Here is an 89,659-nt window from a genome sequence, read left to right as displayed (position 1 = left end):
TCCAATTGCTTGAGGATCATCAACCCGACCATGAGCCGGATTGGTTTTGCTGGGCGCCCTTTCTCGCTGTAGTAAACCGTAAACTCATCATCGAAGTGCTGCCAAGGGATCTGTTTAGCCAGTTGAAGCAGAGAATGATGGGGATTGAGTTGTTTCAACAAATCCGGATAGAGGAAGTTGCCTTGATTACAATTTTTCTTTTTCGCCTTCATAGTCACTCCAAAATCAGTGATTTTTCGACCGGCTTATTACAGAAATACTGCAGTAACTGGTTGAAAATGTACTACGAAATAGAAAAAATGTCTAACAATTTTAAATAGTTGATCTATTTTCAGGGCAGACTAGTTACCAAAAAGCAATCGAAATCGAAATCGAAATCGATCCCTGTAAATACTCTAATCCTGCTCGCAACGTCCCGCCGAACACCCTCATCCCGGCATCACAGCCCGCAGCCAGCTCGCGGCATGGGAGGACCTGGCCGTCTCGGTGTCCGCAAGAAAGATATGCAGTCCCGCCCTGGCCCTGGTCAGGGCGACATAGAGCAGGTTCAGTTCTTCAGCCATGGTTTTGATCAGTTCCGAGTCCATGAACTCCGTTACTTCCGCGCAACGCGGCTTGGTCGTGGCCGCCAGATACGGGGCCTCGTCTTCGGACTGGAACAGCAGATGCGCGGGGCGGTTCTTGTCGCCGTAGCCGAGCAGGGGCAGGAAGACCTGGGGAAACTCCAGTCCCTTGGCCTTGTGCATGGTCATGACCCGCACCGCGGCAAGTCCTTCGGGCAGTCCGACCACGCAGAAGCTGCCGTTCTCCTGCCAGAATTCCAGGAATCCGGATAATGTCGTGTACCCTTGGGCTTCCGCGTTCAAGGCGGATTCCAGCAATTTTTCCACCCAGGCCCATTGGCCCAGGGGAAGCTCCCGCAAGCGGAAATGGGCAACAGCAGCCAGCAGCAGTTCATAGGCTCCGCGAAAACCGGCGTGTTTCCAGAATGGTTCAAGGTGCTCCGCCCAGAACGCGGGATGCGCTTCCTGCAGGCGACGATAGAGCGGTGCGGCTGTTTCATTTCTCGGCGCATCGCCATCAGCGGCATCTTCACCGCCGACAATGTGAGCTTCTTCACGCATTCCAGGCTGAACGCATCCCGCGGCCTGCAACGGATCGTCTTTTCTCAGGGGGACCGGCGCGGCCAGGAGAAGAGTGCACATATCCGGCACATCATCCAGAATTTCGGCAAAGAGCAGAGGGTTTCTGCAAAGCGCATCCAGCGCGGCGTCGTCGCCCGGATTGTCCAGCCACGTCAGCAGAGCCAGCAGGCCCCGGACCGCGGGGTGACCGGAAATGACCAGGCTCTGCTCGGTGATGGTCGGAATGGATGCGGCAAGCAGGTTTTGGGCGCACTCTCCGGCCTCGGTGTTGGTTCGGACCAGTACGGCCATGTCGCCGTGGCTGACGCCCCGGGCGTGCAGGGCCTCGATCTCGGCGATAAGGGTCAGCATGGCCTTGGCTTTGTACTCCTGGGTGTCTTCGGCCTTGATCTCGGTGACGTGGATTGCCCCGGAACACTCTTTCCATGGGAGCTGGGCGGACTCGGCGTAGAGTTCGGTGATGGTGGAGGCCAGATGCGAACGAGCCTGGGTTTTTTCCTTGGCCGGGATCATGGCGTCTGCCAGAAGCATTGCGGCGTCGGGCTTGTCCAGGCTGGCAAAGCAGGCGTTGTTCCAGGCCACCACTTCCGGGCAGGAGCGGCGGTTGAAGGGCAGGACGGTGCGCATCCGGTTCCCTTCAGGGACATTGGGCGTCACCCGAGGATCGAGTGGTTCGAAGAAGAGCCGCCAGTCACCGCCGCGCCAGCGATAGATGGCCTGTTTCACGTCGCCGACGCAAAACAGGCTGCCGCCTTCGGACAGAGCCTCCACGGCCAGTTCCCGGAGCACTTCCCATTGTTCCCGGCTGGTGTCCTGGAATTCGTCGATGAGCAGGTGCCGCCAGCGCATCCCGAGGATCATGGCGGCCTCCTGGAGCAGTTCCTCCCGGTCCAGATGCTGGCGGATCAGTCGGGTCCACCAGCCGCCCATGAGCAGGCCCTGGGATTGCCCCAGGCGTTCCAACTCCCGGCTGACGACGAGCTGGAGCCGGGCCAGGGGAGCGGCATGCAGTCGGGCCCTGGCCAGCAGGTACGCATTCCTGGCCCGGCAGACTCCCATATAAAGATCCCAGCATTCCGGAAGCGCCGGATGACAATGAACTTTCTTCTTGAACAGCTCCGTGGCCGATGTCTTGGTAAAGAAGGCCGAATCCAATTCGGCCAAGGGATTGCCCAGCTTGTCCGCGGCGTCGAACCTGGAAACCTGATCCAAAATTCCGGCACGCTCCAGGGCCTCGGTCATCTCCCGGCAGCAGTGCAGTAATTGGCTCTGCGCGGCCCTCAGATCGTCCAGGGACGTGGCGGCCAGGGGCGTCAAAAGCTGGTTCAGGTCGCTGACCACGCCGCGCACCTGCTTCTCCAACCAGGGCAGAAAGCGCAATCCGCTGTGCATTTCCTGGTGCAGGTAGACCTGAAAAATTCCGTCCCAAAGCCCCAGCAGCGAATCGGTCGCTTCCGGCCCGGAACCGGAAATCACCAGCTGATCCCAGTCGGTCCGGGCCAGCAGACCTTCCAGGACCACCTTGGACCATGCCGACTGGTCAAAGCTGGCTTCCAGCTCTGGACAGAGATTCATGCGCTTGCCCAGAGCCTGTACGAGTTGGAAATGCAGACTGTCGATGGTTTTGACCTGGAAACGTTGGAAATGCTCCAGGATGCAGTCCAGCCAGGCAGCCGCCGCGGCCGGATTCAGGCCGCTTTGCTCCCGTAGGAGTGATCCGGCCGGGGTTTCCAGGGCGATATCCTTGAGAAAGGCGATGATCCGGGACTTCATCTCCTGGGCCGCGGCCACGGTGAAGGTCAGGGCCAGGATGCTGCCCAGGGCTCCGGTGGACGGACTCCCAGCCCGGGCCAGGAGCTGCAGAAAGCGCAACCCGAGGCTGTACGTCTTGCCGGCTCCGGCCGAAGCCTGGACCACCAGGACGTGAGGGAATTCACGGGGTAGAGGGATGTCGGAGTTCGAAGTCGTGGTCATGGGAGGTCAACTAATACAGGCCATGCCCGCAAACCAAACAGAAGGCTTTTGAACCGCCCGCTTTGCTCAAGTCACAGAGTTCGCCAAGGAAGGCAGGAAGTTTTTTCATTTGCCGAGCAACGGCAAATGAAAAGGCAGCCTTGTCCAAAACCGATACCCGGTTTTGGACAATACTTCTGCTTTGGGTCTTCAACTTTGCGTCCTTTGCGGTTCAAACATTCTTGTTTTTCTGACAGGAACACAGGAATAAGTCACTAAACAAGGCGATGATCATTCCCCGGGGACTTCGGCATGTCCCAGCCGGCCGTGGGCCATTTGAATATGGCCTATTATGCGCCAATCCATGTTCAGCAGAGCCGCGCCCGTTGCATCCACGGCCACGGGATCGAAGCCGGCAACGATCTTGTTCACCGGCGGCGAACAGACCGGTCCGCCCAGGTGGTAGTCAGCCAGACCGACGCTGGCGTCGATGACGGCCAGATCCGGAGCGCGGTAGCAATTCAACTCGAAAATGGCGCGCTGCATGTCCGCGTGCAGGGCTGATTTCTTCCACGAGCCGCCGCATTGATAATGCGACGGCGGCGCAAGGCCGAGCATGTTCTTCATGCTCAGGGTGACCTGGGACAGGCTGTGCCGCTTGAGTACGGCCACGGAAATAAGCAGGCCGCTCATGACGGCCCGGGGCAGGTAGATTTCCGGAAAGAACGAGCACTCGGGGTTGGTCATCCGCATCAGGGGCGCACGGTTTAAATCCAGCAGTTCAAGGTCATACTCCGCGGCCAATTGCGTGTAGCCCAGGCAGGCGAAGATCTCCGCGGTTTCTCGGCATGCGTCTCCACAGCCTTCGGCCAGGACGATGCGGGCTTTGGAGTGCCTGCGAATATATTCCACCAAAGCGCGAACCATGTCCGGGTGCGTGGTCACCGGAAACGGCGAGGTGTTCACGAGATTGGGTTTGATGATTACTCGTTTGCGCCGTTTCAATACAACAGGTGCGCCGACTGCGTCGAGAACGTTGCTCAGTGCGGCCGCATATCCCGTAAAATCCTCGACGAGGCAGGGTTTGGCCCGATTATCCGTGATCATGGTCATCCCCCCGAGGTAGGCCGTTCGATTCTCGCGGCCGGAGGCAGAGACGCGCTGCCGCGGCGATGATCAACGACCCAGGCCGCAATGCCCAGTCCGATGGCCGCCAGGAGCAGCACGGCCTGAAATCTGTAGGCGCCGGCAATTCCCGCGGCCAGGGCTTCGGGGGGAACCAGAGTAAAATCCGTCCGGACCGGTTCAAGGGTTACGGAAACGACAAAGATGGTGAAGATGGAGCCGATCAGGGGCAATCCCGTGGATTGGCCGAAGACACGGGAGTAGTTCAGCAGTCCCGAGGCTACGCCCAGGTGCTCCCGCGGCACGGCGCTCATGATGGCGCTGTTGTTCGGAGCCTGGAACAGGCCGACTCCCAGCCCCACGGGCATGACCCGCAGCGCGAAACCCCACCATGAGGTTTCCAGGGTCAGCGTGCTGACGGCGAGACAGCCGCAGACCAGGATGACCAGACCCAGCAGGCTCAGGCCGCGGGGACCGAAACGATCGGACAGCGCTCCGGCAAAGGGCGCCACCAGGCCCATGCTCAGGGGAATGACCATCATCAACAGGCCCACTTCGCTGGGTGGACGGCCCTGGGCCAGTTGCAGGAAAAACGGCATGATGAAGCCGGCGGACAGGGAAATGAAGACCAGCACGGACATGATCAGGTTCATGTTGAACAGCGGATTGCGAAACAGCGTCAGGTCGATCATGGGCTGCTTGACCCGCCGTTCCACGGCGATGAAACCGAACAGGGAAACAGCCGCGACGGCAAGAAGCGTCAGGCTCAGCGGTGAGCCGAAGCCGATCTTCTGGCCGAAGGTCATGCCCATGGAATAGGCGACCAGGGTGATGGCGGTCAGTACCGCGCCGGGCACGTCGAAGCGTTGATCGCGTTTCGCCGGAGCCAGGGGCGGCATGTGCCGATAAATGATCAATTGGGCCAGAATGCCCAGGGGCACGTTGATCAGGAATATCCAGCGCCAGCCGACGAATTCGATGATCAGTCCCCCCAGGGATGGCCCGAGCGACAGGCCCATGGCCACGGAGGCGCCGATCAGGCCGATGGCCCGGCCCCGGCGATGGGGCGGCGCGAGTTCCGTGACGATGGCGATGCCCAGAGCCTGGCTCATGGCCGCGCCCACGGCCTGCAGAGCCCGAAAGAAGATCAGCCAGCCCACGCTGGGAGCCAGACCGCACAACAGCGAACCCAGGGTAAAGATGCCCAGCCCCAGGCTGAAGATGCGCTTTTTTCCGCGGATATCGCCTAGACGGGAGACCATCAGCAGCAGGGAGGCGACCACCAGCACATAACTGAGAACGACCCACTGCACCGTGGCGAAATCCGTATTCAGTTGCTTGGCCAGGCTCGGCAGGGCCACGTTGACGATGCTCATGTCCAGGGTGGCCATGAAAACCATCAAGTTCACCCCGATCATGCTCAGGAACGTGTACTTTGGAACCTGGTCGGGAGGAACGGCGTCGGATGCGCCATGAACCGGTCCGGAAAGATTTATTGATGAGGGGGGACTGGACATGAAGGAAGGCAACCTAACAGAGACCCTGGCCAACTTCCAGTGTCATCCCAGCGGGTTTTCGGCAACTACTCATCTGTGATGTCCTGAACCGGCTCACCAGCGGACTTGCATCAGTTTCCAGGCCAGTACTGGACAGAGAAAGCGTCTCGGATTAGAGAGCTATTCTTTGGAGGGATGGCCGAGTGGTTGAAGGCGGCGGTCTTGAAAACCGTTGACCCCGAGAGGGGTCCGGGGGTTCAAATCCCTCTCCCTCCGCCATAGTTTTTATATTCGGCACAGGCCAATGAAATCCAAAAGGCCCTGTTCAAACGAACAGGGCCTTTTTTTAATCCTTCAGCAAGCATCCGCGGACAATCCCGCGAACACCTTGCGTTCCGCGTATTCTGCCTGTTTGCCGCGGTTCCACATTTGGACCGGGCGGTAGTAGCCGACGACTCGGGTGTAGACCTCCGCCGGTTCGCCGCATTGCGGGCAGGCGGGGTGTTCGCCGGAGAGATAGCCATGGTCCTTGCATACGGAAAAGGTCGGAGTGATGGAGATGTAGGGGAGTTTCGTGAGCGACATGGCCTTGATCAGGAATGCCTTCAGGGAATCCGGGTCGGCCACCGATTCGCCCAGGAAGGTATGGAAGACCGTGCCTCCGGTATAGAGGGTCTGAAGCTGGTTCTGGTGCTCAAGTGCGGCGAAGACGTCCAGCCCGAGATCCACGGGCAGGGCGGTGGAATTGGTGTAATACGGAACGCCGTTGCCCGAGGCCTTGATGCCGGCGTACAGCGCCTTGTCCAGCTTGGCCAGGCGGTAGCTGACTCCTTCCGCCGGGGTGGCTTCCAGGTTGTAGAGATTGCCGGTCTCCTCCTGGAAGCGCCGGGTCAGTTCCTGGAGGTGGAACAGGATTTTGCGCATCAGGCGGATGCCGGCGGAGGATTCGATGCCCTTGCCCAGCAGGTTGAGACAGGCTTCATGGCCGCCAATCAGGCCGATGGTCGAGAAATGGCCCCGAAAGCCGTTCTTGAGGTACCGCTTGGTAAAGGGGAACATGCCCCGTTCCAGGTTGTCGTTGATCAGCTTGCGCTTGAATTCCAGGCTTTCCCTGGCCAGTTCAGCATACTCAGTGATCAGATCCAGAAAGTCTTCCTCGTCATGGGCCAGGAAGGCCAGTTTGGGCAGGTTCAGGGTCACCACGCCGATGGAGCCGGTCAGGTCGCCGGCACCGAAAAGTCCCCCGACCTTCTTGCGCAGTTCGCGCAGGTCCATCTGCAGCCGGCAGCACATGGAGCGCACATCCTCCGGCTTGAAGTCCGAATTGATGAAGTTCTGGAAGTAGGGAACGCCGTACTTGGCGGTCAGTTGCAGCAGCAGTCTGCCGACCTGCGTCTCCCAGGGAAAGTCCTCGGTCACGTTGTACGTGGGGATGGGGAAGGAGAAAATGCGGCCGTGGTAATCGCCCTGAAGCATCACTTCCAGGAAGGCCCGGTTGATCATTTCCATTTCCTCGGGAAAATCACCGTAGGTCAGGCTGTCGTCGGGCTTGCCGCCGATGATCACGGCTTCCGAGGCCAAGTGTTTGGGCGCGACGAGATCGAAGCTCAGGTTGGTGAACGGACTCTGTCCTCCCCAGCGGGACGTGGTGTTCAGGTTGAACACGAATTTTTGCACGGCCTGCCGGACCTGGGCGTAGTCCAGGCCGTCGTGGCGGATGAAGGGAGCCAGATAGGTGTCCACATTGTTGAAGGCCTGGGCACCGGCCCATTCGTTTTGCAAGGTGCCCAGGAAATTGACCATCTGGCCCATTGCGGAGTCGAAATGCCTGGGCGGTCCGGCGGATGAACGCCCCTCGAGGTTGAATCCTTCCAGAAGCAGGTCGCGCAGACTCCAGCCTGCGCAATATCCGGCAAGTCCGAAGGACAGGTCATGGATGTGGAAATATCCGTGTTCGTGGGCCTGACGCACTTCCACGGGGTATTTTTCCAGGGCGTATCGGGCCTGGACCGTGCCTGAGAGGTGCAGCATCAGCCCCTGAAAGGAGTGGGACATGTTCGCGTTCTCTGCCACGCGCCAATCGGACTTGTTCACGTAGGCGTCGATGGTGTCCGTGATGTCCAGGAACGCCGCCTTCTGTTCCCGGATCTGGCGACGTTTTTCCCGGTAAAGAATATACCGCTTGGCCACGTCGAACTGTCGCGACTGCATCAGGGCAGCCTCAACCTGGTCCTGAACCTGCTCCTGGTCCGGAATCACCAGACCTGCTTCCATAAGCCGCTTTTCCACATTGCGGGCCAATCGATCGGCCAAAAGAGCGTCCTGGATTCCACAGGCCTTCAGCGCTTTGAAAATTGCCGCGGCTATCCTGTCCACGGCCCAGGTCTCGGTTCGGCCATCACGTTTGCAAATGTGGGTCAGCATGTCATCTCCTCTCAATAACTGTTGCGGGGGTTTTGAAACGTTGCATTTGCAACACAAATCCCGGAGGCGGAAGGTGTTGCATCGCGTTCAGGTCGTCCTGTGTCAGTTCCGGAACCAGCGTGGTTCGGAACTGAAACGAGCCGGGTTTGTCTCGAGCTAATGCAAAAATTTGCTTCATATTGGCTCTGGCCTGTTCAGGGGTCGCCCTGTTGCCGGTTAGAAGCGGATATTTCGACCAGGGTCCCTTGATGTCCACGGCCACCAGGTCGACTGCCTCGGCGGTCACGGTGCGTTCAATCACTGCAGGATGCATACCGTTGGTATCAAGCTTGATGGGCAAGCCGACATGCGCTCGAAGATCGGCCAGCCATTCCGGCAGGTCCGCGGACAAGGCGGCCTCGCCGCCGGTCACGACCAAGCCGTCCAGCCAGGAAGATCGTTTTCGAAGAAGATCCATGACTTGGGAGCGGGGGAGGCAGGGGGTGTTCCAGGTTTCCCAGGCCAGCTGGAAATTGTGGCAGGTGGGGCAGCGCAGGTCGCAGCCTCCCAGAAATAATACGGCGCTTACACGACCGGGCCAGTCGCACAAACTCATCGGCTCCAGGCCACGTAGCCTGGACCAGGGGGAACCGTGTTCCTGCATAGAATCAGTCGAGCCGGGCAGCTCAGGAATGCTCGCTCCCAACATCCTCGTGCGGGGCGAAAAATGCTCTTCAGGCAGGTCTTCTGACTCATCCCCCCCCGTTACGGCAGGCCTTCCCGGAACACGGCTCCAGTGGCAATCGCAACACCGTCGGGTTGCATGGGATTTACAGCGGCGGGACCGTCCCGGAGTTGCACCGGGTTCTCTCTTGGCGCCCCTCGGGCGACCTGAAGAAAAAGAATGCGTACTTATTGCCAGCGCCATCCTGGAGTGTCCACGAGAACCTGCACGGCAAAGCAAAACTAGTTAGGAATAAAGATGGGGGATGTCCATGGCGAAATTAGTTTAGATCTTGGTCAGAGCGCCTTCATGAGCGAAAAAAACTCGTGTTCGCTCTCCGGAACGCTGTTTTGCGGGCAGATCCTCCACGGTGTACTGTTCGTGAGGGGTCAGCGTCATATTGTAGCCGAACGTCACCTGCAAGAAAGAAGATCGGCTGAGCTGGTCCGGCCGCAATGTGAAGGCGAACTGGATTCCCTTCTCGGAATCCAAGGGCAGACCGGTAAAAATGGTCAGGTCCTGAGCCAGAACACGTCCCTTATCGTCGCTGAGGTACACGGCCAGCCAAAGATCCTCGATCCAGTGCAGATCGGAAGCAAGATTTTCCAGAACCGGTTCGGCCTTGCCCACAAGAGTGTAGCGTCCTTGGGCGGGATGAGCGGTGTAGGTGAATTTCCAAAACCGCATCTCCAACTGCTGCTGAGAGTTCAGAATCCATGGCTGCCGCTGGAGATGGCCGACACTGGAATAGGAGCATCCCGTCAGCAGAAAAATGCAGATGATGACGGCGAAACGGCATATATGGCGCACGATTATCCCTCCTCCTCGTCGCTGCCACGATGGGGCCTGATGATGGGCGACGCAGTCAAACTTCATGATTCCCCTCACGTGATGCAGCACGCACCTGTTCCGGAAAACTGCCGTGCACTGCCAGCCAGACGCATGGCGGTTCGGTGCTTGTGCTTTCCACCCTGTGGCGCAGTCGAGCGGGAAGAAACAGATAGTCCCCGGCCTGAAGTCGGCGGGTGATTCCGTTCTCGAAGCGGACTCGGGCTTCACCTTGCAGCAATGCCACCCATTCGTCCAGTTCCTGATCGTACCAGAATCCGGGCGGGGAGGCATGTCCCCGGGAAATAATTCGTTCAATCCGCAGTTCCCGACCTTCAGCAAGCAGCTCGATGACTTCCTCGTCGGACTGATGTTCCGGGATGGTGAATAGATTTGAAGACATGCGTGATCAATGGCGGCTGTGGGTACCAAGTTGATATGGTCACCGAACGGCCAGGGCCTGTTGTGAAACCAGCGAACGCAGTGAAACCACGTACACCCGGGCATCTCGTTCCTTTTCCCAGATCTTCAAGGCTTCCAGCGTCTCTGGGTAGGGATGGCCAATGGCTATGACCTTGCCCGTGGAATGCGCCAGCTGCTCGGCCTTGCGAAGCTGAAAGAGGATCGCCTGGACGTTCGGGATATTGTCCAGGAATATGTGGCGTCGGAGGTTCTCCAGTCCGATTTTGCGGGCCTGCTTTTCGGCAACGGAGTTGCCCGTGGTCAGACTGTCCAAAAAGAACAGATTGCGGTGTTGCAGTTCCCGGAGCACGGCGGCCATGCCCTGATCATCGGCGGTGAACCGCGACCCCATGTGGTTGTTCACCCCGATGGCCTGGGGAACCTGCGCAAGGTTGGTTCGCATGATCGAAAGAATCTGTTCCTCGGACATGCCCACGAAGAGGGCGCCGGGACCGGGGTCCGCCCGGTGCGGATAATCCAGGGGCTCCATGGGCTGGTGCAGCAGGATGTCCCGACCCGCGGCAGCGCCGATCCTGGCCACCTCCCGGGTTTCGGAACTGTGCGGCAGGATGGCGAAAGTGACCGGAAATGACAGGGCGGCCAGTTCCCTGGCCTGCTGCACGCTCTCGCCCAGGTCGTCAATGATCACCACCAGGCGCGGACCAGTTCCTGGCGGAGAGGGTTTGGGAGGCGGTGGGGGCTTGCGGCTGCTCTCCTCCAGGAACAGGGTGTGGGTGGGCAGGTTCATCAAGCTGATGCGCCACTCCTGTTTCCCGGCATCCGTGCGCACCAGCTCCAGCTTGGCGTTATCCACCCATAAATCCAGATTCCGGCCGAGTGCCCGCACAAAGTCCTGGGCTTCCTGGTTGAGGCTGATGGAAAGGGATTGGGTATGGTACTTCCGGTTGTTTCGGGTTTTCATCTGGATATCCAGGTGACGAACCGTACGTGGATCCAGGTTCAGAGCCATTATGGTCTGGACCAGTGCCAGATCGACTTCCTTGATCTGCTGCTCCAGGACTTCGCCGTCAAAGACTTCGTAGACGCGGCCCTGGTGCCGCGAAGGAACAGCTGTCGGCGATTCCGGTACGACCTTGGCCCGCACGTGGCTGGAGCTGGTGGGCGGTTGAACCAGCTTGGCCACTTCCGGTCCAGGGGCCGGAGAGGCCGTGGCGGGGACCGCGGCTGGTGTTGCCCGGGAGGGTCGGCGGACGGGCGCGTCGGGAGCGGTGGCCGTCCGAGTTGCCACTGGCGGGGAGGATATGGAGGCCGTCGGTTTCGGTGCTGAGACCACGGCAGGAGCAAGGTTCTCCAAGGGCGACAGGTTTAATGCCCAGACCATGGTGATGGCCGTCAGACCGGTGGCAAAAGCAAGAAGGGCCAACCATGTTCTGGAAAAGCGCTTTTTTGATGAACGCTTCCGTCCAGACTTGCTCGGCTGTTTGGAAGCGGTTTTTTTTCCTTTGGCCGCTCCCTTGCCCGTCCCCTTCGCGCCCGCGGTAGTTGAGCGTGATGGAGATTTTGCACTCTTCTTCGTTGTTTTGCCGGTCATTGCCTACTACGTATCCGTGTGATCGCAAACTGCTCAGCCGTGTTCCGGCTTGTCTCGTTTCGGCCTCGCAAATCCTCCGCCGGCTTCGTAACTTCGAACCATTGCCTGAATAAACAACATTTGACGCTTCAGGCGTCCAGCAATGGTTCGATGAATGAATCCTGGCTCAGTCAGACAGGCGATGCCAAAAAAAACGGACAAGCCGGAACACTCCATGTCTTATTGGTGAAATGGCTGAGTAGTTACGTGTGATCTTCAGTTTCATCCGCGTGAGGGCGCTTCGGGAATACGGCAAATACTCTGGGGCCCCTTGCGACGGATTACCGTAATGCTTTCAGCCTCGGCATGGCCTTGACCATTTCCAGGGCCATCCGCAACTGGTTGTCCCGTTCCAACATTTCCTGAACTTGGGTTTTCGGAGGATCAAGCTCACTTTGCTGTTCCGTGCCGTTCTCCAGGTGCCGGATCAGGTCGCCTTCGCGCATGATGGTCATTCGGGCTTCCTGCTCGTTGTTCTGGGCGATGAAGGGGACGAAAATGTCCGGATCAATGCCCTTGGCCTGGATGGAGCGCCCGCTGGGCGTGTAATAGACCGCGGTGGTCAGTTTGATCCCGGAACCGTCGGCCAGGGGAATGATGGTCTGAACGGAGCCCTTGCCGAAGGTCTGCTCGCCGAGGATCAGTGCCCGGCCGTGGTCCTGGAGGGCTCCGGCGACGATCTCCGAAGCGGATGCGGAACCGGCGTTGATCAGGACGACCATGGGCGAATCCACGTCCAGCACGTTCCTGGAAGCTTCAAAATTCATCTCGGACTGCGAGACCTTGCCCTTGGTGTAGACGATCTGTCCTTCGCTCAGAAAGGCATCCGCCACGGCCACGGCTTGGTTCAGCAATCCGCCTGGATTGTTGCGCAGATCCAGGATCAGGCCTGAATGGGGCGTCTGGCCGGCCTTGGCCAGGGCGGCGCGCAGATCATCCATGGTGGTTTCCTTGAAGCTCGTCAGACGGATCAGCAGGACACCTTGCTCGAGTTCAAAGAGCTTGACCGTGTGTACGGGGATAACGTCCCTGGCAATGGTCACGGTTCTGGAAACCGACTCGCCTTTGGAAAGGACGGTCAGTTCGACGGTGGTGCCGCGAGGACCTCGAATCTGCTTCACCGCGTCCATGATGGTGATGTCCACGGTGGATTCGCCGTTGATTTCCAGGATGTGATCGCCGGACTTGAGGCCTTCGCGGAAAGCGGGGGTGTCTTCGATGGGAGAGACAACGGTCAGCTTGCCGTCGACGATGGAGATTTCAATTCCGATCCCGCTGAATTCGCCGGATGTATCGATCTGCATTTCTCGAAAGGCGTCCTGGGTCATGAAGCTGGAATGGGGATCCAGTTCCTGAAGCATGCCGCGAATGGCGCCTTGGATCATTTCATTGCGGTCCACGTCCTGAACATAATAACGCTCCACCAGATCCAGAACCTGGCTGAAGCGTTTCAGGGGAGAGTATCGGTCCTCGTCCGTGGCCATGCTCTGGCCAAAGGTGACGGCAAGGAAAAAAAGAAGCATCAGGGTGCCAACCCAGTGGACAACCCGCATAATTACCTCCGAGTACATTTAAGTAAAGAATGTTGATTATTGATGAACATTGTATCTTCCAGATTCCGATCGTGTGACCGGAATTGGACAGGATGTCTTGAAATTGCGGCCACGCATGTCCGGCTGAGCAGGAAAGCTCCGAAGCCCACGAAGGGGGCGAGGACCGCGGTAAGGTGCTCGGCTTTGGATGAATCGTTGCTGAACATTCATGGTTTCAGCGCCATGATAAGACATGAAGATTACTTGGCAACCAGCCAGTTGTCAGGATTAACGGGATTTTGGTGAAAACGCAATTCAAAATACAGACCCGGCCCGTCAACCTTGGGGTAGTAGCCGGCCTGCCCGAGTTTTTCATCCTTATCCACATCCTGGCCCACGCTGACCACGGCATTGTTCAAGAAAGCGTAAAGGCTGTAGTAGTCCTGGCCGTGATAAACGATCACCACATGACCGTAGCCCCGGAGCAGGTCGCTGTGCACCACCTTGCCCGGGGAGATGGCGCGCACCGGGTCGTTTTTCCCCATCTGCAGGCTCAGCCCGCGGTGGGGAGGTGAAGCCTGAGGTTGGAAGCCCTGGACGATTCGACCTTGCCCGGGCCAGGACATCCGGCCTTGCTGATCCGAGAATGTCTTACTGGCCAGCGTCTGCAACTGGTAATTCAGGTCAGCGATGCTTTGCAGGATTTCCTTGACCTGTTCCTCCGTGGAAATCTTCTGGGCGCGCACTTCCTGAACCCGTCGCAGGAAATCCAACTTTTGGGCCAGGAGCTGATCCTTGCCCTTATTGATTCGAATGATCTGCGCATCGATCTCGGCCCTGGATCTCTCCAGCCGCACCTGTCCCAAAGCCAGTTCCCGGGCTTGTGCCTGGAGGCGCTCGATACGCTCCTGGACCAGCCCGTAGATCCGGGACAGCCAGTGAAACTGGCGATCCGCCTCGTCCCAAGACGTCAAATCCTGAAGTTTTGATTCAATCCCTTGCAGATGCACCGGCCAGAGCAACGTGAGCAGGTTGCGCAATTCTTCTCCGGTTTGGGTTCTTTCCTGGACCAGGTCCCGGTACTCGCTTTGAATACGATTTTCTTCATGCCGCAGTCGGACAAGTTCCGTTTCCAGGTCCTGGATTTCATCCGTGGTTCTCCTGATTCGGACTTCCACATCCTGCAGATTGCCGAACAGTTTCCGCTCCTGTTCCGTGAGTCCCTGCAGGATTTTTTCATGAGTATGGGCATCGCGTTGTTTCTCTTCAAGTGATTGAACAATGCTCTCGGAAGTCTTGGGTGAAGCGTAAACCCGCGGACCCAGGAAAAGTCCGGCAAGAAGGGCAAGCAAAAAAATCACCGGGGTGATCGGGCTCAAGAAGCATCCACGTTTACGGCCTCCGGGTAAAGGTTTACTGAAGAAGTTGAATTTCATTTCGGTTCCGGACATCTGGAGACACATCATGGGAGATGTGCCGCCAACGGGCAGGTTGAACATTTCGGTTCCCGCTTGCGACACCATTCTTTTCCGACCCGGACGAGCAGAGCATGGTATTCATTATACTTGTCCGTCTCAGGCTGAACATGGCGCATGAACATCGCCTGCAACTCTTCGTAGCGTACATCCTCGGGAATCAGCCCGTGGCGGTTGCAGATTCTTGCCGTATAGGCATCGACTACAAAAACCGGACGATCCAGGGCGTACAACAGGATACTGTCCGCGGTTTCCGGACCGATCCCCCGAACGGACAGCAGTTTTTCCCGCAGGCTGAATGTTTCCTGAGCATCGAACGCGGCAAAATCAAATGCGACTTCGGTTTTCAAGAAATCCAGGAAATCCCTGATCTTCCTGGTCTTCTGGCGAAAAAAGCCTGAGGGACGGATACAGGTCTCCAGCAACGCGTCCGGAGCCAGGTGAAGTCGTTCTGGATCCAGCAATTCCTGGGCTCGCAGGTTGTCGATGGCTTTTCGGACATTGGTCCAGTTCGTGTTCTGGGTCAAAATGGCGCCCAGGGCCATTTCGAACGGACTATGGGCCGGCCACCACCCGCTCGGTCCGAGCAGGGCGAGCATGGCATCAAACATGTCGCTGAACAGCTGATCGGAGGGGGCGGCCATTATGAAACGTCGCCACGCAAGAGGATACGAGCGATTTTGGAACGGTTGGACAGGAGCTGTACAAGGGGTATTTGGAATACTAATGGTTTTCTGATTGAATTGTTCATGGCTAGCAGGTAGGATTTTTGCATAAATATCGGCCGATGATGTTCAGTCTGGAGTATCCTCAGTCTGGAATATCCTCAGTCTGGATTATCCCCATGTCAGGCATTTGGAGAATATAACGGATATGAGGACAAGGCTAGTGGTCGGAGGCGCTCGATCCTTCCATGCTGATCATTTTCATCCTTCGGATCTTGGCTGAGAGTGTGAAATCCAGCGAATGCCGCCGGGCCTGCCGCAGGATCCCGGCAATAATCGAAGCATCCCGTCGCGAGGGTTCTTGCGGCGGGCATGTTTCTCCTCGAACCATACTTCAACAAGGAGCACGGCAATGAAAGAACGCTTTGGAATGGTCACTCTGAAGGGACAGCCCGTAACCCTCTTGGGAAACAGCCTCAAGGAAGGCGATAGCGCACCGGATTTTCATGTCACGGACAATGACTTCAAGCCTTTCAGCTTTGCTTCCCTGGAAGATAAAATTTCCATCATCACTTCGGTTCCCTCCCTTGATACTCCCATCTGCGATCTGGAGGCCCGGCGATTCAACCAGGAAGCCGCCGCCTTGGGCGAGAACATCCGGATTTTGGTCGTCAGCATGGATCTGCCTTTTGCCCAGAAGCGCTGGTGCGCCGCGGCCGGCGTGTCCAATCTTCTCACCTTGTCGGATCACCAGCAGGCTTCCTTTGGTACGGAATACGGAGTGTTGATCAAGGAACTGCGTCTCTTGGCCCGTTCCGTGTTCATCGTCGATCGTCAGAAGATCATTCGCTATATCGAACTGGTTAAGGAAGTCGGACAGGAGCCGAATTACGATCTGGCCCTGGATGTCGCCAGGAAACTGGTCTGAAATGCCGGGAGCCGGATGCCGTCCGCATCCGGCTCCAAGTATCCTCCAGACACCGAAACAAAAGGCGCTGCTGGGGCGTGGGATTCAATCGGTTGCAGGTCTGCGGAATATTCCAGCAGCTTGCGCGGATACTTGCACAGCAGGCGGGGCATGGACATGTGGATGCCGTTTTCCCGGCAGGCGCGGACAATTTTGCATTCAGGATCCAGTTGCTTTTGAAGTACGCGAACTGCCTCCCTTGGCCGGATTAGTTTTCGGAGGGAAGCAAATTCGTGAACGGCCCGTTCATTCATCCTCCACCGGCTTGTGCGCGGGGCTTTGCTTTTTTCCGACAAACCGGTTCCTTCCACGCCAGGCTGCCATGGCATAAATGTCCAGTGTCTTTCGGGCAGCCGCGGTCCAGGAAAAGCGTTGCTGGTTTTTGTAGCCTTTGGCGACCAGCTGTGTTCGGAGCTCTTCGTCCGAGAGGAGATGGGCCAAGGTCGCGGCCATGTCCAGAACCTGTTCCGGATCGAAGTACACGGCGCTTTCCCCGGCCACTTCCGGTAACGCGCCGCGTTGGGCGCAGGCAACGGGCGTGCCCATAGTCTGGGCTTCCAGGAGCGGCAGCCCGAATCCTTCATACAGCGACGGGAAGACGAACAGTTCCGCCTTTTCCATGAGGCGCATTACGTTGGCGCGAGGCAGGAAGCCGGTGATCCGTACCCGATCCGTCATGTTCCACCGTGCAATCGCCGCGTCCGTGGCCCCGTCCCGCGGCAGATGTCCGGCCAGGACGAGGTTGTGCGGAAAGGACGGAGCAATGCGTGCAAAGGCCTCGATCAGGCGCGGAATATTTTTGTGGGACGATTGGCTGGCAAAGGCCAAAATATATGGTCCGTCGATTTCCCCGGGCTGATCGGGCGTATCGGTGTCGGACGCAAATCCGGATTGTTCGGACAAAATATCGTCACGCAGGTCAGATGCAAGGGGTACAACATGAATCCGATCCAATGGCAGGCCTAGGTGGCGGTGGATTTCCCCGCGGGAAAACTCGGAATTCGTGATCACCGCTCGGGTGGCGTAGGCGCCGCGGCGGACCAGGAACGCCAGGATCACGCGTTTCAAGAGCGGCATGCTCCGGCCGTGGCCCTTGATATTGATGTCGTGGATGGTGACCACGCTGGGGCAGGAGTTGAAGATCGGACTCACATTCCCAAGGGAGTGCATCAGGTCCAGGTCGTGTTCGCGGGCCATGGCCGGCAGCCTGGTCTGCTCAAAAGCCAGCCGTTGCAGGCGGTTCGTGGCCCGAACCGGGCAGATCACCCGCCGTATGACCGGGATTTCAGGCAGGGGCCACCGGGCGCTCTCCTGGTTCATAAAGACAACGTATTCCAGCTGATCGTCCACCTCGGCCAGCCCTCGCAGTAAGCCGGAGGCGTAGGTTTCCGTGCCGCCGACGATTCCGGGCAGAAGATAGAGCAGGTTCAGACCGATGCGTATGGGACGGCGAGTCATCCCGGAATTAAGTGAAATGGTTTTCATCCGTGGCGTGTATCCGATGTTTGCAGATCATGCATTGATGATTTTGAGTCGCCTGTTTCGTCGTCCTTCGATCCGAGCAGGGTCCGGAAAATAATGCCCGCGGTGTGGTCCCAATCCAAGGTCTTGCGGACGGCACGGTTCAGTGCGGTGCAGATTCGCTGCTTTACGGGAAGGATGGGCAGCAGACGGTGCACCTAATCCACGCCCAGATGGGGTTACGCTGATCTTGACTTCCGGAGCGATCAGGACCTGGAGGATCTTCCGGAGGACGAACTCATGTCCGTGAGCATTTGCGCCGCCCCGCGCCACGGTTTTCGGCAGTTTCCGATCCAGAAGCGCCAACTGTTCTCGTGGATGGTATTCCGGGGAAAAGGATGAAGGACAAATCGTGGATGGTGGCGTGTCTGGCCTTCATGGGCGTTTGGAGGTAGTTGGGGCCGTGGAGCAGACTGGTTGCGGCTTATAATTTTTGATTTCGATTTCGATTATGTGCAGCTTCGCTTCAGGAGGATTTGAATCATCCTGTAATCAAGAGGTTAAATCAAGAACGAAATTGTCCGTGGCATGGGGTTCCAGGTGGACAAGCTGAAAATTTGACCATAAAGAACAGCTTCGCGCAAGGGCGGCAAATACGAGCCCCGGACGAGGTTTTTTTCCTCTGTACACGTTCTACCTTTTCTTCGCGGCCAGAACATGTCCAACACGCTTTGGCCGCTGTTGTCCACCTTCGCGGTGGTGACCGGAGTCCAGCTCTCAGCGGACTGCTCGCTGACATGCTTTACAAGTTTTCTATTACGAGAAATTCAAGGATAAATCCTACACTATCCGGATGTCATTGATCGTTGACAAGGTAATGATTCTGATTTGCGTTCAATTTGAGACGATTATCCAGTGCATTCCTAAGTCGAAATCGCAATCGCAATCGCAATCGAAAACCGACCAGACCTTGAATCTATTGTAATACCGATTACGATTTCGATACCGATTACGATTACGATTGAGGTTCTGACAAGTATGAGTCTGTACTAATGAGATACCCGAGCAGATGCGAAATACCTAATTAGCTGCTCGGGTGACTGGGAGCGAGTGATCATGATCAGAGGAGAATTCGAGGTGTTGTTTGCCCCGGATGCTGTTTTGTCGGCACTGGGGCTGGCGGTGTTCCTGCTGTTCGCGCTTTCCGCCATGGGAGCGGGTAGCGTGGCCGTGCTGACGGCATTTAGCGGGCGGAAGAAAACCAAGGTCTTCGCGGACAAGCTGGCCAAGCAGATGGCCGAATTCGGCGTGATCGTGCTGGGGTTGTGCCTGATACTGATTTCCATTCGCTGGGGACTGTGGACCTTTGCCGATTGGGAGGTTTCATCGATCTGGCGGCGATTCTATCATCTTTTCTTCGACATTCCCGGGCATCTGGCCTTTGTGGCCACTTTGACATCCATCATTTTCACCCGGGTATGGAAACAGAAAAAGAAGAGTTCGTCGGTGCACTACGTTCTGGGATCGCTTTCCATGCTGGTCTGGCTCGCGACCCTGATGCTTTTCGTTTTGGGGTGGCTGGAAACCCGGGCTGATGTTCCGATGCAGCAAATGGATCTTCACGCCCTGCCGGCGCTCCTGCTGGAGCCTTTGCCCTGGCTGATCTTTGCCCAAGGGCTGTTTCTGGGGCTGGCCCTGGCCGGAGGAATGGGGATGGTGTACCTGGTGATCCGCCGGAACAGGGAAGACTACGGCCGTGATTATTATGCATGGGCCGTCCGCTCCTGTGCGGGCAGGGCGCTCAGTTCCGGCATTGTCCAGGTCTTCTGGGGCGTGGCTCTTTATTTCGCGGCGACTCTGCCGTGGGCGGACATGGCCCTTCGAGATGTCGGCACATGGTCTGACTTGGCGGTTCAGGCCCTGTCCGCGTCACCGGCCTTCGCGCCCATGCTGATGTTCCTGGGCCTGTGTTTGTTGGCCTGGATCAGTCTGATCCCTCTGATCAAAAGCCAGACTCCGCTCCGTCTGAAAGGGATGATGTTCGTGCATCTCCTGTTCATCGCGGCCGGACTGACCTTCCTGGCAATGGCCTACGAGCGAATGCTCGGCATGTGATGACTGCTCATCCAGTTTGCCAGAAAATTGCTGGTATGATTAATTATACCGAAAGATTTTGGAAAGCAGGGAAAGATCTGCTTTCCAAAAGATTCTTGCTGCCCGCCGGGATAAAATGCCGTCAGGCGTGAAGCCTTTTGGCGGCTGCATCTTTCCAGCAGAAGCCAAAAATGATTTCTTCTTTGCGTCCTCTGTGCCTTGAGCGAAGCGGGCGGTTCACACTCAAGGTTTATTTCTTCCATCCTCGTCACGCAAAGGTTGCTTCAGCTTCTCCCCATCCCTCTTACGATCCCGAGACTCTGCCCTGGCGGGACGTGGCCATGGCGTAGATTTCATGAGGGTCGAGAATCAGGACTACGCTGCCGTCTCCCATGATGGTGGCGCCGGAAATGCCGTCGATGTCCCCCAGATAGGTACCCAGTGGTTTGATGACCACTTCCTGACGTTCCAGAAGACGATCCACCACCAGTCCAAGGCGGCGGTCATTGTCCGTGATAACGACCACGGGCAGAATTTCACGGTGGTTGTTGTTTTTTGGCAAACCCAGCAGATCCGTCAGTTCGACGATTCCCAGCACTTCATCCCGCAGGGTGATGGCCTTGCGGCCGCTGACATCCGTCAGCATCGACGTGTCAATCTTTGTGGTTTCGGAAACCGCGTCCAGGGGAATGGCGTAGATTGCCCCGGCCACGGTGACCATCAGGGCGTCGATAATGGCCAAGGTCAAAGGCAGAACCAGGGTCATTTTCGAACCCTTGCCCAGTTCCGAGGTCACGTTCACCGTGCCCTTGAGATTCTTGATGTTCGTCCGGACAACATCCATGCCCACGCCGCGTCCGGAGATGTCCGTGATCTGTTCCGCCGACGAAAAACCCGGCGCGAAAATCAGTTCGACCGCTTCCCGGTCATCCAGCCTGGCCGCCTCCTCCTCGCTCATCAAACCTTTCTTGACCGCCACCTTGCGCATTTTCGCCGGATCAATGCCTCGCCCGTCGTCCTCGACCTCGATGGCCACGGAGTTCCCCTTATGGTAGGCCCGCAGCCAGACCCGCCCGGTGGGAGGTTTTTCCGCGGCAAGGCGTTCCTCCCGGCCTTCGAGTCCATGGTCCATGGAATTGCGGATCAGGTGCACCAGAGGGTCGCCGATGACCTCGACGATGCTTTTGTCCAGCTCCGTTTCCTCCCCCTCGGTGATCAACTCCACATCCTTGCCGCTTTTTCGGCTCAGGTCCCGGACAAGGCGGGGAAACCTGGAAAAGACCGCGCTGACCGCCACCATCCGGACCTGCATGATGGTGTCCTGCAGGTCGTCCGAGATCCTGGCCATGGCGTAGGTGGATTCCGTCAGTTGCTGGGCCACCTGTTCCACCTGGTCCGGATTCTCCTCAAGGGACTTGGAGAGCATGGAAAAACGGTTGCGGTTGATGATCAGTTCGCCGATCAGGTTCATCAGATGGTCCAGCCGTTCATGGTCCACGCGGATGGTCGTGGAGGTCTTGGTCTTGGCGGCAGCCGCTGGTTGGGATGATGACGTGTCCGGCGGGCCGGACGATGCTTCCGTGCCGGCAGAGGCTGCGGGGGGGCCGGGGTCCGATCCAGGTTGTCCGGCCGGGGAGGCTGGGGCCAGGGGCTCTTGCGGGACCTCTGCCATGGATGGACCATCTGGGGCCGGACTTATGTTTTGCGTTGCTTCAAGCTGGGCGGACTTTTGCGGAATGACGGGAGTGGAATCGGCAGTCGCGGGTTCTCTCTCCGGCTCCGGCAAAGAACATGCATTGCGGCGCAAAACAGCCTCGACCATGTCCGCGATGATTTCCTGTTCCTGGTTCAGCAGATCCAGAAACATGTCGAAGCCCATGTCCGTGTTCCGGGCCTGATCCACAAGTTTGGCGGTGCGTTCCGCATAAACATGGAGTTCGTCAAACCCCATGTAGTTGGAGGAGTTCTGCAGGGTCAGCAGGGAGCGGTACAGGCCGTCAATGGTGTCTCTCTGGGTGCTGTCCTTGGCCAGCATGCTCAAGGCCAGACGCATGTTGTCCACCTGCTGACGAGCCGTGCTGGTGAAGATTTCCAGATCCTCGGAATCGATCCCGTCGAGATTCTCCATTACTTCGCACTGTGGTGTTGGGTCCGGCACACGGGGTTCCGGCTGGACTGGGTTGCCGGACATCGCGGTATCCGAAGCCGGGGCCGTTGTTTCAGGTTGGTCTTGGTTTGCCGCGGCTTCGCCAAGCCGGACTTGTCGCAGTCTGGCGATCATCGGCTGGACGTCCATGCGCGAGACGGTCATGGTCTGGTCATCAACCCTGGCAACCAGACTGTCCACCTGATCCGTGGCGGTCAGCAACAGGTCGATCAAGTCTCGTTCCAGGGACATTTCCCCTTTTCGCACCATGCCCAGCAGGCTTTCGGCTTCGTGGGCCAGGGCATTGAGTTCTGTAAATCCCAGCAAGCCGCTGTTGCCCTTGAGGTTGTGCATGTAGCGGAAGATGTCGTTGATCAGCTCGTCCTTTCCATCCGGAGAACGCTCCAATTCCAGCAAAGACCCATTCAGGTTGGCAACAATCTCATGGGCTTCTTCCAGGAAATCCGCCAAATGCTCGGCACTGACAGCGTTCAGGGCATACTGGTCGGAATCCGAAGGCGCGGGGGGTGGGGTGGAGACCACCGGCGCTTTCGGTTCTTGAGGCGTTGATGGGATCTGCACAGCGGCAGGAGAAGGGGAGCCGCCGTCCATTACTTCATTGATCCGATCCTTGATGCTCTGGGTATTCAGGCTGCCTTCCAGGCCGGTTGTCTCCAGGTTGTCGATCATGGTCCTCAGGGCGTCGGTGGTCGCCAGAATAATGTCCATGATGTCCGGATTGACCAGAAGTTTGCCTTTGCGCAGTTCGTCCAGGATGTTCTCGGCCTTGTGAGCCAGGTCGTTGATCTGGGGCAGCCCAAGGAAGCCGGAAGCGCCTTTGAGGGAATGCATCGGTCGGAAAATGGCGTCCAGAAGGCCGATGTCCCGCGGTTGCTTCTCCAGGAGCAGCAGGTTCGGCTCGATGGTTTCCAGGTGCTCCTTGGCCTCGATGATGAAGTCGGTGAATATTTCAGGATCTGAGAACTCTTGGCTCATGCGCGCACCTCTTGGAGCGGATGGGGAAAAAAGATCAACCGAGCAGCATTTTTACGTTGCGGACCAGCTTCTCCGGCTGAGCCGGCTTGACCATGTAGACATTGGCTCCCAGGCCGATCCCTTTCTGGATGTCTGCTTCTTGACCCTCGGTGGAGAGGACGATGATCGGGATGTCCCGAAAATTCTCCTGCTCGCGAACGTTCTTGATGAAGGTGAATCCGTCCATACGGGGCATGTTGATGTCGCTGATGATCAAATCGAGATCGGTTGCGGTAAAGAGTTTTTCCAGGCCGTCCATGCCGTCCTCGGCCATGGTCACTCGAAAACCTTCCCGTTTCATGATGAAGGCAACCAGATTGCGTACTGTCTTGGAGTCGTCGACGATGAGAATGTGCTTCACAAAAGAGCCTCATGGTTTGAGCAGGGATTGAACCAGGTGATCCAGGGAAAGAATGCTGATCAGGCGTTTGTTTTCAGCGCGGATCAGGCCGGCGATCATGTCGTTTTGCACGCCAAGCAATGATTCGACGCCCCAGTCGATGCGATCCTGGGCGATACGGTGCATTGTCGAGACCGCCTGGATTTGCAGTCCGACCTGCAGGCCGCCGTGGCGACAGACAATGACGAACATGTCTTTGCCTTCGGGTAATCTGAGTAGAGTGCGCAGGGAAATAAGAGGCGTCACTCTGCCTCGCAGATTGACCACACCCGAAAGAAAAGGCGGAGCTGACGGAAGTTTGGTCGCCTCCACGGCCCGGATGACTTCCTGGACAACATCGATGGGCAGTGCATAGTCCTGGTCAGCCAGCCGGAAGCCGATCAGCTGCAGGATGGGTTGTTCCCGCAGATTCTGGATGGGCGGAGCGACCGTGGCCGTTTTCACGGCGTCGGGGATTGTCGGTTCCGGGCTTGGAGAGGGAGCGACAGCGGCAGGGCCGGCCATGACCTGTTCCGGATGCGCGGCTTTGATTGCAGGACCATGATCCCGGGCCGGATCGTTGATGCCGAGATATTTGTTCAAGAACGCCACTTCCGCGGCTGTCGGCTCCATGGAATCCGTCGCACCGTCGCTGTTGGCTTCGGACAGCAACGGCTGGTCATTGAAATACTGTTCAAGCGTTTTCATGTGTTATTCAGCTCCCGGGCCAGTTGTCTGTAGCCTTGCGCTCCCCGCGAGGAGGGGGCGATTTCAAGAATGGTCCTGCCCATTCCGCTGGCTTCCCGAAATTTCGTATCCATCGGGATGACAGTCTCAAACACCTTGCCGACGGCTTTTTGCCGCAACAGGCGCAGAACGCGCTGGCAGGCCCCGGCCCGGCGATCGTACATCGTGGGCAGGATCATGAACTCGATGGGTTTGGGCAAGGCCTTGTTCAGCGTCTTCATGGTCGCGAAAATCAGGCGCACCCCATGCAAGGCAAGAAAATCGGTCTGCATGGGAATAATCACCAGATCGGACGCCACAAGCGCGTTGACCAGCAATATGCCGACATGGGGCGGGCAGTCCAGAATCACATGATCATACCGGGATCGCAGCAGTTCGATGGACTGCTTGAGAATGACGCCCTTGCCGGGCCTGTCCCGAAGATCCATCTCCAGTTCCGAGAGCCGGATGTGGCTCGGCGCGCAGTCGAAACCCACTGACGAAACCGGGGAAAGGAGTTTGTCCAGGATGGCGGCTCGGTTCTCTTTGCGTTCTTCCAGAAACAGGTCGTACAAAGTGACTCGTTCTTCTTCCGGATAGAACCCAAGATGGATGCTCGCGCAGGCATGGGGATCCAGGTCCATGACCAGAACCCGTCGGCCCATTTCCGCCAGACAGGCCCCCAGGCTCAAGGCCGTGGTGGTCTTGCCCACGCCGCCTTTCTGGTTGGCCACCGCCAGGATCATTGGGTTCACGTCGCGTCCCGCTGCTTGCGCAGTTCCTTGAGGATCAGGTTTTTCAAGGCTTGCCAGTCATCCTCGTAAATGTCGATAAATTTCAATCCCAGGGCATGGTCGTTCCCAAAGCCGCCACTCTCAACCCGGACGACTTCGGCCACGGCGATCAGGTGCTGGTCCGTATCGCTTTCGAACACCTTGAAAAAGCCGGGATGGAATTTGTTCAGGCTGGGGATGAAGATGGTGACCTGGAGTTTCTCTCCGATCTCAAAGCGTCGTGAACAGTGGACGAGCAGGCCGCCCTCGCTGATGTCCATGCTGTGCACTTCATAGGATCGCTGGGCATGCAAGGGGAAGGCGAACGCCTTAATTTTGACTTCAAACGGTTTGGCCAGACGTTCGTGAGCGCGTTTTTCCGATTCGTTTTGCATGAGAATTCCGTGGGTGCTTTAAGTATCCTTGAAGTAAACGATGCTGCCGGTGTGATACGTCGGCTTGAGCGTCCGGGATATGTGGTGCAGCGATTCGGAGTGGCCGATGAACAGGGCGCCTCCCGGAACAAGGTTGTCGTAGAATTCGCCGATAACTCTTTTTTTCATGGCATCGTCAAAATAGATGATCACATTGCGGCAAAAGATGATGTCGGAACGGGGCACCATTTTAACCTGGGCGCGGTCATTCAGGTTGAGCTGTCCGAAGGTGATCAGTTTTTTCAGATCCTGACAGACCTTGTAGCGGCCGGCCTCTTCGACGAAATACCTGGTGATGATTTCCTTGGGGGTGCTCCGGAGTGAATAATCGGAATAAACTCCCTGCCGGGCCGTGCGCAATACCGCCTCAGACAGGTCGTTGGCGGTGATGCGGATGTTCCAGGAGCTTGCCTCTGATTTCAGGACTTCATGAATGATGATCGCCAGGGTGTAGGGCTCCTCCCCGGTGGAGCAGCCCGCGGACCAGATATTCAGATTACGTCTTCCGGATTGCCTGAGACCATTCAGGATGCGGGGCAGGACGATGTCCTGAAAGACCTTGAGTTGCGGAGGATTGCGGTAGAAGCTTGTCTCGTTGGTTGTAATGACCTCGAACAGCCGGGGAAGTTCCTGACGTCGTCCGCTGTCGTACTTCAGGTAGTAGAGGTATTCGTTGACATCTTTGAGGTTCAGGGTCTTGATGCGGTTGAAAAGGCGGTTCTGGAGCAGGTATTTTCTGTTGTCGGGAATGAATATGCCGCACTGGGCATAAATGAAGTCCCGCATTTGTTGAAACTCGGAATCCTTCACGGCTGTATTCACTGCTCCGCTCATTGGCGAGACTGCTCCTCTTCGCGTTCCTGCAGCATGATGACGGCTTCTTCCGCGACGGCGACGAGTTCTTGATCGTCGGAGCCGAGCAGGGCGAGCAGCGTTTGAAAGGCGGCTTGGCCCCCGATCTGGCCCAAAGCTTCGACGACCTTGATGGACAGGATCGTGTTCTGTTCCTGCAGCAATGCGATCAGGTCGGGGACAGCGTCCAGTACCCGGCGGCCGGCCAGAGCTTCGACGGCGCGCACCCTGACCCAGTCGTCGCCGTCGCGAAGGGCCAACTTCAGGACGGGCACCACGTTGACTACGTCGCATACACAGACGCCCAGCAGGGTGACCAGGGTCAGGCGGACTTCCCGGTCTTCGTCATGAAGGCGCTGTGAAACAAGAGCGAAAATATCCTCCGTAAGGCCGCACAACTTGATGCCTGCCTCCAGGGCGGCCTTGCGTACCGCCGTGGATTCATCTTCCAGGGCCGTGCGAATCAGGTCCAGGTGGCTGTCGCATCCCAGGCTGCCAAGGCCAAGAATGGCCATGGCGCGCTTGGACGGGGCCGGCGAGGAAAACATCTGTTGGAATTGCTCGAGCAGCGATTCATGGCCCAGGGCAATGCAGCATTCCAGAGCGACCTCGCGTACGTCGGGATAGGGATGATCCAGTAGGGCGAAGATCCTGTCCGCGGTCTGGGCCGGGTCTTGGTTCCTGCCGTTGGGTCCGCTTAAAAAGCGCATGGCCTGCTTCAACACATGGCCGTCATTGTGTTTTTCCAGCAACGATGTAAAAAATGTAAAGGCTTCCTCTCCGGCCACGCTCAGCAGGGCATCCACCAGATCGCGCTGCACATCCCGGTTGTGCTTCCAGAAAACCTCCATCAGCAGTTGGCTGGATTCCGGTCCGGTCAGGCGGCGCAGCGTCTTGACCGCCAGGGAGAGGGACGCCGGATCGTCGCCCAGGATGGTCTGGCGCAGCGGCTCCATGGCTTTGATTTCCGCCAAAGCCGAGGCGATTTTTTCAAGACGATCCAGATCGGCATCCGAATCCGGATCCAGCTTCGCCGCCAGGGTAATGATCGGAAGCGCCGCTTCCTCGACGCGCAGCGATGCCAAACCCGAGATGGCCGCATCCTGGATTTCCACGTCCTCGTCGCTGAGCGCTGAAAGCAGGTATATCCGGAAGTTGACCTGTTCCAGGGCAGGGAGCAGGGACAAGGTCCGGCCGCCCATGATCTGGACCACGGCCTTGACAACCTTGTTGCGCAGGGCTGGAGGAGATTCCTCCAGTCGTTTGAGAAGAAGCGGAACGGATTTCAGGTTGCCCATTTCTCCCAGGGCGTCCACGATCATGGAGGCCACCAGATCCGTGGAATTGGGCATGGCTTTGATCAGGGCGTCTATGGAGGAGTCGTCCCGGATTTTCAGCAAGGCCTCGATCACAGAAAACTGGACCCATTCCTCGTCGTTCATGGCTTGATTCAGACAGCGAGCGGCTTCGGCATAGCCCAGGGCGCCCAGACTGACGGCCGCCTGATACCGAACATTGACATCCATGTCGTGCAGCAAGGCCTGACACAAATGCGGCACCGCAAGGATGTTTTTTGTGGAGCCGAGGATGTCGGACGCGAAAATGCGAATGTCCACGTCGTCATCGTCAAGCATGGAAAAGATGGTATTGACGTCCTGTTCGCTGATTTCGCGAAGGATATCCATGGCCAAGTTGCGCACCTGGGCATCCTCGATCCGCAGCAGAGGACAAAGTCCTCGCACGGCCTCAGCTCCGCCCAGTTGTCGCAGTGCCAGATCCGAGGCCTCCTGGACGCCCAGATTCGGGCTCCGCAACAAGGATATCAGCAGCGGCACAGTCTCGGAACAGCCATAATCTCCGGCGTCCTGAGCCGCCTCACGCAACATTTCCGGGTCGTTCGACCGGAGTTGTTGGATAATCTGGTCACAATCCGACATGGCATTCTCTTGAGCACGGTTGGAAGTTGAGCAAGTTGGACGTGAATATCAACAGGACCCGGATCCGGTTTCGCTTTCCTGTTCTGCATTGCGCAGGCCCGTGGAATGCCTCACGCAATGAACATTGTGGAAACCATTCTCCCCAACATGTTGTTTTCACAAAAGACTAACCGGGGAATAATAACCACTGCCTGGTGAAAACTGTTGCATCAGGCTCTGTGTTTCCTGCTCCGGTTTCTTAAAGCATCATGCAAGGTTTGTCGTCAAGTTTTACCAGGCGTTGAAAAAAAACTTCAGGCTGAGTACACCAAAAAACACAACTCCCTGACTACACATGACCGGTGATATTTCGACTGAAAGATTGGCAAAATCGGCAATGCGACAAAGCTGAACGCTGAAGGGATCTGACAGGAGTTGGCAGGAAACCTTTGTTTCTGCCATCAGGGTTGTTGAACATGCACGGATCAAACCCAGTCATCCGGGCCAGTTCCTGCTTGTAATTCTGGCATTTCTTCAACAAACCTTGCAGCAGCCAGGAACGGTCCGAATTGATGAGAGTTGCAGTCTAGCAATGCCTGATCAAGATATGATTCGTTCATCGAGCCATTCCGTCTCAAGATTTTTACCATGGCGAACTTCGTGCACTGAACGAAGCGGGCGGTTCAATATATAAACTTCGTTCCAACGGCTGAACAAAAAAACTTTTCAGAAGGCTTGACAAAATGCCATGCGGTTAAATAGTAATACCTCTTTCGCGCCCGTAGCTCAGCTGGATAGAGTGCCGGACTACGAATCCGTAGGTCGCACGTTCGAATCGTGCCGGGCGCACCAAAAAAAAACAAGGGTTTACGAGTAAAATCGTAACCCCTTTTTTTTGCCCAAATCTCCAAAATGCCGCTTTGTACAACCTCTGTACAACCTTTTCGCGCCTTGCTCCTCATCATCCTCACCTAAATCTTCATTCGGAAAGTACATATGACAGCGCTCCGAGAATGAAGCGCATGTATGTATGTTCAGCTCGATTTTTTTTTGAAGTCCACCCGCATGTCGGCTCTCCGTCCCGGCACGGCAGCACGGAAATTTCGGCCTCCAGCGGTAAAGCCTTCCGGGCCAAATCAGGACGATCCCCACGTCCCCTTGAGGGCGGAACCAAAGACTCGCGCCAAGGCCACGCTCATCAAGGAAGACGCCACATAGGGCCGGTCCGTGAATACTGCCCAAACAATCCGCCATCACCAGCCTCCGGACGCCCCCGCACCAAGCCCACAGGGTCGATGTCCAGCAACAAAGCCGAAAAACACCGATCCTCACGGGCAACCGGGTAAAAGACATGCGCCTAGCCAAAGGGTAGCGGAAACGATTGGAACCGCTGGGGGTGCTTGGCCAGAAGGAAGCCGAGGTCCGTGGCGGGAGTGTGGGTAGTGGTGAGGGTCAGAAGCATGGAAGTGGTTAGCAAATTTTTCGCATGTAATCACCCTAATCTTCCAGATCGTATTTCAGGTGCAATTTTCTTTTCAAGGTATACTTCAAGAGCTGCTACCCAATGGATGTCATTTAAGTTTTTTATATTAAATAACAAAAGTCTAGATTTTGAGTCATCTCTTAAAGATGCCATTGTTCCGCCTGTATTATGTTTGATATGCTCAAGTGCTCTCTTTCTTGAGTTTGTAAAGTGCCTGCCAACTTTTATGATACCACGTTCAGTGTGCCAATAAATGTAAACTCCAGGTTTCCAAATATATTCATCTTGAGAAATCTCAGCTTCTGGAATCGTTAGATCAAATATTACGAACTTATGCTGTAAATTTTTGAACTCCTCTTCAAAAACATTTCTCACTTCAGTTACATTCATTTTAATAATCCTTGTGGTCATATGCTTGACATTAAATTAGAACTTCACGCTTTCGCACCGCAAATATCGTTTCCAACTGTGCCACCAGCATTTCGCCGACAGGCACCCCATTCGATTCAAGCCACGAGGCACGGACCGGAGCAAAATGAATAACCAGGCCGTTAGTAAAGCTGACATCGTCATCGTAACGCGACCAGTCTCGATATCCCGGCGAGCGATAATCAACAGCAATACGCAAAAACGGGGAAAATATGCTGGCATGGATACGTCCGATTACCGTCTGCCATTTGCCTCTTTCTCTCATTATCTGCCTGTATGAATATGCCGTGGCCAGGGCTTCTTCCAAAATGCGTGACCTGGATCCAGAGGAAGATTGTATAAGATGAGACTGTATGTCGCTAAAGAGATGGAAATGCTCATGGAACCAGGTTTTATAGACAGTCAGATGAGCCAAACCCTCCAAGTCGCTTTTCCAGAAAGAGTGCCCTGTGCTTTGCAGTTGGCCCACGATAAACCAAAAGAATTTACTGAGCTGCGATCCATAAAGTTCAATGGTTCCTGGGCTCTGCATAGGCAAATATCGTCCAAGATATTCCTCCCCTGCCTCATGGTATGCCTCGGGATTAAAATTATCTTGCAAAATCCTAAGATAATCTGGAGCGATTCGAATCATGCCCGTTTCATGATCCTCTTCAACTTTACTTCCACGACCTTCTTCAGTTTCCTTCAAAGGAAGCAGTATTTGTCTTATCGCTTCTTTACAGATGTCCATCGTTTCCTCCAATATCTCTACCTATGAAAATTGACCTTCTATCTGGCTCATGCCCTCTGTTCCTCAAAATACACGAGTAGAACACTATTTCGAAAAAATGCTCATCACAATTTAATGTACTCCAATGAGATACCTTTTCAATAGAAATGTTGGTGTTTCTGTTTGAAAAAGAAAATAGCACGACAATATTGTGCTTATCATCTTTATTTGATTCAAAAAGTTTTCTATCTTGATTATAGTCGTCAGCAAATGTGCAGTGCGCGATTATATTTGATGAATTTGAAAGCATTCTAGAGAAGTCAGCATAATCAAAACCGATGAGACCTGGAAAAATAATAGAAGATATTAAGTCTTCTAATATATAGATAAGACTATTTTTTTCTTGAATAATAATTGTTTGATGTTCAGTGCCAGTAAGTAGGGATTTGTAAGCCAAATCCACTTCACATTTGTTTGAATGGCAAGCATCACTTTTTACGGTACACTGAAAATCAGGAAAATTATCTCCTGAAGTAATTGCAGCCATCTCTTCAGGCGATCCGAAGACCCTAAAGTCCATTGAAATCGTTTGCTCGTTCAGGTCCTCAACACGTTCAGCCAAAAAGATATCATATTGCTTCAGAACCTGATTGAACATTCCTTCGAAGCCCTGGAGAAGCACTTTTGCCTCTTCATCACCAGGGGCGATCCAGAATGAAAACAAAGAGCCGTCGCTTTCAGTCGCGTTATTATATTTTTCCATGAGACGTGGGGCTTTTGTTACACTCGATTCGGTTTTGCCGCATTTGTAAACGAACAGGCTCTTTAAGTGGACTGGTCAATTCAGAGGAAGGTATGGTTTGTGGACATCTTGTTGCTCTTCGGACTCTCCATCTGTCGTAATCCAAGTAAAGCACTCGCTCAAGTGAATCTTTTAATCAAGGCCAGTGTTCATTTTTACTCGCCACGGTATATCCTTTAAGCTCGGCTGAAGGGTTTCGCACTTGGGTTCAATCAAACCGAGAAAGGGCGGGTCATGTTCCAGGAAGAACACGATTCTCTTCCCTGTGATCCGCAAAAGAAAACCCGGCTTGATCACCAGCAAAGGAGAACTGTTATCCAAGTTTTTCCACCGGGCATCCACCCGCACAACACCTGCGGCACTGTCGATCAAAAAGCAACCGGCGGTCAACTCTGACGATCCTTGGAAGTGAAGCACGATTGTGCACAAACAGAGCACGTCGGCGGAAAAGAGAAGTTCATGTCCATCAAGCATTTTGGTCATGTTCAATCCCCAGTGCAATATCTTGCTGTTCCTCATCAACGGCTGGAACAAACAGCAATTGAGTCCAGAACATTTGTCTGGTTCCGGCAGCCACTGTGAGAAAACTTCCAGGATGGGCCTCGAATTGACGAATTACCAAAAACTGACTCGGAAAATGTTGATAATTGATGATGTTGGATTTGAGTTTTTCCTCTCCACGCACCCATTCGTTCCGTGGATCATCCACGTAAACCAGGAAACAGCCTGACTTGGCTCTACCTCCAACGAACTCGTATTTTACCAGCCAACCATTGCCAAAACGCGCCCGGTGTAACTTCTCATAACTCGCCATCGGGCCGCGGTTGATATGAGCCAGCACTTCCCATTTCAGCACTTGTTTGTGTTTTTCTAATGTTTCTGAAGGCATACATGAGCCATGGGTATTATCTTCAGCCATATCTCCTCCTGTTTGTTCCCCAGACGCAAAGTTATGCTCAAAGACTCTTCCGGTGGAAAATTATTTTTTTCGATATAGGCCATGCATATAGGCATTCATGCCGCAATATCCAAAATCCATCTCATTGCCACGACTGAATATCAGTGTCGAAGCATCTCCATGGAAGACTATATTGAATTGAAAATCATCTCCAGAATGAATCAATGTGTTTCCATGGAAATTCATAGATTCTTCAAAATCGCATGTTCTTGCAAATTCTCCACAAACAGTGTTGAGAGTCACATGTGCAGTGTCGTTAAAGGTTGAAACTTCCATTATCCCAGAACAAATTTCATGATAATGAACATATTCATATGTTCCATCATAATAACCAGAATAAGCATTTGTGGTAATTAAAAATGTCAATGCTAATAACTTTAATGATTTCATCTCATCCTCCATTTATTTCAATAAATCTCTAAAAACCTTGCTGCCACACTGCGTACAACGCCATCCTCCAATTCGAATTGCTGAAGCTATCCAAACTAGAACCCAGAGACCAAGAGTAATAATAGACATGACGAAATGAAACACATGATTTATTCCTTTTCTTCTCAGCATCGACTGCTTATTGCAAATTTTACAAAACCCTGTTGATTCTTGATAGGCCATGATATCCTCCATTTTTACTGTTTGCTGAGTTGATCATAAACGAACACGGGGTTGCGAATGCCTTTTAGGACGATTTGATGTCCAGATGCATTTCCTATAGAAATCCACAATGCTCCGACCCGGAGTAACCTTTCGATCCAGTTTTGTTCAATGTGGACAGATTTTATATCTGCTATTTTGAAGGCTTGTCTTTTTTTGGATAATATTCCCTTTTCAATGACCATGTTTTCATCGTTTATGGAGTACCGCTCGTAGCAGCGCAAAAATTCTAGAAATAATAAGAGAAATATGCCTATGCCATACAGAGCAAGACAAGCCATACCCAGCATGTAGTATTTGAGAAAAATGACCCTTGAAGGACGAATTGTCCCATATAGCTTCTTCATGTGTGACCCCATTGATATCCGTTTTCCCCTGAGCAAGGGGTTTGCGCCAGCCGCTCAATCGGATAGTTTGCCTTCAATTGAGGCCGAGAATATGTGACATGTGTGCCGGAAACGGGCACATGAATTTTTTGGATCAGAATCTATGGGGATGTGATGAGCAGAGGCAGACGCATCAATCAAATTTTGCGCACCGTGGACCTCTTTGCTCGCCCACAAGGGGCGAGCATTGGGGATCTCATGGAGGAACTGGGCATTTCCCGCCGGAGCGTCTACAGGCAAATCGAAACCATAGAGGAGCTTGGCTTTCCTCTTTACGACGACAGGCCTGCGGGGGAACGGCAAAAGCGCTGGAAATTCGAGGAGGGGTATCTCAAGAAGCTACCGAATATTTCACTTCCGGACATGGAATTGCATCTATCCGAAATGCTGGCCTTGTGCATGGTCATCGGCGAGTCAAGGTTGATCAAGGGCACGGGCCATGGAAAGGTCCCTGGGGCGATTGATGGCTAAACTCGAAGCCTGTTTTCCTGAAGGAACTCTCAACAAGCTCAGGAAAATTCAGACCTTGTTTGTTTCTTCGGAGAAGTTCAGCAAGGACTACTCAGATAAAGAGGAAATTATTGAAGATTTGTTGGACGCCATGCTTCAACAGAAAGTCTGTGTGATACGATATCACGCCCATGGGGAAGACCAGATAAACAAGTTCATGGTTGAGCCACTTCACTTTTTTGAACACCAGGGCGGACTGTATGCTTACGTACAAGTGCCCAAGCATGGTAAAATCATAACCCTGGCCGTGGCGCGGATTATTGAACTGACAGTCACGGCACAGAAATTCGATTACCCGGAGGGCTTTGAACTGATGAACACTTTGCCTTGGCTTTCGGGGGTGACCACCGAGGACCCCATGCTGGTCAGGATTCGTTTTACTAGAGACCAAGCACGGTACGTCAAGGAACGTAGGTGGGCGGCGGAACAAATAATTGTGGAGGAGGATGACGGTTCGATAATACTGGAGATGCGAACCTCGGGCTTGTGGGAGATAGCGAGATGGGTTATTTCATGGGGCAGTGATGCTGAGGTGTTAGAGCCAAGCGATTTAAAGATTTCACTAGAAACTGAAATTAACAAAATGAATAAGTTATGCTCAGAGTAAAGGAGTAACAATTATGCTCGTACAACGGGAAAAATTTAAAGATTGGTCTTGCTCTCTTTCCGGTTGCGACGGTGGAGATCCAGAAAAAGCAAAAATCTGGTTTTGTGGTATTGAATGGGGGTACAGCAAAAAAGATGCTACCGAGTTTGAAAAAATAGAATATTACACTGAAAAACTCCCACAAGAAATCAACGAAGGTACATATCGTCCAGAAAATAATTATCCCTGGAAAGAATCTCTCAGATACTCTTACGGAAGGAATATTGCAAAATTATACTCTGTGATAGAAACAGGTGATATTAATAACTACATAAAAACAATCGATGGGTTAAATGGATCTGAAATATTTAAGCTTAATTTATATCCAATACCTTTTAATAATACTAGTGAAGAATTATGGATAAAGTATAAGTTAAATGAAACAACTGGATTTGAAAATAAAAATATTTACAAGACTTGGTGTTATATGAATAGATTTCCTAATATCGCCAAACTGACAGATGAGTATAAACCAAAAATAGTGATCGGGACAGGACTTTCATACTTCAATGACTTCTTTGTATGTTTTTCTGGTTATGAAAAATATAACATGATGATTAACTATGGAATTTTAAAAAGCAAAGACAGCGAAAGAAAAGTTTGCTACTACTGGTCAAAAATTAATACAAATACAACTTTATTTGTGATACCTTTTTTTTCGAGTCAATACGGATTAAATAGTGATTACCTGATAGAAGAGATGGGGAAAAATATCAGAGAAAAGAGTATTTCTTTTAATACGTGATGCTCCTATAATAAGGAAATGTATTGGAAAATGCTCAGGATACATGAAAGTCTTCAATAATACTGAAGCGAGAATTTTTATTCTATTCCTTTTTTCTCAATGCTGCTGGAAAATCCGGGTGAGACAGTTTTTGCCGGCATTTCCGAAGTCGCCGCCATTACAGAACTCTCCAGGCAGCACCCCACCACTGAAGTACAAAAAGCCTGACTCTGATCTGACAGGCCTTGACACGAAAGTGGTGTCTGTCATGGGGTGAGTCCCTGAAGCGCCTTTTCAAAATCCTCGGATTTCACACGGCCAGCTTGAGCGTATAAGAACTGTTTGGGGTAGGTGTGATTCACTGCCAATTGTTAGCTATATTAAATATACTGTAGGTAAATATGTTGTGGAGGTTGAGGTGTGACTGTTATTAATCAGATCACTATTTTTTTCATACAGCATGATGCATCAACACAAGAAAAGAAGTATATTTTTGTGAAATATAATTACACAATGTAAATAATTTAGTGCAGCGGTTAATTATTGAAAATGAATTCCTATAACAATTAGTCAGGAGGCTTGATGATGCTACAGGCAATTAATCAGGGAAAGTCGAGTTTCTACAAACGATATCTTGGTTATAGGGAGAAAAAAGAAAGAGTTTCTGAGGAAGATGAACTCACCTCCTTGATCTTAGGGCCGTTAGAGTTAATGTCTAGTCAATTATCCGCGATTTTTTGGGGTACTTTGTTGTCTGAATTCAAAATCCCATACGTACCTACCAATTTACCTGAAAAAGCGGAGATTGCATTTTGGAAATCTCGGAAAAATATTCTGACAGGAAGAACCATTGAACCGGACATTGTCGTAGATTTGAAGTGGCCAAGCGAAGAAAATTTTTTGTTGTTAATTGAAATGAAATGGCGTTCACCATTGAGCGGCGAAGATCAATTGCATAGACAGTGGACAGAATATCTTTCAGAGGAAGAACGTAAGAAAGCAATTCACTTATTTATCGCCCCTGAAACGAGTGAAGCATTAAAAGCCAGCGGAGCCAGAGATGTTTGGTCAGGCAGGTTATTGGCTATAAGTTGGTTCGACATTCTTTCTATTCTTCAAGATAAAATCAGAAAAAATGATCGAAATTTCGAGCCGCTCATGCCCTGGATGAACCAAGTAGTAGCCCTGCTTGATAAGCTTGGCATCCGACCATTCCGTGGATTCAAAGATTTTAAAATGCCTTTGAATAGCACTACCAAGGAATTAAAGCATTTATTTTGGAATGGTTTTAGAGGTTTGACTTATTTGGCAGAGCCAGCATTGATTACTGCAAATGATCAAATATTCTTTAACAACAAGGTGTAAATCATGTCTCAGAAAAACATCGGCATTTCTATCCATCAAAGCGTAAAAATGATTGAACAGGCAGGACGTGAAATAGACAGCTTATCAAAACTTATCCAGCTGGAAATTGATAATGCTATGTCATCAAAGCTGAGCACTGTATGTAAGATAGTAGAGTCTTGGAACGAAAACTTAAGCGAACTATACGATGAACTTGAATTCGTTTGTACTGGTTATGCATTTTCCTTGGGCTTAGGGCAAATAAAAAAGGGCAGGTCTACTACTGCCAGATGGTTAGGTGTTCAGATAAGTCTTGCAGGGGATGGGATGTGCTCTGAGATTGTGGAAAATGAACAACCTCTTGTGCATATTAATTTATGGAACCACCCCGTCTATTTCGATGAAGAGCTATACATGGGGCCTAAAATTAAGCCAGTGATGTCACCTGATAGCATAGTATTAATAAACAATATTCTTTTTGATTGGACGCCTGAAAAAGCATTATGGCAGGATAAAGAATGGACCTACAGTCTTTTTTTGACCAGCCTTAATACTATAGATGATATAAGAAAAAAAATTGTTCAGCCAGTTACTGAACTAATGAAAAGTGCATCACCAGAACAAGCAAAGTTAACTGAAATTGAAGGCGTAGTTAGGTACATCAAAATTGATGAAAATCAGTATGATATTTCTAACATGTGAGCACCTAAAGGCGACTATATCAAACAATTATAGATGGCAACGCCTTTGTTCTGTTTTTCTTCATTATCTGGATATGTTGCGCTTTGCATATTGTAATATTTATTTGATGAATGGCCTCAACTCTCACAAAAATATTGCATGTATACTTCACACACAAACGTTTCTCTCCAGTGCCACTTTGTACTCCTCAACAATCTCGTCTCGCATCTCCACCGGCCGTACCACCACCGCCTCTGAACCAAATCCCAAAATCCACCGCTTCACGTCATGCCAGCCTGATGTTTTCATTTTCAGGGTAACGCTTCCGTCCTGGTGCTCTTGGATTTCCTGATCCGGCGAGAAAATCCGTTCCTTGATGTATTTGGCTTGACACGCAGAAAAGACGACCTCCAGGTCAATGGGGTCGTCATATACCATCCCGAATGCTTGGGAAAGCTTTTCTTCTGGGCTGAAGTCGACCGGATAATTGAACACTTTATCCAGTTCTTCAATGCTGTTGATACGTTCAACGGCCAGAATGCGGATATCGCCATATTTGGGAACCCGCACGAACAGGTACAGGCCGCCGTTGCTTTCGAAGAAATGGAGCGGATCGATTCGAAAGGTTTTGTCCAGATCGTCCACAAAGGCATGGTAAATTACAATGCAGGTCTTGGTTCTGAGCATTGCCCCGGACAACGCATCAATAATGTCCTCCTTGCCGGAATAGTCCTTGGTCAACTTCTTATTGGAAACAAAGAGCGTATTCAGTTTCTTGAGTTGGCCATACAAACCATTGGGTACGAATTGGGACAGTTTTGCAAAGGCTGAATCAATCCGGGCCTCGATGTCCGTTCCCGCGTAAAGGGTAGACTCAGCGCGGAGAAGGTGCAGGGCGATGACCTCAGCGACGTTCAGGCGGACATCTGGCAGGGTAATGTTGGGTAGTTTCAGGGCATAGTCAGGTTCCATCTTCCAGGTTTTTTGGCGGCCAAAAATGACTTCGTCATATATTGGGAACCCCAAATCCTGAATCACGTCCAAAACGCGGTAGACATTTCGACGATCCACTTCCAGGGCCTTGGCCATCTGGTTGATGGTGATCCCTTCAGGCTGGCAAAGCAGGTCCACTGCTTTGACGACTTGGGTTATGTTCCTTCCACGCATGGCCCTTTACCTCGGTTCATTTGTCCTGTGAGTTCAATCGAATACTTTGTAGTAATCCATGGTCAACACTGGCCACGATCTTACTGAGCGCCTTCTTGATAGCCGCGAATCCGGTGTCCCGCAAATCCAGATTTTAATGTGACCAGAAACGTCCTATTGCCATGGCAATCCTCTTGTTCCAAGGCATTGATGAAAACAATAGTGATTACTCAAACGGGAGGAGGGCGACATGCCGCGACGAGCACGCAAAAGAACTGTGATTAGTCCTGAATTCTTGATGGATTCAGACGACCGTTTCGCCAGGCAAAAAGCGGCTGAGTATCTTCTGCGCACAGTGACGGGAATGAAAAAACTCGAGGCCGCCAGCCTGGAACTGGTTTTCTGGATTGTGGGCGGGAAGGGGATGTCGGTATTGCTGGAGCATGTCACGGCTGGAATGCCGGCCGGCAATAAGCGAATTGTTGATGATTCTTGGCTTGGGGTGCCGGACACGGTGGAGACAAGCGACGATATTGACGCCCTCCAGGAAGTATTGCCCAAGCTGAATCAACGTGCCGCGGCCAGGGTTCGGAGTGCGGCGCGGGATATGCTGGCAAAATTGTTGGCCGTCGAGGAATATGACCAATGCCCGTTGCGGCAGAACATGGCGGCCATCCAGCAGACGTTCCGGCTTTCGGACCTGGAAACTGACTTGGTCATGTTCGCGTTTTTGTTGCGCGTTTGTAAGCCCTTCAACGCCTACTACGAGGATCATTTGGAGTGCGAGACCTATTCCGGGCGGCGACACTTGGCCTTCGCTCTGAACGTGAACTCTTGGGAGTTGCGCGAGGCCCTTTCAGGCCAACTCGGCAAACTGGGCATCGTCACCATGGACGGCTACTCCCTGGACCTTGACGACGACGTGTTGAAGACTTTGCAGCAGGGGCGAGCCGACCAACTGTACGTCAACTACTTCCGCAAAACCGAGACCAGCGACCTGCCGTTGAACTATCACCTGTTGCCGTCGGAAACCGTGCGCCATGTACTCGGACTATTGGCTGCGAAGGGTGAATCCTCAACCCATATTCTGCTATACGGCCCTCCGGGCACCGGCAAAACCAGCTTTGCCCGTGCTCTCGCCGGAAAGCTGAACTGCCCGGCTTACGAAATCGTGCATCAGGAGGATAACAGCGCCCAGGGTTTGCGAAAGGCCATTCAGGCATGTCTGAACGTGACGAATTCCGGAGATGGCTCGTTGATGATCGTGGACGAGTCGGAAGGTTTGTTGGAAGCCGGGCGCTCCTTTTTCGACCGGGGCGAGGTCCGTGACAAGGGATGGCTGAATCAGCTCCTTGAAACGCCGGGCGTACGAGCAATTTGGATCACCAACGAGGTTGACTGTATCGACGATTCCACCAAGCGTCGTTTTGCCTTCAGCCTCTGCTTTACCAAATTCAATCGTTCCAAACGGATGATTCTCTGGAAATTCGTGCTCCGTCATCACGAAGCGGGCAATCTGCTGACCGTTGGACAGATCAAGGCCCTGGCCGACACATATGACCTCAATGCCGGAATCCTGGCGACAGCCGTGCAAAAGGCCAAGGAACTGCACGGGGAACAGAACCAGGAAAAATTCCATGCCGCCCTGCGTCGTTCATTGGATGCCTATCAATTGTTGGCGGAGAATGGCGTACCTCGAACGCGAACAAATGAGTTGCAACGGGATTATTCACTGGAAGGTCTGAATTACAACTCCAATGGACCCGACTTTCTGGGGCGGATGAACCTGTTGACCAAGGCCGCGGCCAAGAGCCCTTCAGCTGGCATCTCGGCTTTGTTTTATGGGCCTCCGGGGACGGGAAAGAGCGAAATGGCCAAGTATCTTGGATGGAAATTGAACCGCAAGCTGGTCGTCAAAAGCGCAAGCGACCTGCTTGATCCGTATGTGGGCATGAGTGAACGCCGCATTGCTTTGGCATTTCAGGAGGCGACCGAAGAACAGGGCATTCTGGTCATCGACGAGGTGGATACGTTTCTCTCTTCCAGGGGCAACGCGCAGCGCTCGTGGGAAGTCAGCATGGTCAACGAATTTTTGACCCAGATGGAACACTACAAAGGGATACTGGTCTGCACCACGAACAATTTTTCCTGGCTGGACAGGGCGGCACTGCGGCGGTTTTTGTTCAAAGTGGAGTTCGACTACCTTCTCCCGTCGGGCAATATCGTGTTCTATCATAAACTGCTTGGCCATCTTGTTGCCGAATTGTTGACCGACAGCCAAACCGAGCAGATTCGGACCATTGCCAGGTTAACTCCCGGGGACTTTCGAGTGGTTCGCGATCAAACCCTGATTCTGCCGGAAAGCGAGTTGAACCATGCTATGCTGATAGAGTCACTGGAATGCGAAGCACAAGCCAGGCAAGCCCATGGCGATTCCCGCAAAGTAGGGTTTTGCTAGATGGATTCTGTTGCTGAAGTTTCACCGTGTTCTTCATGACGGGAACAACAACATTAAGGGGAGATCAAATGTGCGGATACTGCGTGGAGAAGGCGGCTTTGAATTTGATCGAGGAGGAGGTGCTTTACTCCAGGCCGTTGGAGGAAGAGGAGCTGGACGGAATTTTTGTGGGGATTATGGCCCAGGAGAGTCGCTATCCGTTGCATGTAGCGCAGATCGCCGAGGCTCGAGAGCTTCTTAGCGAAGTACTGTATGTATTGCACTGTCAGGGGATCGGGGAGCTACCGAGCCAGGCAACGCCGAAGCATCGCAATACGCTGACAGGGGCCGCGTTGGTCAAATATTATCATGATTATCGGCGGATGCTGGCCAAGAAATTTCCTGAACCGGAGCGCCTTGTCGAGATTTTGCCGCACCCTGATTGGGCTGTTTTGTATGGACCGGATCTGTTGTTCAGCGAATCCGACAGCCGGGCATTTTGCGATGGCCCTGACCTGGGAGGGCAGTGTGTCGGGCTGCTGGAGGAGTATCGGGATTGGTGGTTACAGGGAAAGGGATTGGAGGAAAATGGTCCTGATCAGCGTTGGGCCGAGACCAGGGTGCTTGATCCTTTGGAGGACGTTGCGGTCTCGGAGATCAATCGCTTTGCGCTCCTGTTTCCGGCCTTGTTCTTTGCGCTGCATCATCTCGCGTATCGCGGAACCCGTATGGATCTCTTAGCTGAGGTGGCCCTGACCGTCTCGCCGCGGACGCCGGGATTTCTCGGTTTGGACCTCTGGTTGCAGCGGCGGGCTCTGTCCATGATGATCCGCCGCGAAGGTCCGGATTTTTTGATGCGGAACCTGAACCGGGATTTGCGCGATGCGCTGGTGCGCCATGCTTTTCTTCGTCATGAGGCGGTCCGGGCGAACCGCGACACGATAATACGTCGTCTCCAGGAATTGTTGGCCCTGGAAGAGGGGCTGACGGAATTCCGCGATGACGCGCAAGCGACCATTGTATGGATGGCGACCTGGCCGGGCGGTGTGTACCAGCAGTGAGACATGTTACGCGCAAGGGACGTTAAAAAGTACAGGCAGGACTACGTCCAGCAACTCGGCATTTCGTATCTGCTTGGCTCAACCCTTCCCGCGCATCACCTCCACGATCCTCACCAAGCCCAACGTATCCAGGGCGCAGTACTTCACCAACGCCTTGCGCAGTTCCTCCCTGCGCGACGGAGTGGTTTTCGGGGCGATGGCTTCCAGGTAGGCATCCTGGGCTTGGCCTCCGTGCTGGACATCGGTCAGTTCGGCGTAACTCAGGTCCGGGGCCAGGCAGGGCAGGATGGATTTGAGGGACCAGCTTCCGAACATTTGGGGATGGTAGTAGTGTTCCCGCATGATGGGCAGGAGGTCCGTGATCCGGTCCAACAGGGCTTGCAAGGGGGCCTCCAGGTCGGGAAAGCGCCGGATCAGGCCTCGGATGATCATGGCCTCGAAATGGCCGTAGACGAAGATCGTGCCGGTCGTTCCGCTGGCGGCCAGCAGGGATTCGGCGAAGCCGCGCATGGGCGGTTGGCCAGTTAGGTCAAGGAATTCGAGGTGCCGTAGCGCGTTAGGGTCGGTGCTGGATGTATCCAGCACATGGCAGGACCATTGAAAGGGCAGTTGTTCGTAGGGGCGCGTGCCGACCCAGATGGGAACGGCGAACTGCATGGTTTCGAAGTCCAGAAAGTGCCAGGGGAAAGGAAGGGCGTTGAGAATCGCGGACGTGCCGGGAAGCCATTCCTCCTGGCCGGAGACGGTCACGCGGCGGACCCGCTCCCGAGTAGTGTTCTCCAGCCGTCCGGGTGGGATGTCCCGAATGTCCGCATGTCCTTCCTCAAGGAGTTGGGTGGACAGACCGGCCCGGAGTCTTGGCAGGCAGCTCAGTGGATATTCCGGCCTGTTATTGGGGGTGCAGAAGTCCTGGAACGGACAACCGAAAGGCGTATCGCACTGACCACCCATTTCCAGGTCGGGGATGGACCCGTGCAACGCGACTAGGCATTGACCGATCCATTCCTCGACCTGGGGCTGCATCTCCTTGATCTCGGCGGTCACGTCCTCGACCCGCAACAGTCCCGCGTAGTTCCCGCCGCCTGGATAGACAAAGGTATTGTCGATCACTGCCACCCGCATTTCACGAATCTCATGGCCGATCCCTCGCAGCACCCGGTACTGAATGGCGCAGTCCTGGTAGTGATAGTCCTTGACCTTGGTGGAGGACTTGACCTCGATCACCGTCAGACCGTCCTGGCCGTTTTGGGCGGGCAGGACGATGTCCGAACGCACCAGAATCCGGTCATGGGCAAAGGTGGCCTCGTAGATCGGCAAGGTGGAGAGGGCGAGGTGTTGGCTGGTCATGTCCAGGGCATGGCCGAAGCCCTGGTCCAGGCCGACAAGAACTCCGCCTGGGGCCAAGATCGAACATGCTATCTCGCCCACTCTCCAGCCGGTGGTCATCCTGGCCTGGGTCGACGGGTCGTACTCCAGAAGGTCCGGGCGATGCACCTCCAGCCAGAGCCGTTTCAAACATTGGATGCCGGAGATGATTTTTGACTTGGAGAGACGGTGGGTCATGGCGTGTCGTCCTCTTGCGTTGATTGTGGTGGTCAGGCCATAAACAAACCGTTCAGGCGCGACAAGATCACCGATAATACACCGCGACAGTCCCGAACACGGGCACACCTTCCCAAAAGCATGAGAAGTGAACCCATCAAGCAGAATACACCGATGGCATGGCGGTCAGGTTCAAAATCAATCCGCAAATTCCGAATGTATTACGAGGTGAGGCATGTCAGACAGAATGCATCAGATTGTCAAATTGCTCAGGGCCGTGGATCTCGTAGCCAGGGCGCAAGGGGCGACCATCAAGGATCTTGAGGAAGGCCTAGGAGTTAAACGGAGCAGTGTGTACCGCGAGATCCGTATACTGGAACAACTCGGCTTCCCGCTTTATACGGATCGACCGCAAGGTTCCCGGCAACAGCGCTGGTTGTTGGAGCCGGGATACGTCCAGCGCCTGCCGAACATCTCCCTCCCGGACGTGAGGATGACCGTCTCTGAGATGCTGGCCCTGTACATGGCCCTGAGCGAATCCTCCATCACGCGGAGCGCCGGGTTTGGCGAACGCCTGGATGGCCTGATGGTCAAGCTCAGGCATTGTTTCCCCGAGGAGATGACGGAGAAGCTGGGCCGGATTCAAACCTTGTTCGTGTTCACGAGCAAGTTCAGCAAGGACTATTCGACCAAGGAAGATATCATCGGCGACCTGTCCGAGGCCATGCTCCACCAGAATATCTGCTTGGTCCGATACCACGCCTTCAGCGAGGACAGGGTCAACCATTTCAAGATCGAACCCCTCCATTTTTTTGAGCATGCCGGCGGCCTGTATGCCTATGTCCGCACCCCGAAACACGGTGATGTGATCACTCTGGCCGTGGAGCGGATCATGGATTTGAAAGTTACTGACCAGGAATTCGAGTACCCAAAGGATTTCGATCCGCAAATGCGCTTGGCCCAAGCCTTTGGCGTGACCAGCGACAACGCCGTGTTTGTCCGCATCCGATTCAGCAAGGACCAAGCCCGTTACGTCAAGGAACGCAGATGGGCGGCGAAGCAGCGGATTGTTGAAAACGAGGACGGCTCCCTCGTGCTGGAAATGACCACTGCCGGACTTTGGGAGATAGCCCGTTGGGTACTTACTTGGGGCGGCGATGCGGAAGTATTGGAACCAGATGAACTGCGGGTAATGGTGGCAAACGAGGTGGGGGAACTGGCGGGAATATATCTGTAACTCGGCTCATCCGGGGTGGGTTCTGAGCTGCAATCCCCTATTGACTGCGCCACATGAGCCACGTGACGCGAGCCTGGAGCACGTTCATGAAATGAACTGATGATGATTAGAATCTTCGTGGCTATATTCAACTTCGAAGTACCCTTCAATTGTCTTGAATCAGCTCATTTCCAGCAGTTGTTCGGCAATCTCCAATGCATCCACCGGCCAGTACATTTCCGGGCGGGGTTGGTGAACCCCTGGTTTGCCGGCTTGCGGACGGCAGTCAAGGATGGTCGTTATCCATCTGTCCGGTACAGCTTTTCGGCCATGTACAGCACCCAGCAAGGCGCCGCAAATGGCGGCATTGGTGTCCGTGTCTCCGCCGCGGGACACGGTATCGATCACAGCTTCCTCCAGGGTCGGAGCGTTGACCAGTTGCCACAGGGCATTGCCGAAAGCGATCAGGACCCAGCCCTGCTGGCGGATGTAGTCCCGTGGCGGCATGTTGATGGATGCCTTGATCACCCGAAACAGTATCGGGTCCATGTCCATGTTCTGGGCCCATTCGAGCATGTCGGCGACCAGTTCCTTGGATCCGCTGCCGGTATTGACGGCCTGGGCAATGGCCATGGCGAACAGCGCGTTGACTTGCCGGCAGATGGGATGGGGGTGGGTCAGTTCCGCATCCTGGCGTGCCCAATCCGCCACCTGATCCAACTCGAATCCAGCGCCGAAGATGCCCAAAGGGCTTATCCGCATCATGGCCCCGTTGGCTTGACTGTCCGAATTTGGACGGCCTCCCAGGCCGGCACGGATAGTTGTGCCGCAGTCAAACGGGTTGGAGTTCAGCCAATCAACGTAGACCTGTTTCGCGGCCGAAGCATCATACGTGCCGTGAGAAATCAACATCCTGGCCAAACCCAGCGCCATCTCGGAATCATCCGTGGGTTGACCCGCGATGGTATTGAATGTGCCGCCATCCGCCATGTCACGTACCCCAGCAGGATAGGTTTTGCGAATTTGCTCCAATGACTGGAATTCCACTAGGCTGCCGAGAGCATCTCCGGACAACTGACCTAACAGACAGCCCTGAGCGCGTTCAATCCGTGCAATTTTCATCTACTGATACCCCGCCATAAGCGTATGAATTAAAAAATTAACCGTAACTATTCAGTACATGTGGTGTGATTGTCACCTGTACTGGATTCCGGCTTTCGCCGGAATGACGTAACGGAGCAAGCCTTTCCCAATTCAGTCATACCGGCGAAGGCCGGTATCCAGTTCGAATATTTCTCGGAAGAGCTGAGTAATTACAATTAACTCCGGTATTTCCAGAAGTCGTATTTCTTGGCCAACTGCTCCCGCTCATCATCCGGGAGAGCCAGAAAATACTTCTTCCATCCCGGACAGAAATTGATATGCCACCGCCAGAATCGTCCCAGCCAGGATTTCCGATTCCGGTCGTACTTGGCCCTGAACGAACATTGAGAGCAGTCTCCAGCCATCGTGTTCCTCCCATGCAGGTTTATTTTGAACGTCAACAATTTCTTCGATCAGCCGGAAACCCGAATACCTGTTCTGTCCAGCGTTTTGATGCTGTTTCTGAATGGATGAGCCTTGAAGCGAACAGCAAAAAAAGGAGCGATCCGTAGTGGATCGCTCCTTATTCGTGCTTGCATGGCAGGTCAACTCAACACATCGTTACGCGCTATCCGGCGGCAGGGTTCATCCGCATCCGCCGCCGTCGCCGGTGCAGCCCATGGCCTTGCAGGTTTTGCCTTCCCGGCGGTGCTTGAAGGCGTTGACGTTTCCGCCTTTGTAGACCGCCGTCAGTCCTTCCTGAATGAATCCGCTCATTTCCAGGGGGTTTATGCCTTCCTCGCTGAGGATGGCCATGGGCGTATCACCGACACCCGAGACCAGAACGGACCGGCAGTCCTTGAGAGTTCGCGCGAGGTCGTACCAGCGCCTGGCTCCGCTGCCTTTGGGAGGAGCCTCGCGGACCTCGACCATGGTGAAGGCGCCGTTCTGCTCCGCCCAGATCTGAAAGGAAGACGCCTCTCCCAGGTGCTGGTTGATGAGCACTCCTTCCATGGAGGCCACGGCGACATACGGTCTGTCCGTGGTCTGCATCGGCGGCAGGGTCTTGGAGCAGGCGCTCAGGCAGGATGCGAACTCGGCGGACTTGTCCTGGTCCAGAAGCCCCACGGCATCAGCCCGGCAGCGTTTGCAGTGCCGCATCTGGGGCAGGTATTTTTCGGCCTTGGTACGAATCTGCTCGATTTCTTCCTTGCCCGGCTCGGGGATGTCTTCGAAAATCGTTTCCGCGGCAGGGAAGAGGGGCATGCAATTCAGCAGATCCACGCCCAGATCGCGCATCTTGGCCGCGATGGCCTCCACGTGATGGTCGTTGATGCCGGGTGTGATAATGGTATTCACCTTGACGATGATGCCCCGTTCCTTGAGTCCAGCGATGACCGCCTGCTGGCGTTCCCACATTACCTTGGCCGCTTCCAGGCCGCGATAGAGCACCTTGCCGTCCCTGACCCAGGCATAGAATTTCCGGCCGATTTCCGGATCCACCGCATTCACGGTGATGGTCATGTGGGTGACGCCGTATTTTTTCAAATCATCCAGGTAGGGCAAAACACCAAGGCCGTTGCTGGAAAGGCAGAACAGCATCTGTGGAAAACGCTCCCGGATCAGGCGGAGTGTTTTCAGCGTTTCCTTGGGGTTGGCAAAGGGATCGCCCGGCCCCGCAATGCCGACAACAGTTATGCGCGGGTCCTTCTCCAGGATGCGGGTCAGATATTCCAGGGCCTGATGCGGCTTGAGCACCCCGGAGGTGACGCCGGGACGTGATTCGTTCACGCAGTCGTATTTCCGGTTGCAGTAGTTGCACATGATGTTGCATTTGGGCGCCACGGGAAGGTGCACGCGGCCGCATTCGCCCTTGGCCTTGACGTTGAAGCATGGATGCTTTGCGGTGTCTGGAGCGCTCATGATTGATCCTTATTATTTTTTGAGAATCCAGGGGTCAGAAACATCCCATGACGCGATCCTGAATTCCGAAATGCTGTCCCATTTTGTCTCAGATATATCCGTATCCCACCGGCGAATCGTCCTGTTTCTTCTCGATCAGCGCGTTCACGATCATGTCGTAGATGTTGAGTGCGCCCCGGTATCCTAAATGCAAAATTCGCTGGGAGCCGAAGCGGTCGTGGATGGGGAAACCCACGCGGATCAGGGGGATGTTTCGGGCTCTGGCCAGTTCCCGGTAGCCTTTGCTGTTGCCGATTACCAAATCCGGTTCCAGGGACTGGGCCTGCTCCACGATCTGGTAGAAATCGACGCCGTCGCGCACCAGAGGCGGCTCACCGGGAAATTCCGCGGTCACGGCATGCACCGCGCTCTTCAGCAGCCCGGATTCGCCGCCGGAGGCCGCCAGTACCGGCTTGATGCCGATTTCGCTCAGAAAGGAGGTCAGGCCGACGACCAGATCTTCCTCGCCGTAGACGACGGCCTTTTTGCCGGCAATGTACTTGTGTCCGTCCACCATGGCGTCCAGAAGTCGGCCGCGTTCCAGAGCATACCTTCTGGGCGTGGCGCAACCGGACAATTTCTCGAGGGTGGTGAACAGGGCGTCGCTTTCCCGCAGTCCGATGGGCAGGCCCAGGGAGTGCAGCGCGACACCGTATTTTTCTTCCAGAAGACGTCCGGCACTGAGTTCTGGTTTGATCGCCCTGCCGAACTCGATGCTCGCCGCGGCGCCGGGCATTTTTCGAACCCTTTCCACAGGCGTCCCGCCACCGGGAATGTTCTGGTAGTCCTCCAGGGCAGGGCCATCCAGGGTTTCGGAATAATCCGGCAGAATCGTCGCGGACAGTCCGGCATGCAGAAAGATGTCCTGCAAATGGCGGATGTCTTCCGGGGAGATGAAGCCGGAAAAAATGTTGATCGAGGGATGTCTGTCCGTTTTCGGTTCGGCCAACTGATCGACCATGGCCCGCACCGTGGCATGAAATCCTTCCATGTGCGATCCTCCATAGGAGGGTGTGCTGACGTGAACCAGGGCGGGCATGCTGCCGTTGCACCCGGCCTGATATTCCTTCTTGAATTCGTGGAGTATTGTCGGCACGTCGTCGCCGATGGTTTCGGTCAGGCAGGTTGTGGCAATACCCACGGCCGGAGCATGATATTTCCGGATTACGTTCAGGATGCCCTGCATCAGGTTCGCCTTGCCGCCGTACACGGCGTCCTTCTCGCCCAGACTGGAGGAAGCGATGTCCATGGGCTCGCGGAAATGGCTGATGATGTAGCGCCGCATATAGGTGGCGCAGCCCTGGGAACCGTGCAGAAACGGGACGCATCCTTCCAGGCCCTTGAACGCCACGGCCGCGCCCAGCGGAGTGCAGAGCTTGCAGGCATTGGTGGTGGAGACAAACGATTCGGTGGTTTTCATGATGCGCATTCCTCTTTGCTGGTTCCCGTGCTGATGGGGGCCTTGAGCCTTCTGGGAGTGAATTTCCAGACCGGGCTGGTCACGGTGGCGTGGACCTCTCTGGCAAAGTTGTACATGCCCAGAAATCCCTCCAGTGCTTCCTTGCGCTCGTGGTTGTGGTCGCAGAACCCCACTCCCAGCTTGTAGGCGATGGGGCGTTCCTTGACGCCGCCCACGAAGATGTCCACGTCCTTTTCCTTGATGAACGCCGACAGTTCCAGGGGATTGGTGTCGTCCACGATGATCGTGCCTTCGTCCGTGATTTCGGCCAGTTCCTGGTAATCCTCCTCGGTCCCGGTCTGGGAGCCGACCATGACCACCTGCATGCCCAGATGGCGGAAGGATTTGATCAACGAAAAGGCCTTGAACGCTCCACCGACGTAAATGGCCGCTTTCTTGCCCTCCAGGTCCTTGCGGAATTCCTGCAGGCGCGGATACAGCGCGCTCAGTTCCTCACGGACCAGTTCACTTGTCCGGGCCATGATTTCCGGGTCCTTGTCCGCGAAGAACTTGGCCACATCGTACAGGGCGTCGGACATGTCCTCGATGCCGAAATAGGAGACCCGCAGGGACGGGATGCCGTATTTCTCCTTCATCATCCTGGCCAGATCCATGGTTGCGCCGGAACACTGGACCAGGTTCAAGGCGGCGCCGTGCGCCCGGCGGACATCGGCCACCCGGCCGTCCCCGGTGATGTTGGCCACCACCTCGACGCCCATTCGCTTCAGGTAGTCCTGAATGATCCAGATCTCGCCGGCCAGGTTGAAGTCGCCGAGGATGTTGACGCTCAAGGGGGAGATGTCCGATGCGTCGCCGGTTCCCACCAGCCGGAACATGGCCTCGCAGGCAGCCAGGTAGCCCTCGCGCTTGTTGCCCTTGAATCCCTCGGACTGCACGGGAATGATCGGAATTCCCGTTTCCGCCTCCACCTTCTTGCACACGGCCTTGAGATCGTCGCCGATGATGCCCACGATGCAGGTGGAGTAGACAAACGCCGCATTGGGCTTGTGCAGGTCGATCAGCTCGATCAGGGCCTGATATAATTTTTTTTCGCCGCCGAAGATGACGTCCTTTTCCCGGAGGTCCGTGGAAAAGCTGAGCCGGTGCAACTCGGGCCCCGAAGACAGGGCGCCGCGAATGTCCCAGGTATAGACCGCGCAGCCGATGGGCCCGTGCACCAGATGCAGGGCGTCGGCAATGGGATAGAGCACGACCCGGGATCCGCAGAACACGCACGCTCTCTGGCTCACGGCTCCGGCCAGACTGCTCTTGTTGCAGGAAATGGAAAACGGTTCCGTTCCCTTGCGATGGATCTGTTCTTTTCGTTCTTCGAAGATCACGGGTTCCATGGTTTTACCCTATAATCGGTTCAGGATGGGTCGCCTTCTTTGCGCAGGCAGATCAGCTTCGTTGAGTTCCAGCCCCTGAGCCGGTAGAAATTCAAGGCCGGGACATTGTCCGCGTCCGCCAGGAGTTGCAGGCGCGAAAGCCCTATTTCCGCGGCAGATTCTTCCAGGGCCCGCATCAGCATGGCCCCGATGCCGCGCCCTCGCCATGGGGCAGCCACCACCACGTCCTCCACCAATCCCACCTGACCGCCCTGGGCCGTGGAGACGAGAATCTGCAGCGAGCACATGCCGATGACCTTGCCGTCCTCCACGGCCACGAGAATGCGGCGTGAGACCGGATCCCGCAGCATCAGGGCGAGCCCCTGATGCTGCAGGGCGGGGTCGGGCCGAAAGTCGGCTTCAATGGCGAACAATTCTCCCAGCAACGCGACCATTTCCGGAATGTCTCCAGGGATTGCGGTTCTGATCGTCACGGGGCTGGTCATGATATCGATTCTCCGGGCAAGTTTCCGGCTACAGCAGGTATTCTTCCGCCGGCCGGCCTTCTTCCAGGCCGTCCAGAACAGCGTCCACGGCATCTTCACTGTCGATTTTGCCGAACCACCATCCTTCCGGATAGACAACCATGACCGGTCCGTTTTCGCACTGCTTCAGGCAGCCAGTGCTGGTCACCAGTACGTCCAGGTTGCGGTCCAGGATTTCCTCATCGATATAGGGCAGCAGGTCGATGGTGCTTTTGTGGCAGACGCCCTTGGGTTCGCCCTTGGTCCGGAAACTGGCGCAGACGAACAGGTGATGTTTCGGTTTTTCCACAATTTTGCTCCTTTATCACGATATATGCGAAATCAGATACGGGGGGCACCCCGCAAGGGTTGCCCCTGCCGATCACGTAATTGTTAGAATGCCAGTTCAAATTTTTCCTCGTCGGCATCCCGGTCGATGCGGGTCAGCAGGGCGTCCAGGATCTTTTCCAGCAGCCGCAGGCCGCCCTTGTAGCCAACCGTGGGAAAGTACTGATGACCCACCCGGTCCAGGATCGGGAATCCGTGGCGGATCAGCGGGATGTCCTCGTCCCGGGCAATGTACTTGCAGTAGGTGTTGCCGATGAGCAGATCCACCGGATCGTTCTTGATCCACTGGTGCAGCAGGAACATGTCGCCGTGGGCCTTGACGTTGACCGGAAACGGGCTGTCGGCCGTAATTTCTTTGATTCGGGCCTCGAACTTCTTGCCCGGCGTGCCCGTGACGATGTGCACCGGGCACATGTCGATGGAGGTCAGGAATTCGGTCAGGGCGATGATCTGGTCCGGGTCCCCCGTCAGGGCCACCTTCTTGTGATAGAAGTACTGGTGCATGTCCGAGATCATATCCACCAGCTGGCCTCGTTCGTGGGTGATCAAGTCCGTGACGTGGCGACCGGAAATCAGGCGCAGGGCGTCGATGAACCGGTCCGTGGCCTTCAAACCGATGGGCAGGTCCAGGATTTTGCAGGGCACCTTGAATTCGGTGTCCAGGAATTTGGCCCCGTCAGCGGAAGCCCATTCACCCAGAGCCAGGGTGCCCACGGAGTCCCCGGTGGAACGCAATTTCTCGGTGGTCGTGCCGCCCTCGGGAAACATTTTGTATTCGCCGGTCAGAGGGCCGTTGAGCACTCCCGAGGTGTCCGGAACAACGATGGTCTTGACCCCCATGGCGCCGGCCAGTCGTTTGACTTCCTCCATATCCGAAGGCTCCACGAAGCCGGGAATGATGTTCACCTTGCCGTTTTTCTTGCCGGTCTTGACGGCAAAGCCTTTCAGGATTCCCTTGACCATGTTCGAGAAGCCCGTGACATGAGAACCCACATAACTGGGGGTGGCGGCGCTGACGACATGTTTGCCTTCGGGAATCTTGCCTTCCTGGCGGGCTTTTTCCGTAATCTGCGGCACGTCGTCCCCGATGGTCTCGGACAGGCAGGTGGTGTGCACGGCGATCACGTCCGGCTCGTACACCGTGAAAATATTGTTGATGGCCTGGAGCAGATTGGCCTGGCCGCCGAAGACGGAAGCACCTTCCGTGAACGAGCTTGTGGCCGCGGAAACCGGCTCCCTGTAGTGCCGGGTCAGGGCGCTGCGATGATAGGCGCAGCAACCCTGGGAACCGTGACTGTGGGGCAGGCAGCCGTGAACCCCCAGGGCCGCGTACATGGCCCCCACCGGCTGGCAGGTCTTGGCCGGATTGATGGACAGCGCGGAGCGCTCCTTGATTTCAGTCGGCGTATGTCGAAGCAGCGTCATAGTATTCCTCTCTTTATCCTTTCGCTGTCATGCCACGGATAACAAATGTTTGATTCTCCAACTCCCAAATCCAACTTCTGAATTCCAAACTTCCGAATCCCGATCCCTTACCCCTTACCTCTGACCCTCTGACCTCTGACCTCCGACCTCCATCACTCCCAAACATACGTCGCGGACAGTTCCGGCTTTTCCTGCCAGGGCGCCTTGAGGTAGGACCAGACTTTGCTGTTCACCATGCGGTCGATGTCATGGTAGAAGTTCACCGCGCCCTTGAATCCGGCATACGGTCCGCCGATGTCGTAGTTGTGGAGCTGTTTCAGCGGGATGCCCAGCTTCTGGACGGAATACTTTTCCTTGATCCCGGCGCAGAAGATGTCCGGTTTCATGATTTCGATCAGCTTCTCAGCCTCGTACTGGTTCAGGTCGTCGATCACCAGGGACTTGTTCTCCATGTCCGGGATCATTCCGGCGTATTCCTTGAACTTGAATCCCTCTTCATCGAGCTTTTTCAGCTCTTCATCGGTCTTGCGCGGATTGTAGTCTTTGGTGCACGGCTCGACTTCCAGCTCCTCGATGTTCCGGCTGTCCGCGTCGATCTTGATGTCCGGTATGACGTGCCGGCCCTCGTAGTCGTCGCGGTGGGCGAACTCGTAGCCCGCGGAAATGGTCCGCATCCCGATTTCGTTGAACAACTCCTGGTAGTGGTGGGCACGGGAACCGCCCACGAAGAGCATGGCCGTCTTGCCTTCGGTTCGGGAGCGGACATCGTCCATGACCTGCCTCACCTCCGGCATTTCCTCGGCGATCACGGCTTCCACGCGCTCGGTCAGCTTTGGCGAATCGAAATACTGGGCGATCTTGCGCAGGGATTTGGCCGTGGCCTCGGCGCCGATGAAATTCACCTTGATCCAGGGAATCCCGTACTTGCTCTCCATCATCTCGGCCACGTAGTTGATGGAGCGGTGGCACATGACCGTGTTCAGGTCCGCGGTGTGGGACGTGGCGAACTGGTCGTAGGTGGAGTTGCCGCTGAAGGTGGAGACCACGGTGATCCCGCACTTGTCCATGATCCGGTCGATCTCGAAGCCGTCTCCGCCGATGTTGTATTCGCCCAGCAGGTTGATCTTGAACTCGCCGACCTTGATTTCTTCCTTGGTACCGACCACGTGCTTGAAGATCTGGTTGTTGGCGATGTGGTGGCCCGCGGACTGGCTGACGCCCTTGTACCCTTCGCAGCTGAACCCGAAGACGTTGATGCCCAGTTCCTCCTTCATTTCCCTGGCCACGGCGTGCACATCGTCGCCGATCAGGCCCACGGGGCAGGTGGAGAAGATGGCGATGGCCTTGGGATGGAACAGCTCGTAGGCTTCCTTGATGGCCTGCTTAAGCTTCTTTTCCCCGCCGAAGACGATGTCGTTCTCGTTCATGTCCGTGGAAAAGGCGTAGGGCATGAAGTTTTCATCGGCATCCGTTTCGGTGTGGGTCTGATTGCGCCGGGTCAACCAGGAGTAGAACCCGCAGCCGATGGGGCCATGGGTGATGTTCACGATGTCCCGGGTCGGGCCGAGAATGACGCCCTTGCAACCGGCGTAGGTGCAGCCGCGCATGGTGATGATGCCGGGAATGGTGCGGACGTTGGCGCCCATTTCCGGAGTGGACGCGCCTTCCGCTTCCTTGACCATGATCTGTTTGGCCCGCTTCCTGGCCACCTTGGTCGGATATTTTTTCAACAGATCCTGCACCAGATCGGCGGGATCCATCTGAACGACTTTTTTCTTCTTTGTAATGGTGCTCATGCTTCCTCCAGCTTGGCCGACTTTAGTCGATGGATTTTGCGCCTCGCTCACCGGTGCGGACCCGGACCGAGTCGAACACCGGAGCGACGAATATTTTTCCGTCACCGGGCTTGCCGGTCCTGTTCACTTCCATGATCGTCGTCACCACGTCTTCCACCTGGGTGTCTTCAACCACGACGGTAAAGACGCGCTTGGGATACAGCCTGCCTTTTTCGCCCAACAACTCGGCGGCCTCTTCGTAGCCCTTGGCCGCTCCCTGGAGCAGTGCCGAGTTGATCAGCCCCTTGCCCCGGCCCTGGGCCTCCAGGGCGAAGAATGCCGGAACGCCCGCCTCGGCCAGGGCTTCCTTGGTCTTGTTGACCATGTTCATCCGGATGACCGCGGTTATTTCCTTCATACCCCGACCCCCTTCAGGTTCGCCCCTTCGGTCTCCTTGATTCCGGAACTGATGGTGTACATTTCCTCCACCGGGCTGAGAAAAATCTTGCCGTCGCCGAAGGCGCCCTTATCACCGGAGCGGGCGGCTTCCATGATCGTCTTGACCACGAAATCCTTGTCGTTCTCACCCACCACGCTCAACAGCAGCACCTTGGGAATCTCGTCGTAGGTGATCTCCCCGATCTTGATGCCGCGCTGCTTGCCGCGACCGGCCACTGAAAACTTCGTCACCGCCGGATACCCGGCATCCATCAGCGCCTTCAAAACACCATCCGCCTTTTCGGGCCGCACTATCGCCCTGACCATGATCAACATCGTTGGTTCTCCTTTGAATTGCGTGTTGTTCGACTTGCAGTTCGCCCAGAAATCGCTTGTTAATTGGCGATTCCGTAATCGATGAGCAGCTTTTCCAGTTCATCGATCTCCAGGGGTTTGGGGACCACGAACATGTCGTTGCCGTCGACCTTCTTGGCCAGGGTTCGATATTCATCGGCCTGGGAATGCTTAGGATCGAAGTCGATGACCGTCTTGCGGTTGATTTCGGCCCGCTGCACCATGTTGTCCCTGGGCACGAAGTGGATCATCTGGGATCCCAACCGCTTGGCCAGCTGCACGATCATTTCCCGCTCATTGTCCACATTACGGCTGTTGCAGATCAGTCCACCCAACCGCACGCCACCTGCCTCGGCGAATTTGACGATGCCCTTGCAGATGTTGTTGGCCGCGTACATGGCCATCATTTCCCCCGATACGACGATGTAGATCTCCTGAGCCTTGCCCTCGCGAATGGGCATTGCGAAACCGCCGCAGACCACGTCGCCCAGAACGTCGTAAAAAACGTAGTCCAGGTTCTTGTCTTCCTTGTACGCGCCAAGCTGCTCCAGCAAATTGATGCTGGTGATAATGCCCCGGCCGGCGCAGCCGACACCGGGCTCGGGACCTCCGGACTCCGTGCAGAGGGTCCCACCGAATCCTCCAAGGAGAACATCTTCCAGCTCCACGTCCTCGCCTTCTTCACGTAGGGTGTCCAAGACCGTACGCTGATGCAGACCGTGCAGCAGCAACCGTGTGGAGTCCGCCTTGGGATCGCATCCCACGATCATCACCTTGCGTCCCATTTCAGCGAGAGCGGCGACGGTATTCTGTGTTGTCGTGGATTTTCCGATTCCGCCCTTTCCATAAATGGCAACCTTGCGCATGCGTTCCTCCCGAATTGAAGTGTTGAGATGGAAGGCGTAGGGCAAGGAGCGTGCCACTGTTGAAATCACGTTTGAAAATTCAAGTTATTGTTTATAATTATAAATAATTAAATGACTTCTTTGGCCAGGTTTGAGGGGTGTTTATTCTTTGCGAGGACACGACAAGAATGAATGACAAATTTGTATGATGGTGCAAAAAGGAATGTATGGTTGTCAGGGGCGGGGGGGGCGGAAAAGGCAGAAGATGATTTTCGCGCTGGGAGATTTGGCTTCACCGGCGCTTCACGGGCGGGCCGAAAGCAGCTCCTGGCGCCATGGAGTCTCAACCGAGTCTCAGTTGGCACTGAAGATGCTTCAACTGTGCAAGGACTGTCCGCAGATCACACTAGGTAATCTGCGAATAAAAATTCAAATTTTCGTTCAATTCACGAATAGCCAGCGCATGCTCCTGGTCGAAATCAAAATCGCAATCGCAATCGAAATCGTAATCGAAGAAACAAATAGATAACGAAACTCGCAATACGATTACGATTTCGATATCGATTTCGATTGCGATTTCATTCCTGATAACAATGCCAATTGGAATAAAGGAAGGAAAAATGCTTATCGACAGCACCTTGCGCGAGGGAGCGCAGATGTTCGGAGTATACTTCACGGAAGAGTTGCGCCGGCGCATCCTGACAGGACTTGTGCGGGCCCGGGTGGATGAAGTCGAAATCGGCTGGGTCGGTCAGGAGGGGCTGCCGGAGTTGCTTCGTCATGCGCGTCGGATTGATCCTGACGAACGGACGTCCTTGACGGTCTGGTCGCCGCTGCGCTCCAGAGACCTGCGGGCTTTGGCCGAGCAGGGCGTGCGGAGAGTTCATTTCGGCGTTCCGGTGTCGGATGCGCATATTGAAAAGCGGCTGAGCCTGGACCGGGCCGGACTTCTGGATCGTCTGCAGCGAGTCCTTGAGGAGTCGGTCTCCTTGCCGTTCGAATTTCTGAGCATCGGCCTGGAAGACGTTTCCCGGGCTGATCGAGAGTTTGCCCTGGAAGCGGCAAAAGTGGTGCAGGAATGTGGAGGCCACAGGGTCCGTCTTTCGGATACCGTTGGTCTGCTCATGCCTCTGGAAACGGCGGAGTTGGTGGGACTGTTCGTTGACCGGACTAGGCTGGAGGTGGGCTTTCACGGCCATAATGATTTTGGAATGGCCACGGCCAACGCGATCACCGCATTGGCCGCCGGAGCGCACTGCGTGGACGTTTCGGCTCTGGGCATCGGGGAGCGTGCCGGAATCGCGGCCCTGGAAGAAGTCAGCGCTCACCTCAATGTTCGGGGGAGGGCCGGGTATGATCAATTTGAAATCCTCAACCTCGCCCGAATGGTCGGCGAAGCAGCCCGTATTCCCATTGCCCGCAACAAGGTCCTCCTGGGGCAGGACATTTTCGCCTGCGAATCCGGCCTGCATCTGCATGGCTTGGCCGCGGACCCTGCACTGTTTGAGCCTTTTGCACCTGAGGGCATCGGGGCTCATCGGAAAACAGCCGTGGGAATGAAATCCGGTACCGCGGCAGTGTCCGCGGCAATCCGTCGGCTCGGCATCATCCTGCCGCGCCGGGATGTCGAGGAACTTGGCAACCATGTCCGGACTCTCTCCGGTCAGCTCGCCAGGCCGCTGCGGGATGAGGAACTCCTGTTGCTGGCTTCTTCAAGGAATGAACATCAAGATGGTCAGTTCACAATCATCATCAACTAACACTACAGCGAAACTTCGATTTCCCTACGAAAGGCCAGGGCAGCCCTCGGAACACGGAAAAACACGGATTCGAACGTATCGAAGAACGTTTCGAGGGTAATGGGCGGCCTTTGCTGGGAACGCGAGGCTCTGCACTCGCAGTTCTTGAAGAGCGGGTACGGAGCCCCGTGTTCCCGGGGCTTTGCCTGGACGATGAAAAATAAATTTCGCTATAGAGCAAAGGCGGATGTTTAACAAATTGGTAAATATTATTTTTTGTTTTGCTCATTTTGTCGGAGAGATCTCAGGATGTGATGAACAAGATAATAATTAACTTTTAAAAATAATGTATTTAATAGATATACATAAATGGAATAGTTCTTGCGTTAAGCAGGACATGAACCCAGACACCAGAGATCTCAAACTGCATGTCCTTTCCAGCATCTGTGAGATAATCGCCCATCTGCCGGATCTGGAAAACATCTTGTTGGAAGTTTTGCGCATCATGTCGGACAACTTGAGCATGAAACGGGCAACCGTGACGCTCCTGGACCGCAAGACCGGGATGCTCTTCATTACCGCGTCCCATGGGCTGACGCCGGAAGAAATGCGGCGCGGAGTCTATCGTTTGGACGAGGGGGTCACTGGACGGATATTCCAGACGGGCAAGCCGTATGCCGTCCCGGATATTCGCAAAGAACCCCTGTTCCTGAACAAAACCCAGTCCAGGACCCTGGAAAAACAGCACCTGACCTTCATCGGCGTGCCCATCACCCTCCAGGGTATTCCCATCGGCGTCTTGAACGTGGACCGGCTGTTTGGAGACCATGTCTCCACCCAGGAAGACATCGAGTTTTTGCAGGTCGTGGCCGTGCTCATTGCCCAGTTCGTCAGCCTGAACGAGCAGTTCCAGAACCTGCGGGCGGAGAACGCCTCGCTGCGGTACAAGGTCTCCAAGGGGACGGACGGTCCCTATATTGTCGGACGCAGCTCGGCCATGCAGGAAGTTCAGCGGCAAATTCAGCGGGTCGCGCCGACCAAGGCCACTGTCCTGCTGCAGGGAGAATCCGGGACCGGAAAGACGTTGATCGGCCGGATCATCCATGATCTTTCGGAGCGCAAAAAGTTTCCGTTCATCAAGGTCAACTGCGCCTCGATTCCGGAAAACCTGCTTGAATCGGAACTGTTCGGCTTTGAGAAAGGGGCGTTCACCGGGGCCATGGCCGCCAAGCCCGGCAAATTCGAGGAAGCTGACAACGGGAGCATCTTTCTGGATGAAATCGGCGAGCTGCCCCTGGGACTGCAGGCCAAGCTGTTGCGGTTTATCCAGGAGAAGGAATTCGAGCGCCTGGGCAGCAACAAGACCCGCAGGGTGGATGTGCGTATTCTGGCCGCCACGAACAAGGATCTGGAGGCGTTGTCCAACCAGGGGGCCTTTCGGCCGGATCTGTTCTACCGGTTAAACGTTTTTCCGATCCATACTCCCGCGCTCCGGGAGCGCAAGGAGGATATCGAAGGCCTGCTGATCCACTTTCTGCGCAAGGTCAGCCGGGAGTATAACCGGGAAATCCATTTTTCCATCGACGCTCTTGAACTGCTGAAGGCCCATGACTGGCCAGGAAACGTTCGGGAGATGGAAAACCTGATCGAGCGTTTGGTGATCCTCAGCGAGCAGGATCGTATCCAGCCGGAGCTGATCGAACCTTTTCTCGGTTCCCGGCCGTCAACGCGGACGGACAGCCCTTCAGCTTCAGGGACAGCTCAGGCCGTGGATAAGCCGGCCCTGCTCCGAGAGATGGAAAAACGTGAAATCATTGCCGCTCTGGGTCGCAATGGCTGGGTCCAGGCCAGGGCGGCCAAGGAGCTTGGGCTGAGCCAGCGACAGATGGGCTACAAGATCAGCAAGTTTGATCTGGATGCCATGGTTTCGGTCCAGAGAGTCAGGTCTAGAAAGAATAAGTCGTGAGTTGGGAAACGGCTGGCGAAATTGGTTGATGATCGAATCGCGGGACGATCCGGTTCTCCAATAATTCTCTCAGTTCGCATCCAGGATCTCTCAGGTTTTGGGCGTCAGATCCCGCAGTTGGTAGGGCTTGTCGATATACCCCCAGCGTCCTGGAGCAGGACGTTTTTGCCATGATTGGCAATAAAGGCGATGGTAATGAGAATACGTACTGCCGGGTAGTGCCGCAGAAGTTTCTCCACGCAATTTGACTGCATACCTGAAGGATTCCAGCGCTTCCCTCGTCAATTCCCTCAGTTCCAAAAAATTCAGCGTAAACATTGACAGCATCGAATACAGCTGGTCAGTATTGATCCAGGCGCTCAGACCATGTCGTTTCGGCTTGGCAAGGTAGATTGCTCGGCGTGGTTTGATCGGTATTTTGCTATGATTGCAGCCCAACGCTCTTGGCAATGGTCGATGAATGAATCCTGGCTCAGTCAAATATGCGAGTCCGCAAAATCAAGGCAAGCCGGACCATTTTTCGACTTATGATCAGAATTTGCTGAATAATTACAAAGTTTCGTTCAATAAGAGAACACCATTTGCAAACATAGATCACAATCGTCTCAGGAGGGGAGCGTGAACCAGGAAGATTCAATTGTCATCGCGAATTCAGGTGAGAGGTACACTGATGTTGAATTCATCAAGATCTTTTTTACTGATCTCAATGGTCGGCTCAGGACGTTGATCATCAACCCGGAATACATGGAGCGGATCATCGACAAAGGCGTGGGATTCGACGGCAGTTCCATCGCCGGCATCACCACGGTGGACGATAGTGACCGGCTGCTTCTCCCGGTTCCGGAGAGTTACCGCGTTCTTGAATTCGCCAATGAGCGAATCGGCTTTTGCATCGCCAAGATCATGAATCTTCTGGGTGGGCGTGCGCACTCCGATCCCCGGGCCGTCCTGGAGCGCACGCTGGAAAAGGCGGAACAAGAGTTCGGAGTGCGGTTTCAGGTTGCCCCGGAGCATGAGTTTTTTCTTCTGAAAAGCGATGATTTCTCGAAGAACATTCATTCCGACAAGGCGGGATATTTTCATTCGGACCCGCATGACAAGGGCGGCGAAGTTCGCAACGAGATTATTCGAACCCTCAAACGATGCGGAATCCGCCATGAAAAGACGCATCACGAGGTAACTGCTTCCCAGCACGAGATAAACCTTGAACATACCGACGCCCTGTCCGCCGCCGACAGAACGGTCCTGTTCAACTATGTCGCCGAACGGGTCGCCGCCGAACACGGCATGTACATGACCTTGATGCCCAAGCCTTTCGACGGCCAGAATCGCAGCGCATTTCACATGCATATCTCCATGTGGGACGGGGATGGGGCGAATCTGTTCTACGATGCCGACGACGAGCACATGCTGAGTCGCCAGGCACGACAGTTTATCGGGGGGATACTGAAGTACGCTCGGCAGACCTCGATCGTCATGGCGTCGACCTACAACTCCTACAAGGCCTACGTTGCGGAACGGGAGGCTCCCATGGTTGTCGGCTGGGGGATCAAGAACCGCAGTTCGATGGTGCGACTGCCGTACTGTACGGACGCGCAAAGCATGCGCCTGGAACTGCGCAGCCCGGATCCTTCGGGAAACGTCTATCTGCAAATGGCCGCCCTGATCGAGATGGGAATCCAGGGGATCAGGGAAGGGATCGAGTGCGGTGCGCCGGACATGGGATGCGTGTACCGCAATTATCAGGAATGTCGGGTCTGGGATGAACGATTCCTGCCCCGGAGCATGTACGAGGCCCTGGTTGAGGCGGAGCGGAGCGAATTTTTACGCAAGCTCCTGGGCGAAAGCATCTACAAGCATTACATGTGCTTGAAAATCGCGAGCTGGGAGGAACACCGCACCCATGTCACGCCGAGGGAACTCGGAAATTACCTGATGATTTGAGAGGTGATTCACCGGGCTCCCGCAAGGGGGGCAAACGGGAAAAGAGTTGAAAAACATAGGGGCGCCCCTTGCGGGCGCCCTTGTTTTATTTTCGAAGAAAGGAACGGCCTATCGTGGCCAATTTGCTTTCTCCGGGATGGGATTACTCAGATATGGTCGGCCAGGGGGTTGTCTTGCCCTGGTAATTGCGCAGAGTGTATTCCTTTTCGTTCTTGGCCTGGATGTAGTAGTCGGGCATGAGGGGGATCTTGCCGATTCTCGTGGCGATTACGTACATGGGTTGCGCCAGGCCGGTGGTATGGCCGCGAATGGCGTCGCGGATCAATTCCGCGCCTTTTTCCACGGGCGTCCGGAAATGGTCGATTCCCGGCGCGGGCTCGCAATAAAATACATAATACGGTCGTATCCGGACGGTCAGCAGCTTTTGATGCAGTTCGCGGAAGGTCTCGACATCGTCGTTGATGCCCTTGAGCAGCACAGCCTGGTTGCCTACGTTCACGCCGCAGGTCAGAAGATCGTAGATCCCCTGTGCGGTCAGATCCGTGATTTCCCGAGGGTGGTTGCATTGGGTGTTGATCCAGATGGGAATGTCATGCCGTCCTGAGAGCACCTTCCTCAACCCATTGGTAATGCGGTGGGGAAGGACAATGGGGGTGCGGGTGCCGAAGCGGATCATTTGCAGGTGGGGCATTTCCCGCAGCTTGCGGATCAGATAGTCCAGCTTATCGTCGGAGAGCAGAAACGGATCCCCTCCGGTGATCAAGACGTCCCGCACCTCAGGATGTTCCCGGATCCAGTCCAGACCTTCCTCGACATCGAATCGCAGCTTCAATTCCTGATCGACCACCAGTTCCTTGCGGAAGCAGTGTCGGCAGTAATTGGCGCAGACGTCTGTGACCGTAAAAGCCACCCGGTCCGTGTACTGCCTGGCAATGGAGTCCGGCCGGACTTCATCCGTGTTTCTGTTTTCTTTCCAGATGAGATAATTGGGGATGCCGTACTTGTTTTGCTGTTCCTGGATGCTGGGAACGACCTGTCGCCGAATCGGGCAATTCGGGTCGTCCCTGTCCATCAGTCCGGCAAAATACGGGGTCGTGCCCCAGCGAGTCGGCATTTCCGTGATGGCCTGTTCCTCCTGTTCCGTCACGTTGATATGCCGTTTAAGTCTCTCAAGAGTATGTACAAAGTCTTGCAGTTGTTCCTGCCAAAGCTCCATGCCGTACCTCCGCTGTAACCAAGGCCCGCGAGGCCCAGGGGTCGTCAGATGCGGCTGTTTCCGCAATTCACATATCAAAGCTGATAGTCTGCCCCAAAAAAAGGCACTCATCAACCTTGAATTTTCGGAATAGCAGTGGAGGAGGGAGGCCTTACGGCAACGGCAGGGAAAAGAAGAAGGTCGAGCCTTTGCCCACTTCGCTTCGGATCCAGATCTTGCCCAGATGTCCGAGAATGATCTTGCGCACGATGGCCAATCCCAGCCCTGTGCATTTTTCACCGTCGGTGCTGCGAACGCTGGTCTTGGAGAAGGGCTGGAAAAGCTTGTGCAGTTCCGCATCTGGTATGCCTGGGCCCTGGTCAGTCACGGACACCGTGGCGTGATCCCCGCTTTGCAATATATTGACCTTGATCGTTGTTCCTGAAGCGGAGAATTTTATGGCGTTGGAGATCAGGTTGCTGAGGACCTGCTCGATTTTCATGGCATCCATGACAACCGGCGGCAGTTTCTCGTAATGATGGAAGTGGATTTGGATATTTTTTCTGTCCGCCAGAACCTGATTCAGCGCCACGTTTTTTCTGATCAGTTCAATAAGATCCGTGGGTTGCAGGTGCAGGTCCAGCTTGCCGGCCTCGATTTTGGCAAAATCCAGCAGGTCGTCCAGCAGGGAGAGCATGAACCGGCTGGAGGAATGAATCAGGGTCAGGAACTGCAAGTGTTCCGGGCTGAGTTCCTGGCCGGTTTCATCCAGCAAGAAGCAGCTCAGATTCAGGATCGCGCCGATGGGGTTGCGCATGTCGTGGGCGGCCATGCCCAGGAGCTGGTTTTTGAGATCGTTGAGTCTCGCCAGTTCGGCATTGGATTTTTGCAGTTGCCTGTTCAGGTTGGTGAAGTCGTTGTTCAACCGTACCATGCTCTGTTGCAGATGCTCTACTTCCTGGCTGTTCTGCTCGCCCAGAACCAGGACTTCGTCTCCCTGTTCCTTGAAGTGGAAGTAGAAGGTCTGGGGCAGACCCGTGTGGGAGGGCAGATTGAGCCGGTGGGGATCGGTGGATTTAACCGCCTCCGGCACCGAGAAGGAATTCGTGAAGTCAACCAGCAGGTCGGTGAAACGGATTCCGGCGAGAGGTCGCCCCACCAGGTTTTCCGTGTAGGCATTGGTCTTGAGAATGCGTTCTTCCCTGTCCAGGACCATCATAATGATGGAGGCGTCCTGAAAGATGAAATCCGCCAATGCCTGTTCCAGGGGCATATCAGCCATCCATCAGGCCTCAGCGATATAGTCTTGAAGATGGGTCAGCGACGAGACGAGCTCCACTCGGTCGTGCTGCCGTTCTATGTCCATTCCTTGCCAGCGGAAGGCCTGGCCGCCGACAATCACCGGAAGATCCGGGAAATCCGTCCGAATTCTGTCCACGATTGCATGGAGGCTGGACATGTTGTGGGAGATGCTCAAGGACAATCCCACCAGATCGGGTTGCTTGTCGGCAATCATTTTCAGCAGCGCGTCCACCGGCGTGTTCGCGCCCAGGAAGTATCCGTCCCAGCCGTGCAGTTCAAGAATGTCCGCGACCATCTTGCCGCCAATTTGATGGTATTCATTGGCGACACAGGAAATGATCGCCTTTTTTCCGTTGTGCTCGGCGGAGAAGATAATCGGATAGACCAGGGACAGAAGGCTTTCCGTGACGGATGTTGCCAAATGCTCCACAGCCACGGAAATCTTGTTCTCTTCCCACAAATTGCCCACATCATACATGGAGCGCTGGAACAGGTCGAGATACAAGTCCTGGACGGGAATGTTCCGCTCCAGCAGATCTTCCACCATGCCGCTGCAGTGTTGTCTGTTTCCGGCCAGCAGGCCTTGCAGGTAGTTGTCGTAGAATTCACTGGTGATCATGTCGCACTCTCACTACCAAACGGCGGTTGTGTGTCAGTCTAAATCAGGTCAATTATGGTGAATTTAATTCAAGGATTGCCGTTAGGTCAATGATTATTTCACACCGCCTGATGTTCAGCCGCGTCCGTCTTGGTCTGCACCGCGGCTTTGGGAGCACCGCATCCCAGTGCGCAACGTCTCATCCGGGAGAGTCAGAACATGGGTGATGTGTTGGAATCAGCATCCCGGTGCTATATGCTTTTTCCGGCGTAGATACGTGCCGCACTGGGGTGCGGCGATCTCACAAGTTCAACCGTCTGAAGCGTTCGTTTCGTATCATCAGGTGTCTGCCTCAGCACCGAGCAGGTGGCGGGCAGCACTGAAAGCCGAATTTCAGGGTGAGTAGCGACTCTTTCGAAATGCGTTACGCGAGAGGCAAGGTAAAACGAAAGACGCTTTCTTTTCCGGGAGCGCTTTCGGCCCAGATCATCCCTCCGTGCCTTTCAACGAACTCCTTGCACAGAAACAGTGGTAGTAGACAGAGGATGGTATGCAGAGGACAGAAGTCGGAAGTCAGAGGTCGGAAGGTCAGAGGTGGAAGGTAGAGAAACAGTAGTGGGGTTGATAGTAGCTTCTCGAAATTTCGGGCAGTCTATCATGGATAGCGATAACGCGCGCCAGATGAGGGTCACCCGCGCGGGCGGACGCTCAAATACGGATGGTCCGTAGCATCGCGGCCATCCCAGGGCGACCGCAAGGGTGCGCCCCTTCGAGTGAGCGGGAATCGCGGGGATCTGTCGTCCTGGCGCATATCCCATCGCCACAAGCACGGACTTGGAGGAGCTTCCCTTGCGGTCGCCCAAGGTTGCCGCGGGTGACTGAGTAACGCCCTTACCTCGGTTGGAGAGCGTGATCAGGGTTTATTTGTCCGTTGTGATCCGCTGCAGTTTGTGCTGATCGTCCTTGAACAGCTTGTAGTTCATGGAATCTTCCAGGGCCTGCCAGCTGGCTTCGATGATGTTGTGGGACACGCCTACTGTTATCCAGCGGGACTGGGCGTCGCCGGACTCGATGAGCACCCGGACGTTGGACGCGGTGCCGGAATTGCCGTTCTGGGCGGACAGGACACGGACCTTGAAGTCCAGGAGGCGCATTTCCTTGAGATTGGGGTAGAAGCGTTCCAGGGCCTTGCGCAGGGCATGGTCCAGGGCGTTGACCGGTCCGTGCCCGGCGGCAGCCGTGTGCTCGACCACGCCGCCAACCTTGATCATCACCGTGGCTTCAGCCCAGGGCTGGGCCTGGTCTTCGTGGCGGGCGTCGATGACCCGGAAGCTGAGCAGGGAGAAATAGCGGCGCATCCGGCCCAGGGTCTGATTGAGAAGAAGTTCGAAGGAAGCTTCGGCGGCGGCGTATTCATAGCCCTTGCTTTCGCGGGTCTTGATTTCGGCCAGCAGTTCCGAGACGAACGGATCGTCCTTTTCCAGGTGAAAACCGAACTGTTTGGCCTTGAAAAGGATGTTGCTGCGTCCGGCCAGATCCGAAAGCAGGACCCGCTGCTTGTTGCCCACTAGTTCCGGCTCGATGTGCTCGTAGGTCCTGGGGTTGCGGGTCACGGCGCTGACGTGGATGCCACCCTTGTGGGCAAAGGCCGAGTTGCCCACGAACGGCTGGCGCAGAAACGGCTTCAGGTTGGCCACTTCGGAAACGAAGTGGGATGTGGAGGCCAGCAACTCCAGGTGACCCTCGGGCAGGCAGGTGCAGCCCATCTTCAGTTGCAGGTTGGGAATCACGGAGCAGAGGTTGGCATTGCCACAGCGCTCGCCGTAGCCGTTCATGGTGCCCTGAACCTGGACCGCGCCGTTGCGCACCGCGATCAGGGAACTGGCCACGGCGGTTTCCGAGTCGTTGTGGGTATGGATACCCAGTTTGGCGCCGGGCAGCTCTTTCTGGACCTGGGCCACGATCTCGCCCACTTCATGGGGAAGACAGCCGCCGTTGGTGTCGCAAAGCACCAGTACGTCCGCGCCGGCTTCCCAGGCCTTGCGCAGGCAGAGCAGGGCGTAATCGGGCTGAGCCTTGAAGCCGTCGAAAAAGTGTTCGGCATCGAAGAACAGTTCGCGCACCTCGGGGCGGACAAAGGCCAGAGAACCGGAAATGATCTCCAGATTGTGCTCCAGTGTGGTCCGCAAGGCCTCCTTGACGTGAATGTCCCAGGTCTTGCCGAACAGGGTGATCACGTCCGTTTTGGCCTGGATCACCGACTTCAGGTTGGGGTCCTTGTCCGGGGTCTGCTTGGGGTTGTGCGTGCTGCCGAAACAGGTCACCCGGGCATGCTTCAGGTCGTAGTTCTTGATTTCCTTGAAAAATTGCTGGTCCGTGGGATTGGATACGGGCCACCCGCCTTCGATGTAGGCAATGCCGAGATCATCGAGTTTCTGGGCGATGCGGACCTTGTCTTCGGTGGAAAGATGCAGGTCTTCCGCCTGGGTGCCGTCCCGCAGCGTGGTGTCATAAATGCTGATGTGCGTCATAATTGCTCACTATGTGGCGTCGGACCTGTCCAGGCCGAAAGTTTCGTGCAATGTACGCACCGCGAGTTCCGTGTATTTTTCATCCAGGAGAATGGAAATTTTGATCTCCGAGGTACTGATCATCAGGATGTTGATGCCTTCGTTCTTCAACGAAGTAAAGGCCATGGCCGCCACTCCTGAATGATTGCGCATGCCGACGCCGATGATTGAGACCTTGCTGACATGGGCATCGTGAACCACGGCCGGAGCGCCGATTTCCGTCTTGATGCGCTCCAGAATTTTCAGGGTCGGATCCAGATCGCCACGGGGCACGGTGAAGGTCATGTCCGTGCGTCCTTCTCGGCTTGGGTTCTGGACAATCATGTCCACCACAATGTCAGCGTCCGAGATGGGCGCGAAAATGTTCGCCGCCACTCCGGGTTCGTCGTACACGTCCATCAGTGTGACCCTGGCCTGATCCTTGTCGTAGGCAATGCTGGAAACCATTGCTTCTTCCATGCCTTCTTCCTCCTTGGTGACGATGGTTCCCGGTTCGTCCGAAAACGTGGAGCGGACATGCACCGGAACCTGATATTTTTTTGCGAATTGAACGGAGCGGATCTGCAGCACCTTGGCGCCCATGCTGGCCATCTCCAGCATCTCGTCATACGTAATGCGGGGGATCTTGCGCGCCTTGGGGCAGATGTTCGGATCGGTGGTGTACACGCCGTCCACATCCGTGAAAATTTCACACATCTCGGCCTTGAGGGCCGCGGCCATGGCCACGGCGGACGTATCCGATCCACCGCGGCCCAGGGTGGTGATGCGCTGGCGGATATCGCAGCCCTGAAAACCGGCCACCACCAGCACGTCGTGTTTTTCCAGGTATTCCATGATCCGTTCGGAATTGATGCCCAGAATCCGCGCCCGGCCGGCGGAGCAGTCCGTGAGGATCTCGGCCTGGTGACCAAGCAGGGACCTGGCCCGGATGCCGTTGTCCTTGAGCAGCATGGCGAAGAGGGCCACGGAAACCTGTTCGCCGGTGGCCACAAGGGCGTCGGTTTCCCAGGGATCGGGGTTTTTGCTCCACTGTCTGGCCAGGCCCAGAAGACGGTTGGTCTCCCCGGACATGGCCGAAAGCACGACCACCAGCTTGATGCCCTGGTCCAGAATTTTCTTGTTCTTTTCCATAACCTTCCGCATGCACTCCAGGTTGGCTACGGAAGTGCCGCCAAATTTTTGGACTACGATCCGCATGAGGGAAATGCTCCTTGCATAGCATCGTGATAAAGAAAATTTGAGGGAAGAGTTTTGTCAAAACTCTCCATTATTCCTTCGGAGTTCTTGCCCTTGAACACGACATCCACACGGCGGCCCCCCGCAACCGGGGTGAAACGCATTGCCAAGTGATCCGTGGGAAGATGACGCGAAGGGCAGTAGGCGGCCCATTCGACGATCACGAGCTTCGATGGGTCGTGAAGAGCGTCCAGGAGATCGTCGTCGGGGCCGAAGTCCCGGAGCCGGTAGAAATCGAAGTGAAACGTCTCTGGAGTCGTCGGGTAGTTGTTCAGATAGTTGAAACTGGGGCTGGCCACCTCGGCCTGATCGCCTCCCGGCAAAGCGTGCACCAAGCCGCGCACGAAAGTCGTCTTTCCCGCTCCCAGTTCTCCGTCCAGCAGCAATGCCGGAAAGAATTGCTCAGCCAGCATCACGTCGGCCAGAAACGCACCCAGAGCAATGGTCGCGTCATGGTCTTGCAAAAAAAAATGGAGGGAAGAGGGGAGGGGCTGCATGGTCCGCTCAGGTTTCGTCCTGAAAAGGCTCCTGAATGCTTCACGGTTGTGACGTAATTGAACAGGCGAGGCTGTTTGAACATGCGGCGCTTTTATAATGTCTTGGCGCCGACTCATCCGGAACGGATCAGGGGAAGCATGCTATGTTCCGGTTATTTCTCGTCCGCTTGTCCTGCGCTGGCCAGCAGCCGGAGAATGTCTTTCTTGCCAACGACGCCAACAAGCTTGTTGTTTTCCAGTACAGGTACGGTGTGAAATTTTTTATCCACCATCAAGTCAGCCACCTTGTTCACCGGAGTGTCCGGCGTGACGCTGACCGGGTCGAGAGTCATGGCTTGGCTGACCTTTGTGGCGGCCATCTTGTCCACGGCGCGCTGGAGCTTCTCCAGGGAGGTGAGGGCGACGAACCCGCCCAGCAAGGTGAAAAAGGAGGGCAGAGGAAACTCCCGTTGCTGGACCACAAGATCGCTCTGGCACAGGACTCCCACCAGTGCGCCCTGGTCGTCCAGCACGGGCAGCCCATTGAAGTCCTTTTCCAGCATAATCGCGGCCGCGGTGTTGATGTCCGTGTCCGGGGTCACGGTGACCACGTCCCTGGTCATGATGTTTTTGACAACCTGCATATTTCAAGGCTCCTTTTATTCGAAATCCGATCTTTAGGAGGATGTGATTTTGCGACTGGTCGAACCGTGAGTGGATGTCACCGGCTCATCACATGGGGCAGCATGTCCGCAATTTCCCGGGCCAGATTGCCTCGGGCCGGGAAACGTGCCTCCAGTGCCTTTCCGGCCAAGCCATGCCAAAATACCGCGATATTCGCCGCGGTGAGCGGTTCATGTCCGGCGGCCATCAATGCGCCCACCACGCCGCAGAGCACGTCCCCGGAACCGCCCACGGCCAGGTTGGCGCAGGCAAACGGTGATACATACACGTCCCCATCCCGGGAAGCAATGACCGTTCCTGCTCCCTTGAGCACCAAAACGACGCTCCATTTTACGGCGTGCTCCCGGGCCACCTCTATTCGATTCTCCTGCACCTGGGCAATGGAAAGTCCCGTCAACGCGGCCATTTCTCCGGGATGCGGCGTAAGGACGGCATGTTCCGGCAGCAGGGCGAAGAGATCAGGGTTTCGGGACAAGGCAAACAGGAAATCCGCGTCGCCGACCAGAGGCGGCAGATCGAGTCGCAGAACAGAACGGCAGAAAGCGGCTGTTTCTGGAGAACGACCGAGCCCTGGGCCTAAAATCAACGCATCGCAGCGATCCAAGGGGGCGCGTAGTTCCCGGGCGCACTCTTCGCTCCAGCAATCGCCATTTCCCAGGGGTGACAGCATGACCTCGGGCCAGCCGGTCTTGATCTCGTTGCCCAGCCCGGAAGGGCAGGCCACTGAGGCCAGCCCGGCGCCGCTGCGCAGGGCTCCCAGCGCGGCCAGAAGAGGGGCCCCGGTCAGTCCTGGTGATCCGCCCGCCACCAGCACATGGCCCGCGCGCCCTTTGTGGAGCAGGTTGTCCGAGGCGGTGTTGAGCTGGTCCAGAAGGCTTGCTTCGAGCAGATGCTGCCGGGCGGGCATGGTTCGTTTTACCTTGGCCGGGATGCCGATGGGGCGCGCAACTTCTTTGCCCACGTATGCCGCGGCTTCCGGAAAAGCCAGGCCGATCTTGGTGGCCTCGAAGCTGACCGTGGTCGTGGCCCGCACGGCTTCGGGGGAAGGGCGGCCCGTTAGCCCATTCAGCCCGGTGGGGATGTCCAGGGCCAGAATGAAGACCTGTCTGGGCAGGCGGTTGATGTAGGCGATCCATTGCCGGTAGTCGGGACGCATTTCTCCCTGAAAGCCGGTGCCCAGCAGACCGTCCACCAGGATGTCCGGCGGCGGCAGGTGGTCGATGTGCGTATCGAGGAGGGGGACCAGGGGCAGTTGCAGTTTCAAAAGCAGTCCAAGGTGGTAGGCGGCCGCCCCGGTGTACGACTCCACGGGCTTGGCGTGGAACGTGCTCACCAGCGCCCCGTGGTCAGCCAGGTGTCTGGCCAGGGCAAAGGCGTCGCCGCCGTTGTTGCCCGGACCGGCCAGCAGCACGGCCTGTTTGCCCCGGACCGGACCGTATTCCTGCAGCAGCACGGCCAGGGCTTCACGGGACGCGTTCTCCATGAGCAGCTCCTGCAAAAGTCCGTAATCCTGCTGGGCCGCGGCATCCCAGCGGCTCATTTCCTTGGGGGTGGGCAAGGGACGATACATGGGATTTCCTCCTAACTCTCCAGGATGACCACGGCCGCGGCCGTGTCCCGGCCATGGGTCAGGCTGACGTGGGTGCGGGTCGAGCCCAGACATCGGGCCTGGATCTCGGCGTTGGCATGTAGCACCAGGGTCGGTTGGCCGGTGGGAAGGGTCACGACTTCCACCTGCTGAAAGGTGATGCCCTGGCTGAACCCGGTGCCCAGGGCCTTGACCGCGGCCTCCTTGGCCGCAAAGCGCGAGGCCAGATAGGGAACGGCCTGGTTTGGCAGGTGCAGGAGTTCACATTCCGTGAGAATGCGCCTGGCAAAGCCCTGGCCGAAGCGGTTCCAGATCCGTCGAATTCGTTCGAGCTCCACCACGTCCAGCCCCAGGCCCAGAATCGCCATTAAGAATCCTCAACGGACAAAGGTCTGGATGATGTCCGCCATATCCCGCACGGCTTTGTGCAGGCCGACATGGATGGCCCTGGCCATGATGCTGTGGCCGATGGAGTATTCCCGAATGCCGGGAACATGGGCGAAGGCCAGCACGTTGGTATAATTCAGGCCGTGACCGAGGTTGACCTTCAATCCCAGTTCCTGGGCCTGACGGATGCCAGCCAGGATCTTTTGCAGCTCGCTTTCCCGAGCTTCCCGGCTTTCCGCGGCAGCGAAGTGACCGGTGTGGATCTCGATGTATTCCGCACCGATGGCCTGGGCGGCACTGATCTGCTCCGGGTCCGCATCGATGAACAGGCTGGAGATGGTTCCGGTTGCATGAAAATCCGCGAGATAGTCCTTGAGTTCCGCCTCCCGGCCCACCAGGTTCAGTCCGCCTTCGGTAGTCAGTTCTTCGCGTTTCTCCGGAACCAAGCAGACCATGTGCGGTCGTGTGGCCAGGGCAATGGCGTGCATTTCCTCGGTAGCGCCCATTTCCAGGTGCAGGTTGGTCTGTACGGTCTCTTTGAGCAGGGCGAGATCGCGGTCCTGGATATGGCGCCGGTCCTCCCGCAAGTGAACGATGATTCCGTGGGCTCCGCCCAGTTCGGCCAGATGAGCCGCGGTGACCGGATCGGGTTCCCGGCCCATGCGGGCCTGGCGCAAGGTGGCGACATGATCGACGTTGACGACGAGAACGGGCATCAAATGATCTCCTGGAAGGTTTTCGGCATGCCGAGATATTGCTGAACATGGTATCACACGCGGCCATGAACTGCCGCGAACAGGCCACAGTTGCAACGAATATGATTTTGGGTCTATCAAGCTTATTCAGGAAGCGTCCCCAGGCAAGTTGCGGTATAACGTAATCGAAAACCATGCCATCGGTAAAGCGGACGAGCAGTTGAAGCTGAATGCTCCGCCTGATGGCCACGCAGGATCAGCCATGCATGAAATCATTCCTTTGACGCCGGAGATGCTCTGGGTGCTCGGCATTCTGGGGTTGACCGTGGTCTTGTTCATCACCGAGATCGTTCGGGTGGACGTGGCCGCGGTTTCCGTGATGATGATTCTGGGACTCATGGGACTGCTGCCGGGGGTGCCGACCCTGGTTCCTGGTGAATTGCTGTTCAGTGGATTCGCCAGCAATGCCGTGATCGCCATTATCGCCGTGATCATCCTGGGCAAGGCCCTGGAAAAGACGGGATTGATGAACAAACTGGCCTCGGTCATCCTGCGGTTCGGCGGCCAGACCGAAGGACGCGTCATGCCGATCATCTCCGGAACAGTGGGCGTGGTTTCCGGTTTTATGCAGAACATCGGCGCCGCTGCTCTGTTCATGTCCGTGATCAAGCGCATTTCCCTGCGGACTGGACTGCCCATGTCCCGCCTGCTGATGCCCATGGGCTTCTGCGCCATCCTGGGCGGTACCCTGTCCATGATCGGCTCCAGCCCGTTGATTCTGCTCAACGACCTGATCATCAACGCCAACCCGATGCTGCCCGAAGGCGTACCGCCCATGGCCACCTTCGGTCTTTTCGCCGTCATGCCCGTGGGCATTGCCCTGATTATGGCCGGCATCGCGTATTTTGCGCTTCTGGGAAAATACGTCCTGCCGTCCAAGAAAGGGGGCAGCGGCCAGGATTTCTCAACTGTTGAGTATTTTCGCCGACTCTACGGCCTGGAAGGGGACATCTTCGAGGTCCATGTCTATCCCGGCAGCCTGATGGACGGCAAAACCGTGGCCGAGGCGGAAAGCCTCTTCGGGAACAACGTCGTGGTGATCGGTCTGTATCAGGATCGGGATCTGCGCATCTCTCCGGCCAGCGACATCGTTATCCAGGCCGGGGCGGAACTGGGACTGCTCGGCAGCCGGAAAGACATCGGCGAAGCGTGCCAGGAACTGGATCTGCAGTGTTCCGGAATGCTCCGGCATTTCGCTGATGTTCTCTCCGCGTCCCAGGCCGGCGTTTCGGAAGTGGTCATCCCGCCGCGCTCGAACATCATCGGCAAGACCTTGCTGGACATCCGGATGCGCAAGACCCACGGAGCAAGCGTTTTGGCCGTCAACAGGGCGGGGCAGGTCATCCGCGGCAACCTGCGGGATCTGCCCCTGCAGCCCGGGGATACGCTCGTCCTGCACAGCCTCTGGGAAGATCTGGCCGCATTGGAGAAGAACCAGGACTTTGTCGTGGTCACATCGAATTTCCCTCACGAGGTTATCCTGCACGAAAAGCTTCCCCATGCCGTGATCATTTCCCTGATCACCGTGCTGCTGGTCTTGTTCAGCGATTTGCGCCTCGCTGTTTCCCTGATGGGGGGAGCCATAGCCATGATCGTCAGCGGGGTGTTGACCATGGATGAAGCCTATAAAAGCGTCAGCTGGCAATCCGTCTTCCTGCTGGCCAGCCTGATCCCCCTGGGCATGGCCGTTGAAACCACGGGCACAGCCGCCTGGATCGCCCTGCAGACCCTGAACCTGCTGGGTGATGTGCCGGTCTGGGTGCTTCAGGCGGCTATCGCGGTTCTGGGCACGGTATTCACTCTGCTGATGTCCAATGTTGGGGCGACGGTCCTGCTGGTGCCCCTGGCCATAAATATTGCGGTGCTGAGCGGCGCGGACCCGGCGATGTTCGCCCTGACCGTGGCCATCAGCACCTCCAATTCCTTCCTGATTCCAACCCATCAGGTCAACGCCCTGATCATGGGGCCCGGCGGGTATCGCAACGCCGACTTCTTGCGTGCCGGATCGATCATGACCATACTCTTTCTTGTCGTGTCCCTGGTAATGCTCAACCTTGTCTTTTAACCGTGGAGTGAGGCGCTCATGCCAATCATCACACTTGTCAGCGCCGCATATTGCCGGGAAGAGGAAGTCGCCAGGGCCTTGGCCGCCGCGCTGTCCTTGAGAATTGTTGAGGACAGGGAAATCATTGCCGAAGCCTCCGCGAAGTACTCCATCAAGGAAAACAAATTCTATCAGGCCTTGTTCGGCAAGCCTTCGGTCTTCAACGTATTCACCAGGGACAGGGAGCGCTGTGTCAGCTGCTACAAGGCAGTCCTGGCCGCCCGCCTGCTTGAGGACGATCAGCTCATCCTGGGGCTGGGCGGGTACCTCGTTCCCAGGACCGTCACCCATGTCTTGCAGGTTAGCCTGACCGCGGACACGGCCTTTCGCATGGACAGAGCACGCCAAGTCCATGATCTTGAACCCAAAGCTCTGTCCAAGCTGCTGGACCAGGAGGACGCATCCGTCACGCGCTGGACCGAATATCTGAACTGGAAAAACCCCACGCAGACTTCGCCCAGCGATATCCTGATCTCCATGGACAACATGTCCGTGGAAAATGCCGTGGAGTTGATCCAGGACCGAGCCCGGCGGTCCGTGACCCTGCCCACGGTGGAGTCGATGCAGGCTGTTGAGGAATTTGTACTCATCGCACGGATTGAAGCCGCCCTGGCGGTCAAGGGCCATGTGCTCAAGGTGGAGATCAAATCAGGAAAGATCGTGCTGCGCGTGGACAAGAACATCGTTCGTCCGGAACGCCTGGAAGAGGAACTGCTGGAAATTGTTCGCGACATCGTCCCTGACAGGGAAGTTGAGGTCCAGTTGGGTTCGGACATGTTCCAGACCGACGTCTATCGGCCGTACGACTTCGAGAATCCATCCAAGGTTTTGGTCGTGGACGATGAAATGGACTTTGCCGCACGGCTCTCCGAAAGGTTGAAGATGCGGGAAATGGGAGTGGCCGTGGTGACCAGCGGCGAAGAAGCACTGGAGCTGGTGGAGGAGGATGAGCCGGAAGTGGTGATTCTGGATCTGAAGATGCCCGAGATAAGTGGCGAGGAAGTTCTGCGGATGATCCAAAAGGGCCACCCGAAAATTCCGGTAATCATTCTCTCCGGCATGGGGGATCCGGCAAAATTTCAAGCCTGCATGGACATGGGCGCTTTTGCCTGTCTCCAGAAACCCGCCGACTTCAAGGAGCTGACAGAAACCATCAGGCGAGCGTATGCCTCGCTGGAACAGCAGACATAGCCTCTTGAAACATAACTTATGTAATTCAACTTGATACAGACACAGCGCTGACACAAAGCTCTATTGGTATCTCACTGAAATCGCAATCGCAATCGAATTGAACTCGAACGTAGGGTGACGGAATTCCGGAGATAACGGAAAACTTACCGATTTCGATTGCGATTGCGATTTCGATTGCGATACAGAGTTCCGAAATAATGCCGTGGAGGATCGCATGATCGATGATACCAATACAGTCAGGCCGGGGGTCGCGGAGATCCTGTCCATCGGCAATGAACTCCTCGACGGCTCCATCCAGGACGGCAACAGCTACTGGCTGATCTCACGGGTGATGAAGCTGGGCGGCGTGGTGGCCAGGGTGAGCATCCTGCCGGACGACATGGACGTCATCGCCCAGGAAGTCCAGGAAGCCTTGAACAGAACAGTGGGCAAGGCTCCGGACGTACTGTTCGTCAGCGGCGGCCTGGGACCGACCATGGACGACCTGACCCTGGGCGCCGTGGCCAAGGGCCTTGGCCTGCCGCTGGAAATGCATGCCAAGGCCAGGGAGATGGTTCGGCAAGGTTTTGACGCTCTTGCGGCCCGAGGCTCCGTGGAGCAGGGCGGATTGAACCCCGCCCGCGAAAAGATGGCCATGCTTCCCCGGGGGGCGATAGCCTTGCGCAATCCAGCCGGCACGGCCCCAGGCGTCCTGGTGGAACGTGAGGGCAGGAGCGTTGTGTGTTTTCCGGGCGTTCCCGGCGAACTCCAACAAATCTTCCAAACTTCCCTGCAGCCTTTCCTGGCCAAGATCTTTCCGGAACAGGCCTTTGCCCAGCACGCCCTCTGGATCGGCTGCAACGACGAATCCGTCCTGGCCCCGCATCTGGAATGGTTCCAGAAACGATACCCGGACATTCATGTCAAAGCTCGTTCCGGTCTTTTCGATGAAAACCCGAAACTGAAGTTCGTCTTTTCCTTGGGCGGGCAGAAAAAGCGGGAAGTGGAGGATGCACTGGACCGCGCTTTGCACGACCTGACCGTGCGTTTGGAGGAATATTCCTACCACGTCACATCCGCGACAGATGGTTCCGAATAAGCCGCAAAGGGCGATAGTAAAAAGGAAGCCCCTTTATAAAAACACTCGCGCGACACACCTCCACACACCGACGCCAATACGGAATCATATAAAAAAAAGCGGCCTGAGCCGCTTTGGAAGAATCAGACCGAACTCTGGTTCAGGCTGAATCCCTTGCCGTAGCCGCCCGTGGAGGCGGAGGTGCCGGCGAGTTTGGAGAGATAGACGTCGCCCAGGTTCTTGATGTGGTCAGCCACGTTGTCGAAGTGGTTGAAGTGGACCTGTTCCTCGTCGATGATCTGCTCGAAGAGCTTCACGCTGACGCTGTCGCCGTTCTCCCGACAAACCAGAAGGAACTGGTTGTAAACGTCGACGGTATTGTCTTCCAGGTCGGCGTCAAACGTGAACATGGTCGCCACGTCCTGGTTCAATTGGGGCTTTTGCGCCAGATCCGTGGTGGGTTCGCCTCCCAGTTCCTTGATGCGTTCCGCGAACATTTCGGCGTGGCGCATTTCGTCAATGGCGATCAATTTTTGGTTGGCCGCCAGTTCGCCGTAGTCCATGTCGTCCAGCCCGTAATGCTGGTTCATGTACTGGGAAATGGCGTGCAGTTCCATGGACCGGGCCTTGTTCAGAACCTCGATCACCTTTGCCCTTCTTTCTTCCTTGCTGCCGGTGAGTTTGCTGATTTCCACGTTCAGTCCTCCTTGAGTGATCTGTTGCCGTTGTCTCGACAATTGCTCAAGAAACGGTAGGGTTGATCACGCTGAAGTCAACGGATAAGACCAGAAACAAATCCGTATTGATTCGTGCTCCCAGTCGCAATCGAAGTCGCAATCGAAATCGAAATCGAAATCGAAATCGCAAACGCAATCACAATCGAAATCCCCAATCCCAATCGGTATCGCAATAGTTTCATTATCTGTTTGTTTTTTCGATTCGAATTCGACTTCGATACCGATTTCGATTGCGATTTCGATTGCGATCCTGATGTATCAGGACGCAAGGGCAATGCCGCGGGATTTGGATGAACGAATCCGAGGAGTGTTTTTCCAGTTCGTTCACCAGGGAGTTGATGTCCAGAATCAGCGCCATGTCTCCATTACCCATGATCGTGGCTCCGGAAAGGCCTTTCATGCCGCTGAAGACGCGGCCCAATCCCTTGATCACGGTTTGCAGCTGCCCGACAATGCTGTCCACCACCAGTCCCACCCGGCGGTTTCCGGCCTGAACCACGACAACCTGTTCAATTTCCGGCGCCATGGAGTCGAAGTCGTACCAGTTGCGCAAAATCAGACAGGGCAGCAGTTCCCCCCGGATGTCGAAGGCCTTGGCAATGCGCTCCCGCTCATCATCACCGCGCTGGATTTCCACGCACTCCAGAACATCGGACAGCGGGATCACGTAATACTCATCGGCCATCAGCACCAGGAGGCCTTCGATGATGGCCAGAGTCAGGGGAAGGCCGATGGTGATGGTGGTGCCGTTTCCCGGCCGGCTGTCGATCTCCACGGTGCCCTTCAGGGATTCCAGGGAGCGCTTGACCACGTCCATGCCCACCCCGCGTCCGGAAACCGAGGTGACTTTTTCGGCCGTGGAGAAACCTGGCGCGAAGATGAGCTGCAGGATGTCCCGGTCAGAGGGACGGACGTCCGCTCGTGCCAGACCGCGTTCCACGGCCTTGGCGTAGATTTTCTCAGGGTCGATTCCACCTCCGTCGTCCTGAATAACGATTCGGACCTGCCCGGCGCTTTGCATGGCGGACAGAGTGATGACTCCTTTGGAAGGCTTGCCCTGGGACTGACGGGCCGCGGCTGATTCTATGCCGTGGTCGATGCTGTTGCGCAGGATATGCACCAGAGGGTCGCTGAGTTTTTCAATGACCGTCTTGTCCAGTTCGGTTTCCGCACCAAAGGTTTTCAGTTCGATCTCCTTGCCCAGCTCCGAAGAAAGATCCCTGACAAGGCGGCGGAATCGATTGAAGGTCGAGCCGATGGGGAGCATCCGCAGGGACAGCGTTCGCTCACGCAGGTCGCTGCTCAAACGTTCGATTTCCTCACTGACCGAGGTGAGCAGAGGGTTGTGGAGATCGGTTTCGATCTGTTTTAGTCGCGCCTGAACAATCACCAGCTGGCCTACCAGGTCGACCATGTCGTCCAGTTTGTTGGCGCTGACCCGGATGGAAGCGATTTCCTCGATCCTGGTCCCGCCCGCGGGCACGGCCTGTTTCGTGCTCGCGGCTTGCGGATCTTTGGCCGTCCGAATTGGCGTCGGGGCCGGTTGCGAGGGCCTTGATTCGGTTTCCGGAAGAGTCAAAGGCAGATCTTCAGACGAGGTTTCATTCGCGTTATCAGGTGCGGGCTCGGGCGACGCTGCCTTGGGCTGCCCCGGCGCTTCAACGGAGGCGGATTGAAGTGCGCTGGATTCGCGGGCAAATTCCTGGCGGATCATGGCCGCTTCGGCTTCGTCGATCAGCCCGAATCGGGAGATCTCCTCGGGGTTGTCCAAAAACAGGAACAGGTCGCGGATGGAATCCTCATCAGCGTCCGTGTGCAGGATCACATCCCAGCAGGTGCTGCACGACAAGGGATCCAGGACGTCCAAAAGGGGGATTTGAGCAGGCGACGCATGGATTTCGCAGTTGCCGAGGGTATGGAGCTGTCCGAGAAAATCCAGTGGATCCAGGGCCGCATATGGCTTGTTCTTGGGGAAATAGCGCAGGTGATACAAGCTCGAAACCGCCCCGGATTCTTCGTGACGGAGCCGTGGTTCTTCACTGGAGCCGCGGGAGCCGCATTTATGAGGGATATTTGTGTTTCCCATCATGTTGCTTAAATTTCGCAGGACCAGTGCGGATTTGTCGGCGGGCAGCCCGTTCTCCGGATTACCAAGGTACTCGGTCAGGAGGTCCTTGTAAGTAAAGGAAAGCGTGACCAACTCCGGAGTCAATGCCATCTGTCCGGAACGGACCAGGTCAAAGAGAGTCTCCAGGTCGTTGGTCAGTTCGCGAACGTCTTCCAGGCCGAGCATTGCAGCGGAGCCTTTGATGGTGTGCAGAGCCCGGAAGATCCGGTGCACCATGTCAATGTTGTCCGATGCCGCCTCCTGTTCCAGCAATGCGCTTTCCAGTTCTGTCAAAAGCTCTTGACATTCTTCGATAAAAATTTGGAATTTCTTGTTCATGTGGCACGCTCCAGCAGCCAGGCGAAACCCAGGCCTTGGAATTGTTCCCGCAGCGTTTCCGAAGGTGGCGGCGTCAGGCACAAACTGCCGTTTCGGGATATGCACGTCTTCAGTGCGGAGGCGACAACCTGAACCGCCGCCGCATCCATGTGCCTGGTTTCGCTCATGTCCAGACACAGATGCGCGGATTGGCGCAGAGCGTCGACCAGGGATTCACGGAAGCGTTCCACCTTGGAAAGATCGAATTTTTCCGACAGGATAAGCACGGTGCAATTCGCTTCAGAGCATACGGCCAAGGAATGTTTCAGGGAGGTACCGGGTTGGGATGTCACTATGCCGGGCTGGTCATTGTCGGCGGCGCCAAGTCGGCGATGAAACATGGATTTGTCCAGTTCCCTGATTTTCTCCCCCGGCACATCGAGCAGCATGCCGATGACATCCGGGTCGATGATGGAAGCAAAAAGAACGTTCAAGGGTATCATCTGAGCAAAGCCGTTCTCCAGCGTGCCCGTGGCTTCGAAGTCAATCTTGCAGTCCAGGATCAGCCCGCTGTCCTGCAAGGTTTTGATAATCTCGTAGGGCGTTCTGTCCTTGCGATGAATGTCATGGATGAGATCAAATTCGATATGATAAAGATACTTACCGCCTTTGAGACCCTGGTCGAGGGTGAACATGTCGACATCGAAAATGGAATGTCCCTGGGGGGACGGCAGGATCAGCGCCGTTTCCGTACTGATCTTGGTCTCGGGCGTGAGCAACGCCTGGATGTTTAATAAAATCGGGTCGGTGTGCATGCTTTTGCTCTGCTCGGGATCGTTGATCATGGCGCTGAGCTGATCAAACCCTTCCAGCAGGATCTGGCAAGTCTGTCGGTCCGTCCGCAGCTTTTGGTCACGCATCAGATGCAGGGCGTTTTCCAGCTTGTGCGACAGGGAGCCGATGGCATCAAGCCCGAAAAAGCCGGCAGCACCCTTGATGGAATGCGCTGTCCGGAAGATGCGGTTGATCAATTCCTCGTCGTACGCGCCTGACAGATTCTCAAGCGCCATGATGTCCGCCTCGATGCTCTCCAGATGTTCCTTGGAGTCCTCAATGAATGCGGCCATGAGATCGTCGGACATGGGCAACTCCTCGTCGTGGTTCTTACACGGCCTTGTGAATGGAAAAGTGTTTGTCCAGGCGCATGATGGTCAGAATATTATAGATGTTCGGATTGACGTTGATCAGCGTCAGACTGCCGTCCTTGGTTTTGAGGGAGTTGTGGGTCGCCACCAGCAAACCCATGCCCAGGGAATCAACGATCTTCACGTCCTCAAGGTCGATGACCATTTCAATTCCGCCGGCCTTGACGACTTCTTGAAGTTGCATCCGTAAGTCGTCGATCCGGGATCCGACCATGTCCTCGGTAATTCGGACCAGGGTTTTCGAGCCGTCCTTGGTTGTCTGCAGCATATCCGTGGCTCCTGATGATTCAAGTTGCGTAACTACTCAGCTGAGGTCCGGCTTGCCTTGATTTTGCGGCCTCGCAAACTCCTTCGCCGGCTTCGTAACATCGAACCATTGCTTTGAATAAACATCATTTTGTGCTCCAAATGTACGGCAATGGTTCGATGAACGAATCCTGGCTCAGTCAAACATGCGAGACGGCAAAATCAAGGCAAGCCGGACCAACCCCGTGTACGATTAGAATTTGCTGAATAGTTTCCAAGTTGCTTGCGTAAGGTGATTTCGTTTCCGGAAGTATTGAACTCGATGTTCTCAAAACAGCTCTGAATAATGGCCAGACCTCTTCCGGATTCGCTTTTGGGGTTGGGCAGCTCCCAAGTATGCGAGCGCCAGGCAAATCCGGGCCCCTGGTCCCTGATGACCGCCACCAACTGATCGTCGTGGATCTCCACAATGGCGGAGACCAGCAATTCGGTATTTTTTTTATTTCCATGGATGACTGCATTGGTGAACGCCTCGCGCAGGGCGAGGAGAATCAGGAACAGGTCGGAGACATTCTTTCTTTTGTCCAGAAACCCCTGGAGCAGGTCGCAGGCCTGATTTACCTCGCAAAGTTTCGAGGGAAAGGAAACCTGGATGCCGTCAACGGTTTGTTTCTGAATCTGCACCGTTATGCCTCCACGGCCAGAAGCAGCACGTCGTCCAGGCTTTTCGCTCCCTTGGATATCCTGTCCCGAATATGACGAGGGCATTGTTCCAGAGGGAGTGTACGGCATTCTTCGCAGGCCTGGATCAACAAACGTCTGTCATCGCAGGTAGTGTTGTCCTTGCTGTTGGAAATGTCCGACAGGCCGTCCGTGTACAGAAATATTCGATCGCCTTTGGCCAAATTCCGTGAAACTGGGGAAAGATGAATGTGCGGGAAGGGACCGAGGATGTCTCCTTCCGCCCGCAGGATTTCAACTTCTCCGTTGACGCCGAGGAAAATGGGCGGCGGATGCCCGGCGGAGAGCACAGTGAGATGATTGCGCTTGCTGTTGATCACGGCATAGGCGGCGGTCAGAAATTTTCCAGCGGGTAAAACGTTGTGCAGAACATTGTTGATGTTGGTCAGTGTTTCCGCGGGAGTGAAAAGAGGTCCGGAATTCTGGCGCAGCAGAGCCTTGAAGCCGGATGTGATGAAGGAGGCTTTCAGGTCATGTCCGCTGATGTCCGCGACCACGTAGCCGAACCCGCCGCTGACCGGGAAGACGTCATAGTAGTCCCCTCCGGCTTCCAGGATTGGTTCGAAGAGTACGGCGAATTTCGCGTCGGGAAGCTCTTCCGGCCGGGTGAGCATGGATTGCTGGGCCTCTTTGACTTGGCGCAAACGCTCTGCTTGTTCAGCAATGACGACCCGGTAGGCTTGAACGACTTTCAGGTTGGTCCGCACCCTGGCCAGGATTTCCGGCGGCTCGAAGGGCTTGGTCACGTAATCCACCGCGCCCAGCTCGAACCCCTTGACCTTGGAGTTGATATCGTCCAGCGCGGACAGAAAAATGACAGGAATTGCGGCAGTTAGCGGGTCTTTCTTGAGCCGGCAAAGGGTATCGAAACCACTTTCGCCGGGCATCATGATGTCGAGAAGGATGATGTCCGGTTTCCGTTCCAGGGCCTTGGATCTGCCCACGTCCCCCGCCTCGGCCTGGATTGTCGCGAAGCCCGAGGTGGACAGAATCCGTTCAAGAACCAGGCGATTGGTGGGATCATCGTCGATGATCAGCACCAGAGGGATTTCGGATTGTATGTTGTCCATGTCTGATGTCTCGGCTCCGGTGAACGGCTGTCCGACCCATTCGCTCAATCCAAGGATTTGCCGAAAGGTTGTAGCCTCAGGGACTTATCCGAAAACCGGCAATGGAATCAACCTAAAAGATGAAACAATAATCCGCCGGGAAGCTTCGGATAAAAGAAGGTCGATTTGCGGGGCATGACCCGGCCTGACTCGGAGACCCGGCGCAGAACGTTCATGTCCACGGCTTTGAGCAGCAGGGCGGCCTGGGACTCTCCGTATACAACGCTGGCAACCGCGTGGTCGATGAACGGCGTGTAGGCCAGATGTCCGCCGCCGCTCAGATCCTCCTCCGTCAACCCCAGGGATTTGCGGAAGAGGAACGTGTCCAGGACATAGGCTCCGACATCCTGAAACAATGGGTCGCATTGGGCGATAAATTCAGGTTTTAATTCCAACAACCACATCTTGTCAGGCAGAGTCAACAGGCTGGCCGAGGGCAGGATGGACTGCTCCAGATCGTTTGATGTGCCGGCCTGACGGATATGAAACCATGTTTCGGCTTGCTGCAGAACGTCCGGCCAGGAATGGTTCCGCGAACCGCGCACCATCCGGTGGTAGGGCAGAATTTCCACTCCCGGAGTGGCGATGTTGCACAGACAGGCAAAGACGTAATCCGCCGGACGATGCCCCATGGTTCCCGGTTCAAGCGCCGGCCCGGCATGGTGCTGGGCAAAATGCAGGGCCGTTTCGTAGCGGTGATGCCCGTCCGCGATGTAGACCGGCGTGTTTTCCAGGGCCTGACGGATGACCTCGTTGTATTCCCTTGGCACGGACCAGAGACGGTGTTCCACTTCGTCTTCGGTCACCATCGTGGCCGTGGGAGGTTGGTCGTTCAACAGGTCGCAGATGGTTTGCAATTGACTGTCCTGGTGGTCGAAGATGCCGAAGATGGGACTGAGCTGGGCATTGGTGGCGCGCATCAGTTCCAGACGGTCGGTTTTGGCTTTGGGATACGTCTGTTCGTGCGGATAGACGCCTTCCTTGCCCCAGGAAGCCAGGCGCAGTCCGCCCATGAATCCCCAACGGACATACTCCCGGCCCTGGAGAACGTACCGCGAGGCCAGAGCGGCGAACTCCGGCTCATCCTTTTTGCGGATGACGCCCTGGCTCACCCACTGCGTCAGAATTTCTCCGGCCTGGGCGTAACTGCGGGGCATGTCGACATGGACCAGGTTGTAGGGGCTTTTCGCGGCCAGCTCATCGCGTTGTTCCGGGGACAGCACGTCGTATGGCGGCGCCGTGACCAGGTCCGGTTGAAGTTCGGGACGACGCCAGTCATAGCCGGCAAAGGACAGGGGAATGAATTCAGGCATGGTTGTTGTCGGTCTGGTTAAGGTTCAAAAAAGACATGCGGAAGTGCCGGATTTTATCGGCGGTACTTTTGCCGAAGCGTGAACAAAAGGTCCCGCGTCATCCGGGCCTCGGCGATGTTCCATTTCAGGGCGGTCAAAGCGTAAAGGCACGCCAGGATCGGGATGCACAGCAGGGCGGTTTTGCCCAGCGTGGAAGCAGCCAGCGCGCTCAGGCCCAGCCCGGCGCTGAGCAGGGTCATGCGAAACGTTTGCGGTCCGATGTCCAGCCATGCACCAATCTTGCGGCGCAGGATGATTCCCAGCAAAAGGACGTTGGCCCAGGAGGAAAGTGCGGCGGCCACGGCCAATCCCACGTGTGCCATATACTGCATCAGGATCAAGCTCAAGGCCACGTTGACCGCCAGGCAGATCGCGGCCACAAGGACCGGCGAGCGGGTGTCCTCCATGGCGTAGAACGCGGAGATCAACGGTCGGACGCAGGCAAAGGCGGGCAGTCCGCTGCTGTAGCCCACCAAAGCCCAGGCCGTGGCCCTGACGGCTTCCTCGCCGAAAGCGCCCCGGCCGAAGACGGCATCGATGATCGGAAAGCTCATTCCGGCCAGTCCGGCGGCGGCAGGCAGACAAATGAACAGGGTCATGCTCAGCGTCGTATTCAGGGTATGGCGGAAACCCGTCATGTCGTTGGCGGCCGCGAGCATGGACATGCTGGGCAGGGCCGCCGTGCTCAGAGCCACGGCGAAAATGCCCAGGGGTAGTTGAACCAGACGGTCCGCGTAGTAGAGGTAGGAGATGCTGCCCGTGGCCAGCAAAGATGCCAGCAGCGTTCCGATGAGAATGTTCACCTGGTAGACCGCGGCACCGAAGACCGTGGGCGCCATCAGGATGCCGATGCGTTTCGCGCCGGGATGGTTCATGACCACGGGTCCGCGCCAGGAGAGTCCGTAACGGCGCAGGTAGGGCTGTTGCAGCATCCATTGCCCCAGCCCGGACAGGCAAACGCCCCAGGCCATGGCCAGGGCCACGTCCCAGCCCATGAACATGGCCAGCAAAGCGGAAATAATCAGGCCGATGTTCAGAACGCAGGGCGCCACCGCCGGCGCCCAGAAATGACCCAGGGAGTTGAGCACGCCCATGCACAAAGCCACCGCGGAAATGAAGAGAATATATGGAAAACAGATCCGGACCAGGGTGACGGTGCCGGCAAGAATCTCCGGATCGCGGGCAAATCCCGGTGCGATCAGCTTGGTCAACGGTTCGGCCCAGATGATGGCCAGGGCGCATATCACCAGCAGGATCAGCACCAGCCAGATCAGAACCGACCGGGCCAGGGTAAACGCCTCGGCCAGCCCTTTTTCCTGCCTGGTTCGCGAAAAGACCGGAATGAAGGCCATGGTCAGGGAACCTTCGGCGAACAATCGGCGCAGCAGGTTGGGCAGGCGGAAGGCCACGAAGAACGCATCGGCCCAGATGCCGGCGCCCAGGGTGAAGGCGATGGTCATGTCCCGCAGGAAACCCAAAATCCGGCTGGCGGTGGTTCCGGCGGCGACAACGGACGCATGACGGGCGATGCGTCCTGTCGGAGTGGGTGCTGGAGAAGCGGCGGGTTCAGTCAAGATGGAACACCTGGGCGGACGGGCATGAAAGAAGCAACTCGTCAGCGTTGCAGCAAGGCGGCGATCCGGCTCTTGAATTCACGGATGATTTCCTGTTCGCCTTGAACAGTCCGCCCATGCATCAGGATTTGGCCCGCGCAGATGGTGGTGTCCACGCAGTCGCCGTTGGCGGAATAGACGATATTGGAAACAAGATTGTAGTTGGGCACGAGCTGGGGGTGGTTGAGATCCAGAAGAAGACAGTCCGCGATCTTTCCGACAGCGATGCGACCTCCGTTCAAGTTGAATATCCGGGCTCCGTTGGCTGTAGCGCAATTCCAGGCGTCGGCCGCGGGCATGGCCGTGGGGTTGCCGGTCAGGCCTTTGCGGGCCAGGGCCGCGAACTTCATCTCCTCGAACATGTCCAGATTGTTGTTTGACGAGCATCCGTCCGTGCCCAGACCGATGCACACGCCGCGGCTGGACAGGCGGCGGTACGGGAATGATCCGGAACTCAATTTCAGGTTCGACGTGGGCAGGTGCGCGATCTTCACGTCATGTTCCGCCAGAATGTCCATTTCCTCGTCATCCAGCCAAATGGCATGCGCCGCCAGAACATGGGGGCCGAGAAAACCCAGATCCCGCAGATAGCGGACCGGACTTCGGCCATGTGCAGCCACGCAGTCGTCCACTTCGCGACTGGTTTCTGAAAGGTGGATATGGACCAAGAGATTTCTCTCCCGGGCGAAGTCGGCCAGCCAGACCAGGGAATCCCTGGAAACCGTATAGATTGCATGGGGACCCAGGGCGAACTGGATCCTATTGCTGGTGGTATTTTGGCGGTTGAAAAAATCAGTGGTGCGCTGCTTGAACTTGTCGGCCTTTTTGGGGTCGCCGAAATCGATGAATGCCGAGGAAAGCATGGCCCGCAGCCCCATCTCCTCCACGGCCTGGATGACGGCGGGCATGTGCCAGTACATGTCGCAGAAAAACGTGGTTCCGGTCTTGATCATCTCCAGGCATGCCAGCCGGGTGCCCCAGTACACGTCGTCCCGGGTCAGCTTGTGTTCCATGGGCCAGATGTGATCGTTCAACCATGTATGCAACTCCATGTCGTCGGCGTAACCGCGCAGCAGGGTCATGGCGGCATGGGTGTGGGAGTTGATCAGCGAGGGGACAATGGCCTTGTCCGTGCCGTCAATGACGGTCGCGGCCTCCGTATTCAACTCCGGTCCAATGGCGGCAATGTTTTCGCCCTGGATCAGAACGTCCATGATGGATTCGTCCAGCAGCACATTTTTGATCAGAATGCTCATAGCCAATACCTGCTTTAAAGAAAAAACAACGATAACTACTCAGCTGAGGTCCGTCTTGCCTTGATTTTGCGGCCTTGCAAACTCCTTCGCCGGCTTCGTAACATCGAACCTTTGCTTTGAATAAACATCATTTTGTGCTCCAAATGTACGGCAATGGTTCGATGAACGAATCCTGGCTCAGTCAAACATGCGAGACCGCAAAATCAAGGCAAGCCGGACCAATCCCGAGTATGATTAGAATTGCTGAATAGACAGCTAACCTTTTCCGGCTCTGAAGCTGAGTAGTACAAACAACGAATGAAATACAAGATTATCAACGCAAGTGCGAGGTAAACAAAAGCCCGGAACTGGTCAATGCATCCGACATGGAGAGTATGCGATGCATGCGGTGAGTGGCTGGTCGAAGTGGTGCGTTTGGAAGTCAGGGCGATCATGGGTGAGGCAGGGGGGTGCGGAGCAGGATGAGGGCGGGTTCTTCGGCGGATTCGTGGGTGGCGTCGTAGGAAGAACGCAAGCGGTGATTGGTGATGGATGGAAGCACGGCCTGGACGTGTTCCGGAAGGACTATGTCCCGGTCGTCAAGATAGGCCCAGGCCTGGGCGCCGCGGAGCAGGGAGCGGCCGGCCCGGGGGGAGAGGCCGGTGGAGAAGTTGTCGGATCTCCGGGATGCGAGGAGCAGGGCCTGAACATAGTCCAAAAGAGCGTCGGACACATGGACTTCCATCACGCTTTGCTGCAGCTCCAGCAGCCGTTCGGGCTGGAGCAGGGCCGTGGACTCGCGCAAGGCTTCGCGGGTGTCTTCGATGCGCAGGAGTTCTCGTTCGGTTCGCGAGTCGGGATATCCCAGGCGCAGGCGCATCAGGAATCGGTCCAGCTGAGATTCGGGCAAAGGGTACGTGCCGATCTGGTGCATCGGGTTTTGGGTGGCGATGACGAAAAACGGGCGGGGCAAGGGTCTGGTTCGACCGTCCGTGGTCACTTGGCCTTCTTCCATGGCCTCCAGCAGGGCGCTTTGGGTCTTCGGCGTGGCCCGGTTGATTTCATCGGCCAAAATGACTTGCGAAAAGATCGGGCCGGGCAGGAAGTTGAAGCTCTGGTCCTTACGGTCGTATATCGATACCCCGAGAATGTCCGCGGGCAGCAGGTCGCTGGTGAATTGAATCCGCTGCATGTTCAGTCCGAGGATGCGGGCCATGGCCTCGGCCAGGGTGGTTTTACCCATGCCGGGAAGATCCTCGATCAGCAAATGGCCCTTGGCCAGCAGACAGGCCAGCGCCAGCTTGATTTCCGTTTGTTTGCCCAACAAATGGCGGCCAATGCCTTCAATGACGGGCTGCAGTTCCGTGTTCACGTCGTTCCTTGTAGGTCCTTGCTATACCGGCCATCGTGCGGCAATGGGCATGCGCCAGCCGGAACCGAAGGCCACATCCGTGATTTTCAGGCCGGGAGCGGCTTGGCGGCGCTTGAATTCCGCGCCCTTGATCAGGCTCACGACCCGGTGCACCACCGCTGGGTCAAATCCTTCCCGGACGATCTCCTCCACCGAGCGATGTTGTTGGACAAAGCGCTCCAGAACGGCGTCCAGGATGTCATATTCCGGGAGGCTGTCCTGGTCCGTCTGATTGGGGCGCAATTCCGCCGTGGGCGGGCGGGTCAGGATTCGCTCCGGGATGACCTGCCCGCGCACGGAATTCAACCACCGGGAGGTGCTGTAGACCAGGGTCTTCGGCAC

81 protein-coding genes, 2 tRNA genes, 1 pseudogene and 1 riboswitch (1 of these 85 running past the window's edge) are annotated in these 89,659 nt (G+C 55.7%); of the genes and pseudogenes, 20 read left to right on the top strand and 64 right to left on the bottom strand.

Going from position 1 to position 89,659, the window contains the following annotated elements; all coding sequences use genetic code 11:
* The 4 genes from BLP93_RS16680 to BLP93_RS10720 form a co-directional block, all read right to left on the bottom strand.
* Positions 1–212: transposase (locus BLP93_RS16680; RefSeq protein WP_139162979.1), on the bottom strand; the 212-nt coding region annotated here is incomplete at its 3' end.
* A gap of 216 nt (positions 213–428) precedes the next feature.
* Positions 429–3,119, bottom strand: a complete 2,691-nt coding sequence (locus BLP93_RS10735) for a UvrD-helicase domain-containing protein (protein WP_092121236.1) — start codon at positions 3,117–3,119, stop codon at positions 429–431.
* Between the two features lie 270 nt (positions 3,120–3,389).
* Positions 3,390–4,205, bottom strand: a complete 816-nt coding sequence (locus BLP93_RS10725) for a DUF362 domain-containing protein (RefSeq protein ID WP_244148722.1) — start codon at positions 4,203–4,205, stop codon at positions 3,390–3,392.
* Positions 4,206–4,207: 2 nt separating this feature from the next.
* Entirely contained in the window at positions 4,208–5,740 is a 1,533-nt protein-coding gene (locus BLP93_RS10720) for an MFS transporter (RefSeq protein WP_092121227.1), read from the bottom strand.
* Positions 5,741–5,908: 168 nt separating this feature from the next.
* On the opposite strand from BLP93_RS10720, the gene BLP93_RS10715 reads away from it, so the two are divergent.
* Positions 5,909–5,998, top strand: a tRNA-Ser gene (locus BLP93_RS10715).
* A gap of 75 nt (positions 5,999–6,073) precedes the next feature.
* Here BLP93_RS10715 and BLP93_RS10710 read toward each other — a convergent pair.
* From BLP93_RS10710 to BLP93_RS10690, 5 genes are all read right to left on the bottom strand, one after another.
* Positions 6,074–8,143, bottom strand: a complete 2,070-nt coding sequence (locus BLP93_RS10710) for a ribonucleoside triphosphate reductase (RefSeq protein WP_092121224.1) — start codon at positions 8,141–8,143, stop codon at positions 6,074–6,076.
* A 1-nt stretch (position 8,144) separates the two neighbouring features.
* Positions 8,145–8,786, bottom strand: a complete 642-nt coding sequence (locus tag BLP93_RS10705; RefSeq protein ID WP_092121221.1) for an anaerobic ribonucleoside-triphosphate reductase activating protein — start codon at positions 8,784–8,786, stop codon at positions 8,145–8,147.
* Positions 8,787–8,842: 56 nt separating this feature from the next.
* Positions 8,843–9,032: riboswitch (cobalamin riboswitch) on the bottom strand.
* A 99-nt stretch (positions 9,033–9,131) separates the two neighbouring features.
* Complete coding sequence (locus BLP93_RS10700; RefSeq protein ID WP_092121218.1) at positions 9,132–9,656, bottom strand: hypothetical protein; 525 nt, start codon at positions 9,654–9,656, stop codon at positions 9,132–9,134.
* Between the two features lie 55 nt (positions 9,657–9,711).
* The gene (locus BLP93_RS10695; RefSeq protein ID WP_092121215.1) at positions 9,712–10,077 is read right to left on the bottom strand and encodes a cupin domain-containing protein; all 366 of its coding nucleotides are present in this window, start codon (positions 10,075–10,077) and stop codon (positions 9,712–9,714) included.
* Positions 10,078–10,116: 39 nt separating this feature from the next.
* Positions 10,117–11,280, bottom strand: a complete 1,164-nt coding sequence (locus tag BLP93_RS10690; RefSeq protein WP_161946291.1) for a divergent polysaccharide deacetylase family protein — start codon at positions 11,278–11,280, stop codon at positions 10,117–10,119.
* Between BLP93_RS10690 and BLP93_RS17035 the strand changes: the two genes are divergently transcribed.
* Positions 11,273–11,710: a hypothetical protein gene (locus tag BLP93_RS17035; protein WP_161946290.1), complete on the top strand. Its 438-nt coding sequence runs from the start codon at positions 11,273–11,275 to the stop codon at positions 11,708–11,710. The genes BLP93_RS10690 and BLP93_RS17035 overlap by 8 nt on opposite strands.
* A 298-nt stretch (positions 11,711–12,008) precedes the next feature.
* Here BLP93_RS17035 and BLP93_RS10685 read toward each other — a convergent pair whose 3' ends face one another.
* From BLP93_RS10685 to BLP93_RS10675, 3 genes are all read right to left on the bottom strand, one after another.
* A complete protein-coding gene (locus tag BLP93_RS10685; protein WP_092121209.1) occupies positions 12,009–13,280 on the bottom strand; it encodes a S41 family peptidase in 1,272 nt (423 codons plus the stop codon).
* A 239-nt stretch (positions 13,281–13,519) separates the two neighbouring features.
* Entirely contained in the window at positions 13,520–14,638 is a 1,119-nt protein-coding gene (locus BLP93_RS10680; RefSeq protein WP_161946289.1) for a murein hydrolase activator EnvC family protein, read from the bottom strand.
* A gap of 83 nt (positions 14,639–14,721) precedes the next feature.
* Complete coding sequence (locus tag BLP93_RS10675; protein WP_092121203.1) at positions 14,722–15,378, bottom strand: endonuclease III domain-containing protein; 657 nt, start codon at positions 15,376–15,378, stop codon at positions 14,722–14,724.
* Positions 15,379–15,811: 433 nt separating this feature from the next.
* Here BLP93_RS10675 and tpx point away from each other — a divergent pair, with 433 nt between their 5' ends.
* Positions 15,812–16,327, top strand: coding sequence for a thiol peroxidase (tpx, locus tag BLP93_RS10670; protein WP_092121200.1), 516 nt, complete (start codon positions 15,812–15,814; stop codon positions 16,325–16,327).
* Positions 16,328–16,612: 285 nt separating this feature from the next.
* Here the strand turns inward: tpx and BLP93_RS10660 are convergent, their stop codons facing one another.
* Positions 16,613–17,851, bottom strand: a complete 1,239-nt coding sequence (locus BLP93_RS10660; RefSeq protein WP_092121194.1) for a glycosyltransferase family 4 protein — start codon at positions 17,849–17,851, stop codon at positions 16,613–16,615.
* Positions 17,852–18,943: 1,092 nt separating this feature from the next.
* Between BLP93_RS10660 and BLP93_RS10650 the strand changes: the two genes are divergently transcribed.
* On the top strand, positions 18,944–19,942 hold the full coding sequence (locus BLP93_RS10650; RefSeq protein WP_092121188.1) for a hypothetical protein: 999 nt from the start codon (positions 18,944–18,946) through the stop codon (positions 19,940–19,942).
* Positions 19,943–20,225: 283 nt separating this feature from the next.
* On the opposite strand, the gene BLP93_RS10645 is transcribed toward BLP93_RS10650, so the two are convergent.
* From BLP93_RS10645 to BLP93_RS10615, 7 genes are read right to left on the bottom strand one after another with little or no spacing between them, the layout of a single operon-like run.
* The gene (locus BLP93_RS10645; protein WP_092121185.1) at positions 20,226–23,063 is read right to left on the bottom strand and encodes a chemotaxis protein CheA; all 2,838 of its coding nucleotides are present in this window, start codon (positions 23,061–23,063) and stop codon (positions 20,226–20,228) included.
* Positions 23,064–23,097: 34 nt separating this feature from the next.
* Positions 23,098–23,463, bottom strand: coding sequence for a response regulator (locus tag BLP93_RS10640; protein ID WP_092121182.1), 366 nt, complete (start codon positions 23,461–23,463; stop codon positions 23,098–23,100).
* 9 nt (positions 23,464–23,472) lie between these two features.
* Positions 23,473–24,189, bottom strand: a complete 717-nt coding sequence (locus BLP93_RS10635; RefSeq protein ID WP_092121179.1) for a chemotaxis protein CheW — start codon at positions 24,187–24,189, stop codon at positions 23,473–23,475.
* Positions 24,186–24,953 carry a ParA family protein gene (locus tag BLP93_RS10630; RefSeq protein WP_092121176.1) on the bottom strand — a complete coding sequence of 256 codons (768 nt, stop codon included), beginning with the start codon at positions 24,951–24,953 and terminating at the stop codon, positions 24,186–24,188. Before BLP93_RS10630 ends, BLP93_RS10635 begins: the two co-directional genes overlap by 4 nt.
* Positions 24,954–24,958: 5 nt before the next feature.
* The gene (locus BLP93_RS10625) at positions 24,959–25,375 is read right to left on the bottom strand and encodes a PilZ domain-containing protein (RefSeq protein WP_092121173.1); all 417 of its coding nucleotides are present in this window, start codon (positions 25,373–25,375) and stop codon (positions 24,959–24,961) included.
* A gap of 18 nt (positions 25,376–25,393) precedes the next feature.
* A complete protein-coding gene (locus BLP93_RS10620; RefSeq protein WP_092121170.1) occupies positions 25,394–26,248 on the bottom strand; it encodes a CheR family methyltransferase in 855 nt (284 codons plus the stop codon).
* Positions 26,245–28,203, bottom strand: coding sequence for a HEAT repeat domain-containing protein (locus BLP93_RS10615; RefSeq protein ID WP_092121167.1), 1,959 nt, complete (start codon positions 28,201–28,203; stop codon positions 26,245–26,247). The genes BLP93_RS10620 and BLP93_RS10615 overlap by 4 nt, the downstream gene beginning before the upstream one ends.
* Positions 28,204–28,957: 754 nt before the next feature.
* Here BLP93_RS10615 and BLP93_RS10610 point away from each other — a divergent pair.
* Together BLP93_RS10610 and BLP93_RS17405 are read left to right on the top strand one after the other, a co-directional pair.
* Positions 28,958–29,034, top strand: a tRNA-Arg gene (locus tag BLP93_RS10610).
* 174 nt (positions 29,035–29,208) lie between these two features.
* The gene (locus BLP93_RS17405) at positions 29,209–29,400 is read left to right on the top strand and encodes a hypothetical protein (protein WP_244148720.1); all 192 of its coding nucleotides are present in this window, start codon (positions 29,209–29,211) and stop codon (positions 29,398–29,400) included.
* Here the strand turns inward: BLP93_RS17405 and BLP93_RS17700 are convergent.
* From BLP93_RS17700 to BLP93_RS17030, 8 genes and pseudogenes are all read right to left on the bottom strand, one after another.
* Positions 29,319–29,644, bottom strand: a pseudogene (locus tag BLP93_RS17700) (hypothetical protein). The gene BLP93_RS17405 and the pseudogene BLP93_RS17700 sit on opposite strands and share 82 nt — an antisense overlap.
* A 30-nt stretch (positions 29,645–29,674) precedes the next feature.
* Positions 29,675–30,055, bottom strand: coding sequence for a hypothetical protein (locus BLP93_RS10600; RefSeq protein ID WP_092121165.1), 381 nt, complete (start codon positions 30,053–30,055; stop codon positions 29,675–29,677).
* A 31-nt stretch (positions 30,056–30,086) separates the two neighbouring features.
* The gene (locus BLP93_RS10595) at positions 30,087–30,827 is read right to left on the bottom strand and encodes a helix-turn-helix domain-containing protein (RefSeq protein WP_092121162.1); all 741 of its coding nucleotides are present in this window, start codon (positions 30,825–30,827) and stop codon (positions 30,087–30,089) included.
* On the bottom strand, positions 30,814–31,569 hold the full coding sequence (locus BLP93_RS10590; RefSeq protein ID WP_092121159.1) for a hypothetical protein: 756 nt from the start codon (positions 31,567–31,569) through the stop codon (positions 30,814–30,816). Before BLP93_RS10590 ends, BLP93_RS10595 begins: the two co-directional genes overlap by 14 nt.
* Before the next feature lie 171 nt (positions 31,570–31,740).
* Positions 31,741–32,091 (bottom strand): hypothetical protein, encoded by a 351-nt coding sequence (locus BLP93_RS10585; protein ID WP_092121157.1) that lies wholly within the window; start codon positions 32,089–32,091, stop codon positions 31,741–31,743.
* Positions 32,075–32,527: a hypothetical protein gene (locus tag BLP93_RS10580; RefSeq protein WP_092121154.1), complete on the bottom strand. Its 453-nt coding sequence runs from the start codon at positions 32,525–32,527 to the stop codon at positions 32,075–32,077. The genes BLP93_RS10585 and BLP93_RS10580 overlap by 17 nt, the downstream gene beginning before the upstream one ends.
* Positions 32,528–32,587: 60 nt before the next feature.
* Entirely contained in the window at positions 32,588–32,956 is a 369-nt protein-coding gene (locus tag BLP93_RS16675) for a hypothetical protein (protein WP_139162978.1), read from the bottom strand.
* A 236-nt stretch (positions 32,957–33,192) separates the two neighbouring features.
* The gene (locus BLP93_RS17030) at positions 33,193–33,498 is read right to left on the bottom strand and encodes a PH domain-containing protein (RefSeq protein WP_279615058.1); all 306 of its coding nucleotides are present in this window, start codon (positions 33,496–33,498) and stop codon (positions 33,193–33,195) included.
* A gap of 219 nt (positions 33,499–33,717) precedes the next feature.
* Between BLP93_RS17030 and BLP93_RS10570 the strand changes: the two genes are divergently transcribed.
* From BLP93_RS10570 to BLP93_RS10550, 5 genes are all read left to right on the top strand, one after another.
* Complete coding sequence (locus BLP93_RS10570; protein ID WP_092121150.1) at positions 33,718–34,074, top strand: HTH domain-containing protein; 357 nt, start codon at positions 33,718–33,720, stop codon at positions 34,072–34,074.
* Positions 34,067–34,720, top strand: coding sequence for a WYL domain-containing protein (locus BLP93_RS10565; protein ID WP_161946287.1), 654 nt, complete (start codon positions 34,067–34,069; stop codon positions 34,718–34,720). Before BLP93_RS10570 ends, BLP93_RS10565 begins: the two co-directional genes overlap by 8 nt.
* A 13-nt stretch (positions 34,721–34,733) precedes the next feature.
* Positions 34,734–35,504: a hypothetical protein gene (locus tag BLP93_RS10560; RefSeq protein ID WP_092121145.1), complete on the top strand. Its 771-nt coding sequence runs from the start codon at positions 34,734–34,736 to the stop codon at positions 35,502–35,504.
* Between the two features lie 561 nt (positions 35,505–36,065).
* On the top strand, positions 36,066–36,848 hold the full coding sequence (locus tag BLP93_RS10555) for a hypothetical protein (protein ID WP_092121142.1): 783 nt from the start codon (positions 36,066–36,068) through the stop codon (positions 36,846–36,848).
* Between the two features lie 3 nt (positions 36,849–36,851).
* The gene (locus BLP93_RS10550; protein ID WP_092121139.1) at positions 36,852–37,529 is read left to right on the top strand and encodes a hypothetical protein; all 678 of its coding nucleotides are present in this window, start codon (positions 36,852–36,854) and stop codon (positions 37,527–37,529) included.
* Between the two features lie 147 nt (positions 37,530–37,676).
* Here BLP93_RS10550 and BLP93_RS10545 read toward each other — a convergent pair whose 3' ends face one another.
* Positions 37,677–38,675 (bottom strand): helix-turn-helix transcriptional regulator, encoded by a 999-nt coding sequence (locus BLP93_RS10545; protein WP_092121136.1) that lies wholly within the window; start codon positions 38,673–38,675, stop codon positions 37,677–37,679.
* Between the two features lie 229 nt (positions 38,676–38,904).
* Between BLP93_RS10545 and BLP93_RS10540 the strand changes: the two genes are divergently transcribed.
* Together BLP93_RS10540 and BLP93_RS10535 are read left to right on the top strand one after the other, a co-directional pair.
* Positions 38,905–41,112: an AAA family ATPase gene (locus BLP93_RS10540; RefSeq protein WP_092121133.1), complete on the top strand. Its 2,208-nt coding sequence runs from the start codon at positions 38,905–38,907 to the stop codon at positions 41,110–41,112.
* 68 nt (positions 41,113–41,180) lie between these two features.
* Positions 41,181–42,152 carry a hypothetical protein gene (locus BLP93_RS10535; protein ID WP_092121131.1) on the top strand — a complete coding sequence of 324 codons (972 nt, stop codon included), beginning with the start codon at positions 41,181–41,183 and terminating at the stop codon, positions 42,150–42,152.
* Between the two features lie 78 nt (positions 42,153–42,230).
* On the opposite strand, the gene BLP93_RS10530 is transcribed toward BLP93_RS10535, so the two are convergent.
* Positions 42,231–43,715 (bottom strand): DUF2779 domain-containing protein, encoded by a 1,485-nt coding sequence (locus BLP93_RS10530; RefSeq protein ID WP_092121128.1) that lies wholly within the window; start codon positions 43,713–43,715, stop codon positions 42,231–42,233.
* Between the two features lie 214 nt (positions 43,716–43,929).
* Here BLP93_RS10530 and BLP93_RS10525 point away from each other — a divergent pair, with 214 nt between their 5' ends.
* On the top strand, positions 43,930–44,931 hold the full coding sequence (locus BLP93_RS10525) for a helix-turn-helix transcriptional regulator (RefSeq protein ID WP_092121125.1): 1,002 nt from the start codon (positions 43,930–43,932) through the stop codon (positions 44,929–44,931).
* 159 nt (positions 44,932–45,090) lie between these two features.
* On the opposite strand, the gene BLP93_RS10520 is transcribed toward BLP93_RS10525, so the two are convergent.
* The 12 genes from BLP93_RS10520 to nifH form a co-directional block, all read right to left on the bottom strand.
* On the bottom strand, positions 45,091–46,032 hold the full coding sequence (locus BLP93_RS10520) for an ADP-ribosylglycohydrolase family protein (RefSeq protein WP_092121122.1): 942 nt from the start codon (positions 46,030–46,032) through the stop codon (positions 45,091–45,093).
* Positions 46,033–46,229: 197 nt separating this feature from the next.
* On the bottom strand, positions 46,230–46,418 hold the full coding sequence (locus BLP93_RS10515; protein WP_092121119.1) for a hypothetical protein: 189 nt from the start codon (positions 46,416–46,418) through the stop codon (positions 46,230–46,232).
* 220 nt (positions 46,419–46,638) lie between these two features.
* Positions 46,639–47,916 (bottom strand): radical SAM protein, encoded by a 1,278-nt coding sequence (locus tag BLP93_RS10510; RefSeq protein WP_208596621.1) that lies wholly within the window; start codon positions 47,914–47,916, stop codon positions 46,639–46,641.
* 88 nt (positions 47,917–48,004) lie between these two features.
* The gene (locus tag BLP93_RS10505) at positions 48,005–49,375 is read right to left on the bottom strand and encodes a nitrogenase component 1 (protein WP_092121113.1); all 1,371 of its coding nucleotides are present in this window, start codon (positions 49,373–49,375) and stop codon (positions 48,005–48,007) included.
* The gene (nifE, locus tag BLP93_RS10500; protein WP_092121111.1) at positions 49,372–50,763 is read right to left on the bottom strand and encodes a nitrogenase iron-molybdenum cofactor biosynthesis protein NifE; all 1,392 of its coding nucleotides are present in this window, start codon (positions 50,761–50,763) and stop codon (positions 49,372–49,374) included. The genes BLP93_RS10505 and nifE overlap by 4 nt, the downstream gene beginning before the upstream one ends.
* Positions 50,764–50,783: 20 nt before the next feature.
* On the bottom strand, positions 50,784–51,248 hold the full coding sequence (locus BLP93_RS10495; protein WP_139162977.1) for a GNAT family N-acetyltransferase: 465 nt from the start codon (positions 51,246–51,248) through the stop codon (positions 50,784–50,786).
* A 28-nt stretch (positions 51,249–51,276) separates the two neighbouring features.
* Positions 51,277–51,576: a (2Fe-2S) ferredoxin domain-containing protein gene (locus tag BLP93_RS10490; protein ID WP_208596620.1), complete on the bottom strand. Its 300-nt coding sequence runs from the start codon at positions 51,574–51,576 to the stop codon at positions 51,277–51,279.
* 83 nt (positions 51,577–51,659) lie between these two features.
* A complete protein-coding gene (nifK, locus tag BLP93_RS10485) occupies positions 51,660–53,039 on the bottom strand; it encodes a nitrogenase molybdenum-iron protein subunit beta (protein ID WP_092121105.1) in 1,380 nt (459 codons plus the stop codon).
* A gap of 152 nt (positions 53,040–53,191) precedes the next feature.
* Positions 53,192–54,835: a nitrogenase molybdenum-iron protein alpha chain gene (nifD, locus tag BLP93_RS10480; RefSeq protein WP_208596619.1), complete on the bottom strand. Its 1,644-nt coding sequence runs from the start codon at positions 54,833–54,835 to the stop codon at positions 53,192–53,194.
* A gap of 22 nt (positions 54,836–54,857) precedes the next feature.
* Positions 54,858–55,232 (bottom strand): P-II family nitrogen regulator, encoded by a 375-nt coding sequence (locus BLP93_RS10475; RefSeq protein ID WP_092121102.1) that lies wholly within the window; start codon positions 55,230–55,232, stop codon positions 54,858–54,860.
* The gene (locus tag BLP93_RS10470; RefSeq protein WP_092121099.1) at positions 55,229–55,588 is read right to left on the bottom strand and encodes a P-II family nitrogen regulator; all 360 of its coding nucleotides are present in this window, start codon (positions 55,586–55,588) and stop codon (positions 55,229–55,231) included. Before BLP93_RS10470 ends, BLP93_RS10475 begins: the two co-directional genes overlap by 4 nt.
* A gap of 59 nt (positions 55,589–55,647) precedes the next feature.
* On the bottom strand, positions 55,648–56,472 hold the full coding sequence (nifH, locus tag BLP93_RS10465) for a nitrogenase iron protein (protein WP_092121096.1): 825 nt from the start codon (positions 56,470–56,472) through the stop codon (positions 55,648–55,650).
* 599 nt (positions 56,473–57,071) lie between these two features.
* On the opposite strand from nifH, the gene BLP93_RS10455 reads away from it, so the two are divergent.
* The 3 genes from BLP93_RS10455 (at position 57,072) to BLP93_RS10445 (ending at position 62,100) form a co-directional block, all read left to right on the top strand.
* On the top strand, positions 57,072–58,211 hold the full coding sequence (locus tag BLP93_RS10455) for a LeuA family protein (protein WP_092121090.1): 1,140 nt from the start codon (positions 57,072–57,074) through the stop codon (positions 58,209–58,211).
* Positions 58,212–58,587: 376 nt separating this feature from the next.
* Positions 58,588–60,156: a sigma 54-interacting transcriptional regulator gene (locus tag BLP93_RS10450; protein WP_092121087.1), complete on the top strand. Its 1,569-nt coding sequence runs from the start codon at positions 58,588–58,590 to the stop codon at positions 60,154–60,156.
* 618 nt (positions 60,157–60,774) lie between these two features.
* Positions 60,775–62,100 (top strand): glutamine synthetase family protein, encoded by a 1,326-nt coding sequence (locus BLP93_RS10445; RefSeq protein ID WP_244148719.1) that lies wholly within the window; start codon positions 60,775–60,777, stop codon positions 62,098–62,100.
* Between the two features lie 142 nt (positions 62,101–62,242).
* On the opposite strand, the gene BLP93_RS10440 is transcribed toward BLP93_RS10445, so the two are convergent.
* The 11 genes from BLP93_RS10440 to BLP93_RS10395 all read right to left on the bottom strand — a co-directional run bounded on the left by BLP93_RS10440 (position 62,243) and on the right by BLP93_RS10395 (position 72,852).
* Positions 62,243–63,316: a KamA family radical SAM protein gene (locus BLP93_RS10440; protein ID WP_092121084.1), complete on the bottom strand. Its 1,074-nt coding sequence runs from the start codon at positions 63,314–63,316 to the stop codon at positions 62,243–62,245.
* A 151-nt stretch (positions 63,317–63,467) separates the two neighbouring features.
* Positions 63,468–64,577, bottom strand: a complete 1,110-nt coding sequence (locus BLP93_RS10435) for a sensor histidine kinase (RefSeq protein ID WP_092121081.1) — start codon at positions 64,575–64,577, stop codon at positions 63,468–63,470.
* A gap of 3 nt (positions 64,578–64,580) precedes the next feature.
* A complete protein-coding gene (locus BLP93_RS10430; protein ID WP_092121078.1) occupies positions 64,581–65,216 on the bottom strand; it encodes a cobalamin B12-binding domain-containing protein in 636 nt (211 codons plus the stop codon).
* A 403-nt stretch (positions 65,217–65,619) separates the two neighbouring features.
* On the bottom strand, positions 65,620–65,718 hold the full coding sequence (locus BLP93_RS17610; RefSeq protein WP_341844798.1) for an ATP-binding protein: 99 nt from the start codon (positions 65,716–65,718) through the stop codon (positions 65,620–65,622).
* A gap of 397 nt (positions 65,719–66,115) precedes the next feature.
* A complete protein-coding gene (gene cimA / locus BLP93_RS10425; protein ID WP_092121075.1) occupies positions 66,116–67,726 on the bottom strand; it encodes a citramalate synthase in 1,611 nt (536 codons plus the stop codon).
* A gap of 9 nt (positions 67,727–67,735) precedes the next feature.
* A complete protein-coding gene (locus BLP93_RS10420; RefSeq protein WP_092121072.1) occupies positions 67,736–68,962 on the bottom strand; it encodes an aspartate kinase in 1,227 nt (408 codons plus the stop codon).
* Complete coding sequence (tsaE, locus tag BLP93_RS10415; RefSeq protein WP_092121069.1) at positions 68,950–69,498, bottom strand: tRNA (adenosine(37)-N6)-threonylcarbamoyltransferase complex ATPase subunit type 1 TsaE; 549 nt, start codon at positions 69,496–69,498, stop codon at positions 68,950–68,952. Before tsaE ends, BLP93_RS10420 begins: the two co-directional genes overlap by 13 nt.
* 152 nt (positions 69,499–69,650) lie before the next feature.
* Complete coding sequence (locus BLP93_RS10410) at positions 69,651–70,121, bottom strand: CBS domain-containing protein (RefSeq protein WP_092121066.1); 471 nt, start codon at positions 70,119–70,121, stop codon at positions 69,651–69,653.
* Positions 70,122–70,198: 77 nt separating this feature from the next.
* On the bottom strand, positions 70,199–71,731 hold the full coding sequence (locus BLP93_RS10405) for an NAD(P)H-hydrate dehydratase (protein ID WP_092121063.1): 1,533 nt from the start codon (positions 71,729–71,731) through the stop codon (positions 70,199–70,201).
* Positions 71,732–71,742: 11 nt separating this feature from the next.
* A complete protein-coding gene (locus BLP93_RS10400; protein WP_092121060.1) occupies positions 71,743–72,117 on the bottom strand; it encodes a holo-[acyl-carrier-protein] synthase in 375 nt (124 codons plus the stop codon).
* 9 nt (positions 72,118–72,126) lie between these two features.
* Positions 72,127–72,852 carry a pyridoxine 5'-phosphate synthase gene (locus BLP93_RS10395; RefSeq protein WP_092121057.1) on the bottom strand — a complete coding sequence of 242 codons (726 nt, stop codon included), beginning with the start codon at positions 72,850–72,852 and terminating at the stop codon, positions 72,127–72,129.
* Between the two features lie 241 nt (positions 72,853–73,093).
* Here BLP93_RS10395 and BLP93_RS10390 point away from each other — a divergent pair, with 241 nt between their 5' ends.
* The 3 genes from BLP93_RS10390 (at position 73,094) to BLP93_RS10380 (ending at position 77,264) form a co-directional block, all read left to right on the top strand.
* The gene (locus BLP93_RS10390; protein ID WP_092121054.1) at positions 73,094–74,956 is read left to right on the top strand and encodes an SLC13 family permease; all 1,863 of its coding nucleotides are present in this window, start codon (positions 73,094–73,096) and stop codon (positions 74,954–74,956) included.
* An 18-nt stretch (positions 74,957–74,974) separates the two neighbouring features.
* Positions 74,975–76,186, top strand: a complete 1,212-nt coding sequence (locus tag BLP93_RS10385; RefSeq protein WP_092121051.1) for a response regulator — start codon at positions 74,975–74,977, stop codon at positions 76,184–76,186.
* Positions 76,187–76,400: 214 nt separating this feature from the next.
* Positions 76,401–77,264, top strand: a complete 864-nt coding sequence (locus BLP93_RS10380; RefSeq protein ID WP_092121048.1) for a competence/damage-inducible protein A — start codon at positions 76,401–76,403, stop codon at positions 77,262–77,264.
* 122 nt (positions 77,265–77,386) lie between these two features.
* Here the strand turns inward: BLP93_RS10380 and BLP93_RS10375 are convergent, their stop codons facing one another.
* The 11 genes from BLP93_RS10375 to BLP93_RS10325 form a co-directional block, all read right to left on the bottom strand.
* Entirely contained in the window at positions 77,387–77,938 is a 552-nt protein-coding gene (locus BLP93_RS10375; RefSeq protein ID WP_279615057.1) for a ferritin-like domain-containing protein, read from the bottom strand.
* Between the two features lie 223 nt (positions 77,939–78,161).
* Complete coding sequence (locus tag BLP93_RS10370; RefSeq protein ID WP_092121045.1) at positions 78,162–80,426, bottom strand: chemotaxis protein CheA; 2,265 nt, start codon at positions 80,424–80,426, stop codon at positions 78,162–78,164.
* Complete coding sequence (locus BLP93_RS10365; protein ID WP_092121042.1) at positions 80,423–81,547, bottom strand: Hpt domain-containing protein; 1,125 nt, start codon at positions 81,545–81,547, stop codon at positions 80,423–80,425. Before BLP93_RS10365 ends, BLP93_RS10370 begins: the two co-directional genes overlap by 4 nt.
* A gap of 22 nt (positions 81,548–81,569) precedes the next feature.
* Entirely contained in the window at positions 81,570–81,878 is a 309-nt protein-coding gene (locus BLP93_RS10360) for an STAS domain-containing protein (RefSeq protein ID WP_092121039.1), read from the bottom strand.
* 200 nt (positions 81,879–82,078) lie between these two features.
* Positions 82,079–82,540 carry an ATP-binding protein gene (locus tag BLP93_RS10355; protein ID WP_161946286.1) on the bottom strand — a complete coding sequence of 154 codons (462 nt, stop codon included), beginning with the start codon at positions 82,538–82,540 and terminating at the stop codon, positions 82,079–82,081.
* Between the two features lie 2 nt (positions 82,541–82,542).
* Positions 82,543–83,667, bottom strand: coding sequence for a PP2C family protein-serine/threonine phosphatase (locus BLP93_RS10350; RefSeq protein ID WP_092121033.1), 1,125 nt, complete (start codon positions 83,665–83,667; stop codon positions 82,543–82,545).
* A gap of 107 nt (positions 83,668–83,774) precedes the next feature.
* Positions 83,775–85,019 (bottom strand): DUF1015 family protein, encoded by a 1,245-nt coding sequence (locus BLP93_RS10345; RefSeq protein WP_092121031.1) that lies wholly within the window; start codon positions 85,017–85,019, stop codon positions 83,775–83,777.
* A gap of 53 nt (positions 85,020–85,072) precedes the next feature.
* On the bottom strand, positions 85,073–86,632 hold the full coding sequence (murJ, locus tag BLP93_RS10340; protein ID WP_092121029.1) for a murein biosynthesis integral membrane protein MurJ: 1,560 nt from the start codon (positions 86,630–86,632) through the stop codon (positions 85,073–85,075).
* Between the two features lie 41 nt (positions 86,633–86,673).
* Entirely contained in the window at positions 86,674–87,927 is a 1,254-nt protein-coding gene (locus tag BLP93_RS10335; RefSeq protein WP_092121027.1) for an amidohydrolase, read from the bottom strand.
* A 430-nt stretch (positions 87,928–88,357) separates the two neighbouring features.
* A complete protein-coding gene (locus BLP93_RS10330) occupies positions 88,358–89,278 on the bottom strand; it encodes an AAA family ATPase (protein WP_092121025.1) in 921 nt (306 codons plus the stop codon).
* Positions 89,279–89,299: 21 nt separating this feature from the next.
* Positions 89,300–89,659, bottom strand: the 3' end of a protein-coding gene (locus tag BLP93_RS10325) for an NAD+ synthase (RefSeq protein WP_092121022.1). It continues 1,338 nt past the right edge of the window; 360 of the gene's 1,698 nt are visible here — the last part of the coding sequence; the start codon falls outside the window, past its right edge; it ends in the stop codon at positions 89,300–89,302.

It is taken from the genome of Desulfonatronum thiosulfatophilum (genome assembly GCF_900104215.1).
In the GTDB taxonomy this organism is placed as follows: Bacteria; Desulfobacterota; Desulfovibrionia; order Desulfovibrionales; family Desulfonatronaceae; genus Desulfonatronum; species Desulfonatronum thiosulfatophilum.
The sequence above is the reverse complement of the archived record's forward strand: the minus strand, read 5'-3'. Positions and strand labels throughout refer to the sequence as shown.

Excerpts from the sequence above, each read along its gene's own strand:
- BLP93_RS10735 (WP_092121236.1), bottom strand. The coding sequence starts at position 3,119 with ATGACCACGACTTCGAACTCCGACATCCCTCTACCCCGTGAATTCCCT.
- BLP93_RS10725 (WP_244148722.1), bottom strand. The coding sequence starts at position 4,205 with ATGATCACGGATAATCGGGCCAAACCCTGCCTCGTCGAGGATTTTACG.
- BLP93_RS10720 (WP_092121227.1), bottom strand. The coding sequence starts at position 5,740 with ATGTCCAGTCCCCCCTCATCAATAAATCTTTCCGGACCGGTTCATGGC.
- BLP93_RS10710 (WP_092121224.1), bottom strand. The coding sequence starts at position 8,143 with ATGCTGACCCACATTTGCAAACGTGATGGCCGAACCGAGACCTGGGCC.
- BLP93_RS10705 (WP_092121221.1), bottom strand. The coding sequence starts at position 8,786 with ATGCAGGAACACGGTTCCCCCTGGTCCAGGCTACGTGGCCTGGAGCCG.
- BLP93_RS10695 (WP_092121215.1), bottom strand. The coding sequence starts at position 10,077 with ATGTCTTCAAATCTATTCACCATCCCGGAACATCAGTCCGACGAGGAA.
- BLP93_RS10685 (WP_092121209.1), bottom strand. The coding sequence starts at position 13,280 with ATGCGGGTTGTCCACTGGGTTGGCACCCTGATGCTTCTTTTTTTCCTT.
- BLP93_RS10675 (WP_092121203.1), bottom strand. The coding sequence starts at position 15,378 with ATGGCCGCCCCCTCCGATCAGCTGTTCAGCGACATGTTTGATGCCATG.
- tpx (WP_092121200.1), top strand. The coding sequence starts at position 15,812 with ATGAAAGAACGCTTTGGAATGGTCACTCTGAAGGGACAGCCCGTAACC.
- BLP93_RS10660 (WP_092121194.1), bottom strand. The coding sequence starts at position 17,851 with ATGAAAACCATTTCACTTAATTCCGGGATGACTCGCCGTCCCATACGC.
- BLP93_RS10650 (WP_092121188.1), top strand. The coding sequence starts at position 18,944 with ATGATCAGAGGAGAATTCGAGGTGTTGTTTGCCCCGGATGCTGTTTTG.
- BLP93_RS10645 (WP_092121185.1), bottom strand. The coding sequence starts at position 23,063 with ATGAGCCAAGAGTTCTCAGATCCTGAAATATTCACCGACTTCATCATC.
- BLP93_RS10635 (WP_092121179.1), bottom strand. The coding sequence starts at position 24,189 with ATGAAAACGCTTGAACAGTATTTCAATGACCAGCCGTTGCTGTCCGAA.
- BLP93_RS10630 (WP_092121176.1), bottom strand. The coding sequence starts at position 24,953 with ATGATCCTGGCGGTGGCCAACCAGAAAGGCGGCGTGGGCAAGACCACC.
- BLP93_RS10625 (WP_092121173.1), bottom strand. The coding sequence starts at position 25,375 with ATGCAAAACGAATCGGAAAAACGCGCTCACGAACGTCTGGCCAAACCG.
- BLP93_RS10620 (WP_092121170.1), bottom strand. The coding sequence starts at position 26,248 with ATGAGCGGAGCAGTGAATACAGCCGTGAAGGATTCCGAGTTTCAACAA.
- BLP93_RS10615 (WP_092121167.1), bottom strand. The coding sequence starts at position 28,203 with ATGTCGGATTGTGACCAGATTATCCAACAACTCCGGTCGAACGACCCG.
- BLP93_RS17405 (WP_244148720.1), top strand. The coding sequence starts at position 29,209 with ATGTATGTTCAGCTCGATTTTTTTTTGAAGTCCACCCGCATGTCGGCT.
- BLP93_RS10600 (WP_092121165.1), bottom strand. The coding sequence starts at position 30,055 with ATGAATGTAACTGAAGTGAGAAATGTTTTTGAAGAGGAGTTCAAAAAT.
- BLP93_RS10595 (WP_092121162.1), bottom strand. The coding sequence starts at position 30,827 with ATGGACATCTGTAAAGAAGCGATAAGACAAATACTGCTTCCTTTGAAG.
- BLP93_RS10590 (WP_092121159.1), bottom strand. The coding sequence starts at position 31,569 with ATGGAAAAATATAATAACGCGACTGAAAGCGACGGCTCTTTGTTTTCA.
- BLP93_RS10585 (WP_092121157.1), bottom strand. The coding sequence starts at position 32,091 with ATGACCAAAATGCTTGATGGACATGAACTTCTCTTTTCCGCCGACGTG.
- BLP93_RS10580 (WP_092121154.1), bottom strand. The coding sequence starts at position 32,527 with ATGGCTGAAGATAATACCCATGGCTCATGTATGCCTTCAGAAACATTA.
- BLP93_RS16675 (WP_139162978.1), bottom strand. The coding sequence starts at position 32,956 with ATGAAATCATTAAAGTTATTAGCATTGACATTTTTAATTACCACAAAT.
- BLP93_RS17030 (WP_279615058.1), bottom strand. The coding sequence starts at position 33,498 with ATGGCTTGTCTTGCTCTGTATGGCATAGGCATATTTCTCTTATTATTT.
- BLP93_RS10570 (WP_092121150.1), top strand. The coding sequence starts at position 33,718 with ATGAGCAGAGGCAGACGCATCAATCAAATTTTGCGCACCGTGGACCTC.
- BLP93_RS10565 (WP_161946287.1), top strand. The coding sequence starts at position 34,067 with ATGGCTAAACTCGAAGCCTGTTTTCCTGAAGGAACTCTCAACAAGCTC.
- BLP93_RS10560 (WP_092121145.1), top strand. The coding sequence starts at position 34,734 with ATGCTCGTACAACGGGAAAAATTTAAAGATTGGTCTTGCTCTCTTTCC.
- BLP93_RS10555 (WP_092121142.1), top strand. The coding sequence starts at position 36,066 with ATGATGCTACAGGCAATTAATCAGGGAAAGTCGAGTTTCTACAAACGA.
- BLP93_RS10550 (WP_092121139.1), top strand. The coding sequence starts at position 36,852 with ATGTCTCAGAAAAACATCGGCATTTCTATCCATCAAAGCGTAAAAATG.
- BLP93_RS10545 (WP_092121136.1), bottom strand. The coding sequence starts at position 38,675 with ATGCGTGGAAGGAACATAACCCAAGTCGTCAAAGCAGTGGACCTGCTT.
- BLP93_RS10540 (WP_092121133.1), top strand. The coding sequence starts at position 38,905 with ATGCCGCGACGAGCACGCAAAAGAACTGTGATTAGTCCTGAATTCTTG.
- BLP93_RS10535 (WP_092121131.1), top strand. The coding sequence starts at position 41,181 with ATGTGCGGATACTGCGTGGAGAAGGCGGCTTTGAATTTGATCGAGGAG.
- BLP93_RS10530 (WP_092121128.1), bottom strand. The coding sequence starts at position 43,715 with ATGACCCACCGTCTCTCCAAGTCAAAAATCATCTCCGGCATCCAATGT.
- BLP93_RS10525 (WP_092121125.1), top strand. The coding sequence starts at position 43,930 with ATGTCAGACAGAATGCATCAGATTGTCAAATTGCTCAGGGCCGTGGAT.
- BLP93_RS10520 (WP_092121122.1), bottom strand. The coding sequence starts at position 46,032 with ATGAAAATTGCACGGATTGAACGCGCTCAGGGCTGTCTGTTAGGTCAG.
- BLP93_RS10515 (WP_092121119.1), bottom strand. The coding sequence starts at position 46,418 with ATGGCTGGAGACTGCTCTCAATGTTCGTTCAGGGCCAAGTACGACCGG.
- BLP93_RS10510 (WP_208596621.1), bottom strand. The coding sequence starts at position 47,916 with ATGAGCGCTCCAGACACCGCAAAGCATCCATGCTTCAACGTCAAGGCC.
- BLP93_RS10505 (WP_092121113.1), bottom strand. The coding sequence starts at position 49,375 with ATGAAAACCACCGAATCGTTTGTCTCCACCACCAATGCCTGCAAGCTC.
- nifE (WP_092121111.1), bottom strand. The coding sequence starts at position 50,763 with ATGGAACCCGTGATCTTCGAAGAACGAAAAGAACAGATCCATCGCAAG.
- BLP93_RS10495 (WP_139162977.1), bottom strand. The coding sequence starts at position 51,248 with ATGACCAGCCCCGTGACGATCAGAACCGCAATCCCTGGAGACATTCCG.
- nifK (WP_092121105.1), bottom strand. The coding sequence starts at position 53,039 with ATGACGCTGCTTCGACATACGCCGACTGAAATCAAGGAGCGCTCCGCG.
- nifD (WP_208596619.1), bottom strand. The coding sequence starts at position 54,835 with ATGAGCACCATTACAAAGAAGAAAAAAGTCGTTCAGATGGATCCCGCC.
- BLP93_RS10475 (WP_092121102.1), bottom strand. The coding sequence starts at position 55,232 with ATGAAGGAAATAACCGCGGTCATCCGGATGAACATGGTCAACAAGACC.
- BLP93_RS10470 (WP_092121099.1), bottom strand. The coding sequence starts at position 55,588 with ATGTTGATCATGGTCAGGGCGATAGTGCGGCCCGAAAAGGCGGATGGT.
- nifH (WP_092121096.1), bottom strand. The coding sequence starts at position 56,472 with ATGCGCAAGGTTGCCATTTATGGAAAGGGCGGAATCGGAAAATCCACG.
- BLP93_RS10455 (WP_092121090.1), top strand. The coding sequence starts at position 57,072 with ATGCTTATCGACAGCACCTTGCGCGAGGGAGCGCAGATGTTCGGAGTA.
- BLP93_RS10450 (WP_092121087.1), top strand. The coding sequence starts at position 58,588 with ATGAACCCAGACACCAGAGATCTCAAACTGCATGTCCTTTCCAGCATC.
- BLP93_RS10440 (WP_092121084.1), bottom strand. The coding sequence starts at position 63,316 with ATGGAGCTTTGGCAGGAACAACTGCAAGACTTTGTACATACTCTTGAG.
- BLP93_RS10435 (WP_092121081.1), bottom strand. The coding sequence starts at position 64,577 with ATGGCTGATATGCCCCTGGAACAGGCATTGGCGGATTTCATCTTTCAG.
- BLP93_RS10430 (WP_092121078.1), bottom strand. The coding sequence starts at position 65,216 with ATGATCACCAGTGAATTCTACGACAACTACCTGCAAGGCCTGCTGGCC.
- cimA (WP_092121075.1), bottom strand. The coding sequence starts at position 67,726 with ATGACGCACATCAGCATTTATGACACCACGCTGCGGGACGGCACCCAG.
- BLP93_RS10420 (WP_092121072.1), bottom strand. The coding sequence starts at position 68,962 with ATGCGGATCGTAGTCCAAAAATTTGGCGGCACTTCCGTAGCCAACCTG.
- tsaE (WP_092121069.1), bottom strand. The coding sequence starts at position 69,498 with ATGCAGCCCCTCCCCTCTTCCCTCCATTTTTTTTTGCAAGACCATGAC.
- BLP93_RS10410 (WP_092121066.1), bottom strand. The coding sequence starts at position 70,121 with ATGCAGGTTGTCAAAAACATCATGACCAGGGACGTGGTCACCGTGACC.
- BLP93_RS10405 (WP_092121063.1), bottom strand. The coding sequence starts at position 71,731 with ATGTATCGTCCCTTGCCCACCCCCAAGGAAATGAGCCGCTGGGATGCC.
- BLP93_RS10400 (WP_092121060.1), bottom strand. The coding sequence starts at position 72,117 with ATGGCGATTCTGGGCCTGGGGCTGGACGTGGTGGAGCTCGAACGAATT.
- BLP93_RS10395 (WP_092121057.1), bottom strand. The coding sequence starts at position 72,852 with ATGCCCGTTCTCGTCGTCAACGTCGATCATGTCGCCACCTTGCGCCAG.
- BLP93_RS10390 (WP_092121054.1), top strand. The coding sequence starts at position 73,094 with ATGCATGAAATCATTCCTTTGACGCCGGAGATGCTCTGGGTGCTCGGC.
- BLP93_RS10385 (WP_092121051.1), top strand. The coding sequence starts at position 74,975 with ATGCCAATCATCACACTTGTCAGCGCCGCATATTGCCGGGAAGAGGAA.
- BLP93_RS10380 (WP_092121048.1), top strand. The coding sequence starts at position 76,401 with ATGATCGATGATACCAATACAGTCAGGCCGGGGGTCGCGGAGATCCTG.
- BLP93_RS10370 (WP_092121045.1), bottom strand. The coding sequence starts at position 80,426 with ATGAACAAGAAATTCCAAATTTTTATCGAAGAATGTCAAGAGCTTTTG.
- BLP93_RS10365 (WP_092121042.1), bottom strand. The coding sequence starts at position 81,547 with ATGTCCGACGATCTCATGGCCGCATTCATTGAGGACTCCAAGGAACAT.
- BLP93_RS10360 (WP_092121039.1), bottom strand. The coding sequence starts at position 81,878 with ATGCTGCAGACAACCAAGGACGGCTCGAAAACCCTGGTCCGAATTACC.
- BLP93_RS10350 (WP_092121033.1), bottom strand. The coding sequence starts at position 83,667 with ATGGACAACATACAATCCGAAATCCCTCTGGTGCTGATCATCGACGAT.
- BLP93_RS10345 (WP_092121031.1), bottom strand. The coding sequence starts at position 85,019 with ATGCCTGAATTCATTCCCCTGTCCTTTGCCGGCTATGACTGGCGTCGT.
- BLP93_RS10335 (WP_092121027.1), bottom strand. The coding sequence starts at position 87,927 with ATGAGCATTCTGATCAAAAATGTGCTGCTGGACGAATCCATCATGGAC.